Consider the following 112,068-nt stretch of genomic DNA (forward strand, 5'->3'; position numbering starts at 1 on the left):
GGTCACGCCGAACGCGACGACCTGTCGGAACTCCTGGCGGCGGGCAGCCAGGTCGTACTGGCTGCCTGAGCCCTTCTGGAAGATGTCTAGGCCGCGGCCGAGGAGGATCGTCCAGCCGTTGTCGGCGCGAATCGAACGGTCGTGGATCGTCTCGTCCCAGGTGACCGTGAAGCTGATCCCGGCGGCGGCCGCACTGTCCTGGATGTCCTTCAGCATCAGCAAGTGTGCCTGTTCGTACTGCCCTGTCTCGGCCTTGGTCACGAGCGTGACGCCGATCTCGTCGGCGACGTCCTTCGCTGACGCCAGCAAGGCGAGCAGGTCGACGAGGTTCCGCCCCTGGTGCGGTAGCCGAATGTACGGGTCGATGATCGTGATCTCCGACGCGCCGCGCAGGTACGGCAGCAGGAGGGTCTCGTAGGAGATGCCGCGCTGGTTCTCCTGAAACTCGCGGTGCCCTTCGAGCAGTGCAGGCTCAACTACAACCGGCACTTCCGGCGCCATCGCCACTGGCGCACCGACCTCGGTGGTCGCGGCGCCCGGGGTGGCGTCCGCCTCCGGCTCCTCGGGGGCCACGGCCGCCCGCTGGTTGTAGTACGTGGGGTATTCCTGCTCCTCGAGTGTCGTTACCGGCGACCAGGTTCCGGCCTTGTCGGTGAACCCGAACTTGACGTCGGCCATCGTCGCGTCGATGCGCAGGATCTGATCTTTGACTCGTTTCCTGCCTTCGATGGCGAATCGGAGGACCTCCTCGATCTCCGCCCGAGTCGCTTCGCCGTGGGGGTAGAGCAGTTTCATCAGCCCGGAGAAGGTCTTGTGGATGCCGTCGCGGTCGCGTGTGGAAATGTCGGGCGACAGGGTGAAGTGCTGCTGGTACCGGTCGGAGTAGTCGGCGGTGCGCATCGACTTGAGCACTTCGGCGATGTAGTCGACGACGAATCCGTAGCCTTCGGAAAACATCTCGCTGCGGATGGTGTCGACCTCCCATCCGGGGATGTAGTGGTGCAGCCGGTCGAGGTAGGCGGAGTCGTGGTAGCTCTCGGGCAGCTCATCGAACAGGTCGGAATGCTTGAGCATGTACGGCACGGTGTGCGAGGTGTTGCCGACGAACACCATGGACGCCTCGGCACCGAGGGTCTCGACCCCGCGGGAGAAGGACTTGTTCGCCATGTAGTTCTTCATGATGTCGACCAGCGCCTTGTCCGCACGCTTCTTCTTGCCCGCAAACTCGTCGAAGGCGACGACATCCCAGTAGCCGACCAGGCCTATGCGGCCGTTCGAGTTGTTGACGAACAGCTTCGGGACAGTGACCTCTCCGCCGGAGATGAGCATGCCGTGCGGCGAGAACTCCGAGAAGATGTGCGACTTTCCGGTGCCCTTCGGCCCCAGCTCGACGAGGTTGTAGTTGCGCTCGACGAACGGGATCAGACGCACGAGCTGGATCAGCTTCGCGCGCCGGCCGAACAGCTCGGGGTTGAAGCCGATCGACTGAATAAGTAGGTCGATCCACTCGTCGGTGGTGAACTCGCGCCGTGCGGCGAGGTACCCCTCGAAGTCGAAGTTTGAAAGCTGGATGGGCTTGATCGACCCCAGGATCCACGGCACAACGCGCTGGTCGTCGCTGTGGAAGTACTCGATGTCGCAGATGCACCACACGCCACCGGTGAGGAGTTTCGGGTGCGCCTTGATGGTGGCGGGTTCGACGAGCACGCCCTTGATGCCAAGGTTGGCGAACTCCGCCTGGTAGACGTCGTCCTTCTCGTTCAGCGTGACCGCGACCTTGTCGATGATGCGGTGTCGGCCGCGCTCCCGGATCGTGGACTTCACCAGCTCGGACTGATTCCGGTGCACGTAGTGATCGGCGAGGATCTTGCGCACTGCGTCGATCCCGGACTGGATGGTCGCCTCGTCGTCGGATGCGGCGTACTGGCCGAGCAGGTATTCCAGCACGTATGAGGGCACGATCGCGTTGCCCTTGACCGCCTTGACGAGATCCTTGCGGACCACAACGCCGGGGAAGAGCTGGTTGATCTTGCGGTCGAGGTCAGACTGCGCGGCAGGCGCGTCGACCTCGGCTGCTTCCTCTGTGTTGGTGGTGCTGTCGAGACTCATCGATCCCCCCTAGAAGTCGAAGTCCGAGGCGAATGACCGCCGGAGCGTGTAGAGCGCCTTCTGGTAGGTGCGCCACTGGTTGGTGTTGGGGATGCGCTCTTCGAGGCGGAACTCCACGGCGCGGTTGTTGAAATCGTTGGCGTCCTGGCTGAGCAGCATGTTGGCGTTCTGGTAGCGGTCGCGCTTATCGCTCGACTCCTGGTCGAAGGTCAGCTCCGGCTGGTTCGAGATCAGCGTCTCGCCGACGTACAGGCCCGCTCGGACGGTGCGTGGCTGCACCTTCTCGCTGACAGGCTCGGACTGGAACAGCTTCACGACGAGCTGGCCCGTGGTGATCTTGTCCGACTCGGGGAGCACTTCGATGTGGACGAGCCGGGTGTCGCTGCGGCGCTTCTTGTTGATTGTCAGCACCGGAACGACGATCTCCTGGAGGGATGCCCCGCCGTGGACGAACCGCGACCCCGCGCCGGGTAGCCGGAGCCGGTGGATCGACTTCGGAATTTGGACCTCGAGGTCGCTGTCCAGCCCGACCTGCGCGGGATCGAACGTGCGGAACGCAATGTCTCGCTTCATGCCGCGCCCCAGCGCGTAGCGCCGGTTCGTGGTGACGATCTCGTCGCCTTGCGGGAGCGTGGAGAGGTAGAAGGCGTCAGCCAGCGCGGTGTCTTGGAAGAGGAAGCCGTGGTCGGCGGTGATGAGGATATTCGTGGCGTTGGCGTTGGTCAGTCGCTTCACCAGGTCGACGAGTTCTCGCAAAGTCTCCTCTGCGGCCTCGAAGACCTGCCGCTCGGTGCCCGCTTTGTCGCCGGTCGCGTCGATGCGGTTGTGGTAGACGTACAACACCTGGTGCCGGCTGTAAAGGTCGCGCAGCTCGTCCCGTGACAGTGAAAGCACATCCTCGGCCTGCATAGCCCTGCCGTCGACGGCGCTCAGCACCTTCGTGCGGTTCGCCGAGCCGTCGGTGCGCTGCCCGTCGACGAGCACCGGATCGCCGTCCTTGGAGTGGCCGATCTTGGCGTGTGGCAAGAGCGCGGCCATGCCGAGCTGCGTGTAGCTCGGAAGCACGCCCAGCGCAGCGTCGAGATCGGCGTCGAACCGGTCTTCCTGGCGGATGCGCGTGCCGAGTTCGTCAGCGACCTCGTAGCGGAGGGCGTCAGAGATGATCACGACCGCCTTGTTCCGGCCGCCTTTGGTAATCGGCGCGACGTGCTCGGGGTAGAACGCGGTCTGCGGACGCAGCACGGCTGACCGCCACTTGTCAGCCGCGTCGACATGAGGCTGCCAGGCGTTGCCCAACTCGAACAGGAACTTGTTCGCATAGAACTTCTCCACCTCGCCTCGCAGCTCCTCCAGCGGCTTCGGATGCTCGGAGGTGCGCGCGGCATAAACGAACTGCCGGTAAAGCTGGTCGATCCGGTACCACTGTCGTCGGTACCGGTCGAGCCCGTCATCGAACGAGGTGATGGTCAACGTGAGCGCCGAGAGTTCGCTCAGCAGTTCAGAGCCGCTCTCGATCGCGGCGTAGAGCTTCCGGTAACCCTCGGCCCAAATGCTGCTCTTGCGCTTACGGACCACGTCGGCCACCTCGCGGGCGGTCGCGGTGCGGGCGGCCACTTCGCGCGCGAGGTCGCTGATGATCTTCTGGTCGACCTCCTCGAAGAGGTCGATGCCGACGAGGTCGCGGAAATCGGCGTTCTCGATCGTGCTCGCGTAGCTGATGCTCGATGCGACCCGCTTTGCGAGCGTCGCGAGGGCGCTCTGGCTGCGCAGGTCGAAGCGCAGGCTGTTGAAGTCGAGCTGGATGTTGCGCAGACCGCCCGGGCGATCGCTGCGGAAGCTGCCGATCGCCTGCTGGAACATCCAGAGCACGAAGTCATCGATGCCCGGGTCCGACGACATGTACCCGTAGATCCTCGCGACACCGCCCCAATAGAACTCGTCGAGCTGCTGGTCCGCGACGGCCTTGAACTTGGCGGTACCGCCGGCCGCGTTCTCGACGAGGAGCGTGCGGGTCAGCTCAAGCAGGCTGTGCTCCTGCTGACCGAGGAGCACCGCGGTCATCTTCGCTCGTAGCCGGTCCGGGCTGTCATCCGGCTCCAGAAGCCCCTTGAGTGCCTGCGCCCGCTTGGCGGCACGGAAGAACTTCTCGTGGGAGCGCAGAACCTCATCGATCCCGTCAGCCGTGAGGCCGAGGTCGTTCTGGATGAGGGAGGTGCGGTCGGCGGTGAAGACCCCGTAGGCGAGTTCGAGGTCAAACAGCCAGTTGGCGACACCAGCCGGTGAGGCACCACCTCGGTATACGAGGAACTTTCCGGTTGGCTCCTCGTGCAGCAGCCGGTTCTTGACGCCGTACTCGTCGTTGGACACCCGGATGAGCGACACTCCGGGCAGATCGAGGTGTGCGAGGTCCTCGGCGTACTCGCCTTCGGGATCGTGCCAGAACACCACACGCTGTACGGCGAAGCGACGCTCAAGGTGGTCACGGACTCCTGCGATCTCACTCATCGCTGGCTTCCAGCCCGGGGATCTTCTTGAGGGCGGCACCGAACTTCGGGTAGTTGGCCTTCACGCCGTCGTCGAGATCGATCGCGATCTGTTGAGTCGCGAGCGGGTAGAGAACGTCGTGCTCGTACTCGTTCAGCTCGACCAACACCTTCCGCAGGCGGTCCGCTTCGCGTGCATTGTTCGAACGTTCCGCCTGGGTCAAGCTCGCCTGGAGCTTCGCCTGGAAATCGCGCAGGTACTCGTTGAGCACGGTCGATACCGTTGATGGAGTGTAGCGGTGCATGTAGATGAGCGCGTTGAACGAGCCCCTAGGGCTGGAGAACAGCCAGTAGATCGGGCGCTTGCTGTACCGCTGGACGTGGTCCTTGTAGAACGACTTGACGAAGTAGTCACTCAGGTCCTTGACGCCGAGGGCCTGAGTCACGAACCGCAGGTTGTCGTCGAAGTGTTGCTCACCGAACGTCGCACGCAGGAACTGGCGGAACCGCTCTACGACGCCGTCTTCGAACCAATCCCCATCCACTATCGGTATGACGCCATCAGCGTCCGGCATAAACGATGGCGACGGCACCTGCTCCAGGTAGTCCAGCAACGTCGCGCCTTGGTCGGCAAGGATCAGCCCCGGGCTATCGAGGCTATAGCGGCCGAACATACATCCCACCGCATACGACACGAGATCCGCGATCGCTGTTGCAAGACTCATCTTTCGGTACTCATCCTGGGTCTTCCCCCCGCCGAACCGATAGACAGGGTTGGCGTCCAGCGTGACCTGCTCGATCGACACTGACGTAGCGACCTCAACCTCAAGGCCCGCATATCGAGCAACAGCCTTGTTATTCGTCTCGGCGAGGTTGCGGAACTCCTCAGACTTGACGGCAGCCTCCTTCGACAGACTCGCCTCAATTTCCTGGATTGTCCCTGCACCAGAGCGAGCGAGCGGTGAACCGGAGAATTCCCAGCACGTCTCTTGCATCGCTTCGTCCGCACGCGCCAGTTCGACGAGCCGTTCCACGATCGCCTCATCGCCAGCGCGCAGGTTCGGCAACCGCGAAAGATCTCCAGTCTGGAACTCGATGGTTGGATTGAGAGCACGTAGCAGGTACGACGCAGTGCTCGACGCGAGGTAACCCAGGCTCGCGAGCAAACCGCCAGTGTCAGAGAAGCAGGACGATCCCTTTGCGTCGAAGATGAAACCTGGTTCTGAATACCGGATCGAAAGTGAAGTCGAGCCGGTAGCCGAGTACGTCAGCGACTCTTGAAAGTACCTCGCACGACTCCTTGGCGTCGCCCGTCCTGTCCCGAGAATGTCACGCCCGTCCGCTTCCCAGTTCACATAGAAGTCGCGATTCCCAAACCAGCTTCGCGCGCCACCGCCCTTGTTGTATGGGAACCAGCGACGTCGACTGGCCACCGCCTCCGAAGCAGAGCGCGCGGTGTGGCAGCTTCGGCTTTGGGATACCTCGAACCACCTTCGCAAGAAGCGATCATTGTCTCCGGTCGTCATCCCACCTGTGATGTGGAGCGCCTGACCAAGCGGTTCGTGCTGCGTGAACAGATCTCGTGCAGCGGCAGAGAGCCAGTAGGCAACGGGTCTTCCGGGAACTTTCAAAAGGTCGGACATGCCAACCTCGAACCGGCCACGACTACTTGCGCCAGAAGCAAGCGAGCGAAGTGCCGTGAGCTTCGCCGCCTCGTTGCGACCCTCAGTGAGGTCGAGGAAGACGCCTTGCCGCTGGGGTCGCACTCCCCGTTCGAGAACCACCGCCGCAGTTTGAACAATCTCGCCTGAAATCGTGTCGAACGCTCCAGGCCCAAGATGTGCCAACGTAACAATCGTTGCATCTGCGAATACCGACTGCCGCAGATTCGCGTACGTGGACAGGAACATCCAGGAGTGCATCGCAACCAGCGCCGCGTAGCCCGAACGCTGTGCAAGTCGCAGGCTTCGCTCGAGAAACATGGCGTACAGATCCGCCTTCGAGGCGGGATAGACGTCCTTTCCGAAGCCCGCCAGGCTCGCCCCCATGCTCTTATTCCCCATGTACGGCGGGTTAGCGACGACCACGGAGTATCTCGGGGCGAGGAACTCCGCCTGGCGAACGGACTGCGCTGCCCATTCGAGGGTGTCGGCTTTGATCATGTCACCGTCGTCATCCAGGGAATCGAGGTGACGGGCAAGCCGACTGATCAGGTCAGGGTCGGGCTGGATCAGCGAGCCGAAGGTGTCGGCCTCGGCGAACTGGTTCCAGAATGCTTCCTCTGCGTGACGGTCGCCGTCCTTGGTGACGAGGTAGTCCAACTCATCGGTGGTGAAGGCGATCGGGTCGATGACGCAGATGTTCGGCTCGACCTGCTTGTTGAAGAACGTGCGCTGCCGGGCTCGGGCCTTCATTGTCAGGGCGAACGCCGCCAGAGCCCCGGCACGCGGGTCGATCTCCGTGCCGTACAGGTTGTGGGCGAGGATCTTGCCCGGAATGTCGGACGGGGCCTCGCCCTGCTCCTCGTAAATCGCGTAGAGCAGGTCGAAGGCGTAGGTCAGCATGTGCCCCGACCCGCATGCCGGGTCGATGACGGTGAGCTCCTCGGCCCTGCCGATCTTCAGAAAGTCGGTCTCCTCGTCAACCGGAGCGATGTAGTAGTCCATCTGGTCGACCAGGCGCGAGTTCGGGTGGTTGAGCATCCACAGGCGGCCGAGGGAGTTTTCGACGAGGTAGCGGACGATCCAGTGCGGGGTGAAGAGTTGCGTGGCCGCGGGGATCTCATCGGCGCCGGCCTTCTTGTTCTTCTTGAACCCGGCGAAGACCTCGTCCTTTCGCTCCGAGATGTAGAACTGGTAGAGCCAGCCGATCACCTCGACGTCCTGGCACACCTCGACGGTCAGCACCGCGATCGAGCGTGCGAGCACCGAGTCGTCGGCGAGCAGGTTCGCGGGGATGAGCAGCTCGGTGTAATCGCCCTCCCGCTCGAACATGAACGGCATGGACCGGTGCCAGTAACGGCAGTACTCCGCCAGCAGCAGGCTGTAGGCCTCACCTTGCGGATCGGCGCTGCGGCGTGTGCCGTCCAGGAGCGCGGTGATCGTCTCGGCGGTGCGCTTTCCGACGACATCGGTGTCGATGACGCCGCGCTTGGCGTCGGCGAGCACTTCCGGCTGTCCGGAAGTTTGTCCGCGGTGGGGCGAGACGATGCCGATGCCGGTGTAGCCGTTGGCGTCCATGAACCGCAGCGCAATGATGCGGTTGAACCAGGTGTAGGCGACCTTGTCCGCAATCTTTGCACGACCGACAGCTTCACCGCCGGCGGCCTTGACGGCAGTCTCCAACGCCTTGATGGCGGCTGCCTCCTCGACACGTTCAGTGGACCCCGGGGCGAGCACGGCGGCCATCCGCGCGCTGACCTCCTTGATCAGCTCTGTGCGTGCCCAGGTGGCGTACGACTTCAGCGGTGCGGTTTCCATCAGAGTGCGATCCGCTTTCCGTCTTCGAGGGCGTGGATGAGAGAGCCGCGCAAAGCGGCGAGGTAAGTGTCGACGTCGTCGGGGGTCTCCAGTGGTCCGGTGACGCCACGCGGGGTGATCGTCTTGATGGAAACCGTCTGCTTCACGGGTGGAGGCGGCACATCCGGATCGACCTCGCGTCGTGCGATGGCGAGCTGGTCGAGGATCGCGGGGTACCCGGTCTCCTCGAACCCATTGGCCAGCTCGCGGATGACCGCGATCTGATGTTCCGAGTCAATCCTCGCGATGGTCGCGTCGATCTGTGCTACCGCCCTCGCCTGGGCTTCGTCCGTGGCGTCCGCATAGATGGCGCTCACGAGCAGCGCGTCGCGGCGGGCGACGATCTCGCCGACGGCATCCGACCGGTTGGCCTTGACCGCGTCGGAGATCTGACCGTTGAGGGTGTCTGCGGCCTGCTTGAGTTGGGTCATCTTGTTGCCGCGGAACGCCTGCGGGTCGTCGAGCAGCCGGGTCACCGGTTCGTCGCTGCCGTGCGGCAGGTAGGTGAGGTTGCTGGCGTTGTCCCGGAGCAGCTTGGCCGCGTCATCGTAGATCGTGCGCTGGTTGCCGTTGAGGAATGCCTGGATCGGGTCGATGACGTCGTCCTTGGCCTCCAGCAGCTCGTCCGCGAGGGCGAAGTCGGTCAGGTACCACTCGTCGCTCTTGCCGACGACCTGTTCGAGCAGCGCGATCGGCGCGTCGAGTTGGCTGACGAAGGGGTACTTCGATCCGCTGATGCGGGCCTTGAGTTCGTCGAGTTTCGCGCGCAGCTTTTCGCCGCCGTAGTGGGCCAGTTCGAGCGGGTCCTTGGTCACGGCCGGATCGCTGAAGAAGTCGATGCAGAACGAGCGGAACGCGGCGACCTTGCGGTCATCGAAACTCTTCTGCGGCGCGATCACGGCATGCGGGTGCTTCTGTGTGTTGCGCAGGATCGTGGGCACTTCGCTGCGCTTGAGCGTGTTGCCGTCCACGGACAGCGTGACCTTGGCAGCCCCGACGAGGTACGCGGTCACGACCTCGATGGAGGCGAGGTCCCACCCGTACGGCTTCGCGCCGAAGGTATCCACAAGCGCCTTGACCGTGACCTGCTCGCCGAGGCGGTCGCGGCGCAGCACGTGCGAGAGCACCTCGTCTCCGGGGGCAGAGAGCTTCGACAGACCCGTCACGTCGAACATACCGCCCTGGTCGGGGTTCGCCGCGCCAGCGACCTGCTGCTCGGTGTAGGTCACTCCGCCAAGCAGGCTGAGCTGGGTGTAGGTGCGGGCGACGAGATCCTGGAAACCGTCGGTCACCCGGGCAAGCGGATCCCGCGAGGATGAGGCAACGTCGGCTGCGTTGATAACAAGCTGTGCTGAGCCGACCGCGCGCCTAATGCGCTCGATGAGTTCCTTCTCCCGTTCGACGTTCTGGGCGGCCTTGGAGCGAAGGATGCGGTCTTCGTCGGCAGACAGCGAGCTGGTCTGTTTGCGCTTGGTGTACTTCTCGGTCTTGATGAGGAGGCGCAGGTCGGCGAGGACGCGGTCGTCGGGCTGCATGATCACGAGCAGCTCGTCCTTGCCCGCGCTGTGCATGCGGGTCTCTTCGGGCGAGTACGGGTACTCGGGGGTGATGAAGTGCAGCGACAGCTCGCGCTGTTGGCCGAAGACCTGGTCGTCGAGCTTGTAGCCGAAGGCGAAGTCCTGACCGTTCTTGGTGTACTTCAGTTTGGACGCCTTGATCACATCCCCGGAGAGGATCTTGTTGAGCCGAGCGGAGAGTTCGGAGGCGTCGATGTCGACGGCCTTGATCTCCTTCTCCATGTCCTGCTCGAGATCGGTCAAGTACTCGTAGGTGTTGCCGTTGCGCTGGATGTAGGTCTGTGCCTCAAGCAACGTCAGCGCCTCCTGCACCTGCTTGGCCAGCGCAGGCAGATCGAGGCCGAACCGGTCGTAGACGAGCACGGTCAGGTTGCGGGCCGTCGCGCGGAACCCGTCGACGTACTTGACCAGGAACAGCGCCTTGAGGAGCCGAACGGCGAGGGGGTTCTCCAGGTTGCGCTCGGCGACGTCGATGGACCGCTGCGCCGCCGACTTCAGCGACGAGCGGATCCCCGCGAACATGCTGTCGAACGTTGCGAGCTGGCCGACCTCCACATCGCCGATGTCCTTGGCGACCTGCTGCACGACCCCGAGCATCGAGCGCTCGCCGACCGAGCTGTTCCGGCCCTCGAACACGTTGTGGTCGGAGATGCCCTCAATCGCAGCCTGGAACAGCGGGAACTGGTAGTTCACGAACGGGTAGGTGCCGACGAACTGGTCTTCAGTCGTGTAGTTCCGGTATGTCTTCGCCCCGTCGACGAAGTCGAAGAGCGTCTTGAAGTTCGCCGACTCCGCCGCGTATACCGCGCCCAGTGCGGCGGTACCGGCGTCGTTCTTCTCCAGCAGACGCTTGCCGATGACCTCTTCGACATCGGCGCTGGTGAGCTTCACTCGGGTCTTGAAGCGGGCCTGAATCTTCGAGAAATCGTTGCCCTGCTGCTTGGTGCGGTCGCCGATCACGCGATCCATGTCCTCCTGCGAGGTCACCATGATCCACGCGCGGCCCTGGCACTTGGTGTTGAGCGACTCTGCGATGGTCTGGAGGTTCAGCATCAGGTGCGTGTTGTTACCGATGAACTGACCGACCTCGTCGACGTAGAAGTTCAGCCGGAAGTCCTTCTCCTGCTTGTCCAGCCAAGCCTTGACCTCGTCGGCGAAGTCCTCGATCGAGACCGAGTACGTGTCCTGGTAGGTCTTCAGGATGTCCGGTGCCGCTGTCGCGTCGATGCCGGCCACCTGGGCGTACGCCTCGTTGACCTGCTTGCGGACGGTCGGCAGCCCGAAGCTCGGACGGCGTTCTTCCCACTCTCGGCCCGCGATGGCCTGGAACGCGTCCTTGAACGCGTCGAGCTGACCCTCCTCGTCGAGCTGATGCTCGAAGCGAGCAATGAACCCCTGATCCCCGTAGTAGCCACGCGACTCGTCGAAGACCTGCACGAACACACGAAGCAGCGCGTCGGCCTGGTCCTTGCTGATCAGTGGAGCCTTCTGGTCGATGTTGAACAGCAGACTCTTCGCCGGGATCCGGTCGGCCTTAGTGATCAGCGCAGGCAGGAAGGCCCCCTCAGCCTTCGCTCGGAACGTCTCGGAGACCTCGCCACGCGGAAAGTCCTGGCCCTCCACATCGCCGAGGAGGTGGGCGAGCATCTTGAGCAGGTGCGACTTACCGGAACCGAAGAAGCCCGAGATCCACACGCCGTTGGCGTTCGTGTAGTTCGTGTACGCCTCCAGGAGCTGCTCCAGCCCCTTGGCCGCCTCGTTCGTAAGGACGTACTCCTCAACCTCGGTGCCCAGGTTCCGGGAGTCGTCGGCCTTGACGACGCCCTCGATGGGACGTTGGACGTCCTTAGCGAAGATCTCTTGCAGTTGCATGGCGGTCACGGTTCCTGTTCCAGGATGTTCTTGGCGCGGTAGTACTGGTCGTCGTGCTGGGTTCCGAACAGCTCCAGCGAGGACCCCAAGCTCTCGGATTGTTTGTACTGTCCGGGAAAGAACATGAGCATCGGCTTGCCTGTCACGACGCTCTGCAGGTTGTTCAGCACGTTGTGCGACCGGACGTACGGGAAGACCTCACCGATCCCGGTCAGGAAGAAGATGTCGAACCCACCGTCGGCGATCTTCGCGGCGATCGCCGGAGCCAGGTGCTGCTGGGGGTTGAGCATTGACCGCAGCACCTCGGTGAACTCGGTCTTGTCGACCGTCGGCTCGATTTCCAGGACTTCGTCCCAGTCGCCGCGCGACTTGAGGATCTCCACCGACAGGTCGTAGAGGTTGACCTCACGGACCTGGATGCCCTTCTCAGTCGCGAGCCGGGTCTTGATGCGCTTCTTTGCTTTCGCCACGTCAAGCGCGTGTTCGGGCGGATACGGGTAAATGAAGAAGGGCACCTCGTTGCTCAGGCCCTCCATGTTGAGGAACCGCCTGCCGCTGAGCACCGCGAACAGGTGCTCCTCCTGGCGATTGAGTTCGCCCGGCGTCATCGTGCACCGCCCTGAGTTGTCGGGAAGAACCGCAAGTTGCTGGGCTCATGGGCATCGAAGCAATCGAGGAGGCGCCCCGAGATCACGGCAGGGAGGATGTCGCCCTTGTCACTCAGTAGGCCTGCCTCGGCGAGCATCCGAAATGCCACCGCGCGGAGCTTCTTTAACGTGGACTCCTTCAGCTCCCCTAGCTCGGGATGCCACAACGCCTTACTATGCACGAAACCATCGAACTCGTCGTAGGTCAACGTCGGGGTGAGCAGCAGGAACCGCTCACGCAGAACGTCCTCGGCAAACTCTCCGATGAACAAGTATCGACGGCACGCAGCGGCCCACATCAGGTATCCACGTTCCGTGGCACTCGCGTCCACAAGAAGCTCCAACTCATCGTCGCTGAGCACAGCGAGTCGCTGAGCAACCTCCCTTGCCAGCCGGACACCTGATGAGACTGTGCGGGCCTGGAGGAGATTGTCCTCGCCGATGAGTTTGCGAACTACCGTCCAGTCCCGAGTCGCTTGGTAGAGAGGGGCCGCGACAACTGCTTCCCGCGTCAGGAGCGCACCGCTTGTGAAGGACAGCGCATACCGCTTCTCATCGTCACCTTTCGCCGTCACGATGTCTCCTTCCCCTTCTCAACTCCCAAAACGGCAAGTTGTGCAGAATACAACTTGCCTCCGACACTCAGCTGCACTCGCGTCAGGTGTCGCTGATGCGGGTCGAGGCACCTCCTCTACGCACCCACTCATCGACCTCGGAGGCCTGGAACTTCCACAGACGCCCCACCTTGTGCGCGGGCATCCCCTTGTCGGCGATCCAGACGTAGACCGTCTCCTTGGTGACGCCCAGGTGAGCGGCGATGTCGTCCGCAGACAGCCAGGGCGCACTCACGAGGACACCGCCTTGACGAGTTCAATCGAGGTCATGTCTCAGAGCCTATCGGCGAAACCATCTTTTGGCCGGTTTTTCCCAGTTTGGTTTCATTCAGCTCAGATCCGGCGACGCTCACGACAGCAACCGTCCGTCGCGGTACGGGGAGCGATCTCGACTCGATTCATTCCTCAGAGCGTCGAGCCGCGTCGCTCCCACTTCCGCTGCTCTGCGGGATTCCTCGGCAGCGAGGCGCTGAGCCTCGTCTTGGGCAGCACGCTCGTTGACGAGCTTCACCGCTTCATCTGGCAGAAGCACATCGAGTTGGGCGAGGTAGCGGCGATCCTGCGCCGCCTGCTCGCGCAGGGCCTTCACCCGCGCAGCAATCGCGCTCGGACGCCGGTTCCCGAGGACGCGCTCGTACAGCGCCGTGTGCTCCCGCGACTGCCTCGCGGTGATCTCGCTGACGATCTGGCGCGCCTGCGTGGCTTCCGCGCGTGCTTCGGCGACCGCGGGCACGTGGCTGGCTTCGTGCTGGGCGACTGACTCGGACCACGCGGGCAGATTGCTTTCGCTGCGGGGGACGCTCTGCCACCGGCCGCGCACAACCCGCTCTGTCTCCGCACGCCGGGCGTCGGCGTTGTTCGCGGTGCGGGTGCCAGAGCGCTTGCGGAACCGAGACGCGCTCTCCTTGGCCCGGCGTGCCGCGATGGCGTTCTGCTGCGCAGCCAGGAACGTGGCGCCATCCGCGACTGCCTCCTCTGTCAGCGACTCCACAACGTCCGCGAGCACGGCAGCAGCCTTCGCATCGACGGCTTCCGCCAGCTCACGCTGCGCCTCGTACTCGACCTTGTGTCGCTCGGACTGGTCATGCAATCTGACGGCTGCCGACGCCCAGCGCTCTCGCTCCACGTCAGCCTTCGCGATCCGCTCGATGATCCGGTCACGCTCCACACTCACGATAGACATAGGCCCGTCCGCGATCAGGTCGGCGACGGCCTCACGGGCGCGTTCGGTGGCGTCTTCCAGGCCGCGGTCTGCGCGGTCTCGGGCGAGCGCATCGACGAACTGCTGCTTCGCGTCTGCGAGATCGCTGGCAACGATGTGCAGCCTGTTCGTCTCGCGCCCGCGGGTCATACCGACATAGACGCCTGCCGCATCGATAGCGTCGGAGAGCAACGTGTGTGCGGCATTCACGGTCGAGCCCTGGACGCCGTACGCGGTGACCGCGTAGGCCAGATGCGCATCCTCGGCCACGTACTCCGCGGGCAAGGTCACGGTGCGCTGCTGCTTACGACCGTTGCCGGTCTCAATGACGCTCAGCGCGCCGTCTTCGCCGACGTGCTGCACCGTCCAGGTCTGCCGGTTGGCAACGCAGAGCGCGGACTCGTTGCGGCGGGTCTGGATCACGTCCCCGGCGCCGATGGGAAGGCCGTCGCTGCCGAGCACCGTCCGCGCGTCGTCGACCTCGCCGCAGTCGACCCGCTCGGCACGGATGCGTTCGTTCAGCGCCCGGGCCTCGTCGTTCGTCGCCGCGGTGATCACATCCGCCGGGCGCGTCGTCCTGGCAATGTTCTCCCGCACGTCGTCGTCGGTGTCGTGCAGAACGATCAGCGCATGATCGTTCAGCCAATCGAAGATCGCGGTGGGGTTGCGGGCATGCCGCAGCTCGAGCGTGAACGCCGCATACGCGGGGTCGGTGAAGCGGTGCAGGCTCGTCATATCGACGACTGCTGGGGTGAGTTGGGTGGCGATGTCGAGAACGCCTCCGCGTCCGACCGCGGAGAGTTGCGCCCGGTCTCCGACGAGCGCGACAGTCGCCCCGGCCTCGTCCGCGACTTGCAACAGCGCGACGGCGGAGTCCTGGTCGAGCATCCCTGCCTCGTCGACGACGATCCGCTCACCTCGCGCGAGACGCGCCTCCTGCACCGGACCCCGGTAGGTACTTCCGGTTTCGGGATCGGCGTCACCGGGCCTGAGGCGCGTCCACACGCCGTCGCTGTTCCACCGGAATCCATGCGCGTAGACGAGCGCAGCAACGGACTCGGTCGGGATGCCGAGGTCTTGGGCAGCGACATCGGCGGCCTTCTTCGTCGGCGTGACGACCCGTATCTCACGACCCTCCGCGGCCGCGGCGGCGATGGCTGTCTTGAGCATCGTGGTCTTGCCCGACCCCGCGGCGCCTTCGACCACGACGAGCGGGTTGGCGGATGCGACGACGGCGGCCGCCCGCTCCTGTTCATCGTCCAGGCTCGCCTGCATCGCAAGGCCGTGTACGCCCGGCACGCGCTGGTTGGACTTCTCCGCGCGTGCGGTGAGCAGGTCGCGCAGTTCCGTCTCGGCAGCGACGACGCGCAAGGATGTCAGATGCGCGATGTGCTCCGGCGTCGGCGCACCGGGTGGGAGGACGGAGAGGCAATCCGATGCTGCGAGCTGCGTCGCGAGTTGCACGAACTCTTGCAGATCCTCGGGTGTGGCTTGCACGCCGTGCTCAGTGGTGATGCGGGTGACGTGCTCGCGCAGCGTGTGCACCGTCCACGCCGATGCGCCCGCCGCCGCACGGTCAAGTGCACGAGATGCGACTTCCTCGATCCGCAGCTCGTCGAGTGCAACGGGTACAGGCCTGTGTGCCCGTGGTGCATCCGGGCTGTAGCCGGCGTCTTCGAGCTCCGCGCGCCAACCGGCCTCGCTGCCGAGCACCGTGGGCTTCTTCCGCGGGCGTTCGTGCTCCCACGCCTTCGCTTTCAGCCGAGCCCGCACGCCCGGCCCCGGTTCCTCGCCGGGATGCGCAGCTTCCCACTCGGCCTCGAAGGTGGCGAGATTGCGTTCGACCTGCGCACCGCGCTTCGAAAGGGCCGCGTTGAACGGCTCCAGCTCCGCGACCTCTCCCGTCACCGGGTCGAGCGTGAGCCCGTGCTTGTCGAGTACGGCGGCGAGTTGCGGGTGCGCGGCGATGATCGCGGTGCCGAGGGCGCGGATGGCTCCCTGCTGCTTGAACAAGGCTGCGGTGTCCAGGCCGCGCCACGTCCCCGCGGCGTAGACGCGGGTGCCGATCTGAAAGTGGATGTGCCGATGCGGGTCACCCGCACGGCTGGTCTTGTGCGCGACCGAGACACTCTGCAGCTGCTGCACCGGCACGACCTCCCGTGCGTGCCGAGGCCCGATTCGGGTGACCGAGTGCTGGGCGAGCCAGCGTCGAATCTCCGCCGCCGCATCCTGTTGCGCGGCGTCGAGCGCGTCGGAGACCTCCGGGTGCAGGGCGGCGGCGATGGAGAGGGATTTCGGGGCGTTGACCACCATCTCCGCAAACCGGGGCGAACCCCGCATCCCCTCGCCCGCGCCGCGCGGGGTTCCCATCGATGTGCCGCTGATCGGGTCCGTCCAGTCCACCCATGCGGCGTACTGCTGCGGGTCGAGCGTCCGCGCCTCGATGATCTCGCCCGCGGAGTCGGTGGCAGTGAACTCCGCGAGCGCGGTGCCGCCCTCCAGGTAGTACTCGTCGGCGGTCGACCTGTCCGACTCCAGGTATCGGCGCGCGGCCGCGCCGGTACCGCGGAACAGGATCACGCCGCCCTTCACCCCGGGCCTCCTCACGAGTCGTCTCATGAGGGAGGTGCGCACGCCCCACCAGCGGTGGCATACGTCCATGAATGAATCTCTGAGGAGAAGCACGTGGCGCGAGCGTCTGAGCAGGGGGCGCAGATGAGCGGCCGAGACGGTCGGGGCACAGTGGCGACGGTGGTTCGGGAGCGCCGTGCATGGTCGCGGAGCGATGGTGACGCACGGGCGTCACTAAGCCGATCAGTGCAGCCGAGCGCTCTACGACGACCTCAGGGACTCATCCGTTTGCGGACGCGAACCGGCAGCCCGACCGGACAACGCGAAGCGGTCGTTCACAGCGTCACGAGGTGCGGAGACGACTGCTTCCGGCTCCGGTGCGACGGTCCCGGCAATTTTCCGGGGCCGTCAGCGAAGGGCGTGCGCGCCGTCCAACACGTTTATCCGCGTCGTCCACGGTGCCGCCAAATTGACGGAACCGTCCGGCCTCCCAAATTTCGGCCGGCCGACTCCTCGTACGGTGGTGGCAAGTTGACACCGCCTGTAATCCCGGGGCTGGGGTTCGTGGTGGTGCAAGACTTGCGCCACCACGGTGGTGTCGATTCGGCACAACCGGAGGTCTTTCACGGGGGTGCCGAATCGACACCCCCGTCGCCGAGCCTCGACCCCGCACCGCTGTCCGGCCGTGTCCGGCCGATCTACGGTGGTTGAGATTCCGCACCGCCGCCGCACGCTCATGGACTTGTGGTGCAGGCACGTTACCTCTCCTCTCGCAGAGGCGCAAGGCTTTGTTGAGGAGGTACGCGGCCCGTCCCGCGCAACCAGCGAGCCGCACGGCTCATGTCCCAAGGATCGTGTCGAGGATGTCGGCGGTGACGACGTCGACCTGCTCGGCGGTGATGACGTAGCTGTTGCGTGTGACCATCTCGTTTGCGTGCCCGAGCAGCCGTGACGCGATGGTGAGCCCCGCCGCGCGCTCCACGAGCGTCGCGGTGGTGCGCCTATAAATGTGCGTCGAGTACTCGTCGACCTCTACACCGAGGCGCACAAGCTCATCGCGGTTGTCGTCGATGAACGAGCGCAGCAGCCGTTCGTAGTTGGAAACGCTCATCGGCTTGCCGGTCTTCGTCGCGAACAGCAGTGCCTCCGGCCCACGCTCTGCAAGCGCGAGTCGGCGTCGCACCGCGTCGGCCGCGAGAGCAGGGAGCGCGATGCGACGACGTTGGCGGGTGCGCTTCCGGGCGTTCTTGCGCTGGACGCCCTGCACCTTGTTCTGAATCACGGTGCCGTCGATCAGGATCGTCGGCGGGGCGGTGGTCATGTCTACGTCGCAGCGGCGCAGGCCGATGCACTCCCCCACGCGGGCGGAGGTGCCGAGCATGATGTCCATGCCGTCCACGAGCGCCCGCCAGTTCGGGCGCGGCCCCATGCCCTCCGTCTCCCGCCACCGGGTCATGAGGTCGCGGATCGCCTCGATCTGCTGCGGAGTGAGCATCGCGGTCTTCTTCTCCGGCGTCGGCAGCCGCGCGACGTCGCGCACCGGGTTCGCCGGGATCGCATCGTCGCGCACGGCGAACCCGCAGATGAGCGACAGCACCGAGCGCGCCTTCCGCGCTGCGGACACGCCCCGGTCGGCCAGGAGATTCTGGATGATCCGGTCGCAGCGGCCGACCGTGAGCGCCTCCAGCGTGACGCCGCCACAGACGGGGACGAGGGTGAGACGGACGGTGGTCTCGTAGTTCTCATACGTCGACCACGACAGCGTGCCGTTCTCGGCGCGCACCTTCACCGTCGGCAGCCACGCCTCCGCCGCCTCCTGGATGGTCGATCCGGCGGTGACGATGGCCTTCGTGTGCGTCGTCATCGTCTTCGCTCGTGACAGCAGTTCTTCGCGGGCTGCATCCTCGGTGGGGCCTTCGGCACGGAGCTGCACCAGCTCACCGGAGTCGTCGCGCATCCGGGCGCGTGCCCGCCACTTCCCGTTCGCGAGCTGGGTCACCTGCACCTGGCCGAGATCGCCTGCGGCGATCTTCGGCCTAGCCATGACGCTGCTCCCGCGCCCACGCGAGCACGTCGTCGCGGTCGTACTTCACGTGCCGACCGAGCTTCAGCCACGGCGGCCCGGACTTCGTGAGACGCCAGCCTTCGAGCGTGCGCGCGGGCACGCCCAGCAGCACGGCGACCTCGGCCTGGGTCAGGAACGCGGGCTCGACCTCGATGCGTACATGAGCTTCCATGCCTGACAGGTGCGGAGCGCGTACCCACGCGAACGAGCGGGGGCGAGTGCGTACCTCATCAACAGAGACGACCACGAAACGCGCCCCGCGGGGGTTTCTGGTCACCAATGTGGTCACCAGACGCCAAATCGCGCCATTCGACGAAGTGAGGAGGGAGCCGGACTTCCTAGAGAACTCTAGCGATTCGTTGCTGGGGTACCTGGACTCGAACCAAGAACAACTGAACCAGAATCAGCCGTGTTGCCAATTACACCATACCCCAAGGGGGTTCGGCCGAAGCCGTACCGAGGGTCAAGCTTAGCCCACCGGAGAGGCGCGGCCAAACCGGGGCGACCTGGCGCGTCGCGCTCAGCGGATTCACAAGCGGCGCCTCGATCGCTCCTGGTGGGCGGCACTACCGTCGCGTCGTGACCGTCCTCGCCGCTCCCCCACTGCCCGTCGCCGCCGGCGTGACCGGCCGGTCCTGGGGCTCACGCTGGGGCTCGCGCTGGGGCTGGAGCGTCGCCACCCTCGCTGTCGTCACGCTACTCGTCACCGGGTGGGGCGTCGGCGGGTCGATGTCGGACTACTACGCGTCGATCGCCCTGTCGATGAGCGAGAGCTGGTCGAACTTCTTCTTCGGCGCGATGGACCCGGCGGGCACTGTCACCCTCGACAAGATCCCCGGTTCCTTCTGGATCCCCGCGCTGTTCGTGCGCGTCTTCGGGTTCTCGCCCTGGGCGGTGATCGTCCCGAACGCACTCGCGGCCTCGGCATCCGTCGTCGTGGTCTGCGTCACGGCCCGGCGCTGGGCGGGCCCGCTGGCGGGGCTGACGGCGGGCGCCGTCGTCGCGACGACGCCGATCCTCGTGGCGGTCGCGCGGTCGAACCAGCCGGAGACCTTCTTCGTGCTCGCCCTGGCCCTGACGGCGTGGGCCGCCACGAGGGCGCTCGACCGCCGGAGTCTCGGCTGGCTTCTGCTGGCGGGCGTGTTCATCGCGGCGGGATTTCACACCTACATGCTGGAGGCCTGGGCAGTCTGGCCCGCGCTCGCCCTGGCCTACCTCTGCACCCCGCAGAGCCGGGCGCGCCGCATCTGGCACCTCGCGGTGGCGGGTGCGACGAGCCTCGCACTGTCCCTCGTCTGGATCGTCGCGGTCGCGCTCGTCCCGGCATCCGCCCGCCCCTACATCGGCAGCACGCTCTCCAACAACCCGTGGGAGATGGTCTTCGGCTACAACGGACTCGGCCGCCTCGGGCAGGTCACGGCGGACGAGACCGCCTATCGCTCGTTCACACCGCCGTTCTCCGGCAGCCCCGCGGCGCTGCGCCTGCTGAACGACGCGCTCGCCACCCAGATCGGGTGGATGCTGCCCACCGCCCTCGTCGCGGTCGCCGTACTGTTCGTGCTGCGGTTCCGGCTGCCGTTGACCGTTTTCGGAACGGCATGGTTCGTCACCTTCGCCGCCATGTTCTCGGGCGTGGCGGGCATGCACCAGTTCTACACCGCAGCACTCGCAATCCCCACAGCCCTGCTGATCGGAACCGCCTTCGCGCGCGCCCGCCGCCGCGGCGTGCTCTGGGCGCAGCTGGCGCTGCCCGCGACCGCGGCCGTCACGGCACTGTGCATCAGCATTGCCACCCCGGCGGCGACGTACTCCCTCGTCGCGGCGGCGCTGCAGTGCGCCGTCGCCGCGGTGACGGCGGGACTCGTGCTGACCGAGCGCCGTCGCGGGCGGCGGATGCCGGTGACCGCCGCCGCGGGCATCGTCGCCCTGCTGCTGACGCCGATGGTGTGGGCGGTGGTCACGATGGGCACACCGAACTCGACCAACCCGGTGGCCGGAGGGGTCGCGGCACAGGGCGTTCCCGGAGCGTCGGGAGGCTTCGGCGCCGGCCGCGCGCCCGGCGGCGGCCCCGGCGGCGGCGCGGGAACGTTCGGACAGGCGCCGTCTGCCGGGCGGGACGGTCGCGCGGCCGGCGGCGCGGGAACCGGCGGCATCGGACGCGGGAACGGGATGCCGGTGTTCGGCGCCTCCAGCACGGCGCAGCTCGCCTGGCTCGAGGCGCACCGAGACGGCACGCCCTACCTCGCGGCCGCGTTCGGCGCGCAGTCTGCCGCGAGCCTCATCATCGCCTCGGACGGTCAGCCCGTGCTGCCGATCGGCGGCTTCAACGGGGAGGATCCGGTGCCGACCCTCGCCGCCTTCCAGCAGCTCATCGCCGACGGCGACCTGCGCTACGTCCTCGCCGGCAGCGCCGGCGCCCTGGGTAGTGGTGGGGGTGCTGGTGGTGTCGGCAGCGGGGGCGACACCGGCTCCACGAGTGCGGAGATCCGCGCGTGGGTGCGGGAGAACTGCACCGCGATGACGGATGCCGCGGCATCCGGAATCTACGACTGCACGCCCTGAGCGAGCGCGCCCACGCAGATCAGCTCAGGTGCTCCACGAGCGCACCGAGGCGGCGGACCGACTCGGCCTTGCCGAGCAGCTCCATCGACTCGAACAGCGGCGGTGAGACGCGGCGACCGCTGACCGCCACCCGCAGCGGGCCGTACGCGACGCGGGGCTTGAGGCCCAGGCCGTCGATGAGCGCGCCCGCGAGCGCCTCCTGCACGGCGGCGGCGGTGAAGCCCTGCTCGGGCACCAGCTCGAGCGCGCCGACGGATGCCACGAGCACCTCGCCGACGTTGGCGGGGAGGCTCTTCAGCGCGTCCTCGTCGTAGGCGACCTCGTCGCGGAAGAGGAAGCCGAGGAGGCCCGACGCCTCCCCCAACAGCTGCATGCGCTCCTGCACGAGCGGGGCCGCGGCATCCAGCGTCGCCTGCTGCGCCGCCGTCGGCGGGTTCGCCACGAGACCGGCCGCGTGCAGGTACGGCACGAGCCGGCTCGCGAAGTCCGCCGGCTCGAGCATGCGGATGTGGTCACCGTTGATCGACTCGGCCTTCTTCTGGTCGAAGCGGGCGGGGTTGGGGTTGACGTCGGCGATGTCGAACGCGGCCACGAGCTCGTCGCGCGAGAACACGTCGCGATCGGCGGCGATCGACCAGCCGAGCAGTGACAGGTAGTTCAGCAGGCCCTCGTGGATGAAGCCCTTCTCGCGCAGCAGGAACAGGTCGGCCTGCGGGTCACGCTTGGAGAGCTTCTTGTTGCCCGTCTCGCCGAGAACGAGCGGCATGTGCCCGAACCGCGGGACGAAATCGGTGACGCCGGCGTCGTTCAGCGCCGCATACAGCGCGAGCTGACGGGCGGTCGACGGCATGAGGTCCTCGCCGCGGATGACGTGCGTGATGCCCATGAGCGCGTCGTCGACGGGGTTCGTGAAGGTGTAGAGCGCCTGACCGCCCGCCCGCACGACGACGAAGTCGGGGAACGATCCGGCGGGGAACGTCACCTCGCCGCGGATGAGGTCGACGTAGGTGAGGTCGTGGTCGGGCACCCGCAGCCGGTAGGCCGGCTCGCGACCTTCGGCGCGGAACGCGGCCTTCTGCTCGTCGGTGAGGTCGCGGTCGAAGTTGTCGTAGCCGAGCTGCTTCGCGCGGCCGGCGGCCTCGTTGCGGGCGTCGATCTCCTCGGCGGTGGAGTACGACTCGTACACCGCGCCGGAGGCGATCAGCCGCTCGAGCACCTCGGCATAGATCTCGCGGCGCTGCGACTGCCGGTACGGCGCGTGCGGGCCGCCCTTCTCGACACCCTCGTCCCAGTCGATCTCGAGCCAGGTGAGTGCGTCGACGAGCTGACGGTAGCTCTCCTCGCTGTCGCGGGCGGCGTCGGTGTCCTCGACGCGGAAGATCAGCTTGCCGCCGGTGTGCCGCGCGTACGCCCAGTTGTACAGGGCGGTGCGGACCATTCCGACGTGCGGCAGCCCCGTCGGCGAGGGGCAGAACCGCACGCGGACGTCGGTTCCGGAAGCGGTGGTGGTGCGGGGATCGATCGCTGCAGACATCCGCACCAGTCTAGTTCGACGGACGCCGCCGGCCGTGGCCGCGCCGTCGCGGCTCGCGCCGTCGCGGCTCGCGCCGCGGCGGCCCGCGCCGCGGGATGGGCGCGCCTCGCCGCGGCTCGCGCTGCGGCATCCGTCGTCGCGTTCATCGAACCCCGGCATCCGTCGACGCGGTCGTCAAGGAACCATTCTCGCGGCGAGAAACCACGTCTGGCGTGTTTTCTCAGCCCGCGGATGGTTTCTCGACGGCACTGCCCGACGCGAGGACCTGCTGCAGGGCCTCAAGCGCGGCGGCGAGCGACGGCACCCGCTCCGCGCCCTGCGCCGTCACGACGTGGAGACGCCGCGCCTCCGCCGGCGGCAGCGGCGCCGTGACGATGCCGGGCAGCAGCGGGAACGACTCGAGAGCCATGCGCGGCAGCGTCGCCACGCCGATGCCCTGCGCGACGAGACCCTCGACGGCCACGTAGTTGTCGGTCTCGTATCCGATGCGCGGGGTGAACCCGGCGCGTCCGCACAGTTCCAGCAGGTGCCCGCGACAGCGGGGGCAGCCGGCGATCCACGTCTCGTCCGACAGCTCGCCGACATCGCGCACGGCGGCGTGGCCCGCCGGTAGGACGAGCATGAGGTCATCGCGCCCCGCGCTGCGCACCGAGAGCCCGCGGGCGCTGGAGCGGTGCGGGTCGTCGCGGTCGCCCGGATAGCTGAAGGTGAGGGCGATGTCGGCACGATCCTCGCGCACGGCCTCGACCGCCTCCGGCGGCTCCGCTTCCAGATACGTCAGCGACAGACCGGAGTGGGATGCCGCGAGGGCCGCGATGAGCCGCGGCACGACGACAGGCGACGCGGATGGGAAGGCCACGAGCCGCACGACTCCGGTGCGGAGCCCCCGCAGCTGAGCGAGTTCCTCGGCCACCGCGTCGACGGCGAGCGTCACGGCGGGCGCGTGGCGTGCAAGCACACGCCCGGCTTCGGTGAGACGGATGCCGCGCCCCACCCGCTCCACGATCGCCACGCCGAGCCGGGACTCCAGGCGCCGCAGGTGCTGGCTGATCGCCGGCTGGCTGAACCCCCGGGTGCCGGCGGCGCCCGTGATCGACCCGGTGTCGGCGATCGCGCGGACGATGCGCAGCGTCTGGACGTCGAGGTCGAGACTCGGTTCTTCCGGCATCCATCCATAATCACACGTCATGTCTTTCATCGGACACCTGTCGTAGACGCATAAGTTGCGCGACGGGAAAGTGGATGCATGAGCCCGACGTCCCTCGCCGCCCGCCCGCCGGCCGACCTCGGAAGTCTCGAGGCGCTGCGCGCGCAGTTCCCGGATGCCGCGGGGTATCTCGCCGCATGTACGTTGGGACTTCCCACGTCGGGCACCCGCGCGGCGATCGCGGCCGACCTCGCCGGGCGGCCGGACGTCGCGCAGTACTCGCGCGCGGTCGAGGCGTCGCGCGCGCACTTCGCGCGACTGGTCGGGGTGACGCCGGACCGCGTGGCGATCGGAGCGCAGACATCGGTCCAGGTCGCGCTGCTCGCGGCATCCGTCCCCGAGGGCGCCGACGTGCTCGTTCCCGAGCATGAGTTCTCGTCGCTCGTGCTGCCGTTCGTCCACGCGGGGCGCGGCATCCGCGTGCGCACGGCGCCGCTGGCGCGTCTCGCCGACGAGATCCGGCCGGGTACCGCGCTCGTCGCGTTCTCGCTCGTGCAGTCGGCTTCGGGCGAGGTCGCCGACCTCGACGCGATCGTCGCCGCCGCCTCCCGGTGGGGCGCTCGGACCGTGTGCGACGCGACACAGGCGGTGGGGTGGCTGCCCGTCTCCGCCGCACGCGTCGACGCCCTCCTCTGCCACGCGTACAAGTGGCTGTGCTGTCCGCGCGGCGTCGCGTTCCTCACCGTGCGCGCGGAATACGCCCGCGTTCTCGTGCCCGTGCAAGCCGGGTGGTATGCGGGCGAGGACCCGTGGACCTCTTGCTACGGCGGCGACGCGGACCTGGCCGGCTGCGCCCGTCGCTTCGACATCTCCCCCGCCTGGCAGGCCTTCGTCGGCGCGGAGCCCGCCCTCGCCGCGTTCGCCGCGACCGACATCGCGCGGGTGCACGCGTGGACCACACGGCTGGCTGCGGCCTTCCGCAAGCGTCTGGACCTGCCGGAACCGGAGCGCCCGAGCGCCATCGTCACGTGGCCGGATGCCAATGGATGCGATCTCGCGCGTCTCACCTCGGCCGGCATCACGGCCTCCGGCCGCAATGGCAGCGCGCGCGTCGCTTTCCACGTCTTCAACGACACCCGGGACGTCGACCGGGCAGCGGTCGCGCTCGGACGCTGACCCGCCGCCTCCTCGACCTCGCCCCACCTAACAGCAAGGGATCGTGCGCGACACGCCGGCGCGAGCCGTGAGTCTGCGGCGTGTCGCCCGGCATCCCTTGCCGTTCGCCATCGCGCCGCAAGCCCGCCGGAACCTCCCCCCTGGGCCGAGCCCTTCCCTCTGGGACGCGGTGGGCGTGAGGGTTCGGCGCGGGGATGAGGGTTCGACACTGCGGAGGGATCCGGGCCGGGCGGATGCCGCGGGCCAACCGGATGCCGCGGGCGGGCGCGTCAGCGCGTCAGCGCGCGGCGCGCGCGTACGGCGCGAGCACCGTCACCGCGGCGACGACGATGAGCGCGACGAGGGCGAGCCCGCCGTAGCCGATCGCGCCGAGCACGAAGCCCGCACCGATCGCCCCGAGGCCGCCGACGAGGCTCATCGCGAGATCGCTGCGGCCCTGGCGGCGCGTGCGCAGCGACTCCGCCGACGACTCCGTCAGCAGCGTCGATCCCGCGACCGTCGACGCGCTCCAGCCGAGGCCGAGCAGGACGAGCGCGACGGTGACGGCGGCGCCGGACTCCTGGCCGACGGCCGCGGTCAGCAGCGCCGCGGTGAGCAGGGCCTGGCCGAGGAGGATCGTGGGGATGCGGCCGAGTCGGTCGGCGAGGACGCCGAACACCGGAGCGAGCGCGTACATCCCCGCGATGTGCAGGCTGATCGTAAGACCGATGATCTCGAGGTCCGCGCCGTGGTGCAGCAGATGCACGGGCGTCATCGCCATGACGGCGACCATCACGCCGTGGGCGCCCGCGACCGCGACGATGGCGTACGCGGCCGCGCGCGGCCGGTCGGCGCGGGCGATCCCCGCGGCGGCTCCCGTCGCCGCGCTGCCCGCGATCCGCGTCGCCACCAGCAGCGGATCCGGTCGCAGCGCCGCGAGGTACAGCGCGACGGCCAGGATCTGCGCGACGACGGTGAACACGTACGGCCCGGTCAGCGGCGGCATCCCCAGCGCGTCGCCGAGCGCCTCCCCCGGACCCACGAGGTTCGGCCCGAGGACCGCCCCGATCGTGGTCGCCCAGACGACGAGCGAGAGATCGCGGCCGCGCGTGGCCGCCGTGGCGAGGTCGACCGCCGCGAACCGCGACTGCAGGTTCGCGGCCTGACCCGCGCCGATGAGCGCGAACCCCGCCAGCAGCAGCGGGAAGACCCGCACGCCCGCCGCGAGGATCACCACAGCGACGCCGACGAGCGCGATGAGCATGCCGCCGGCCAACGCGATACGGCGCCCACGACGCCGCGCGAGCGCTGCGAGCGGGACGGCGAGAGCCGCCGTCCCGAGCGTCACGAGCGCGGTCGCGAGCCCCGAGAACGCCTCATCGCCGGAGATGTCCGCCGCCAGCACGGCGCCGAGCGAGATCGTCGCTCCGAAGGCGATGCCGCCGAGGATCTGCCCCGACGCGAGCACCCCCACGGTCCGACGCCGCAGGCGGGCGAGCGCGTCGTCGTCGTAGGCCGCGGCATCCGTCGCCGACGTCGGTCCGGTCGCGTCAGCCATCGGCGCGCGGCGCGTCGCGGACAGGGTTCCGCAACGTCCCGAGCCCCGTGATCTCCACCTCGACGACGTCGCCCGCGACGAACGGACCGACGCCGGCCGGCGTCCCCGCAAGGATCACGTCGCCCGGCAGCAGCGTGAACGCCTGTGAGGCGTACGAGATGAACTCGGCGACCGAGTGCACCATGTTGCCGAGCGCGCCGTCCTGGCGGACCTCGCCGTTGACCCGGGTGATGATGCGCACATCGGATGCCGGGTCGAACTCGGTCTCGATCGCGGGACCGAGCGGGCAGAACGTGTCGAACCCCTTCGCGCGCGCCCACTGCCCATCGGTCTTCTGCAGGTCTCGCGCCGTGACGTCGTTGCCGATCGTGTAGCCGAAGACGTGGTCCAGCGCATCGGCGACCGACACGTTCTTCGTGACGCGGCCGATGACAGCGGCAAGCTCGCCCTCGTAGTCGGTGCGCTCGGACTGCGGCGGCCGCACGATCGTGTCCCCGGGTCCGATGACGGAGGTGTTGGGCTTGAGGAACATCATGGGCTCCTCGGGCACCTCGTTGCCGAGCTCCGCCGCGTGGTCGCGGTAATTGCGGGCGATGCCGATGACCTTCGAGCGCGGGATCACTGGTGCGAGCAGCGCGACCTCGCCGAGCGGCACGCGCTCACCCGTCGTGTCGAATCCGGCGAACAGCGGATCACCGGCGAGGACGACCAGTTCGCCCTCGTCGACGATGCCGAACCGGATGGCGTCCTGGTGGCTGAAGCGGACGATCCTCACGCGTCAGAGCCCTCGGCGGCGTCGGCGTCCAGCCGCAGCAGCCAGCCGTGCGTGTCTTCCCGGCGCCCGTACTGGATGTCGGTGAGCTCCTGCCGCAGCGACAGGGCGAGCTCGCCGAGGGGCTGCTCGTCGACGAAGTCGTGACCCTTCAGCTGCCCGATGGGAGCGACCACGGCCGCGGTACCGCACGCGAACACCTCGACGATGTCGCCCGAGGCGACGCCCTCGCGCCACTCGCCGATCGAGACGGCGCGCCCCTCGACCTTGTGCCCGCGGTCGGCGGCCAGCTGGAGGATGGAGTCGCGCGTGATGCCCTCGAGGATCGAGTCCGACTGCGGCGTGACGAGCGTGCCGTCCTTGTAGACGAACACGACGTTCATGCCGCCGAGCTCCTCGACGTTGCGGTGGGAGTCGAGGAAGACGACCTGGTCGCATCCCTGCTCGTAGGCCTCGGCCTGCGGCAGCAGACTCGCGGCGTAGTTGCCGCCGGTCTTGGCGGCACCGGTCCCGCCCTTGCCGGCGCGGGCATAGTCCTCGCTGAGCCAGATCGAGACCGGCTTGGCGCCGCCCTTGAAGTAGGCGCCGACCGGCGAGGCGATGAGGTAGTAGGCCACCTTGTTCGCGGGGCGCACGCCGAGGAACGCCTCCTTGGCGAACATGAAGGGCCGCAGGTACAGGCTCTGGTCAGCGCCGGAGGGGACCCACGCGCCGTCGACCGCGATGAGCTCGCGCAGCGACTGGATGAAGTACTCCACCGGCAGTTCCGGCAGCGCGAGCCGCCGGGCGCTGCGCTGCAGGCGACGGCCGTTCTGGTCGGGGCGGAAGGTCCACACCGAGCCGTCGGCGTGACGGTAGGCCTTGATCCCCTCGAAGATCTCCTGGCCGTAGTGGAGCACCGCGGCGGCGGGGTCGAGCGAGATGGGCCCGTAGGGCTGCACGCGCGGACGGTGCCACCCGCCGCGCACCGACCAGCAGATGTCGACCATGTGGTCGGTGAAGGTCGTGCCGAAGGCGGGGTCGACCAGCAGTTGGTCGCGCTCGGCGGGCGTCTTGGCGGCGAGGTTGCGCGTGACGGCGAACTCGAGCGGAGCGAGGGCGGTGTCGGGGTCGTGGGTGAGGCTCATGAGATGTCCTGTGAGATCGTGACCGGTGCGGCGGGATGCGGCATCCTCAGGCTACGCCGCGGGCGTCGCGGCGGGGAGCGCCCGGGCGATGGCGTCGCCGGTCTGTGCGGTCGTGCGGGCGGATCCGTCCCGGGCGGCGATATCGGCTTCGATGGCGCGGGTGACGCGCCGGGCCTCATCGGCGAGCCCGAGGTGATCGAGCATGAGTGCGATGGATCCGATGGCGGCCGTGGGGTCGGCCTGCTGGGTCCCCGCGATGTCCGGCGCTGAGCCGTGCACGGGCTCGAACATCGAGGGGAAGACGCCGTCGGGATTGATGTTCCCCGATGCGGCGAGGCCGATGCCTCCGGTGACGGCGCCGGCCAAGTCGGTGAGGATGTCGCCGAAGAGGTTGTCGGTGACGATCACGTCGAAGCGGCCCGGGTTCGTGACCAGATAGATGGTGGCCGCGTCGACGTGTGCATAGTCTACGGTCACGTCGGGGTGCTCGGATGCCACGGCGTCCACGATCCGCTTCCACATGCCGCCGGCGTGCACCAGCACGTTGGTCTTGTGCACGAGGGTCAGTTTCTTCCGGCGCTTCTCCGCCTGCGCGAAGGCGTAGCGGACGACGCGCTCGATGCCGTAGGCCGTGTTGACCGAGGTCTCGTTGGCGACCTCGTGAGGCGTGCCGGTGCGGATCGAGCCGCCGTTGCCGACGTACGGCCCCTCGGTCCCCTCGCGCACGACGACGAAATCGATCTCGCCGGGGTCGGCGAGCGGACCGGGCGCCCCCGGGTACAGCCTCGACGGGCGGAGGTTCACGTAGTGGTCGAGTGCGAACCGCAGCTTCAGCAGCAGGCCGCGCTCGATGTTCGCATCCTTCAGGCGCGGGTCGCCGGGCACGCCGCCGACAGCGCCCAGGAGGATGACGTCATGGCTCGCGATCGCCGCGAGGTCATCGTCAGTGAGCGTGTCGCCGGTCTCGAGGTAACGCGCCGCGCCGAGCGAGAACCGCGTTTTCTCGAAGGTGACGCCGGAGTCGCGCGTCACGGCATCCAGGACCTTCTCCGCCTCGGCGACGACTTCGGGACCGATGCCGTCGCCCGGGATGACGGCCAGCTTGATGACGCGCGACATGGATCTCCTCGTGCTCACAGAGACCGCGCGAGGCGTGCCGATCAGTGCTCGGCGTGCGCGGTGCGGGACCCCTTCAGCGTAGTGGCCGCGATGACCGCTGCGATGCCGACGAGGACGGCGCCGATCACGGCCGTGATGCCCACCCCGGCGTCGAACGCGTGCGCTGCCGCGGTGCGGAGGGCCTCGGCGGTGGCGGGATCGAGCGTGTCGGCGACGGTCACCGCGCCCGCGAGGGTCTCGCGCGCGGCATCCGCGGCGTCGCCGGCCACGCCCGCCGGCAGCACGATTCCGGTGCGATACGCGGCGGTGAGGATGCCGCCGAGCACGGCCGTGCCGAGGACGGCGCCGAGCTCGTACGCCGTCTCGGAGACCGCGCTGGCGGCCCCCGCCTTCGCGGGCGGGGCGCTCGCGAGGATGAGGTCGTTCGAGACGGTCTCGGCGGCCCCGATGCCGATGCCGAGCAGCGTGAACGCGCCGATCAGCAGCGCGAGCGCGCCCTCGCCGACTGCGAGCGGGACGAGGAGGTACGCGACGACGGAGAACGCCAGCGCGGCGGGGACGACGATGCGGGCCGACACGCGCCGTGCGACGGGCACCACGAGCAGGCCCGAGATGATCATCGCGAGCATGCCCGGCACGAGCGCGAGCCCGGCGTTCATGGGCGAGAGCCCGACGATCAGCTGCAGGTGCTGCGCGACGAAGTAGAGAAACCCGACGAGGGCGATGACGCTCAGCAGGTTGACCAGGAGCGCGCCACTGAAGGTACCGCGCGAGAAGAGGCGCATGTCGAGCATGGGCTGCTCCGCGGCGAGCTGACGACGCACGAACAGGATGCCGAAGAGGATGCCCGTCGCGGCGAGGATCACCGGCAGCGGACCGAACCCGTGGACCGCCACCTCCTTGATGGCGTACACGACGGGGACCATCGTGAGCATCGACAGGGCGATGCTCACCGGGTCGATGCGACCGGGGTGCGGGTCGCGACTCTCCGGCACGAGGAGCGGCGCGAGGACGAGAAGCGGGATGAGCACGGGCACCGACATGAGGAAGACCGAGCCCCATGCGAAGTGCTCGAGCAGGAGGCCGCCGACGATCGGCCCGAGGGCGGCGCCGGCCGAGAACATCGAGGCCCAGACGGCGATCGCGAGGCGGCGCTGGTCGCGATCGGTGAAGATCGACCGCAGCAGCGAGAGCGTCGAGGGCATGAGCATCGCACCGAACACGCCCATCCCGGCACGGGCGGCGATGAGCCAGGCGGCGCTGGGGGCGAACGCGGCGAGCACCGAGACGGCGGCGAATCCGGTCGCGCCGATCAGCAGCATCCGGCGCCGGCCGAACCGGTCGCCCAGGGTCCCCATCGTCACCAGCAGGCCCGCGAGCACGAGCGGGTAGGCGTCGATGATCCACAGCTGCTGGGCGCTGGAGGGGTTCAGGCTCAGCGAGATGTCGGGCAGCGCGAAGCTCAGCACGGTGTTGTCCACCGAGACGAGCAGCACGGGCAGCATGAGGACGACCAGCGCCGTCCAGCCGCGCCAGCCGACCCGCTTCCCCTGAGCGTCGGCGAGGGTGATCTCTTCAGTCAAAGTCATGATATCTATACCGTCCAGCCGGTATAGTAACAGATGACCGCGTCCCGACGCGAGAGGATGGAGAACATGTCCCGCCCACCCCGTGCCCGCGAGAGCGTGCTCGACGCGTTCGAGGCGCTGCTCATCGCCGAGGGACCGAAGGCGGCGACGATGGATGCCGCCGCGCAGGCCGCCGGCGTCTCGAAGGGCGGCCTGCTCTACCACTTCGCGTCGAAGGAAGCGCTGGAGACCGCGTTGCTGGAGCGCATGGAGCAGCTCGCGCGCGAGGACGTCGCCGAGATGGAGGCGGAGCCCGAGGGCATCGTGTCGGCGTTCCTGCGGTCGTCGGTGATGGACGACTCCCCCATCGACCGCGCGCTCATCGCGGGATCGCGCCTCGCGCAGGGAGGCAGCGCGGCGGCCGTCGAGGCGCTGCGGCGCGTGCGCGAGCTGTGGGAAGAGGCGCTGCGTCCCCACACCCGCGACGAGACGGCGCTGCAGCTGGTGCTGCTCGTGAGCGACGGGCTCTACTTCAACAACGCCCTGGGCGTGCAGACCCCCGGCGCCACCGTCCCGGGGCCGGTGCCCGAGGGCGCCGCGATGGATGCCCTGATCGCGCTCGTCGAGGCATCGGCCCGCTGAGCGGGCCGGCTCGGCGGGCCGACCGGGGCCGGTGCGCGGGTCAGGCCTCGGTGATCTCGATCTGGCGGAACAGGTCGGCGCCGACGGCCTCGCGCATCTGATCGAGGATGTCGTCCGGCACGGGCTGGTCGACGGTCAGCACCGACAGGGCGCGGCCGCTGGCATCGGGGTGCGCGACGAACAGCCCCGCGATGTTGATGCCGGCCTCGCCGAGCTTCTGGCCGTAGATCGCCACGATGCCCGGGCGGTCGGCGTAGCGCATGACGACGTGGTGCTCCTCGATCGGCACCTCGATCTCGTATCCGTTGATGCCGACGATCTTCGGCACCATGCGGGTGCCGGCGAGCGTGCCCGCGACCGTCAGCACGGTGCCGTCCGACAGCGTGCCGCGCAGGATCGTGATGTTGCGGTAGAGCGGGCTCTCCGCCTCCACGACCAGGCGCGTCTCGATGCCGCGCTGCTCGGCGAACAGCGGCGCGTTCACGTAGGAGACGTTCTCGCTCACGATCTTGGTGAAGATGCCCTTGAGCGCCGCGAGACGGTAGACGCTGACGTCGTAGGCGGCGAGCTCCCCGCGCACCTCGATGTCGAGGCTCGTGAGGGCGCTCGTCGCGAGGCCCGAGAACACCTGGCCGAGCTTTTCGACGAGGGCGATGCCGGGACGCACGAACGGGTCGATGACGCCGCCCGCGACGTTGACGGCGTCGGGCACGAGGTCGCCCTCGAGGGCGAGCTTGACGGAGCGGGCGACCGAGATGCCGGCCTTCTCCTGCGCCTCGTCCGTCGATGCCCCGAGGTGCGGCGTCACCACGACGTTCGGCAGCGACAGCAGCGGGTACGCCGTGCCGTCCTCCTTCGGCGGCTCGGAGGTGAAGACGTCGAGGCCGGCGCCGGCGATCTCGCCGGTCGTGAGCGCCGTGTACAGCGCCTCCTCGTCGATGAGGCCGCCGCGGGCGACGTTGACGACATACGCCGTCGGCTTCATGGCGCGGAACTGCTCCGCCCCGATCATGCCGGTCGTCTCAGGCGTCTTGGGCATGTGGATCGTGACGAAGTCGCTCTGCGCGAGCAGCTCGTCGAGCGACAGCAGGGTGACACCGAGCTGCTGTGCGCGCGCCGGGGTGACATACGGGTCGTACGCGACCACCGTCACGCCGAAGCCCTGCAGGCGCGCGGCGATGAGTGCGCCGATGCGGCCGAGTCCGATGATGCCGACGGTCTTCTCGAACAGTTCGGTGCCGGTGAACGAGCTGCGCTTCCAGGCGCCGGCGGCCAGCGACGCGTGCGCGGCGGGGATGTGGCGGGCGAGGCTCAGGATGTGCCCGACCGTGAGCTCGGCCGCCGAGATGATGTTCGACGTCGGTGCGTTGACGACCATGACGCCGGCGGCGGTGGCGGCCTTGATGTCGACGTTGTCGAGGCCGACGCCGGCGCGCGCGACGACCTTGAGGCGGGATGCCGCGGCGATCGCCTCGGCATCCACCTTCGTCGCCGAGCGGATGAGGATCGCGTCCGCGTCCGCGATCGCGGTGAGCAGCGCCGGGCGGTCGGTGCCGTCGACGTTGCGGACGACGAAGCCCTCCCCGAGGGCGTCGATCGTGGCGGGAGAGAGTTCTTCGGCGATGAGGACGACAGGCTTGGACACAGCGGCAGACCTTCGGAAGTACGCGCGGGCGCGAGCGGGTGGAGTTCCACGCCGCACACCACCGGGAGGAGGCGGGGCGTGTCGGGACTCAGCCTACCCGGGCGCGACGCGCGGTCCCGACCGTGTGACGCCCGCGGTCACGCCCCGTGACGGGGAGGCGTCGGCGACTTCAGCCCAGCATCGACGCGCCGGCGACGGCGCTGTAGGCGATGATGTTCAGCCAGAACACTGCGACGACGGCGAGGCCGGTCACCATCACGAGCGCGAACTGCCACCACACTCGTCGCCAGCCGAGCGCGAACGCGATGCCGAACGCGATCAGCGGGAAGACGACCGCCAGCAGCAGCACGAACCAGCCGTAGGCGTTCAGCGACAGGGCGCCCGTCGCCTGCGCGACGAGGAAGTCCACGGCGTTCCACACCGCGTAGGCGTAGAAGAGCCCGAACAGCGCGGCGATCGTGACGACCGCCCACGTGGGCGTCTGCGGCGCGCGCCGCGGCGCGGCGGTCGTGTCGGCGGTCATTGTCCCACCGCTCCGATCATCACGAACGGCCACGGGACGAGGAGGGCGAGCCCGCCGATCAGCCAGACCAGCCGCAGCCACGGCTTCGACAGCCGCGTGAGCAGGTACACCGTCGCGAACCACAGCGCCGGCGCGATGACGGCGAGCCAGAAGGCGAAGCGATACCCGACGGGGCTCACGAGGAACTGCGCGGTGCCCTCCAGGCGCAGCCCACCGATGATCCAGCCGATCGTGAAGAGTGCGTAGACGCCGCCGAGGATGCCGAGGCTCACGAGCACGACGTTGCCGAGCGGCGTCGGCTCGCCCGGCATCGTCACCGTCCCGTCGGGCTCGATCCGGCCGACCTCGTCGCTGCCGCGTCCGACCGCGGTGTAGCCGTCCGGCAGCGCCACCGGCCCTGCCGCGGGTTCCGGGTCGGCCGCGGGTCGGGTCCCGACGTCGAGCGTGGGATCGTCATCGCCGTCCCAGCTGAGGGCGTCGTCGTCGCGTCCGGTGCTCACCCGTTCAGCGTACCGGCGACCGCCGCCGCGGCGGCGGCGACCTGCTGCGGGTCGGTCGACGCTAGCAAAAGCCGAGAGCCCGGCCCCCTCGTGAGGGAGCCGGGCCCGGTGTGGCTTTCGCAAGCCTGCTCGGCGGGTGTGCCGAGGATTGTGGGAGGTCAGCGCGCGGCGCTGCCCTCGGTGTAGTCGCTGTCCTGCTGCTTCCAGGCGAACAGGGAGCGCAGCTGCTTGCCGGTCGTCTCGATCGGGTGCTGCGCCTCCTTCTCGCGCAGGGCCAGGAACTCGGGGGCACCGGCATCCTGATCGGCGATGAAGCGCTCGGCGAACGCGCCGGACTGGATGTCGGCGAGCACGGCCTTCATGTTCTCCTTGACCGACGGGTCGATGACCCGGGGGCCGGAGACGTAGTCGCCGTACTCGGCGGTGTCGGAGATCGACCAGCGCTGCTTGGCGATGCCGCCCTCCCACATGAGGTCGACGATGAGCTTCAGCTCGTGCAGGACCTCGAAGTAGGCGATCTCCGGCTGGTAGCCGGCCTCGGTGAGCGTCTCGAAGCCGTACTGCACGAGGTGGCTCATGCCACCGCAGAGCACCGACTGCTCACCGAACAGGTCGGTCTCGGTCTCTTCCGTGAAGGTCGTCTTGATGACGCCGGCACGGGTGCCGCCGATCGCCTTCGCGTACGACAGCGCGGTCGCCCACGCGGTGCCCGACGCGTCCTTCTCGACGGCGATGATGTCGGGGATGCCGCGGCCGGCGACGAACTCGCGGCGCACCGTGTGGCCAGGGGCCTTCGGGGCGACGAGGATGACGTCCACGCCCTCGGGCGCGTCGATGTAGCCGAAGCGGATGTTGAAGCCGTGCGCGAACGCGAGCGTCTTGCCCTCGGTGAGACGGTCCTTGATCGACTCGCTGTAGATGCCGCGCTGGTGCTGGTCGGGCGCGAGGATCATGATCACGTCGGCCCACTCGGTCGCGTCGGCGACGCTCTTGACCTCGAAGCCGTCCTCGGTCGCCTTCGCGGCGGACTTCGAGCCGTCCTTCAGCGCAATGACGACCTCGACGCCCGAGTCGCGCAGGTTCTGCGCGTGCGCGTGGCCCTGCGAGCCGTAGCCGACGATCGCGACCTTCTTGCCCTGGATGACGGACAGGTCGGCGTCGGCGTCGTAGAAGATCTCAGCCATGGTTATGTGTTTCTCCTTCGTGATGGTGTGGGAAGTCAGTTGCGCAGGACGCGTTCGGTGATGGACTTTCCGCCGCGGCCGATGGCGACCATGCCGGACTGGGCGAGCTCTTTGATGCCGAACGGCTCGAGGGCGCGCAGCAGCGCGTCGACCTTGCCGCGGTCTCCGGTGACCTCGACGACCAGCGCGTCGGTCGCGTAGTCGACGACGGAGGCGCGGAACAGGTTCACCACCTCGATCACGTTCGAACGCGTCTGGTTGTCGGCGCGCACCTTGATGAGCATGTGCTCGCGCTGGACGGATGCGGCCGGCTCCAGCTCCACGATCTTGATGACGTTCACGAGCTTGTTCAGCTGCTTGGTCACCTGCTCCAGCGGCAGCGCGTCGACATCGACCACGACCGTGATGCGCGACAGTCCCGGCACCTCGGTGACGCCCACGGCGAGCGAGTTGATGTTGAAGCCGCGGCGGGCGAACAGCCCCGCGACGCGGGTCAGCAGACCCGGCTTGTCCTCGACGAGGAGGCTCAGCACATGAGTCGACATTCTCAGTCCTCCTGGTCGAAGCTCGGGGCGTGGTCACGCGCGTACTGGACGTAGCTGTTGCTGACACCCTGCGGCACCATCGGCCACACCATGGCGTCGGCCGAGACGACGAAGTCGATCACGACGGGGCGGTCGTTCGTCTCCAGCGCCGTGGTGATCGCGGCATCCACGTCCTCTTCCTTCTCCACGCGGATCGCGAGGCACCCGTAGGCCTCGGCGAGCTTGACGAAGTCGGGGATGCGGACGGTGCCCGCACCGGTGTTGAGGTTGGTGTGGGAGTACCGGCCGTCGTAGAACAGCGTCTGCCACTGGCGCACCATGCCGAGGCTGGAGTTGTTGATGATCGCGACCTTGATCGGGATGTTGTTGATCGCGCAGGTCGCGAGCTCCTGATTGGTCATCTGGAAGCAGCCGTCGCCGTCGATCGCCCACACGTCGCGGTGCGGCTCGGCGACCTTCGCGCCCATCGCGGCCGGCACCGCGTAGCCCATCGTGCCGGCCCCGCCGGAGTTCAGCCACGCGTTCGGGCGCTCGTACTTGATGAACTGCGCCGCCCACATCTGGTGCTGTCCGACGCCCGCGGCGTAGACGCCCTCGGGGCCGGTCAGCTCGCCGATGCGGGAGATGACGTACTGCGGCGACATGAGGCCGTCGCTCGGCTGGGTGTAGCCGAGGGGGAACTCGGTGCGCAGTCCGTCGAGGTAGGACCACCACTCCGCGATGTCGGGGCTGTCGCCGGACGTCGCCGTGCGGAAGGCGCCCTCGAGGTCGACGAGCACGTCGCGCACATCGCCCACGATCGGCACATCGGCGGTGCGGATCTTGGAGATCTCCGCGGGGTCGATGTCGACGTGCACGACCTGGGCGTGGGGCGCGAACAGCGCGGCCTTGCCGGTCACGCGGTCATCGAAGCGGGCGCCGAGGGCGACGATGAGGTCGGCCTCCTGCAGTGCCAGGACAGCCGGCACCGTGCCGTGCATGCCGGGCATGCCGAGGTGCTGCGCGTGGGAGTCGGGGAAGGCGCCCCGCGCCATCAGCGTCGTCACGACCGGCGCGCCGGTGGTCTCGGCGAGCGTCAGCAGCTCGGCGGAGGCGCGCGCCCGGATGACCCCGCCGCCGACGTACAGCACGGGCTTGCGGGCCGCGGCCAGCAGCTGCGCGGCGGCCTGGATCTGCTTGCCGTGCGCCTTCGTCACCGGGCGGTAGCCGGGAAGGTCCACCTTGGGCGGCCACACGAACGGCGCCTCGGCCTGCTGCGCGTCCTTCGTGATGTCCACGAGCACGGGACCGGGACGGCCCGTCGAGGCGATCTCGTATGCGGCCGCGATCGCGCCGGGGATCTCCGCGGCATCCTTCACGAGGAACGAGTGCTTCGTGATCGGCATCGTGATGCCGACGATGTCGGCCTCCTGGAACGCGTCGGTGCCCATGAGGTTCGAGAACACCTGACCGGTGATCGCGACGATCGGCACCGAGTCCATGTACGCGTCGGCGATGGCCGTGACGAGGTTGGTGGCGCCGGGACCGGACGTCGCGATGGCGACCCCGACCTTGCCGGATGCCGAGGCGTAGCCCTCGGCGGCGTGACCGGCGCCCTGCTCGTGGCGCACGAGGATGTGACGGAGGTCCGTCGAGTCCATCAGGGGGTCGTAGACGGGGAGGATCGCGCCGCCGGGAAGACCGAAGACGTCGGTCACCCCCAGCATTTCGAGGGAGCGGACGACCGCCTGCGCGCCGGTCAGCACCGGTGCGGCGGATCCTCGGGCGGGCGGGCGCGGCACGGCCGCGGCGGTGTCGAGAGACATAGGGGTACCTCGGGTGTCGGATGCGTGTGAGGGCGGCTTCCCGGTGGGCGCGGCACTCCGGGCTCAGCCCGTGGTCGCGCCTTCGGCAGCGGAGCGCACGAGCTTGGAGTACTTGGCCAGAACGCCACGGGTGTAGCGCGGGGGAAGCGGCTCCCAGCCGTCACGGCGGGAGTTCAGCTCTGCGTCATCAACGAGTAGGTCGAGAGTGCGAGCCGCGATATCGACCCGTATCAGATCACCATCGCGCACGAAGGCGATGGGACCAGCGTCCACCGCTTCGGGTGCTATGTGGCCGATGCACAGGCCGGTTGTGCCGCCTGAGAATCGTCCGTCCGTCAAGAGTAGTACATCTTTTCCGAGCCCCGCGCCCTTGATGGCCGCGGTGATGGCGAGCATCTCGCGCATGCCGGGGCCGCCCTTGGGGCCCTCGTAGCGGATCACCACGACGGTGCCGGGCTCGATGCTCCCCTCGGCGAGGGCGTCGATCGCGGCGCGCTCGCGCTCGAAGACCCGGGCGGGGCCCTCGAACACGGCGGCATCGAAGCCGGCCGTCTTCACGACAGCCCCCTCCGGTGCCAGCGAGCCGTGCAGGATCGTCAGGCCGCCGGTGGCGTGGATCGGGTTGTCGAACGTGTGGATGACCGTGCCGTCGATGGGGTCGGGGTCGAGCTCGGCGAGGTTCTCCGCGAGGGTTTTGCCGGTGACCGTCAGCGCGTCGCCGTGCAGGAAGCCCTCGTCGAGCATCGCCTTCATGATGACGGGGATGCCGCCGTGGCGGTCGACGTCGTTCATGACGTACTTCCCGAACGGCTTCATGTCGGCCACGTGGGGCACTTTGTCGCCGATGCGGTTGAAGTCGTGCAGGCTCAGCTCGACCTCGGCCTCGCGCGCGATCGCCAGGAGGTGCAGCACGACGTTGGTCGACCCGCCGAGGGCCATCGCGAGCGCGATGGCGTTCTCGAACGCCTCCTTGGTGAGGATGTCCCGCGTCGTGATGCCCTGACGGAGCAGGTTCACGACGGCCTCGCCCGAGCGGTGCGCGAAGTAGTCGCGGCGGCGGTCGGCCGACGGCGGCGCCGCGGAGCCCGGCAGGCTCAGCCCGAGCGCCTCGGCGACGGAGGCCATCGTGTTCGCGGTGTACATGCCGCCGCAGGCCCCCTCGCCGGGGGCGATCGCGCACTCGATGCGCCTGAGGTCGGCTTCGCTCATCTTGCCCGCGAGGCACGCGCCGACGGCCTCGAACGAGTCGATGATGGTGACGTCCTTCTCCGTGCCGTCGGAGAGCTTCACCCAGCCGGGGGCGATCGAGCCGGCGTAGAGGAAGACGCTCGACAGGTCCAGGCGCGCCGAGGCCATCAGCATCCCGGGAATGGACTTGTCGCACCCGGCCAGCAGCACCGTGCCGTCGAGGCGCTCGGCCATGACGACGGTCTCGACCGAGTCGGCGATGACCTCACGGCTCACGAGCGAGAAGTGCATGCCCTCATGGCCCATCGAGATGCCGTCGGAGACGGAGATGGTGCCGAACTGCAGCGGGTAGCCGCCGCCGGAGTGCACGCCCTCCTTGGCGCCCTGCGCGAGCCGGTCCAGGCTCAGGTTGCACGGCGTGATCTCGTTCCAGCTGGACGCGATGCCGATCTGGGGCTTGTCCCAGTCCTCGTCGCCCATGCCGACGGCGCGCAGCATGCCGCGGGAGGTGGTCGCCTCGATGCCGTCGGTGACGACGCGGCTGCGGGGTTTGATGTCGATGTTCGGATCGCTGGCAGGCATTCTCGAAGTCTATTCCCGCGTGCGGGTGCGCTCGTGCGCGAGCCGTACAAGCATCTCGGCCAGTTCTGGGATGCCCTCCACACGAACGGATGCCGCGGTCTCCCCCGCCCCGACACGCACGCCGACGTCGCCCGGCCCGAGCGAGCCGAGCGCGTCCTCGTCGGTGACGTCGTCGCCGGCGAAGAGCACGGCGGTCGCGCCGGTGTACGCGCGCAGCCACGCGATCGCCGTGTCCTTGCCTTCCTCGCGGAAGGCGTACTCGACGATGTGGTGGCCGGTGCGACGCCGCCACTGCGGCGCCTGCGTCGCCATGAGCGCATCCACCCTGGCGTGCAGGTCCGCGCGGGCGGCCGGCGGGACGGTGCGCGAGGGCACCGCGAAGCCGAAGGTCTTCGGTTCTATCCACGCCCCCGGCACGTCGGCGACGAGCGCCTCGGCCGCGGCGCGCAGCCGGTCGCGCTCGGCCCGCTCGTCGGGGGTCGGCTCACCGGCGGCCGGGTGCCGCGGTCCGTCTGCGGGGGTCCAGTGCTCGGCGCCGTGGGAGCCGGCCAGCAGCAGGACGGAATCGTCCCCGTGCTCGGCGATGACGCGGAGGTCGGGCAGGCTCCGGCCCGACACGAGCGCGACAGTCGTGTCGGGCGCCGCCGCGAGGGCGTCGACGGCGGCCCGGGCCGTCGGTGCCATCCGTGCGCTCATGGGGTCGTCGACGAGGGGCGAGAGCGTGCCGTCGAAGTCCAGCGCGACGAGCAGGCGGTCGGTGCCGGCAAGGCTCGCGAGGGCGTCGTCGATCGTCATCGGCTCCCCCGCACGGCGTCCAGGTCGGTGAGGAAGCGGTGCGACCAATCCGCGACGTCGTGGTCACGCACGCGCCGGCGCAGCGCACGCATGCGGCGCGCCTGCTCGGCGGGCGGCATCTGCACCGCCGTCATGATGGCGTGCTTGAGCCCCTCGATGTCGTGCGGGTTCACCTTGACCGCCTGCGCCAGTTCGTCCGCCGCGCCGGTGAACTCGCTCAGCACGAGCGCACCGCGGCCGTCGATACGGCTGGCGACGTACTCCTTCGCCACGAGGTTCATGCCGTCGCGGAGGGCGGTCACGAGCATGACGTCGGCCGCGAGGTAGAGGGCCACCATCTCCTCGCGGGGATACGAGTGGTGCAGATACCGGATGGCGGTGTGGCCGACGGTGTCGTGGTCGCCGTTGATGCGCCCCACGGTCAGCTCGATCTCGTCGCGCAGCTGCATGTACGCCGCGACACGCTCCCGGCTGGGGCTGGCCACCTGCACCAACGTGACGTCCTCGACGTCGAGGCGGTGCTCGGCGAGCAGCTCGCCGTACGCCTTCAGTCGGTGCATGATCCCCTTGGTGTAGTCCAGGCGGTCCACCCCGAAGAGGATCGTGCGCGGGTTGCCGAGGCTCTCGCGGATCTCCCGGGCACGCTCCTGCACCTCGGGCCGACGGGCGATCTCGTCGTAGAGCGCGGCGTCGATCGAGATCGGATAGGCCTTCGCCACGGCGCGGCGCTCCGAGCCGTCCGGCCCGGGGACGCGCACCGCTCCGGACTTCGTCTCGAGTCCCAGCTGTCGGCGCACGGCGGTCGCGAAGTTCCCGGCATCCGTCGTCCGCTGGAAGCCGATGACGTCGGCGCCGAGCAGTCCCTCCAGCACCTGGCGGCGCCACGGCAGCTGCGAGTAGATGCCGTAGGCCGGGAAGGGAATGTGGTGGAAATAGCCGATCACGACGTCGGGACGCAGCTCTCGGAGCAGGCGCGGCACGAGCTGCAGTTGATAGTCCTGCACCCACACCGTGGCACCGGGCGCGGCCACGGATGCCGCGGCCTGGGCGAACCGCTCGTTCACCCGCACGTAGGCGTCCCACCACTCCCGGTGATAGGCGGGCGGCGAGATCACATCGTGGTAGAGCGGCCAGATGGTGTCGTTGGAGAAGCCCTCGTAGTACAGCTCCACGTCCTCATCGCTGAGCGTGACGGGGACGAGGGAGATGCCGTCGAACGCGAAGGGCGCGACCTCGAGGTCCGCCGTGCCCGGCCAGCCCACCCAGGCTCCGCCGGTGGACTGCAGCACGGGCTCCAGCGCGGCGACCAGACCGCCGGGCGAACGGCGCCAGCCTCCCTCGGCATCATCGGAGTGGTCGACGGGAAGGCGGTTGGACACGACGATGACGTCGGCCTCGGCTGTGGTGTCGCTCACGCGGCTCCTCTCGGCAGGCGTGGTTCCAGGCTAACGTGGACGCATGCGCAAGTACCTGTTCGGGACCGGGATCATCTCCGCCGTGACGAGCGGACTGACCTTGCTGCGCAGTGCGCGCGGCGATGTGCCGTTCACCTGGCGGCAGGCGCTTGCCTGGCTGAGCTGGGGAATCACGCTCGCGCTCGCGATCGGCACGATCGTCGACACCCGCCGGGCGGAGCGCGGGGCGCTCATCGCAACCGACTCCCCCGTGCACGGCAAAGAGAAGAAGCTGCTGAAGCAGCGCGTGACGCGCTGAGGGTCAGCGCGGGCAGGTGCAGCGGTCACCCGCCGCGACGCCCGCCAGTGCGGCGTCGATGTGCTCGCCGCAGCCGGCCCACGTCGTCTTGCCGCAGGTGTCGCAGCTCACCGGATAGCACATGAGGATCCTCCGTCGTCGTCGGTGACCATGCTAACCGCCGCGCGCCGGGCCTCAGCGCGTGAGGATGAGCGCCTCGCCCTGACCGCCCCCGCCGCAGAGGCCGACCGCTGCCGTTCCGGACCCGCGCCGCACGAGCTCGTGCACGGCGTGCACGACCAACCGTGCACCGGATGCTCCGATCGGGTGCCCGATCGCGATCCCGCCGCCGTGGATGTTGACGACGTCGTCGGACAGCCCCAGCTCGGACTGCGACCGCGCTACGACGGCCCCGAACGCCTCGTTGATCTCGACGAGATCGAGGTCGGATGCCGTGAGTTGCTGCCGCTGCAGTGCCTGTTCGATCGCGCGCGCGGGTTGGGCGTGCAACGAGTTGTCGGGACCGGCGACCTGTCCGGCGGCTCCCACCGCCGCCAGGACCGTCCAGCCGTTCTCGTCGGCGTGGGCACGCGTGGTGAGCACGACCGCCGCGGCGCCGTCGGAGATCTGCGACGCGTTGCCCGCCGTGATGGTGCCGTCCTTCGCGAACGCCGGGCGAAGCCCCGCGAGCGTCTCCACCGTGGTCTCGGGGCGGATCCCCTCGTCCACCGTGACGGTCACGGCCGGCCCCCGCCGCTGCGGGACCTCGATCGGGACGATCTCACCGTCGAAGACCCCCGCGTCGTATGCCGCGGCGGCGCGCTGGTGGGAGAGCGCCGCGACGCGATCCTGCGCGTCACGGGTGATGTCGAACGACGGATTTAGTCGCTCCGTCGACGCGCCCATCGACTCCCTGTCGTAGGCGTCGGTCAGACCGTCGTACGCCATGTGGTCGAGCACCTCGACCGAACCGTAGGTCCAGCCGTCGCGCGAGCCCATGAGCAGGTGCGGCGCGCGCGTCATCGACTCCATGCCGCCGGCGACGACGACCTTCGCGTCGCCGGAGGCGATCATGCGCTTCGCGTCGATGATGGCCGTGAGGCCCGATAGGCACACCTTGTTGACGGCGGATGCCGGCACGTTCCACCCCAGGCCGCCGGCGATCGCGGCCTGGCGGGCCGGGTTCTGCCCTGACCCTGCGGGCAGGACCTGCCCGAGGATGACCGCGTCCACGGCATCCGCCGGGATGCTGCCCTGCGCGAGCGCGCCTGCGATGGCGAAGCCCCCCAGCTGCGGTGCCGTGAACGAGGCGAGCTGCCCCTTCAGCCGCCCCTGCGGCGTGCGGGCGGCGGCCACGATGACGATGTCGTCGGTGCTCATGCGATCTCCTTCAGGTGCTCGGCGATGATCAGCTCAGGTTCGGTGGCAGCCACGATCTCGTCCACCGTGACGCCGGGCGCCGTCTCGACGAGGACGAGCCCCTCGGGGGTGACGTCGATGACGGCGAGGTCGGTGATGATGCGGTCGACGACGCCGCGGCCGGTCAACGGAAGCGAGCAGTCGTTCACGATCTTCGCCGACCCGTCACGGGCGACGTGCTCCATCAGCACGATGACCGTGCCGGCACCGTGCACGAGGTCCATCGCCCCACCGGGGCCTTTGACCATCTTGCCGGGGATCATCCAATTTGCGAGGTCGCCCGCGGCCGACACCTGCATGGCGCCGAGGATCGCGGCATCGATCTTTCCGCCGCGGATCATGCCGAAGCTCAGCGCCGAGTCGAAGAAGGCGGCGCCGGGGAGCGTGGTCACCGTCTCCTTGCCGGCGTTAATGAGGTCGGGGTCGACGTGATCCTCGGTCGGGTAGGGCCCGACGCCCAGGATGCCGTTCTCGGATTGGAGCACGACGGTGACGCCGTCGGGCACGTAGTTGGGCACGAGCGTCGGCAGGCCGATGCCGAGGTTGACGTACGAGCCGTCGGCGAGCTCGGCGGCGGCGCGGGCCGCCATCTCGTTGCGGGTGAGTGCCATCTCAGGCTCCTTCCGGGATGTCGCGCGAGAGTGCCTCAGCGACCGACACGGTGCGTCGCTCGATACGCTTTTCGATGTCCGTGCCGACCTCGACGATGCGGTGCACGTAGATTCCGGGCAGATGGATGCTGTCGGGGTCGAGCTCGCCCGGGGCGACGAGCTCCTCGACCTGGGCGATGCACACCCGCCCGGCCATGGCGGCGAGCGGGTTGAAGTTGCGCGCCGACTTGTTGAACACGAGATTGCCGTGGGTGTCGCCGCGGCGGGCGTGAACCAGGGCGAAGTCGGTCACGATCGCCTCCTCGAGCACGTACTCACGCTCGGTGCCGTCCGGGGCGAACACGCGCACGTCCTTCCGGGGGGATGCGACGGCGACGCCGCCCTGTCCGTCGTACCTGCGGGGCAGGCCGCCCTCGGCGACCTGCGTGCCGACGCCCGTCTGGGTGTAGAAGGCGGCGATGCCCGCGCCGCCGGCGCGCAGCTTCTCGGCCAGCGTGCCCTGCGGCGTCAGCTCGAGCTCGAGCTCGCCGGAGAGGAACTGCCGCTCGAACTCCTTGTTCTCCCCGACGTAGGAGGAGGTCATCTTGCGGATGCGCTTGGCGTTCAACAGCACGCCGAGCCCCCAGTCGTCGACGCCGCAGTTGTTCGACACGATCGACAGGTCCCGCGTGCCCTGCGCCAGCAGCGCCTCGATGAGCGCGATGGGATTGCCCGAGAGACCGAACCCGCCGACGGCCAGCGACGCGCCGTCCGGGATGTCGGCCACCGCCTCCGCCGCCGAGGCAAACGTCTTGTCGATCACGTGTCGCTCCTTCGTCCACCGGTCACGTCGTCGTGCCTGCATCCATCGTGCGCGCGGCCGCCGCCCTCGCGCACCCCCACGCTTGCGATGTGGATGCCGAACCGCGTACGGTCCACATCATGGACACCTCGCCCGCCCGCACGGTTCCCGGCGCGCAGTCCGTCGCACGCGCGGCGGCCCTGCTGCGACTCGTGACGGCGGCCGGCGACGAGGGGCTGACCGTGGCGGACCTGGCGCGGCGGGCTGACCTGACGCGCCCTACGAGCCACCGGCTGCTCACCGCCCTCCGGCACGAGGGGCTCGTCGACCAGGATGAGCGCACCGGCAGGTGGATGCCGGGGCCCGAGCTCTACCTCATGGGCACCGTCGCGGCATCCCGCTACGACATCACGGCGATCGCGCGCGACATCGTGCGCTCGCTCGCGGTGCGCACCGAGGAGAGCGCCTTCCTCTCGGTGCGGCGCGGGGACGAGACCGTGTGCCTGATCCGCGAGGACGGCGCGTTCCCGATCCGCTCGTTCGTGCTCTCAGAGGGCGTCCGCTTTCCGCTCGGCGTCGCCTCCGCGGGGCTCGCCATCCTCGCCTTCCTGCCTCCCCACGATGTGGACGCCTACTTCGAGCGGCATCCCGAGCTCGCCGAGCGCCACGGCGCCGCGCATGCCGAGCCGCGGCTGCGCGCGCGACTGCGCGAGACGCACGCGCGCGGCTACGCGCTGAACCCCGGGCTCATCGTGGCCGGCAGCTACGGCATCGGAGCGGCGGTGTTCACCAGATCGGGGCACCCGCAGTGGGCGCTCAGCCTGACCGGCGTGGACTTCCGCTTCTCCCCCGACCGCATCCCCGAGCTCGGCCGCACGCTGCTGGCCCACGCTCACCAGCTGACGACCCGCGTCGCCGCCGGCACCCGCTGACGCGCGCCGAAGAACCATTCCCGGCTCGAGAAACCATGCCAGGCGTGGTTTCTCAGCGCGCGAGTGGTTTCTCGGCGGCGGCGAGGGCCAGCTGTGCGGTGACGAGGTCTGCCAGGCGCGCGGCGCCTGGGCGACTCAGGACGACCGTGTAGTGGTTGAACCCCGGCCACGCGACGTGCTCGACCGCCGGGTACCGGGCGAGGAGGGCCGCCAGGTGCGTGGGTGGGTACAGGCCGGGCGTCTCGTTCTGCAGCCCGCGCGGCACCGTCACGAGCACGGTCGGCACCCCAAGGGCGTCGAGCGCCTCCGTCACGGTGGGCCGCGTGTTCATGTCAACCGTGTCTTCGACCGTCGTGGCGTAGCTCGTCGCCGGGCGCAGCGCCGCCTCGCCGTCGGCGACGGGCACCAGGTCGTACGCGAGGTAGCGTTCGAGCTCGGGCGACCAGTCCGCCGCGAAGGCCGGGTGCTCGCGCCAGAAGCGCAGGTACGCGGCCGTGTCGGCGAACCTCATCGACAGGCGCGCCGCGGTGGGACCGAGGATCGCCGCGACCAGGTCGTCGGGCGCGAGGTCGGCGGGTGCGGCGAGCGGCAGGCCGCCGTCGACGAGCACGAGGCGCCGGACGAGGGCGGGATGCCGATGCGCGAGGACCACGGCGACGAACGCGCCCATCGAGTGGGCGACGACCAGGGCGGGCACGATATCGAGGTGGGCGCACACGGCGGCCAGGTCGTCGGCGTGCGCCGCCATGCCCGCGGGCCCCGCGAGCGCGTTGCTCTGCCCGCGTCCGCGCAGGTCGGGAGCGACGATGCGCACGCCCGGCAGCTCCTCGGCGAGCAGCTGCCACGCCAGGTGCGAGGAGGTGACGCCGTGCACGGCGAGGATCGTCGGCGCGTCGGGGGCGGCATCCCACACGCCCACCCGCAGCACGCCGCCGGCGACGGGGACCTCGACGGCTCGCGCGGTGCGGGCCGTCATCGCGCCGTCCACCCGCCGTCCATCGTGTAGCTCGCGCCGGTGACCATCCCGGCGTGGTCGGAGACGAGCCAGCCGGCCAGCGAGGCCACCTCCGCAGGCTCGATCAGCCGCTTCACGACGGTCTCGGTGAGCATGATCTTCTCGACCACCTCCGACGCATCGATGCCGTGGAGCTTCGCCTGGTCGGCGATCTGCTTCTCGACGAGCGGCGTGCGCACGTACGCCGGGTTGATGCAGTTGCTGGTGACGCCGTGCGGGCCGCCCTCGAGCGCCGTCACCTTCGACAGCCCCTCCAACGCGTGCTTGGCGCTGACGTACGCGGATTTGAACGCGCTCGCCCGCAGCCCGTGCGCGCTGGAGATGTTGACGATGCGCCCCCACCCGCGCTCGTACATGCCGGGGAGGACAGCGCGGATGAGCAGGAAGGGAGACTCGACCATGAGCCGGTGCATGAACCGCCAGCGATCGGGATCGAACTCCTGGATCGGGGCGACCGTCTGCACCCCGGCGTTGTTGACGAGGATGTCGGCGTGCAGGTGGAGATCCTCCTGCGCGGCGGTGTCGGAGAGGTCGACCACCCACGCTTCGCCGCCGATGTCGGATGCCGCGGCCTGCGCCGCGTCGCCGTTGAAGTCCGCCACCACGACGTGCGCGCCGCGACCGGCGAACTCCTGTGCACACGCGAGGCCGATGCCGCTGGCCCCGCCCGTCACGATCGCCCGCTTGCCGGCGAGATCCTGCTCAATCATGGGTTCCTCCCTTTCCGTTCGTCGCCGTCAGCGCGTTGCGGATGAACCGCATCATGCTGTCGATCACGTCGTCGCCGATCTCGGCCGGCGGTCGGCCGTCGCCGTCGCGCTCCCAGAGGAGGTAGCGCATGCCGATGAGCTCGCCGGCGCCCATGAGCGCCCAGGCGGTGACCTCCGGATCGAGCGCCGCGTCGACGTCGCCGTCGGCCTGTGCCGCACGCAGCCCCGCCTCATACCCCTCGACGATGCGGGTGTAGTGCAGCCGCAGCATCTCCGGCGACACGAACTCCGCCTCCCGCACGACCCGGTACAGGGCCGGGTGGGCCGCGGTGAAGCGGAAGAACCCCTCGAATCCGGCGCGCTCAGCGTCGATGCGGTTGGTCGATCCGGCCATCGCCTCGGCCATCGAATGCCGCACGCGCCGGTTGAGGTCGACGACCAGCTCCTCGAAGACCTGCTGCTTGCTGTCGAAGTAGAGGTAGAACGTGCCGAGTCCGATCCCGGCGCGCTCGGTGATCTTCACGATCGACGCCTCGTGGTATCCGAGATCGGCGAAGACCTCCTCCGCCGCCTCGAGCAGCTTGCGCCTCGTCGCCTCGCCGCGCTTGGTGAGCGGCTTGCCGGTCGCCGACAGCGCGGCGCCGGGCTCGGCCACCGCGCTGCGTCCGAATGTCTCAGCTGTGCTCATGCGCGGTTCCCTCCACCAGGCGTGCGGCACGCTCTCGCAGGCGCGAGCGTGCCAGTTTCTCGATCGTCGACCGCGGCAGGTCATCGACGAAGACGACGCGCACGGGAACCTTGAATCCGGCCAGTTCCGACCGCGCGTGAGCGAGGACCTCGTCCTCGCCGAGCAGCGCGCCCTCGACCCTGACCACGAACGCGACGCCCCGCTCGCCCCACACGTCATCGGGCACGCCGACGACGGCGGCCTGCGCGACGGCGGGATGCAGTTCGAGCGCGCGTTCCACCTCGGCGGGCGCGACGTTCTCCCCGCCGGAGATGAAGATGTCCTTCAGACGGTCGACGATGCGGTACACGCCGTCGCCGTCGCGGTGCACGATGTCTCCGGTGCGGAGCCACTCCCCCTGACGCACCCGCGCCGACGCGGCCGCATCGTGGAGGTAGCCCGCGAAGACGCTCGGCCCCCGCACCCACAGCTCACCCGTCGCCTCACCGTCGAGCACGAGGCCGGTGTCGGGGTCGGCGACGCAGACGTCCACGTGCGGGTAGGGGCGGCCCACGGCTCCCGGATGCCGGGTGGATTCCGATGGCGGCAGGCACAGCACGTTGGGTGCCGCCTCGGTCAGGCCGTAGCCCTGCGTGAGAGGCACGCCGGCCGCGGCCCAGCGCGCCGCGAGGTCCGGCGGGATCGTCGCACCGCCCACGAGCGCGTGACGCAGCATCGCACCGGCGACGTCGGCGAACGCGGGGTCGTCGGCCAGCAGCCGATACTGGGTGGGAACGCCCATCATGGCCGTCACCCGCCGGTCGACGAGCAGTTGCAGAATGCGCTGCGGCTGGAAGGAGCGCTCCAGCACGACCGTGGCGCCGACCCACCAGGCGAGCAGCGGCTGGCAGTTCCAGCCCGCGACGTGGAACTGCGGCAGCATCGCCAGCACGACGTCCTCACCGGTGAGCTGCACCGCACCCGCGAGGGCGAGGTTGTTCCAGAAGCAGTTGGCGTGGGTGAGCACGACGCCTTTGGGGGCCGACTCGCTGCCGGACGTGTAGATGATCAGCAGCGGGTCGTCGTCGCGCACACCACGCACCGGCGCCGGGTCTCCCGGGCGGGACGGCACTGCCGCCTCGATGCCGGTCGTCCCGAGCAGTGCCATCGCAGGCGGCGTCACCACGCGCCGCAGCGCCTCGGTCGCCGTGCCGATGTACTCGTCCTCGACGAGCACGAGAACGGGTGAGGACTGCGTGAGGACCTCGCTCAGCTCCCGGGAGGACAGTCGCCACGAGAGGGGCACGAAGGCGATTCCGGTCTTGGCGCACGCGAAGAACGCCACGACGTGGTCGATCGAGTTACCGGAGATCGTCGCGATGCGGTCTCCCGGGCCGTACCCGGCGCGGCGGAGCGACAGGCCGAGCTCGCGCGCCCGGTCGTCGAGGTCGGCATACCCGATGCGGACCCCGCGATCGTCGATCGCGGTGTGATCCGGCGCGCTCGCCGCGCGATCGGTGAGCCAGCGCCCGAGCGTGTGCGGCGCGTCCGCGCCGAGCGCGACGCCGTCGCCGGTCGGGCCGCTCATCCGCGCACCCCCGCCGGCTGCGGCTCGCCCGTCGCGGGGTCCGCGGCATCCTGCGCCTCGGTGAGCTGCCGCAGCTGCGACCGAGTGCGCTCGCCACGACGCCGGCGCACCCACGCGTCGATCGTGCCGGCGATGCCACCGGGCAGGAACATCACGACGAGGATGAACAGCACCCCCAGGAGGAACAGCGGCTCCGAGAGCGGGATGCGCAGCACGTCGGGAAGCCCCGCGATCGCCTCCGAGCGCGCCAGCACCGTCAGACGCTGGTCGAGGATCGTGTACAGCACACCGCCCACGATCGCACCCCAGCGGAACCCCACGCCACCGAGGACCACCATGACGAGCACGGTGATCGTGAGATCGGCGCCGACGGCGCTCGGCTGGGTGCCCGACTGCAGCAGCATGTACGCGATGCCGGCGAGCGAGGCGCACAGCGCCGCGACGACGAAGACGATGAGCTTCGCGGTGTAGGGGCGCAGGCCCAGCACCTGCACGCGCAGCTCGTTCTCGCGCGCCGCCTGGGCGAGGTGCCCGAGGCGCGACCGGTCGACCCACAGCACCACGAGGTAGACCACGACGAGCACGACGAGCGTGAGCCAGTAGAGGTTCCGGGTGTTCACGACGCCGACCAGCCACTCCGGCACGTGTTCGACGGGCAGTCGCAGGCCCTCCTCGCCGCCGGTGACCGCCTGGTTGCGACGCACGAGCACGGAGCCCGCCTGCGCGAACGCGAGAGTGACCATCGCGAACGGGATGCCGCTGACCCGCATCGAGATCGCCCCGGTGAACGCCGCGATCGCGAGACCGCCGACGAGGGCGATCAAGACGCCCGGCCACAGCGGGACGCCGAAGTACTTCAGGGCCAGTCCCAGCCCGTACGCCCCCGCTCCGAAGTACAGGGCGTGGCCGAACGACAGCATGCCGGAGGTTCCGAGCAGCAGGTTGTACGACAGCGCAAGGGCCGCGAACACCATGCACAGCGACAGCAGCGCGAGCGTCCCCGGCGTGTACGTCGGGCCGGGAAGGATGCCGGGGATCTGGATGTTCAGCAGGGGGAGCACCGCCATCACGACGACGAGCGCGGCGCCGACCGCGAACGGCAGGAAGGCGCCCCGGCGGCCGGGAACGAGGGTGGGGATGCCGGTGGTGACGGTCATGCTTTCCTCCCCATCAGGCCGCGGGGTCGCACCAGCAGGACGACGGCCAGCAGCACGACGACGATGAAGTCCCCGGTCCCGCCGAGGTACACGTTGGCGAACTGCTGCAGGACCGCGACGAGGACCGACGCGATCGCGGCTCCCGTCAAGGACCCGAGGCCGCCGATGACGGTGACGATGAACGCGAAGATCAGCAGCGTGGCACCGAGGTGCGCCGACACGAACGTCGTGTAGTGCATCGCCAGCACGCCGCCGATGCCGGCGGCGGCGCCGCCGATCGCGAAGACGAGCGTGAAGCTCTTGCGCACGTCGATGCCGAGTGCGGTGACCATCGACCTGTTCTCGACGCCGGCGCGGATGATCATGCCGTAGCGGGTCTTCCCGAGGAACAGCACGAGCGCGACGAGCACGGCCGCTGCCGCCAGCATGAGCACCCAGTACGTGTTCGGGATGCGGGCGCCGAGCACCTCGGTCGTGCCCTTGAGCCATGCGGGACCGGAGATGTTGACGGCATCCGTCCCCCAGATCCCCTCGAACAGCGCCACCGCTGCGAAGGAGAGACCGACCGTGACGAGGACCTGCTCGATGTGCCGCTCGTACAGCGGCCGGATGAGGATCAGCTCGGTGAGCGTCGCGAAGATCGCGCCGACGGCGGCGCCGACGAGGATCGACACGAGGAACGATCCCCAGGATGCCGTGCCGAGCGCCTGTGCGACCTGCCACCCGACGAAGGCGCTCAGGGTGAGGAAGGCGCCGTGGGCGAAGTTCAGCACGTGCATGAGGCCGTAGATGAGGCTGAGGCCGGACGCGACGAGGAAGTAGAGGGCGCCGAGACCGACGCCGGTGAGGATGATGAGGACGATGCTGCTCATGCCGACGCGCTCCGCTCGCTCTGCGCCTTGCCCGGGTGGGAGGCGCCCGGGTGGGTCTCGGCGCTGACGCCCAGCAGGCGCGTGGTCAGCGCCTCGTCGTCGAGGATCTCCCGGGCGCTGCCGGTGTGCACGACGCGACCGCCCGCGATGACGACGGCGTCGTCGGCGAGGCGGCGCACCACCTCGAGGTTCTGCTCGACGAGGAGAATCGGGACGACCTTGGCCGCTTCGGCGAGGGCGTCGGCGACCTGGCTGACGATCTTCGGCGCAAGACCCTTCGTCGGCTCGTCGACGAGAAGGATGCGGTTCTCGTTGAGGAGCGCCCGCGCGACCGAGACCATCTGCTGCTGGCCGCCGGAGAGCGTGCCCGCCAGCTGCCCGCGCCGCGCGACGAGGTCGGGGAAGAGCTCCGCGACGAACTCGCGCCGCGGCGAGCGGTCGCGTTCGGCCAGGGCGAGGTTCTCGGCGACCGTGAGACCGGCGAAGACCTCGCGGTCCTCGGGCACATAGCCGACGCCGCGCTGCACGATGCGATGGGTCGGCAGGGTGTCGATCCGCTCCCCCGCGAGGGTCACTTCGCCCTGCCGGTGGATGAGGCCGAGGATGCCGCGCAGGGTCGAGGTCTTGCCGACGCCGTTGCGACCGAGGACCGCGGTGATCCCGGTGGGTGCGACCGACAGCGAGACGTCCTCGACCACCTGCTGCCCTGCGATCGACGCGGACAGGTGCGACACGGTGAGGATCGGGGCGCTCATGCGGCCGCCGTCCCGAGGTACGCGCTCTGCACGAGGGGGTCGGCCATGATGCGCTCCGGGGTGTCGAACGCGATGATCGAGCCGGCGTACATGACGGCGACCTTCGCCACGAGACCCATGAGGACGTCGATGTGGTGCTCGACCATGAGCACCGTGCACTGCGTGTCGCGCTGCATGTCGCGGATGTTCGCCACGAGGCCCGGCACATCTCCCGACGCCACGCCGGCCATCGGCTCGTCGAGCAGCACGACCTCGGCATCCGTCGCGAGAAGCACCGCGATCTCGAGCTTGCGCTTGTCGCCGTGCGAGATGTCGCCGGCGGCGGTGTCGAGCTTGTGCGTCAGACCGACTTTGACGAGCTGCGCGAGGGCGAGCTCGGTCGCCGGGTCGCTGCGACGCGGAAAGCGCAGCAGCGAGTAGTTGCCGCCCAGGCGTGCCTGGGCCGCCAGTCGGACGTTCTCCAGCACGCTCAGGCGAGGGAACAGGCTGGAGGTCTGGAACGTGCGCCCCAGTCCCGCCCGCGCCCGCTGGGGCACGGACGAGCGGGTGATGTCGTCGCCGTTCATCAGGATGCGGCCCGCGGTGGGACGGGCGACTCCGGAGATCACGTTGAACAACGTGGTCTTGCCGGCGCCGTTCGGCCCGATCACGCCGACGATGCTGCCGGGCGCGATGTCGAGGTCGACATCCTTCAGGATGGTGGCTCCGCCGATCTGCAGGCCGAGGCCTTCGATCTTCAGCGCGGACGGGACTGGGGTGCTCATGGGGTGTTCCTTCGGCGGTCCGGCTTACTGCTCTGCCGGTGCGACCTCGTCGGCCGGGACGGTGTCCACGAGCTCCGGGACGAAGCTGCCGCCCTCGGCGACGAGCTTCACCTGGTACATGTCCTGGATCAGCGCGTGGTCGCTCGCCCGGACCGTGAGGGTGCCCTTGGGCCCGTCGAACTCGAAGCCCTCGAGGGCGGCCACCATCGCGTCGACGTCGCCCTTGCCCTCGCCGATCGCGTGGACGAGCATGATCGCCGCGTTGAAGCCGTCGGGCGTGAACAGGTCGGGGGTGCCGCCGGCGGCTTCGACCGCGTCGATCATCGCGGTGTTGACGTCGTTGTCGGGGGCTCCGGGGAAGTAGTAGTTCAAGAAGCTGATCTTCTCCGAGGCCTCGCCGTACGCACCGAACGTCGCGGCATCGCCGAGACCGGTGACGACCGGAACCGCGTCGAGCACGCCCTGCTGGCTCATCGCCTGCCACATCGCTCCCGAGGTCGCTCCGGCCCACGCGACGAAGACGAGGTCGGGGGTGCCGGCGAGCACCTGCTGGGCGAACGGCGTGAACTCGGTGACGTCTTCCGCGACGAGCACGCTGTTCACCGTTGCGCCCTTGGCGCCGAGGATCGCCTTGACGGCGGCCTCGTTGCCCTGGCCGAAGGCGTTGTTCTGCGCGAACACCGTCACCGTCTTGCCCTCCAGGTCGCCGAGGAACGTGCCAGCGGTGGCGACGTCCTGCGCGGACTGCCGCCCACTGCGGAAGGTATAGCCGTTGATGCCGGTGAGGGCATCGGCGGCAGCGGGTCCGGAGATGAAGAGGACCTTGTTCTGCCCCGCCTGCTCGGCCATCGCTGCGGCGACGCCCGACGAGGCGCTGCCGGCGAGGATGTTGACGCCGGCGCCGATCAGCTCCTTGGCCGCACCGACCGCGGTGTCGGGGTCGCCGGCATCGTCGCGGTACTCGACCGTGATCTTCGTGCCGTCGACCTCGTTCGTGCCGTCGGTGGCGTAGTCCAGACCGGCCCTGAAGCCGTCGAGATACTGCTTGCCGTAGCCGGCGAGCGGACCGGTCTCGCTCGTGATCACGCCGACGGTGATCTCGGCCGGTCCGGCATCCGCCGTCCCGCCGCCGCTGGGTGCGGCGGACTGAGGTGCGCAACCCGCGAGGGCAAGAGCCGCCGTGGCGACGACGGCGGCCACCAGCGCCGGGGTGGGGAGCAACTTCTTCGTAACCCGCATGTGCGTGCCTTTCACCGTTGGAAGGTAGACCTGAGATGTGATTCAGGTACTGAAAGTCTGTTCAGGTTCGGTCCCCCTGTCAAACAATGAGCGGGCACGGCCGATCACGATCCGGTAACCCCACGTTACATACCTCGGGTATATACTTGCGGTATGCAACACGCCGACGACATCCTGCGTCTCCTCGTCGGCGCGCACGCGCTCACGCGCGTCGCGTCGCTGGAGACCCGAAACGAAGCCCCCGCCGCCCAATGGCGCACCCTCGTTCTCCTGCGCGATCACGGTCCGCAGCGAATCGGCGACCTCGCCGCCCTCAGCCGGGTGACGCAGCCGGGAATGACCCGACTGGTGGCGCAGATGGCGGATGCCGGACTGGTGGACCGCGGCGCCGACGCCACTGATTCGCGTGCCACCGTCGTGTCGGCCACGGACGCGGGCCTCTCCGCGCTCGAAGACTGGCTGCGGGTGCTCAGCGAGGCACTCGCCCCCCGCTTCAGCGACCTGGACGAGAACGAGTGGGAGACGATCCGGCGGGCCGCCGACATCGTCGGCGCGCGGACGCGGACCGCGGAGGTCGCGCGATGAGCGGGGCGAAGGTCAGCGTGTGGCGCCAGCCGGCGCAGGTCTGGGCGGTCGCGTTCGCCTGCGTCATCGCCTTCATGGGCATCGGGCTGGTCGACCCCATCCTGCCGGCCATCGCCGAATCGCTCGAGGCCTCCCCGGTCGAGACGGAACTGCTGTTCACGAGCTACCTCGTCGTGACGGGCCTGGCGATGCTGGTGACGAGCTGGATCTCCTCGCGCATCGGCACCAAGGCGACGCTGCTCACCGGTCTCGCGCTCATCGTGGTCTTCGCGCTGCTGTGCGCACTCTCCGGCAGCGTCGACGCCGTCATCGGGTTCCGCGCCGGCTGGGGACTCGGCAACGCCCTGTTCATCTCCACCGCCCTCGCCACGATCGTCGGCGCCGCCTCCGGCGGCAGCGCGGCGGCGATCATCCTGTACGAGGCCGCCCTCGGGCTCGGCATCGCGATCGGGCCGCTCCTCGGCGGCATCCTCGGTGAGATCAGCTGGCGCGGACCGTTCTTCGGTGTCGTCGCGCTCATGGCGATCGCCTTCATCGCCGTCATGGTGCTGCTGCGCGGTGGCGAGGAGAAGCGCACACCTGTGCCGCTGTCGGCGCCGTTCCGGGCGCTGCGCCAGCCGGCTCTCGCCGTGCTCGCGATCGCGGCGCTGTTCTACAACGTCGGGTTCTTCGTGCTGCTCGCCTTCTCGCCGTTCCCGCTCGGGTTCGGCGCGATGGGGATCGGCCTGACTTTCTTCGGGTGGGGCGTGGCCCTCGCGGTCACGAGTGTGTGGGTTGCTCCGCTGCTGCTGCGGGGTCTGTCCCGCAGCACCGCGATGCTGATCGTGCTCCCGCTGCTGGCGATCGACCTGCTCGTCGCGGCGCTCGTCGTCGCGAGCCCCGCCGCGCTGGTGACCTGCATCATCGTCGGCGGCCTGCTGCTCGGCCTCATGAACACGATCCTCACCGAGTCGGTCATGGAGGCCACCGACCTGCCGCGGTCGGTCGCATCGTCGGCGTACTCGGCCGTGCGGTTCCTGGGCGGTGCGGCCGCTCCCCGATCGCGGCGGCCCTGTGGCACGCCTTCAACGCATCGGTGCCGTTCGTCTTCGCCGCGGTATCGGTGCTCGTCTCGGCGGCGACGATCCTGTTTGGGCGCCGCGCGCTGGCGCGGATCGACGCGCACGAGGCGGATGCCGCGGAGGAAGCCGCCGCCGTGCTCGTCGGCGACGCGGCGTAGCGGAGCGCTCCGCGCGGCCTTCATCCGGCGCATCCTTCATCCGACGCGGATCGTCGCCATCAGCGGCGATGTCCGCCATCTGCGTCGGACGAACGCCCGCCCGGCGCCGGTGCCGCACAGCAAAACGCCCCTCCCGACGAGTGTCGGGAGGGGCGTTTCCTGGTGGTGCACCCCCTGGGACTCGAACCCAGAACCCACTGATTAAGAGTCAGTTGCTCTGCCGATTGAGCTAGAGGTGCGTTCCGTGGCCGCCGCTTTCGCAGGGGCGAACCGAGGAGCAACGTTACCATCCCGATGCGGTTCATCGCGAATCGAGCATGCCGTGCCACGTATCCTTGACCATGTGACCTCCCCCGCTGCGACACCCTCCTGGAGTGCGCCCTTCGACGGCGATCTGTCCGATGATCTCGCGCTCGCACTGCAGATGGCCGACGCGGCGGATGCCGTCTCGATGGCACGCTTCGATGCCGCCGATCTCGACGTCCAGCTGAAGGCCGACGCCTCGCACGTCACGGAGGCGGATCTCGCCACCGAGCGGGCGATCCGCGGCATCCTCGCCGCGGAGCGCCCCGCCGACGGCATCCTCGGCGAGGAGTACGGCACGAGCGGTGACAGCGCGCGGCAGTGGATCATCGACCCCATCGACGGCACCGCGAACTACCTCAAGGGCATCCCCATGTGGACGACGCTGATCGCCCTCGCGATCGACGGTGTTCCTCGCGTCGGCGTCGCGAGCCAGCCGGCGCTCGGACGCCGCTGGTGGGCGGCGACGGGCCTCGGCGCGTGGACGAACACGCCGGAGGGCGATCCGCGACGCCTGGCGGTGTCGACAGTGTCGACGATCGCGGAGTCGAGCGTCAGCTTCCAGTCGATCGCCCAGTGGGACGAGGTGGGCCGCAGCGAGGACCTGCTCCGCCTCAGCCGTGCCGTCTGGCGCGACCGCGGCTACGGCGACACCTGGCCGTACATGCTGCTGGCCGAGGGGCGCCTAGAGTTCGTCGCCGAGTTCGGCGTCAAGGAGTACGACATCGCCGCCCTCGTCCCGATCGTCCATGAGGCCGGCGGACGGTTCTCCGACATCGACGGCTCAGACAGCATCGCGTCGCGGTCGTCGCTGGCGACCAACAGCATCCTGCACGACGACTTCCTCACCCTGCTCTCCTCCCCCGCCACCACGAACTGAGAACGCCACATGACGACTTCCCGCCGCCTGTCCCTCACCGCCGCCCTCGGCGCCGCTGTCCTGCTGCCGGTCCTGCTCACCGGCTGCGGGGGCGGCAGCGCGCAGCCGGCGCCCACCGCGACCGGCAACGCGGTCTCACCGACCGCCGCGGTGACCACCGCCGCTCCGACCCCGAGCGCCACGGCCACGGCGGGCGCGGCGGAGGCGTCGTGCGAAGACCTCATCGGCAGCGACATCCTCGCCGACCTGAAGGCGCAGAACTGGACCTACAAGGAGGATGTCTTCGCGGTCGCGGGTGAGACGCTCGAGGGCGGCATCACGTGCACGTGGGCGGACTACTCCGTCGCGTCGGGCAATCTGCTGCTGTTCGGCTGGGCGCCGATCACGGCGGAGGAGGCGGATGCCGCGGTCAGCCGTCTGGAGTCGCAGGGGTGGACCCGCGAGGAGGCCGCCGAGGGCTACTACGTTACGGAGGACGCCACGCAGTCTCCCACGACCGACGAGGACGGCTACGGCATGACGTACGAGTTCGGCGACGGCTGGGTGACGGTGGCCGACACCAAGCAGGGGCTTCTGCTGATCCAGCGCCCCGCGAGCTGAGGACGACCGGAACGGCGAAGGCCCCGGCATCCGTCGCACATCGTGCGGGATGCCGGGGCCTTCGCCTGGTGACAGCGGCTGGTGGAAACCCTGGGAACTTACTCGAATCTCAGGGGTGGCGTAACCCCGGCGTTGGCTGATCGAGGGCGCCCGCCGGTTCCAGGCACCTACGGGGAATCGAAACGGGAAGGCCCTCCAGGAACGGGCAAACCGGCTGTCGGACGCCGAGATTGCGGCGCTCGTCGAGGCGTACACGCAGGGGGCATCGGTCTACGAGCTCGGGCGCCGTTTCGGCATCCATCGCACGACCGTTTCGGAACACCTCCACAGGGAGGGTGTCCCGACGCGGACGGTCAGGCGGGCGATCCTGAGTGACGAGGAACGCGAGCGCGCCGTGGATGCCGGTCGGTCAGGTATGTCGGTCAAGCGCATCGCTGCCTTGGTCGGTGCGACGGAACGCGTCGTAGCGCGCACGCTTGATGATGCGGGGGTCGCACGCCGTACGCACGCATCAGCGAAGGGAGTCCCCGTGTGACCTTGGTCTCTTCTCCGATACTCAGTCTTTGGGTCGCCCAGAGAGTCGAGGCCGGGCGATTTGCCGCGTCGAGATGATGGCCAGGATTACACACATGGCGAGGATGATCCATGCTGCGGGCCAGCCGATCGCTGGCTCGCTGCTGCAGGTACTGATCGCAGATGATTCCGCTGGGGCGTCGATGCACTGCCCACGCCATACCCCGAACGCCAGCAGCGCTGCGCCGACTGCGCTGACGAGAAGGATGATCCCCGGCCACCGTCGCGCCCTCTGCCTTTCGATGGCCTTCATCATGACTTCCTCTCCGGACTCCGGGTTCATCGCTAGACGCCGCCGGCGCCGAGATTCATGGCACCAGCCACGGTGACGGTCAGAGTTTCCCGCAACTCTGCGCGGGCACGCTGGTAGCGGGCGCGGGCGGTGGAGGATGAGACGCCGATGACCTCGGCGGCCTCGGCGGCCTCGGCGGCCTCGGCGACGGTCAGCCCGTCCCAGTGGATGAGGCGTACGATTTCCGCCAGCTCCGCGGAGAGATTGTTGATCGCGTCTCGCACCTCGATGCCCTCGTCCGAGGGCGGTGAGGCCTGGTCTGCCCGGTCCAGGATGCTCCGTACCCGGTCGGCGAGCGCGTGGCGGCGGCGCTGCCCTCGCTGGTGGTTGAGATAGGTGTAGTGAGCGATGGTGAACAGCCACTTCCGTGCACCCTCGTCGTCGAAGGGGAGGTCGCTAACGCCCCGCCGGGCCGTCAGCCCGGTCTCGGCCAGCAGGTCGGCGGCGTCTTCCGGTTCGCTGACGCGGCGGCGGAAATAGCGCAGCAGGTCCAGCGACTCCCGGCGGAGTGCCGCGATCAGCCGCTGGCTCTGCGGGTCGGTGGTCACCGCATGACTCCGCCGCATACGCTCTCCGTGCCGTAGGCGATCCCGGACAGCCCGCGGGCACTCACCTCGGCATTGATTACCTCAGCGACGGCGTACTCGACCGCAGCCGCGTGCAGCTCGTCGGCGTCCATGATCTCTTCGGGTCGCATATCCCGCGAGGTCAGCGTGCCATCGTCGTCGAGGTGGGCGGCGAAGAACAGTCAGACGCAGCTATGCGAAAGACTGGAGACCCGACCTCATCGACTGAACGAGAGGACACTGGCATGACGGCGTCCCACGACTCGGCCCAGACGGTCGTATTCCTGCACGGCATCGGTGTCGGCCCGGAGTCCTGGGATGCCCAGGTTGCGGCGCTTCCCGAGGGCTTCACCGGCATCGCGCCGCGTCTGGCGGGGCTCCGCGACGGGGAACCGTCGTTCTCGGTGGAGCGGGCGTCGACCGCCGTGCTCGCGCTGCTGGATGAGCAGGGCGTCGAGCGGGCGCATCTGTGCGGCCTGTCGCTCGGCGCGGTCGTCGCCACCCGCGTCGCCATCGACCATCCCGATCGTGTCGCCTCCGTGTTGCTCTCGAGCGGTCAGGTGCATCCGAACCCGGTGCTCATGAAGCTCCAAAACGCCATCATCCGACTCCTGCCGACTCGGCTGGCCGCGCCAGAGGGCATGAACAAGACGACGATGCTCAGCATCCTCCGATCGCTTGCCACGCTCGACCTGCGCCCTGAGCTCGGCCAGATCACCGCGCCGACCCTCGTCCTGTGCGGCGCGAAGGATGCCCCGAACCTCGCGGCCGCCCGTACGCTCGCGGCAGGAATCCAGAACGCCGAGCTGCAGATCGTGCCCGGCGCGGGGCACGAGTGGAACACCCGGCTCCCCACCGAGTTCTCTACCCGTCTCAACACGTTCCTGGAGACAATATCCTCGTGAGCGCCTCAACCGACAATCCAAGCCCCCAGCTGCGCGGTCGCCGCGCCGTGCTGCTCTGGGCAGTCGGTATCGGCCTGGGCGGTGCGCTCACGGCCGCGATCATCGCGGCCACAGCCGCTAACAGCCACATTCCACCTACGTCTCCGCTCGGAGCAGTGGAGTACACCCTCGAGCCGACCATCCCGCCGGACCTCCGCCTGGTCGACGAAGCGACCGAGGAACTCGCCTACGACCCGATCGACTTGGCGACCACCGAGTGGATGAATGCCCTGCAGCACGCGATCGCGAACGACCCGAACTTCGGCACCGTCGCCATCTCACCCGACCGCACCACCGTGACCATCACCTGGCACGGGCAGCCCAACGCCACCCTCACCACGCAGATCGCTGCCGCACCGGACGGTCTCACCGTCGTCATCCAGGAGGCCGCGTTCCAGCCCGGTGAGCTGCAGGCCCTCATCGGCCTGCCCGACCTGATCCCGGGGCTGCGCGTCACGATGGGCGGGATGGAGAATGACGGCTCGGGCCTGCGCATCGGCATCTGGGAACTCCCCGACGGGTTGACCGAGGACGACGTCGCCCAGGAGCTCGCCGCAGCCATCGGCCGGCCGGACGTACCCATCACCGTCGAAGTCGCGCAAATCGTCCCCGCGAGCTGATGACCATCGCGACCCGAACCCGCGTGACCGCCGCAAAGGCTGGCCGCCGCTGGATGCTCGCCGCCGCTCTGCTGATTGGCACCATCGGACTCAGCGCCTGCAGTCCCTTCAATCTGGCCTGTCCCGCGATCGGGTGGATCAACGCGCTGACAATCCAGCTCGACGGAGATGTCTCCGAGGTGGCCGACGTTCAGCTCTGCATCGACGACGCCTGCGTACCCACAGAGGACGGCGCAGTGCCTGATGAACTGGCTCAAGTTGCCCTGGATCCCCAAGACGGCAACAGCGACGAGTGGGTCTTCACAACCGGGATGAGCACCCCGGCGGCATTCACCGTGCGCGTGCTCGCAGCGGACGGATCGATCCTCACCGACGCCGCGGTCACACCGGAATGGATACGTGGCGGCGGAAGCGAGCAGTGCGGTGGCCCCGGAGACGCCACCGTGACCGTTCATCTGTAGCCCAAGCGCGACGGCGAGACCCGATCCCGCGTCGGTGACCGGCGCTACGGTGCGTGCAGAGAGAAGGAGCCTGTCATGACCGAGCCCGCCACCGAGCCGGAGATCAGCACACGCCTGCTGCCGCCTGCAACGAGACGCAAGAGCGAACCGCCCAGGTGGGAGGTGCGGCTCGGGCCGACGATCATCGGGTGGATCGAAGCCCGCAGGATCGGCGGCGCCTCTGCCACGTTCTACTTCGCCTACGGCCTCATTCCCGGCACCGGCGAGACCGTAAACCTGGAAAGCAACATCGAGTTCGACGAGCGCGTCGATCTGCTACGCCGCTTCCACGCCGACCCGATGGTCGCCGAGCAGCATCTGAACCTGGGCTACAGCGGAGACCGTCCTCAGTCCTGACCCGGAGGGTGAAAATCAACTCGACGGGCGTGTTGCACTGCTCTGGCAAGAGATCGCCGCCGCGCGATCTGGGCGAGGTTGTCTTCCTCTGTGCTCCGATCCTGAGTGACGCCGCCCACGCGAGCCCCGGACCTCAAAGCAGGGTTGGGCGCCCGCCGTTCGCTTCCTCTGCGAGAACGGCAGCGGTGCACGTGAGGGAGTCTGGAGGTTGCACGCCAAAGCTCCACAGCTATGGATTGGGATGCTCGGTCGACAGCCAAGTCGTAGTTCACGTCGGCTCCGCGAGAGGAGACACGCATCGTGTAGTCACCCGCGTCGACGCCCAGCCAGGGAGTGTCCAGTCCAGGGATCTGCGTCGCTCCCGCGATCGTCGCGTTCTGCTCCAGCTCCACAGGAAGCTCAACGACGTCTTCCCACTCACTCGCCGGGGGCTGGGGCGCCACATCGAGCACTCGGACTTCCATGTCGACAGGCCCCATCATGACGCCGGTGATGAGCGCGGGGGTCGGTACGCCCGTGTACAGGCACTCGACCCCCGCGCCCGCGGGGAACGCAGGCACGATGAACCCGATCAGCTCAAGGCGATGGAACTCAGCCCAAGGAGAGAATGCCAGGTTCACAATGCCCACTCTCTACAGGATGATGTCGACGTAGTACGCGTCACCGTCAATGATGCGGTAAGGCGACAGGAGCAACGAGTTCAGCAAGCTGCCGGCTGTGGAGTTCTCCGTCTCGTCGATCATGCACACGCTGTAGCCCAGGGCACCCGTCGACGGCGGGCCGCTGAGGGTCACCCCGCACCACGATTGCGTTCTCGGGCCACCTCCGCTCAGCGCTGCGCCCTCGTACGTCGAAGCGAACGGATACTCGTCACAGGACTTGCCAGTCGGCCTCGGCAAACTGCTGGGGCACGCCGTGTTCCTGTTGGCCGCGATCGCTGTCGGGTCCGTCAGTCGGTGCAGCGGTGTCGCTGAGCCAGGCAGGCCGCTGAGTTGCGCACCATAGACGTGTGTTCCGAACTCCGGGAACACAGCGGCGTCGTATTCGATGTACGGCGCCACGAACGGCACGACGCAGCCGGCCACAGCCCTGCCGGGCGTCGCGTGGTCACAGCGAGTCTCGGGCGCGTTTCGCAGGAGCGTCGCTGGCGTCGGAGCCGAGGGTGCCTTGAAGGACAAGATCCAGTTCGTCGTGGATGACCCGACTTGGCCCGCGGTGCCCAGCCACTCGTAGTAGGACTCGCCGTCCGCGGTCGCGTGTGCGACCGGCGTCTGTACCGGGAACGTCGAGCTGACGGGGGTGCAGTTGCCGATGCAGCTCGCCGTGCCCGAGATCTGCGTTCCCGCAGCGGTGCCGGTGATGACGGTGGGTGAGACCTGCATCTGGTTCGCCCACGTCGTGGCGCTGGTCGACGTGTAGATGTAGTTATACATCAGGAAGTTCATCGTTCCCGTGACGGGTCCGGGAACACCGTTGACAATCTGATGCACGGTGAGCTGGCCGTCGAAGATCCCGCACATTGCGGTGCGAGTCGCCCAGAAGGTGTTCGCCACTCCGAGGTCGAGGCACCAGCTGGGGACGCCGACGATCGCCTTCGCCTGCGGCCCGCCCTCGTTCTGCGCCGGCGGCGCTCCTGCGCCGATCGTTATACAGATCGCCTCCGCCTTGCTGACCGTCTGACAGGACTCGTCAGACTCGGATGATCTCGCGGCATCCACAGGCACGGCTACGGGCGTGTCGACGACCGACACCCCCTCTGCGTCGATAGCTTCCGAGACTGCGGGTGGTGACGTCTGCTGCGCCACGGCAGCTGTAGACCCCAGGAATCCGGTACTCATGAGCGCCGCGCAGAGTGCGCTCAGCACAAGAGTCCTGAGACGACTTGATGAACTGTCCTTCTTCATAGTGTTCTCCGATGATCGTAGGAAATCTGGGTCTGATTCGGCTCGATGGCGTGGCAGCGTGCACCTCCCTTCGTTTCACGGTTCGACAGGTCGGCCATGGTTGGCGGCGAGCACGGCATGGGCTCGAGCGTCGACTGGTCCTGACACCTGGATCATGCGTAGCCCGAGTTCGGCTGGAGCGGAGCTGAGGAGGTCGCCGCTGAACTTCCGATACTCGTCACTGACAGGACGATGCCCGTCCGCCGCCATCGGGAACTCGACCGGGAGGTGCACGATGAGGTCGTAGGAGCGCGCCGCGTGGTCGCGGAACACTCGCCCCATCCACGCCATCACGCCGTCGAATGCTTCCCGGTCAGCCGTCGAGGCATCCCGGATGCGGTCGTCCCCGGGATGGATGCCGAGCGTGCGCCGCGCCAGCCCGTACGCCCACTCGTTCAGCGTCGAGCCGTCGGACACGAAGTGCTCGCCGCTGGCGGCTTCGGTGGCGACGCGTTCCTCGAAACGTCGCATGCCGAGCTCCATCAGCTCATAGGGCGTGCAGTCGGTAAGGGCCTTGCCGTCCATGTGCTCGTGGAGAAAATCGCGCATGCCTCTCGCGCCCACCAACGGGACGCCCATCCGCTCCGACAACACCCGCGCGAGGGTCGTCTTCCCGGTTCCGTAGGTGCCGGAGATCGCGATTTTCATGCGAGAGTGACCCGTGCTCGGTCGGCCGCGGGAAGAAGGTGCGCGAGCCTGAAGCTGATTTCCACGCTCGCGAACTTGCCGACGAGGTCCGCTGTCCTCCAGCGAGAGGAATCGCGTTCGATCAGAGACGTGCGCTCGACGACGACCCGACACGAGCCGCCCGCGTCGTCGCCAGGCGGACTCGCGCGAACGAACCGCGCCCGCCGCAACCACAGCGTGTCGGTCTCGGCACGGTCGAGCCCGTCGAGTGAATATATCGCCACCTGTCCAACCTGGGCGCAGAACACCAGCGCATCCAGCATGGATGCCTTCTCGTTGTAGGCGAGGTCGATGCCCGGGCGGATGCCGGCTGCCATCGTCGGCGCCTGCGCCAGCGCTGTCGCCTCGAAGATGATGCCGTCCTGAGCGGATACGACGCCGAGGCGGCGCTGGACCGCGCGGAACACGCCCCCGAAGTACGTCTCCCCAGCTGGCATCTGATGCTCTGCGTGCGGAGCCGTCCGGAGCTGACCGAGGCCGATCCGCACCTTGAACGCCCCGAGAACTACGACGCCGTTCCACCCAGCGTCGCCAGCAGTCGGCCGGTCGACGTCGAGACGCACCGGCATGTGCGTCAGCTCCGTTGTCGGGTGCGCCCCGGGGATGAGGTCGCAGGATCGAATCCGTGCCGATCCGAGATCAACCGGATCACCCAAGCCGCCCCGGCTCAGGTAGTCCTCGACGATCGAGACGGCAAGCGCCATCGCGTCAACGGATGCGAGGTGCGGCAGCTGGACGGCGCCGTTCTTCTCCGACCAGTTCGTCGGGTAAAGCACGCTTGCGGAATAGTCGGCCCCGTCGGCTCGAAGTCTTCGCAGCGTGTGCGAGTGTCGGACCCGCGAGTATCCGTTCCCGAAGAAGCGCCCACGGGCGGCACCCAGCTGGCTCTCGATTGTCTCCTCAGCCATCCGTGCCTCTCCCTTGTCCAGACGCCCATGTCTCGACGAGTCCCGCAGTCACAGTCAGGGTAGCCCCGACAATCCTGGAAATAAACCTTGTTCGCCGTTTCTTGTGTCGCTAGGCTAGCTTGGATGCGCGCGTTGATACCCTGATGCAAGAGCCAGTAACGCGAGGGAGGGTGCGGCGAGTGCCGAGAGAGCCGAAACAGGAGCGAGCTGTCGCGACACGCAAGGCGCTCGTCGACTCGGCCGGCCGCGTGTTCGCTGACAAGCATTACTCGGCGGCGACCCTGGCCGACGTGCTCACCGCCGCAGGGGTCAGTCAAGGCTCGCTCTACTTCCATTTCCGCAACAAGCACGACCTTGCGCTCGCGGTCATCGCCGCACAGGGCAACGCGATGCAGTCGGTGCGTGAAGATGTCCTCCTCCGCGCCAGCGGACCCATCGACGCGCTCGAGCGCACTGCGGAGGCAGTTGCCGCGCTGATCTCCAAGTCTCCCGTCGTTCAAGGCGGCCTGCGCCTACTGATCCAGTCACGCGACGAGTTCCCCGAGGTCACGGTCGATCCGTACGAGCTGTGGCTTTCATTCGCCGCAGCACGGTTCGCAGACGCGAAAGCCCAGGGCATGTTGCGCCCGGGCGTGGATCCCGCAGACGCGGGCTGGCTCTTCGTCTCCGCCTTCATGGGCGCCAAGGAGATACTGAGCTACCACCGTAACTGGGCTGACTTGCCGCGCCGAGCCGGAGCCAACGCGGCCCTTGTTCTCTCCGCAGTGCTGGGGTCGCTCGCCTACGACCAGGAGCCATCGATCCAGGCCTGACGATCCCACCCCTCGCGTCAGCCAGAAGCACCGCTCGCCCTTCGTTCGGGCTACTCTTGAAAACATACAGCGTCCGCCGTATTCTGAGCGCGACGCGGATCACGCGCCATCAAAACAAGGAGGTTGACGATGAGATTGAAGTCGAAGATCGCGCTCACCACCGCTCTCGCGATCGGAGCGGTCGGCCTGGTCGCCGCGCCCGCATCGGCGGCAGGGCACTGTGACAGCGGCTACAGCAACTGCTACAAGTTCTGGGAAGAGTGGGCGGGATCGCAGCACCACGGCAAGGTTCAGATCAAGGCGTCGGTGAACGACGGCGGACGCCACTCGAAGCAGGGATACATCCGGTTCATCAGGAACGCCGGCCCGGCCATCGACACCGGACGCATGTACACGTCGACGGCGACGAGTCCGTCCGACACGACGGTTCGCACTCGCCAGGAGTGGGTCTGGGATTCGCCACTGTGGGGCGACGAGTACACGACGTACAGCTACTACGGGTTCATCTGGTGGTAGCAGAAATGGCGTGTGCATGGGGCGCCTCATGCACACGCCCCTTCGCCGTTCACCGACGACAGGCGCCACGCCGCCGCGGTCGTGCCGCAACGCAAGCGAAGAAGCAGGTCTCCGTCCATCCGGCGCGCCGATGCGGCACGGTCGACGAACAGATGGCCGCCCGTGAGGCGGTGCACCCGACAGATCTCGGGCGTAGATCGGACATTGTCAGGCATTCGCATCTATGTTCTACTGGTAGCAGAGCATGGAACGTCCGTCGCCTCCAGACCACATCTTCTCTCGTCGCTCAAGAAGGCAGCATCAGATGAAGCTGCGGGTCTTGGTCAGCGCCGGCTTGCTGGGTGTGCTCGCGGCCTTCGTAGGGTTCGCATTCGACTGGACGATCACCGCACACGGCGAAGTCACCTATGAGATGCCGGGCGAGCCATCGACCATCACGGTTGGAATCGGTGGCGAAGAAGCGCCAGCGGAGGACGGACTGCCGCAGGCGGGACGCCAGCTTCGCGACTACCTCACCTCGAGAGGAATCGCACTCCTTGCCAGCTCCACAGGTGACGGGCTCCCTCGACTGATCGCGGCCGATCCCGAGAACTCCATCCCGTGGCTGGATGCTTCGGAGGCTGCTCCCGGAGACGTGCTCCTTTTCCAGGACACCTACAGCCACCGGCAGTGGGAGTCCACCGGAACCGGCCCCTTCTTGCCAGCAGGCGCCACGGTGCGGGGTGTCATTACCTCGCCGGGCGGGGTAGACGACCTGCAGTATGTGCAGCTGCTCGCCGACGACACCGTCTTGCCCCCGGGCACCTACGTCGTGAACACGCGAGACTCCGAGGTTCTGAACGGGTTGACCTCCCTCCTGGCCACGTTCGGGCTGCGGGTTCACGACTCCCGGGACATCCCGCTGAGCGAGTTCCTCCTTCGCGATCCGCTCATAGGAGTGACCGTGGCATTGTTCGCATTCGGGCTCGTGGCAACCGCCACGCACTGGATCCTCCTGTCCGCATCCGGGCTGCAGGAGAGCCGGATACGGAGGCAACACGGCGCTCGGAGCTCCGACCTGACGCGTCGCGAACTGGCAGGCCGACTGCCTTGGCTTGGCCTGGGTGCCGCCGTCGGCGTGTGCATCGCGGCGATGACCGTTGCACTGGTCGGGCGCGAGCCGCTCTCATCAACGCAGTGGACGTTCCTCGGCGTCTGCTGGGGAGCGACCGTGCTCGTGTCCGTGATGATCAGTGCCGGAGGCTCCTACGCTGCGCTGCGTCCACGCAAGGAGGCCGCAGATGCTACGTGATGCAGCCGGAGGCGTCCGCCTCGGCCTACGACACTGGCCCAGCATGCTGTCGCTGGGCCTCCTGATCGCGATCGCGTCGACCGTCCTCGCTCTGCTCTTGTCCGATGTGATGACCCAGCTATCGGTCTTGCGCGGCGGTCAGGAGATGCGAGAACGGTCAGCGACCATCTTCACTCCGTACTACGAGACGGACGACGTCGTCGATGTAGGTGATGCGACGTTCGCGCATCTATCTGCCGCGATCGACGAGGGAACCGGATACACCGCCGTAGTCAACAACGTCCAGGTTAATGACCCCGCCTTTGCCGATGGCGTACCGGTCCTGCTCATATTCGGCGACACGGTGGCCGACATCGTCCCGTCCATGCAGATATGTACGCCCGCGCCCTGCATGCTGCGCGGCGCCGGCGTGTCAGATGATTCTCCGCGTGAACTGGAGATCGGCTCCTTCCGCCTCGCAGGAGGCGACCGCCTGCCCCCGGCATCAGCCTTCTTCGACGCGAACATGGGTGCTGTCCCCCTCGACAACCGCATCGTCGTCGTGCTGCCGACCGAGGCCTTCTCCTTCCTCGACGCGTACGAGCGTGAGGAAGCCGCCTCGCGCGCGGTGTTCCTCGGCGACTCCTCAACCGACATCGACGAGTACGTCGCGTCCAGCGCGGATGACGGCCTGTTCCTCGTTCCACACGACGTCGCGGTCGACCAGCCCGCACGCATGGCCTCCCTCATGACGATGTCAGCCATGTACGCCGTCGGCTTGGCCGCCTTCCTCGGCGTCGTCATCTTCGCGTACACATCAGTCGCGGAACGAACACTGCAGAAGGAACAGCGAGCACTTCACATCAGGCGCGCACACGGCGCGACCCCTGCCGCAACAGCGGCGAGACTAGCCGGATTCGTGGCACTCGTGCTGCTGGTCATTCCGTTGCCGCCACTGCTTCTCCTCCAAGCGCTTCCCGATCCGATGGCGTTGGCAGCGCGCTGGATCATCGGGCTGCTGCTCATCCTCAGCCTCGCGATGTGGGCCTACTTCAGCAAACGACAACGACGCGTGGAGGTGCAGAACGCATGACGAAAGAGATACTGCTCGACGTCCAAGGCCTGACGAAGGTGCACGGGCGGGGACACCTCGAGGTCACGGCGCTCAGAGACGTGTCCTTCACGCTCGCTGCTGGTGAACTCGTCGCAGTGATGGGGCCCTCGGGGTGCGGCAAGTCCACGCTGCTCAAGCTCCTCGGCTTGCTCAGCGCCCCCACGTCAGGATCAGTTCGGTACGCCGGACGCAACGTGCCGACGACCGAACGAGACCGAGCTCGAATGCGCAACGAGTACATCGGGTACGTGCATCAGGACTATGCCGTAATCCCGTACGAGACCACACTGGCGAACACCAGGATTCCCCTCGAGTACGCGCGACCACGGCTCTCACGACGCAAACAAGTCTCCACGGCAATCGGAGCGCTGCAGCGCGTAGGACTAGGGGAACTCGCCACCAGAAGAGCGGCTCAGCTCTCCGGCGGAGAACGTCAACGCGTCGGCATCGCCCGCGCCATGATCAACAACCCACGCCTCGTCCTCGCGGATGAGCCCACCGCAGCCCTCGATACAGAGAACGCTCGACAAGTAGTCGACCTCCTCAAGAATCTGGCCACCGCCGGCTCCGCGGTACTGATAGCCACGCACGACCCGCGTGTAAGCGATCAGTGCGACCGCGTCATCCACCTTCAGGATGGCCGCCTCGTCGACATCGCCGAGGCCCGCGGGCACACGCCCCTACCGCCATCGCATTAGCGCGATCCGTCGGTCAGCCCTCGTTGAAGTGCAGGATCGTCCGTCGGTCGCTACGGGCGATGCTTCGCTCGATGTCGTCAACCTGCATCGGAGACCCTCCTTCCGCCCTCTTCGCTCTCTTCATTTTCCGGGACAGCGCGATACGTCCCAACTGCGAAGAAGTAATCTCAACAAGCCCGTCAGAGCGTCCCGAGAGCGCCGATAATGACTGCCCAGGCCGACGCTCCGAGCATCAACGCCATCACCGTGACCGGGACAGCGATGCGCAGCAGCACTGTCCGGCGCCGCCAGACCAGTAGCGCAAGAGGTGCCAAGAGGAACACGGCGACGGCCACCAGCGTCGCACGGGCGTTCGGCTCCAGAATGTACGAGCTCGACCGCACCGCTTCGAAGAGGCCTTGCGCCCCCAGAGCACCCCCGATCAGCCCGAGAGCAACCGAACGTCCGACGGTCCTGCCGTTGACAGCCCACCAGCTGGCCACGCCACAGAGCACACCGCCCAGGAACGAGACAGCCGTCCAGATCGCAGCAGCGCGCAACACCGATGCGGAGCCCGCGTCCGGCCGCAACCCGAGGAGCAGGATGCTGCCGTAGTACACCCAGGTCGCCACCAGAAGCACCAGCACGGCCGCCAGAGCGGCCTTGACGCGCGAAGGCGCTTTCGATCCCGCGAGTATTGCGCCCAGTCCCCACACGAGCCCGGTCGAGAACAGCGGATACAAGACCTGTCGGATGTCATTCGGCACGATGTCCGCGACCACCGCCCCCAAGCCGAGCCCGATCCCCAAGAGCAACGCCCACAGGAACGGCCACCGCTCGTTGCTTACTGGCGCGGGAGCCAGTGTCAAGTCGTCCTTCCGCGAGCGGGTGGTGTGATCTGTTCGCATATGTGCCCCTGACTATGATGCATCGCCCTTCGCCTGGCAACACGTGCCGCGTTGTGGTTTCAGCAACACTGAACCCGCCGGCCCGATGGTGCAGCCGCGCGCGGAGCAACAGGCGGCTACGCTCGGCGCGATCAGAGTCGCGTCCGTAACAGGTTCATGGTTCTACGACGTGGAGGTTGAACGTCACGTATCCGGCGTACTGGTAGCGGACGGAACGATCCTGACCGATGCCGAGGCATCTCCGTCACCGGACACATGGCTTGGGATCTAGTCGCGCTCGCGGAACAACCGGAGACGGCGACTTTGGTGTCGATCGCTCAGGGCAGATAGGCGATATCTGAGCCGTTCACGGCGATGTCCAGCCCGTTGGCTCTCAACAGCGACTCGACACCGACCTTCCGCTGCCGCTCGCTTTCGCCCTGCGGCGGGCCGACGCGAACGTCGAGAATCGGAAGCGGCGCGTCCTCACGGGCAATCTGATCAGTAGTGCCCCATAAGGTGGTGTAGCCCGCGGTGGCCGGCCTCGTCTTGGACGTGGGCGCGGTCACCGTGTGATCCTTCGAGGAAACTCTCACATCCCACTCGAAAGGCATCATCACGATGACCGCACTTCATATTGTCGACCCTGCGAGCGTGCTCGCTGAAGCCCTGACGGACGCGTCTCCGGATCTGATGCGCAGCCTGCTGCAGACGATGATCAACGCGCTCCTGTCCGCCGATGCTGACGCTGTGGTCGGCGCCGAGTGGGGCAAGCCCTCACCGGACCGTGCCGCGCAGCGCAACGGCTACCGGCACCGCGACCTCGATACCCGGGTCGGCACGATCGACGTTCAGATCCCGAAACTGCGGCAAGGGACGTACTTCCCGGAATGGCTCCTCGAGCGCCGCAAGCGCGCCGAGACCGCGCTGATCACGGTCGTCGCGGACTGCTACCTCGCGGGCGTCTCGACCCGCCGGATGGACAAGCTGGTGAAGACCCTCGGCATCCACTCCCTGTCGAAGTCGCAGGTCTCCCGGATGGCGGCCGACCTCGACGAGCACGTCGACCAGTTCCGCCACCGCCCCCTGGACGATGCGGGCCCGTTCACGTTCGTCGCCGCCGATGCGCTGACGATGAAAGTCCGTGAAGGCGGCCGCGTGATCAACGCGGTCGTGCTGGTCGCGACCGGCGTGAACGCCGACGGGCGCCGCGAAGTCCTCGGCCTGCGGGTCGCAACGTCGGAGACCGGCGCTGCCTGGAACTCATTCTTCGCCGACCTCGTCGCCCGCGGTCTGGGCGGGGTGCGCCTGGTCACCTCCGACGCTCACGCAGGTCTGGTGGAGGCGATCGCGGCGAACCTGCCCGGCGCGGTCTGGCAAAGATGCCGCACGCACTACGCCGCGAACCTGATGAGCGTCACCCCGAAGAGCATGTGGCCGGCGGTGAAGGCGATGCTGCACTCCGTTTACGACCAGCCCGACGCTGACGCAGTGAACGCGCAGTTCGACCGGCTCCTGGACTACGTCGACGGAAAACTCCCCGCCGCGTTCGAGCACCTCGACAACGCGAGAGCTGACATCCTCGCGTTCACCGGGTTCCCCGACGGGCTCTGGCAGCAGATCTGGTCCAATAATCCGAACGAGCGATTGAACCGGGAGATCCGCCGCCGCACCGACTCCGTGGGCATCTTCCCGAACCGCGACGCGATCATCCGCCTCGTCGGCGCGGTCCTTGCCGAGCAGACCGACGAATGGGCCGAGGGCCGCCGCTATCTCGGGCTCGACATCCTCGCCAAGTCCCGCCTCACCCTCATCCCCGACACCGGGAAGGAGGCGACCACCGACGCCGTCCTCGAGCTCAGCGCCTAACCGAATCAACAGCAGAAGGATCACCGACCGCTACACCACGTCCCGGGGCTTGACCATCTGATCGAGACCGGCAACAGCCCAGCCATAGTTCTCGTAGTGCATGAGCTCCATGTACGGAATCACGCCACGATCGGTTCCCCGATGCAGGGGCTTTGCGCCGTCGACCGGGTAGGGGATGAGCCGAACCTCCCGTTCCTCCGCATAGGCGTCGTCCTCCATCGAGGCCGCCAAGGACGACAGCATCGCGACGATCAGGTCGTTCGCGTTGCCGAGGCTCCCGGGACCTCTAACACCCCGAGGCAAGGCCCACTTACACACACAACTTGACAAGCTCGCTCGAACGCGACGTACCCGCCGAACGCGCCTTGCTGCGCCCGGTCGACGGCGGCAGGAGACGGTTCCTCGGCCTCGAACCAGCGGCCTTGCCCGGCGCGGCGGCGCGACGCGATCCACAGCGCGACCTCCACTTCATCTTCGTCGAGATCGTCGGTGTTCAGCAGGGCCTGCGTGTCGATGCCGATGGCGGTGACCACCCGCAGCCACAGCATCCGACGGGTCGGCGTGCCGAACTCCGCCACACGGTTCACCAGGCGGGCCGCCACCTCCTCGGGAAGGCTGTCGTGCGAGATCAGCAGGCGCGGCCAACACCACACGCCGTCATGCAGCGCGTCCGCATAAAGATCCAGCGCGGCCACCCCGTCGATAGCGGCCAGCGCCTCCAGGATGGGCGTGTAGAACGACGGGTCGCCAGAACGCTGCGCGAACTCGTATGCGTGACGGCCGATCTCCACCCAGCTGTCACGTCCGACGAGCCCGGCGAGACGCGCGAGACCGCCGCCGGAGTCCTCTAGCTGGAGGTGCCCGCGCCCAGCGGCGGAGATCATCACCCGCAGAGCCGCCGTGACGCGATCCTCGCGGTGTCGGAGACGCTGGAGACCCGCCTGGGAAAAGCGTCGCAGGGAGATTCTGAGACTGCGTCCGCATCCACGGGAGACGCGGACGGTTGCCGTCAAAACGAGGACGTTGCCGTCAAATCGGCACGTCTCACAGTCCTCCCGACCGGCCCGCTAACAGAGGTCATCGAACGCACTGCGGCCTCCGAAACAGCAACGAGCAGAGTCTCTTCTAATCTTCAGGTCGGCGGTTCGATTCCGCCTCGGGGCACCAATTTGACCTCTGTTACCTCGGCTCTGACCGCACTTCCCGGAGCCGACCTCATGTTGCTGGAAGTGCGCACGAAACACCGTGTGTTCGGTGCGGTTGCCGTCAACGGTTGCCGTCAGACCGTCACATCGACCGTCACGTCGACACCTCTGTTGGAGCTCGTCCTCAGCGACCTCATCGCGCTCCGCGTAGTGCTCAGAAACGCACGCGCCACGCAGCAGCGCCACGCCGAGTTCCCATTCACCCTCATCCCGACCGACCGCCTCGACCCGACGGAGGAAGCATCATGACGCCCCGCATCAACTACGGCCTGCCGGATCTGCCCGGCATGCCCGACCTGGACAAGCTCACCGCGCCACACGTCCAGCAGCTCCAGCTCGGCAACGTGCTCGACTCCACGGTCGACTTCGACGCTGTGCCGAAGGGCCAGCGCGCGGTCGTGTACTTCCGGGTCTCCGACCCCTCACAGGCCAAGACGTCCCGCGACTACGCCAACGGGGCTTCGATGGAGACACAGCGGCAGCTCTGCTACGCACGCGCCGAAGCCCTCGGCTACACCGTCATCGAGGAGTACGTCGAACCGGGCAAGTCCGCGATGTCGATCGAGAAGCGGCCCGTGTTCCGGCAGATGCTCGCCCGCATACAGGCGCGCCGCGACGTGGACGTCGTGCTGGTCTACATGTGCGAGCGCGCCGCCCGCAACCAATGGGAGGACGCCGTCCTCGGCATCGTGTTCCAGTCCCTCGGCGTGCAACTCATCTCCGTCACCGAGCCGATGGGTGACACCCCGGCCGGCAAGGCCATGCGCGGCATGATCAGCGTGTTCAACGAGATGATGTCCACCTCCCGTGGCGCGGACATCAAGCGAAAGATGGAAGCCGCCGCCAAACGCGGCCAGACCCTCGGCCGCGCCCGCCTGGGCTACCTCAACGTCCGCGACGTCAGCGAGGGCCGCGACATCCGCACCATCGAAGTCGACACCGAACGCGCCCCGTTCGTGAAGCTCGCCTTCGAGCTCTACGCCACCGGCGAATACACGCTCAACGACATCGTCGACGAGCTCACCGACCGCGGCCTCACCACCAGAGCCACGGCCAAGCGCCCACCGGGGCCGGTGTCGGTGAACAAAGTGCACCAGATGCTCCGCGACCCCTACTACACCGGCGTCGTCACCTACGACGGCGAGCAGATCCCCGGCAAGCACGAACCACTCATCGACCAGGAACTGTTCGACAAGGTGCAGGAAGTCAGCCGCGTCCGTGGCAAGCCTGGCGAACGCCGTCGCGAGCATCACCACTACCTCAAGGGCACCGTCTACTGCGGAAAGTGCAAGCAGGAACGCGACATCGACCGGCGCCTGCTCGTCCAGCGCTCGGTCGGCAAGAGCGGTCAGGAGTACTTCTACTACTTCTGCCCCGGCACCAAAGACGGCACCTGCACCAGCCCGCACCACAACCTCTACCGGGTCGAAGACGCTGTCGAGCGCCACTACAAGACCAAGCGGTACACGCCCGAATTCCTCCGCGGCTTCCGTGCGCTCATGTCCGACACCCTCGGCAGCCAGGACGAAGCCCAACGGCTCCTCAAGAAGCAACTCGACGGCCAGCTCGACGCGCTCGACGTGCAAGAAGAGAACCTCCTCGACCTCGCCGCCGACGGCACCGTCGCCTCCACCAAGATCAAAACACGGCTGCGGAAGATCGGACAGGAACGCGAGCGTCTCGTCGCCCAGCGCGATGCGGTCGCGGTCGACCTGACCGCGGGCGCGCAGTACCTCAATGCACAGCTGAGCCTGCTGGAGAATCCGCACGAGCTGTACAAGGACACCTCCGACGAAGTACGGCGGCGTCTCAACCAAGCCGTGTTCGGCGCGATCTACATCACCGACGAGGACGTGGTCGGCAGCCGCCTCACCGAACCCCACGCCCAACTGTTCGCCACCGAAGCCGCCTACCAGGCCGCGACCCGCGGCCTCGACCAGGACGCCATCCGGCGGCACTTCGCCGCCGCGTTCGCCCGGAGCCAGGGCCGCACCGTCCCCGCCAAAGACAAAGAGACCGCCCCGAAGGGCGGTCTCTTTGCAGACAACTCAACAGTGGCGACAACGGCCTGGAGCTCACTCTTCACCAGCTCTGCAGCAGGTGCTGTTTCGAGTAAGCCTCCTATGGTGGAGCTGGGGGGAATCGAACCCCCGTCCAACGCTGCGATACTGCGTCTTCTCCGGGCGCAGTCTGTAGAGACGTTCTGCTCGGCTCCGACCTTTGTCACAGACACCTAAGTCGACGAGCCCAGCCTCAGAAGAGTCCCGCGTGACGTCGAGGCCCCGTCACGCGGCAAGATCCCTAGATGACGCCAGGGTCCGTAGCGGGATCACCTACGGTCTGACGGACTATCGGGCTCGCTTAGGCAGCGAGGGCGAAGTCAGTGCGCTTTGCATCGGCACTTATTGTTTCGCAGAGATCGTTTACGAGATAACCCTGCATCCTCGGCCCGCTTCTCGCAGATTCACAGACGCTGTCGAAACCGATCAGCCCCTGGAGCCTCGGACCATGTGGTCCGGCGGCGAATCGAGCCACTGTCACCCTGTGGAGTTGTCCTCGGGAGCCGCAGGCACCCGAGCATTACAGTTTAGCGTATGACCGACGTGATCATCACCGTCCGCGGCGAGAGCCAGACCCTCCTCGCCCCCGAACGCGCCGTCGCCCAGGTGACGGCCTCGCTCGACGGCCCCGACCGCGGCGGCGTCGTCGAGCGCCTCGCCGCCCTCGCCGGGCCGGTGCGCGCCGACCTCGACGCGCGCAAGGCGGCCGGGACCGTCGCCGACTGGGCGAGCCAGCGCATCTCGGTCTGGGCGGATCGGCCGTGGAACAACGAGGGACGCCAGCTCGACCTCGTCCACCACGCCTCGGTCGAGGTCACCGCGACCTTCACCGACGTCCTGGCGCTCTCCGACTGGCTGAACGGCATCGCGGCGACGGAGGGCCTGCAGGTCGGCGCCGTCGACTGGCAACTCACCCCCGAGACGCGCGCACGGGTCGAACGCGAGGTGGCGACGGATGCCGTCGCGGTCGCCGTCGAGCGTGCCATCGCCTACGCGAGCGCGCTGGGCCGCACGACGGTCGTCCCGATCGAGATCGCCGATCTGGGACTGCTCGGCGAACACCGGCCGGAACAGCCCGCCCCGCGCATGTTCGCGCGCGCGGCGACGGCAGCCGACGCGGCGCCGCCGGCCGTCGACTTCCGCCCCGACGACATCGTCGTCACCGCGGCCGTCGAGGCCCGCTTCACCGCGAGCTGACGGCGCGGCGCGTCACTCGCCGAGGCGGTTTCGGCTGCGCATGGCCCGCTCGGCCTCGCGCTTGTCCTCACGCTCGCGGATCGTCTGACGCTTCTCGTACTCGCGCTTGCCCTTCGCGACCGCGATCTCCACCTTGGCGCGTCCATCGGAGAAGTAGAGCTTCAGGGGCACGAGGGTGTACCCGCCCGCGCTGATGGCGTGGGAGAGCTTGATGATCTCCTCCTTGTGCAGCAGCAGCTTGCGTGTGCGCTTGGAGGAGTGGTTCGTCCAGTGCCCCTGCGCGTACTCCGGGATGTGCACGGCGTCGAGGAACGCCTGTCCGCCGTCGATGTACGCGTACCCGTCATTGAGGTTGGCCCGGCCTTCCCGCAGCGACTTCACCTCGGTCCCGGTGAGCACGAGTCCCGCCTCGTACGTCTTCTCGATGGCGTACTCGTGACGTGCGCGACGGTTGGTCGCGACGACCTTCTCCCCGCGTTCCCTGGGCATTGTGCGGACTCCTCCGGGCCTGAACCCGTGTATCGACGGATGCCGCGGTCGCGGCAGCCCGTCAGTCTATCGTGCCGCCGGGATCAGGCGCGCAGCCAGCGGCGGATCGCGAAGCCCGCCGACAACGCGGCGAGCACCAGCCCGATGATGATGATGACGGGGATGACCATCGCGGCATCCGACATCCCCACCCAGTCCGTGATGAAGGTGACCCGGTCGTGGAGGTACTGCCCCACGCCGAAGTGCACGCCCAGCACGATCACCGCGCCGGCCAGAAGCGAACCGATCAACGCCGCGAAGACGCCCTCGAGGATGAACGGCGTCTGGATGAAGCGGTTGGACGCGCCGACCAGGCGCATGATGCCGACCTCTCTGCGGCGCGCGTAGGCGGACAGCCGGATGGTCGTCGCGATGAGCAGGACCGCCGCGATGAGCATGAGGACGGCGATGCCGACCGCGATGTAGGTCGCGACCGTGAGCGCCGAGAACAGCGGCTCGAGGTACTGCATCTGATTCTTCACGCCCTCGACGCCGGTCATGCCGTTGAACGCCTCGGTGATCACGTCGGACTTACCCGGGTCGACGAGGCCCACCCAGTACGTCTCCCCCAGCTGAGCCGGGGTGACGTAGTCCTTGTACTCGTCGCCGTAGAGCTTCAGGAGGTTCTCGTACGCCTCGTCGGCCGACTCGAACCGAACGTCGCGCACGATGTCGGCCAGCGCCGGGCTCGCCAGTCGCGTGGCGACCTCGTCGAGCTGCTCCTGCGTCGCCGCACCCTCGGCGCACGTGGTCACGGTGGAGTCATCGCGGCACATCACGATCGAGACCTGCGCGCGCTCGGCCCAGTAGGCGCTCATCTTGCCGATCTGCATCTGCATCAGCATCGCGGCGCCCACGAAGGTCAGCGAGACGAATGTGACGAGGATCACCGAGATGACCATCGACGCGTTGCGGCGCAGTCCTGTCAGCGCTTCGGAGAGGATCAGTCCCGCCCTCATGAGGTCGGCCCCACTTCGTCGTCCTGCCGTTCATCGAGCCGATCGGCGACGCCGAGCTTTCCGAGGTCGATGTCACCGAGACCGAGCTCGCCGAGGTCGACCTCGGGGGCGTCGATGGCGATCGGTCGCGTGAGCGGCGCGGGCTCGGCCGGGACCGGGGCCAGCGCCTGGGCTGGGGCCGGGGACGGTGCCTCCCGCGCGGCCGGGACGTCGGTCGCGGCGGAGGCAGCGGGGCGCGCCGGCGTGGATGCCGGGGTCCCGGCATCCGTCGCCGGCTCGGTGAGCACGGGGACGGGCTGGACCGGAGCGGACGCGATCTGCCGCTGCAGCTCGAGGACCGCGGTGAGAGCGGCCGTCGCGGCCGCGCCCCTCTCCACCTGGGGCGTGAGGCTCGGGATCGCGGAGGTGTCGCCGTAGCCGCCGTGACGATCGTCGCGGACCATGACGCCGCCGCGCAGCTCGATCACGCGGCGCTTCATCTGATCGACGAATCCGGCCTCGTGGGTGGCCATCACGACGGTCGTGCCGCCGGCGTTGATGCGAGCCAGCAGCTGCATGATGTCCACCGACGTGGCGGGGTCGAGGTTGCCGGTCGGCTCGTCGGCGAGGAGGATCTGCGGGCGGTTGACGAGCGCGCGGGCGATCGCGACGCGCTGCTGCTCACCGCCGGAGAGCTCGTGCGGCAGTCGCTTCTGCTTGCCTTCCAGGCCGACCAGGGCGAGCACCTCCGGGACCGCCTGCTGGATGAACGCGCGGGACGAGCCGATGACCTGCAGCGTGAACGCGACGTTCTGGAAGACGGTCTTGTTCGGCAGCAGGCGGAAATCCTGGAACACCGAGCCGATGTGGCGGCGGAAGTAGGGGACCTTGCGGGTGGAAAGGGTCCGCAGATCTCGCCCGAGCACCACGACACGGCCGTCGCTCGGATTGTCTTCGCGGAGGATCAGCCGCAGGCAGGAGGACTTCCCCGAGCCCGACGCGCCGACGAGGAAGACGAACTCTCCGCGCTGCACCTCGAAGTCGACGTCGCTCAGCGCCGGCTTGCTGGTCCCGCGGTATTTCTTGGTGACGTGCTCGAACCGGATCATGACCTGTCGAGCCTAAGCGTGGGCGCCGCGGATGCCGGGTGCGACACCCCCGGCGCCGCGCCATCTGTTGTCCGCGGTCGCGTGAGATCGAGCACACCCGGGCGCTTGTACCATAAGCCTAAATGAGAAATCTCTCATCAGAGCCACAACTCACAGGACACGCACCATGACAACAACTCCCCCGAACTCCCCGATTAGCGGGGAAGCTCCGCTCGCCGTCGCTCCCCTCAAGCCGCACGCCCTCAGCATCGTGGCGTTGGTGACCGCTGCCGTCGGATTCATCTTCGCGTGCATCCCGGGTGCACTCATCGTTGGGTGGATCCTGCTACCCATCGCGTTCATCCTGTCGCTGGTCGCACTCTTTCTGAAAGGTAAGAAGTGGCCCGCCCTGGTCGGGCTCATCCTCGCGGTCGTCGGCACTATCGTCGGCTTCGTCGTCTTCTTCTCGTTGGTCGCGAATGCAGCCAATGAAGCGTTCGGAGGCGGCGGCACGACGCCGTCCACACCGGTGGCCACGGAAACGGCGGGTGTCACCCCCGATGACGACGAGGCCGAGTCCGGATCGGCAGACTATGTAGTCACCATCGACAGCGCCACCCAGACGACTGACTACGAGGGAAAGCCGGCTCTGGTGGTCAACTACACCTTCACGAACAACAGCGAGAAGGATGCCAGCTTCCTGGTGGCGACATCCGCGAAGGCCTTCCAGGACGGCGTGGAACTCGACCTCGCCATCGTCTCGGACGGCAGCGTGGACTCCGGCTCGACGATGAACGACGTGAAGCCTGGCGCCACGACAACCGCTCAACTGGCCTACTCGCTGACCAGCACTTCCGAGGTCACTGTCGAGGTCAGCGAGCTGTTCAGCTTCGACGACACGCTGCTTGCCACCAAGAGCTTCACGGTGCAGTAACTACCTCTGCACGTTCACGGTGTAGCAACTACCTCTGCACGCTGATCGGGCGGCCTGTTCCACGACGAAGTCGTGAGTGCGAGGCCGCCCGATCTGCGTGAACAGATGGCGCGCCGCGCCGGATCAGTCGTCGTCGTCTTTGCGCTTGCGCCAGCGGATGCCGGCCGCGATGAGGCCGTCGAGATCGCCGTCGAACACGACGGCGGGGTTGCCGACCTCGTATCCGGTGCGCAGATCCTTGACCAGCTGCTGGCCGTAGAGGAAGTACGAGCGCATCTGGTCGCCCCAGCTCGCGGTGATGGTACCGGCGAGCTCCTTCTTCTTCGCGGCCTCCTCCTCGCGCTTGAGCAGCAGCAGGCGCGTCTGCAGCACGCGCATCGCGGCGGCGCGGTTCTGGATCTGGCTCTTCTCGTTCTGCATGGAGACGACGAGACCCGTCGGCAGGTGGGTGATGCGCACGGCGGAGTCGGTCGTGTTGACGGACTGCCCGCCGGGGCCCGATGACCGGAACACATCGACGCGGATGTCGCTCTCGGGAACCTCGACCTCGACGGCCTCCTCGAGCGCGGGGATCACCTCGACAGCCGCGAAGGAGGTCTGCCGCTTGTCGGCACCGCCGAACGGGCTGATGCGGGCGAGGCGGTGGGTGCCGGCCTCGACCGACAGCGTGCCGTACGCGTACGGGGCATCGACCTCGAAGGTCGCGGACTTGATGCCGGCACCCTCCGCGTACGACGTGTCCATCACCTTGACGGCGTACTTGTGACGCTCGGCCCAGCGCAGGTACATGCGCAGCAGCATCTCGGCGAAGTCGGTGGCGTCGTCGCCGCCGGCGCCGGAGCGGATCGTGACGACCGCGGGCCGATCGTCGTATTCGCCGTCGAGGAGGGTCTGCACCTCGAGCTGGCCGATGACGTCCTGAAGCTCGGCGATCTCCTTGCGCGCCTCGTCGGCGGTGTCCTCGTCGTCCATCTCCTGCGCGAGCTCGACCAGCACATCGAGGTCGTCGAGACGCTGCTCGACGTCGGTGACGCGCTTGAGGTCGGCCTGGCGATGGCTGAGCGCGCTCGTGACCTTCTGCGCTTTCTCGACGTCGTCCCAGAGATCGGGTGCGCCGGCCTCCTCGGACAGGCGCGCGATCTCCGCACGGAGACCCTCGACGTCGACCACCGCCTGGATGTCGGCGAAGGTGGAGCGGAGGGCCTGGATGTCGGCGGAAGGATCGAAATCAAGCATGACAGTCCAGACTAACGTGAACCGGGTGAGCACCGCCGATCCCGAGCCCGAGATGGGGCGGATGCTGTGGCGCCTCGCGCCGATGATCTACGGCCCCACGGTGCTGTTCGCCCTCGGCGAGGGCGCCGTCGTGCCGCTGCTCCCGGTGATCGCGGCCGAGCTCGGGGCCGACGTCCCCACCGCGGCCCTCGTCGCGGCGGCGCTGGTCGTCGGTCAGCTCTGCGGCAACATCCCCGCCGGGTGGGCGGTGGCCCGCGTCGGCGAACGGGTGACGATGGCCGGCGGCGGTGTGCTCGCCCTGGCGGGCGTCGCCGGGCTGCTCCTCGCTCCGAGCCTGCCGGTGCTCGCGGCCGCGGTGTTCCTCATCGGCTTCTGCGCCGCGGCCTTCGGCCTCGCGCGCCACTCGTTCATGACGACACGCGTGCCGCTGGCGTTCCGCGCCCGCGCTCTGTCGCTTTTGGGCGGGACGTTCCGCCTCGGCATGTTCGTCGGACCGTTCATCGCCGCCGTCCTGCTCGCGATCTTCGGCGACGAGCACGCGACCGTGTGGTTCTTCGGCGGGTGCCTCGTCGCCACCGTCGCCCTCGTCGTGCTGGGCCCCGACCCGGAGACGCAGGTCGCGATGCCGGCAGCGCGGGATGCCCGCCTCAGCGAGGACACCGGTGAGGTCGTCACGGGGGCCATCCCGGTGCCGGGTCGTGTCGGCGTGTTCCGCACGATGTGGCGCCATCGGGGCGTGCTGTCACGGCTCGGGCTCGCCGCGGCATCCCTCTCCGCCGTCCGTTCCGCCCGCCAGGTCGTCCTGCCGCTGTGGGGCGTCTCGATCGGGTTGGACGCGCAGACTATCGCGCTCGTCGTCGGCGTGTCGGGAGCGATCGACTTCGCCCTGTTCTACGCGAGCGGCCAGGTCATGGACCGCTTCGGCCGGCTGTGGGCGGCGCTGCCCGCGATGGTGCTGATGGGCGCCGGCTTCCTCGCGCTCTCGGTGACGCACGACCTCGACGCCGCCGCGATGTGGTTCGCGCTGTTCGCCGCGGTCCTGGGGGTCGGCAACGGGCTGTCCAGCGGCATCCTCCTCACCCTCGGCGCGGACGTCGCACCCCAGGACGATCCCGCACCGTTCCTCGGGTCGTGGCGGACGTTGACGGATGCCGGCGGCGCGCTGTCCCCGCTTCTCGTCTCGGCGATCGCCGCGGCGCTGTCGCTGTCGGCGGCAACAGCCGTCGTCGGTGTCATCGGACTGGCCGGCGCCGTCGCGTTCGTCCGGTGGGTGCCGCGCTTCGTGCCGCGCGCCCGCTGACATGACACGTCTGCTTTCCGGGCGCAGTTCCGGGCCGGGCGGTTCAGCGCAGGGCGGTGCGGCTCGTGGCCGTCGCCTGCAGCGTCCATCCGTCCGGGACGAACAGCGTCAGCACCGGTGGATGCCATTGCGTCTGCACCGTGACCTCCGCGGACGTCCCGTCGGGAGTGCCCGCGCTCACGAGCGTGGCGGTGCCGGTCGCCGCGAGCAGCTCGGCCGCCTGCGCGGCGACGCCGGCGTCGGTGAGCTCCGCGGTCGCGCCACCTGCGGTGACGGTGAGGATGAAGCCGTCGGCGCCCGCGAGCGCGGCGGCGTCGGCCGCGGCATCCGCCCGCTTCTGCGTGAGATACAGGCTCGTGGCGTCGACGCAGACGAGCACCAGCACGAGCGCGAGGATCGCGTAGCCGAGCGTGAGCAGCAGCACGCTCCCCTCGTCGTCCGCCGTAGAGCGCACCGGCCCACTCACGGTTCCACCCAGAAACGCGAGACCTTCTGCACCGAGGTCGCCTCGACCGGGACGCGCGCGAGCTGATCCAGGCCCAGGATCGGGGGGACGAGCGGCAACGGGATCTCGGTGCGCACGGTGACCGAGAGCAGGGCGCCCGCGGCCGGACAGTCGGGGGACGTGTCGGCGCAGCGGACGTCGACGTCGACGGCGCTCGGATCCAGCCCATATTCCGTGACGATCGCGGCGAGAACCCGCTCGGCACGCTGGTCGGCGGTGACCGGGTCGGGCGCCGACGCGATGGTCCGGGCGATCTGACGGGCACCGGTCTCGACCCCCAGTGATTGGCCCTGGATCGCGCCGAGCGCCACGATCAGGTAGACGATCGGGACGAGCAGCACGAGGCCGACGAGGATGAACTCGAGCGCCGCCGACCCGGCGTCCCCGGCGAGACCGGTTTCCACTCCCCCGTCAGCCACGGCGTCGCTGCGGGGGCGGACGCCGCCTCCGTGGTCGGCGATCGCGCCGGCGTCAGTCGAAGCTCTCACGCGGGGCACGCGCGGTCACCTCCATTCCACCGGGCACGCCGAGCAGCCCGATGAGGGGCAGGGTCGCGACGACGGTGACCTCCACCTCTGCGCCGCGGCCGCCGTCGGTGTCGGCTGCGCTGACCTCGGCATCCAGCACCCCGCCCACGGCCGTCGAGATCAGCGCTGCCGTGCGCGCGGCGCCGGCGGCGGCGTCGGTATCGGCGAGTGCGCCGTGGTACGCCCCCTCGACGGCGGCGTCGTGGACGACGTTGCGGATGTAGACCGCGAGCGCCAGCTGCAGCACGGCGAGCGTCAGCAGGGTCAAGAGCGTCCCGACGAGGACGAACTCGACGGCACTGGAGCCGTCATCGTCGTCTCGCAGCCGTCGCATCGTCCCGCTCACACCCTCGTCCGATCGCGTGAGGTCAGAAGCCCGACACGCGCTCCAGCGCCTGCTCGAACAAGTCCGCGAGCGCGGGCCCGGCGAGAGTCCAGATCGCGACCACGAGGCCGGCGGTCATCAACGTGACCAAAACCCATCCCGGGACATCTCCGGTCTCGTCGTCGACGACGTCGCGGACGATCCAGCGGATTGCCTTTCTCATACCCCGCAGTGTGCGCGAATCCGTCCGGCGCCGCGCAAGTTATCCACAGGCGGGTCAGCCCAGGCCGAGCCGGAGCATCACGATGCCCGGGAACACGGCGAAAAGGACCGACAGCGGCAGGATGAGGAACACCAAGGGCAGGAGCATCAGGATCTCCTTCCGGCCCGCCGCCTCGATGAGCGCCCGCTTGGCGTCCTCGCGGGCGTCGACGGCCTGATCCTGCAGGACGTGCGCGAGCGGGGCGCCGCGGTCCATCGCCGCGACGAGGTGCTCGATCGCTCGGGACAGCGCCGGCACGTCGAGCGCCTTCGCAACGGCAAGCAGCGCGTCCGGAAGGCTCGACCCGGTGCCGCTGGCGAGCACCGCCCCGCGGAGCTCCGCCGTGAGCTCGCCCGAGCCGACGTCGCCGACGCGGCGCAGCGCGTCGCGCAGACCCTCACCGGCCGCCAGGCACAGCGAGAGGAACTCCAACACGGTCGGAAGCTCTTCCTCCACTCGCGCGGTGCGGCGCCGCGCCGCCCGGCTGAGCCGATGATCCCACCCCACGAGTCCCGCGACGGCCAGTAGCGGCGGCAGCAGCGCGAGAACGGGTCCGCCACGCCCGGCCAGGGTGAACGCCACGGCGAGCACCCCGCCTGCGGCGAGACCGCCGACACCCCAGGCCAGCTGCGTCGCGCGGAACGCGACGACGTCGGGCGCCCACCCGGCCTGCCGCAGTCGGCGTGCGAGAGCCTCGCCGCCGCCCCATCCTGCCGCGATCCGGTCGCGCAGCGCGCGCCACGTGCCGAACACGGGCATTGGCGCGAGCGGCGTCAGCCCGCGCGGGTCGGCGATGTCCCGCAGGTACGGCGCGATGCGGCGCGACAGCGTCGGCGCGGACCACCGCGGCACCCGCACCGCGGCCAGGAGGACTCCGGCGGCGAACGCGGTGCCGAGCACGACGGCGCAGGCGGCGAGGCTGACGAGGTTCATCCGAACCACCGTTGCGGTTCGGGGAGCCGGCCGAGCCGCAGCGTCAGCCGGTACGCCACGACGGAGACGGCGGCCCCGATCAGCACGACCATGACGCCGCCCGCGGTCGCGTACGCCGCCGCTCCCTCCGGGCGGATCGCGAGCAGGCCGAGCACCACCCACGGCGCGACGACGCCGACCACCGCCGCACCCCGCACCCACGACTGCCGCGCCTCGACCTCGGCGCGCAGCGTCGCGTCGGCGCGGACGGATGCCGAGAGCGCACGCAGCACGCTGACCAGCTCGGTCCCACCCACCTGTCGCGCCATCCGGAGCGTCTCGATGATGCGATCGGATGCCGGGTCGGCCAGCGCTGCCTTCAACCGGAGCGCGCTGGAGTCGAAGTGTCCCGAAGCCGCCATGTCCGCGGCGAACCGCGCGAAGGCGCCCCGGAGCGGCGGCGGTCCGTTCGCGGCGAGCGCGGAGACCGCATCCGGCAGCGACATGCCCGCGCGCGCGGACGAGATCAGCAGCTCGCACACGTCGGACCACAGCGCGCGCCGCGAGCGGCGCAGACGGCGCCCCCGCGCGCGCAGCCACGCGAACGGGCTCCAGCCGGCCGCGACGGCCGCGACGAGCGCGACCGCGGGGAGGCCGGTGACCAGCCACGCCACAGCGGCGCCGACGGCGGCGAGCACGATCGCGATGAGGACCGGGCGCCCCGCGGGCGCGTGCGCGAAGCCCGCCTCTTGCAGCATCCGGTTCACCCGCCCATCCGACGCCGCGTGGCCACGGCGCACTCCCGCCGGCCAGAGCCACGGCGAGACCACCAGCAGGATGCCGGCGGCCAGCACCGCACCCCAGACGATCGTCACGACTCGGCCCGCCGGTACACCGACCTCGTCTGGATCGTACCGTCGACGACGCGACCTGTGGATTCCACGATCTCCGCGACGAACCGGCTGCCGTCGGCCGCTCGTCGACAGTGAACGACGAGGTCCACGCCGGTCGCGATCGCGGGCAGCACAAACCCGGCGTCGATGTTGCGCCCGGCCAGCAGCGGCAGCGTCGCCAGCCGGCTCAGCGCGTCTATGGCCGAGTTCGCGTGGATGGTGGCGGCACCGGGCACCCCGGTGTGGAGCGCCAACAGCAGATCCAGGGCCTCGGCATCGCGCACCTCGCCGACGATCAGCCGGTCGGGCCGCATCCGCAGCGCCTCCTTCACGAGCCGGCGCAGACTCACGGCGCCGGTGCCCTCCAGGCTCGGCTGCCGCCCCTGCAGCGCGACGATGTCCGGCGCATGCACGGCGAGCTCGAACGTCTCCTCGACGGTGATCAGCCGCTGCTCCGGCGGACACGCGCCGATCAGCGCCGCGAGCATCGTCGTCTTTCCCGCGTGCGTCGCGCCCGAGACGAGGACGTTGCGGCCCTCAGCCATGGCTGCGCGCAGCAGCTCGGCGGCGGCGGCCGGCAGCGATCCGGCCGCCACGAGGTCGTCGAGCGTCCGGCGCGCGGCGAGGAACTTGCGGATGTTGACCGCCAGATGGGTGCGGGTGATGTCGGGGATGACGACATGAAGACGACTGCCGTCCGGCAGCGAGGCGTCAACGAAGGGCTGGCTGAGATCGACGCGCCGCCCCGTCGCATGCAGCATTTTCTCCACGAGGTCGCGGACAGCCTCGTCGCTCAGCCGCAGGGGCACGCGCTCGCTGCGACCGGCGCGTGCGACGTACACCGTTGCGGGATCGTTGATCCAGATCTCCTCGACCTCGGGGTCCTCCAGCAGCGCCTGCAGCGGGCCGAAGCCGGTGACCCGGGCGAGCACGTCCCGGACGCACGCCGCCTCGTCCTCGATGAGGTCGAGCCCGCGTGCCAGCGCGTAGTCATTGTGGCGGCGGACCTCAGCGAAAGCCACCTGCTGCGCCCGATCGGGATGGCGAAGGGGGTCGGCCTGCTCCTCGCGGAGGCGATCGCGCACCCGGTCGGCGACGGTCTGCACGGCGGCGGACTCATGGGAGAAACCCGCGGCTGTTCCGTACGACCCCGCGCCCGCCGCGGAGACACCGCGAACGGCGGCGGGGGTGGGAGCGGCGAACGGCGTCACTCCGGCATCCTGACAAGAACCGGCCAAGCGCGGGCAACTTATCCACAGCCATTGCCGTGTGGTCTGACCACAGTCTAGACTGGGACGGTGCTGACCATCTCGGAAACCCTCGACGCCCAGGCGAGCGCCGCCGTGCACAAGGTCCAGGCGCTCCGCCATCCTGGGCGGTTCCTCGTCTCCGGGATGCTGGCGGGCGCCTACATCGGCGTCGGCGTCGTGCTCATGGTCTCCACGGCCGGCCCACTGGCCGCCGCCGGCGACGGTCTCGCGAAACTCGTGGCCGGCCTCGTGTTCGGTGTCGCACTCACGCTCGTGGTCTTCGCCGGCGCCGACCTGCTGACGAGCGCCATGATGATCCTCCCCCAGGGCGCCCTCATGCGGGCGATCGGACCGTGGCGCGCGCTGGGGGCCCTCGCCGCGACCTTCGTCGCCAATCTGGTCGGCGCGCTCGTCTTCGCGGCGCTCATCGTCGCCTCGGGTGTGCTCCACGCCAACGCACCCGCCGGCACGATGATCGCAGACATGCTCGCGGCCAAGGCCGAAGAAGAACCGCTGCAGCTGTTCGTCCGCGGCATCCTCTGTAATCTTCTCGTCTGCCTCGCGATCTGGATGTGTGCGCGCGTCCGCTCCGACGTCGCGAAGATCCTCCTCATCTTCGCGGCCATCCTGGCGTTCATCTCCTCCGGCTTCGAGCACGTCGTCGCCAACATGACGACGTACGGCATCGGCCTCTTCACCGGCGACCCGAACGCGACGCTGGGGCTGTTCGCGAGCAACATGCTCTGGGTGGGGCTCGGCAACCTCGTCGGCGGCGGCGTCATCGTCGGGCTCGGCTACTGGATCATCGGCGGCTCGCCCCGGATGCCCGCCGCCGCTCTCCGCGACGACGTCCCGGAGCGGGTATCGGCCGCCGGATAGACTGAACGCTCCGCGGGAGTGGTGAAATCGGCAGACACGCAGGATTTAGGTTCCTGTGCCTTCGGGCGTGTGGGTTCAAGTCCCACCTTCCGCACGGGAACCAGCGGGTACTCTTCTTCTGGCCCTGCCGCCGACCGCATGACCGACCGACGGGAACTCCGTGCACTCTCTCGCCCTCATCCCCTGGCTCGACCCTGAGCTGATCATCAACGCCGCGGGCGCGTGGGCACTGCTGGTGGTCTGCTTCATCGTCTTCGCCGAGACGGGACTGCTCGTCGGCTTCCTGCTGCCCGGGGACACGCTGCTGATCATCTCGGGCCTGCTCACGCACACCAACGACATCTTCAGCGTCAACATCTGGATCGTGTGCCTGCTCATCGCCCTGGCGGCCTTCGTCGGCGGCGAGGTCGGCTACCTCATCGGCCACAAGGGCGGCCCTGCGGTGTTCGAGCGCAAGGAATCGGGCCTGTTCAGCCGCAAGAACGTCGAGCGCACGAACGCGTTCTTCGAGCGCTACGGCGGCCTCACCGTGATCCTCGCCCGGTTCGTCCCGATCGTCCGCACGTTCGCGCCGGTCGCCGCCGGCGTCGGCCACATGCCGTGGCGCCGCTACTCGCTGTACAACCTCATCGGTGCGATGCTGTGGGGCTTCGGCCTCACGATGGTCGGCTACCTCATCGCCTTCATCCCGTGGGTCGCGCACATCGTCACGGAGTACATCGACGTCATCCTGCTGACCGCGGTCGGCGGGACGGCGCTCGTGACCCTGTGGCACTATTTCGCAGAACGCCGCGAGGTGCGCAAGGAACTCGCCGACGGCGAGCCGGCGAAGACGGATGCCGAGGCGGCAGCCGACCTGACCCTGCCGGCGACCGCGTTCGAGGCCACCCCCGCCGTGCACGAGCTCGCCCCAGAGGTCTTCGAGACGCCTCCCGCGGAGGGCGAGACCCGCCGCAGCCGCCGGGGCGACGCGGCGTCCTGATTCAGGACGCCTTCTTCGCCTTCGACTTCGGCTTCGCCTTCTTCGGCGCGCTCTTGGCCGCCGATTCCGCGGTGTCTCCACCCCGCGCCGCGCGGCTGCGCTCGACGCTGGCCTTCAGCGCCGCCATGAGGTCGATGACCTCGCCGCCGGCATCCTTCTCGGCCTTCTCGCCGAACGTCTCCGAGGTGTCGAGCGCGTCGCCCTTCTCGAGCTTGGCGTCGATGAGGGTGCGCAACTCCTGCTGGTACTCGTCGACGAACTGGTCGGGCTCGAAGTCGCTCGAGAAGCTGTCGACGAGGGATGCCGACAGTTCGAGCTCCTTGGCGGAGATCTTCACCGGCTCGTCGAGCGCCGGGAACGCGGCCTCGCGCACCTCGTCGGCCCACAGCAGCGTCTGCAGCACCAGCACGTCGCCGCGGACCCGCAGAGCGGCCAGCCGCGTCTTCTGCCGCAGCGAGAACCGCACGATCGCGGTGCGCTCGGTCTGCTCCAGGGTCTTGCGCAGCAGCACGTACGCCTTGGGCGAGGCCGAGTCGGGTTCGAGGTAGTACGCCCGGTCGAGGGTCAGCAGGTCGATCTGCTCGGTCGGCACGAACTCCACCACCTCGATCTCCCGGGAGCGCTCGGCGGGGAGGGACGCGATGTCGTCGGCGGTGAGCACGACGGTGCGATCGCCGTCGTCGTAGGCCTTGTCGATCTCGGCGTACGGGACGACCTCGCCGTCCAGTTCGCAGATGCGCTGGTAGCGGATGCGGCCGCCGTCACTCGCGTGCACCTGGTGCAGCGGCACGTCGTGATCCTCCGTCGCGGAGTAGACCTTGACGGGCACGTTCACCAGGCCGAAGGTCAGCGCGCCTTTCCAGATCGCTCTCATCCCCCCAGTGAACACCGGCCACAGCCGTCACCGCCAGGGGTTGCGGCTAGCCTTGCGCACATGGCAGGCACGGGGCAGGTCGTCGAGGTGGGGGGCCGTCGCCTGCGGCTGACCAATCTGGACAAGGTGCTCTACCCCGAGGCGGGCACGACGAAGGCCGAGGTCATCGACTACTACTCGCGGATCGCGCCGTGGATGCTGCCACACCTCGCCGGCCGTCCGGTCACGCGCCTGCGCTGGCCCGAGGGGACCGGACACGCCCCGTTCTTCGCGAAGGATCTCGAAGCCGGCGCCCCCGACTGGCTGCGACGCCGGGCGATCGACCACTCCTCGGGGGCGAAGGACTACCCGCTCGTCGACGACGTCGCCGGACTCGTGTACCTCGCCCAGGTCGCGAGCCTCGAGCTGCACACGCCGCAGTGGCGTTTCGACGCCGCGCGGAGCTCCGCCGGTTCGTCACGGCGCGCGCCGGACCGCCTCGTCCTCGACCTCGATCCCGGACCCGGTGCGGGCCTCGCCGAATGCGCCGAGGTCGCGCGGTGGGCACGCGAGATCCTGCAGGGTGTCGGCATGGATCCGCTGCCCGTGACGAGCGGGTCCAAGGGGATCCACCTGTACGCGGCGCTGGACGGCACGCGCTCGAGCGACGAGATCTCGGCATTCGCCCGCGAGCTCGCCCGGGCGCTGGAGGCCGACCACGCCGATCTCGTCGTGAGCGCGATGACGAAGGCCGTCCGCGGCGGCAAGGTCTTCGTCGACTGGAGCCAGAACAACGGCGCGAAGACCACCATCGCGCCGTACTCGCTGCGAGGACGCGCCCAGCCGATGGTCGCAGCGCCCCGCACGTGGGACGAGCTCGACGATCCGCTCCTGCGACACCTGCGCTTCGACGAGGTGCTCGAGCGCGTGGCGACCACGGGCGATCTGCTCGCCCCGCTTGCTCCCGCTGTCGCCGATCCGCTCACGGCCTACGTCGGCAAGCGCGCGGCCGACGCGACGCCGGAGCCGTTCCCGACCTCCGCCGCTCGCGTCGCCGCTACGGGCGCGTCCGGCGCCGCGCTCCGGTTCGTCATCCAGGAGCACCACGCACGGCGGCTGCACTTCGATCTCCGGCTCGAACGGGACGGCGTGCTGGAGAGCTGGGCGGTCCCCCGCGGCATCCCCGAGACGACCGATCGCAACCATCTCGCGGTCATGACCGAGCCGCACCCGATCGAGTACCTGACTTTCGCCGGCGAGATCCCCGCCGGACAGTACGGCGCGGGCAGCATGACGGTGTGGGACACCGGCACGTACGAGGCCGAGAAGTGGCGCGAGGACGAGATCATCTTCACGCTGACCGGCCGCCCCGGCGGGCCGCTCGGTGTCGTGCGCCTCGCCCTCATCCGCACCTCCGGCGCCGGCGAGAAGTCGCAGTGGCTGCTGCACCGGATGGCCCCTCGCCCCGCGGCGGCGCCCTCGCCGGCGGGATCGTCGGCGGCGCCGGAATCGCCGGCAGCGCCAGCGTCTTCGCCGGTGACGGTGCGCCCGCGGGGCGCGACGGCGGCGGACGACGCGCCGATGCTCGCGGTGAACGCCACGCCGGCACGGGCACGCGCCGCCGCGGCGCGTCGCTGTGAGGCGTGGGTGGAGTTCAAGTGGGACGGCATCCGGGCGATCGGCACGTGGGACGGTCGGCGGCTGCGCCTGCGCGCGCGCAGCGGCACCGACATCACCGCGCGCTACCCCGAGCTGACCGCCGTGGACGCGGGGCTCGGCGCCGCCCCGGCCGTGATCGACGGTGAGATCGTGGCGATGGATGCCGCGGGGCGGCCGAGCTTCTCCCGGCTCCAGTCGCGCATGCACCTGACGACGCCCCGCGAGATCGAACGGGAGTCCCGCCGGGTGCCGGTGACCTACATCCTGTTCGACGTGCTGCGCGCCGCGGACGCCGACGTCGCCGCCCGGCCGTTGCGCGAGCGCCGCGGCATCCTCGAGGAGATCGCCGCCGACGCTGTTCCCGCGATCGTGCTGCCGCCGGTCGCGGCCGACGTGGATGCCGCCCTGCAGACGGCGCGGGAGCTCGACCTCGAGGGCATCGTCGTGAAAGACCCCGACGCCCCCTACCGCCGCGGCGCCCGCAGCGAGGAATGGCTGAAGGTCAAGCTGACGCGCACGCAGGATGTCGTGATCGGCGGCATCCGCCCCGGCAAAGGTGGTCGCACCGGCACCATCGGCTCCCTGCTGCTCGGCATCCCGGAGGCCGGCGAACTGCGCTACGTGGGGCGTGTGGGGTCGGGCTTCAGCGAACGGGAGCTGACGCGACTGGCCGACGTGCTCACGCCGCTTCGCACCGACGAGAACCCGTTCACGGGCGTTCCCGCCGCGGACGCGTCGGACGCCCTGTGGGTGCGTCCACAACGAGTGGCCGAGGTCGAGTTCGCCGAGTTCACCCCGGGCGGCACACTGCGCCATGCGCGCTGGCGGGGGCTGCGCCCCGATGTCGCCCCCGACGCCGTGCGCCGCGAGGTCTGAGCGCTCACCCCGCGACGATGGATGCCGACACCGACGGTGTCGGTCGCGGCGGATCGGCGAAGACCCCGACCCCTTCGGGCGCGAGTACGAACTGCAGCGAGGTGCCGAGGCCGAAGGCCTCCTGAAGCTCGTCGGGTGAGGTCTCCGAGATCGTGAACTGCGCGACCGCGGGGAACGCCCCCGCCGCGCAGCCGTAGTACATCTGACCCTCGATGGTGGTGCCGTCCTGACTGACCGCGCCCGCCGGGACCACGGTCAGGCAGTCGGTTCCGTTGGTGAACACGCCGACCGGCGAGTGGATGACGATGAGGCCGTGGAAGTCGTATGCCGTCGCCGCGCTGCCGGCGCCCCACCACCCGTCGAGCCACGCCGCGTCGCTCTCGTCGCCGTCGTCGAGCGTCGCGATCTGAGTGGCGCCGGTCGCCGGCGAGATCGGCCGGACCGCGGCGACGCCGTACGTGGCGGCGGCGACCACCGCGGCGACGACCACGAGCGACCCGGTCCACGCGATGGCGACCGGCCGGCGACGCCACGCCCGCGCGAGTCGCTCCCGCACCGGAACCGGCGGGGGCTCCGGTGCCGCATCGGGCTCCGGACCGGCGTCGGCCTCCGGGCCGGCGGCGGGCTCGGCCGCGCCGTCGGGCGCGGGCGCGGCGTCCGTCGCCGACGCGTCGTGGCGCCCCGGCCCGTCGGTGGGCGTCGGCCTGGCAGGCTCGGGCGCGGATGCCGCCGCCCGCGCCGACGACTCCAGTTCCGCCAGCCGGGCGCGCGCCGCCGGATCGGCGTCGATGTCGGCATCCGGCCCGTACGCGCGGGCACGCAGCGCGCGGAGCTCGATCAGCGTCTCGTCATCCATCATGAGCATCGTCGCACAGCGGGCGCCGGCGTCAGGTGTGCGCGTCGTGTTCGCGGTGGCCGGCCGGTTCCATCTGGAAGGTCGAATGCTCGACGTCGAAATGCTCCGAGAGGCAGCCCTGCAGCCGCGACAGCAGGGCAGCCGAGCCGCCGGCGAGGACGCCCGGCTCCACCACCACGTGCGCGGTGAAGACGGGCGCCCCGCGGGTGAGCTGCCACACGTGCACGTCGTGCACGTCCACGACGCCGGGCTCGCGCAGGATGTGATCGCGGATCGCCCCGACCTCGGTGCCGCGGGGAGCCCGCTCCCCCAGCACCGAGAACGCCTCGCGGAGGAGGCCGATGGCACGCGGCACGATCATCACGGCGATGACGAGCGAGGCCACCGCATCCGCCGGCATCCATCCGGTCGCCCAGATGATCACCGCGGCGACGATGACGACGGCCGAGCCGATGAGATCGCCGAGCACCTCGAGATACGCGCCGCGGACATTGATGCTGCGCCGCTGCGCCGCCGACAGCAGGTACATCGAGACGGCGTTGGCGACGAGGCCGACCGCGGCCACGGCGAGCATGAGGGGCGCGGCGACGTCGGCCTCGACCGGGGCCAGCAGACGCTGCAGCGCCTCGACGGTGATCCACGCCATCAGCGCGATGAGGATGACGGCGTTGATCAACGCTCCGAAGACTTCGGCGCGTTGATATCCGTACGTGTTGCGGTCATCGGCCGGCCGCGCGGCGACGATGGAGGCGATGAGCGCGATGACGAGCGCCGACGAGTCGGCGAACATGTGCGCCGCGTCGGCGAGGAGCGCGAGCGATCCCGTGAGGATGGCGCCCGCGATCTGCACGAGCATGATCGCCGCGGTCAGGCACAGCGAGATCGTCAGCAGTCGCTGATTGCTGGCGTCGCGGATGCCGGAGGGCGCGTGGTCATGCATGACGGCAGGTTATTGCCGCCACGGGGCGAACCGGCCGATGCCGCCGCAGTCGGGAATGATCGTGATTCTCACTCGCCGTGCCGAGCCTCCCGCGCGGCGTCGTCAGCCCGGCAGGCGCTCCAGCAGCGGCACCAGGGCGGCGAAGGCGCGGGCGCGGTGCGACGCGGCGTTCTTCTCGGCCGCCGACAGGTCTGCCGCACTGCGGCCGCCTTCGCCGTCGGGGAGGAACACCGGGTCGTAGCCGAAGCCGCCGGTGCCGGAGGGAGCGGTCGCGAGGCGACCGTGCCACACGCCTTCGACGGTGTGCTCGGCCGCGCCCGTGCCGTCGGCATCCGGCACGACCAGCGCGATCGTGGAGACGAACTGCGCACCGCGGTGCGGCTCGGCGATGTCGGAGAGCTGATCCAACAGCAGGTCGAGGTTGGCCCCGGCATCCTTGCGGTGCCCCGCCCAATACGCCGAGAACACCCCGGGGGCGCCGCCCAGCACGTCCACGCAGACGCCCGAGTCGTCGGCGAGGGCGGCGAGCCCCGTGTGCGCAGCGGCAGCGTGGGCCTTGATAAGGGCGTTCTCCGCGAAGGTGATGCCGTCCTCCACCGGTTCGGGGCCGTCGTAGCCGACGACCTCCAGATCGGGTCGGACGGCCGCGACGATCGCGGCGAACTCCTCCACTTTGTGCGGATTGTGCGTCGCGAGGACGATTCTCTGGCTCATCACGCTCGATTCGAAGGAGTTGGACACATCCGACGCACGGTCAGCCTGCGAGTGCGGCGGTCTGCGCCTCGCGCAGGTCCGCGCAGCCGGCGACGCCCAGCTCCAGCAGGGCGTCGAGCTCACGCTTGTCGAACGGGGCACCCTCGGCGGTGCCCTGCACCTCGACGAACAAGCCCCGGCCGGTCACCACGAGGTTCATGTCGGTCTCGGCGCGCACGTCCTCGACGTAGGCCAGGTCGAGCATCGGCTCGCCGTCGATGATGCCGACGGAAACGGCGGCGACGGAGTCGATCAGCACTTTCGCGTTCTTGCCGACGAGGCCCTTCGCGCGCCCCCACTCGATCGCGTCGGCGAGCGCGACGTAGGCGCCGGTGATCGCGGCGGTGCGGGTGCCACCGTCGGCCTGCAGCACGTCGCAGTCGATGACGATCGTGTTCTCGCCGAGGGCCTTCGTGTCCACGACCGCACGCAGCGCGCGGCCGATCAGGCGGGAGATCTCGTGCGTGCGCCCGCCGATCTTGCCGCGCACCGACTCGCGGTCGTTGCGGGAGTTCGTGGCGCGGGGAAGCATCGCGTACTCCGCCGTGACCCAGCCCTTGCCCTTGCCGGTCAGCCAGCGCGGCACGCCGCCGGTGAACGACGCGGTGCAGAGCACCTTCGTACCGCCGAACGAGATGAGCGCGGAGCCCTCGGCGTGCGCACTCCACCCCCGCTCGATCGTCACGGGGCGGAGCTGGTCGACGGTACGGCCGTCGGCGCGGGCGGTGGTGGACTCGGTCACGGGAGTTCCCCCTTCGGGAGGTCGATGGCGCCGGTCTGGACGAGGCGGACGGCGGAGACGCCGCGCCCCATCAGCCGATCGGCGAGGTTCAGGAAGTGGTCGGCGGAGTCGCCGGTGGCTTCGTAGACGTGGGTCGGCACGGCGTCTGGCCCCGCGAGGAGGTCGCGGGAGACCAGCTGGCGGTAGACGTCCTTGGCCGTCTCGGTGTCGCTGGAGACCAGCGACACGCCTTCGCCCATGACGTAGCTGATCGCCCCCTCGAGGAACGGGTAGTGCGTGCACCCGAGCACGAGCGTGTCGACGCCCGCATGACGCAGCGGCGCGAGGTACTCCTCGCACGCCGCGAGCACCTCGGGCGAGTCGGTGACGCCCGCCTCGACGAAATCCACGAAGCGCGGGCACGCCTGCGCGAACACGGCGAGGTCCTCGTTGACGCCGAGCATGTCCTGGTAGACGCCCGATCCGATCGTGCCGACCGTGCCGATGACGCCGATGCGGCGATTGCGGGTCATCGAGATCGCGGTGCGCACGGCCGGGCCGATGACCTCGACGACAGGCACGTCGTACCGTTCCCGTGCATCGCGGAGCATGGCGGCGGATGCCGTGTTGCAGGCGATCACGAGCATTTTGACGCCCTGGTCGACGAGGGTGTCGAGCACCTCGAGGCTGTATCGGCGCACGTCGGCGATCGGCTTCGGACCGTAGGGCGAGTGCGCCGTGTCGCCGATGTAGAGGACGGACTCCCGCGGCAGCAGCTGCGAGACCGCCCGGGCGACGGTGAGTCCGCCGACGCCGGAGTCGAAGATCCCGATGGGAGCGTCCCGTCCCTGAGCGCGCCGAAGGATCACGCTCCCAGCCTACGCCGCCATCGATAGGGTGAAACGCATGACCCCCCGCGACGCTCAGGCACCGTCGACCGCGCTGCTCACCGACCGGTACGAGCTGACGATGATCGATGCGGCGCTGCGCGACGGCACGGCATCCCGCCGCTGCGTCTTCGAGCTCTTCGGCCGGCGCCTCCCGGGCGCCCGCCGCTTCGGCGTCGTCGCCGGCACGGGTCGCCTGCTGCAGCAGCTGCGCGACTTCCGGTTCGGCGACGACGAGCTCCGCTACCTCAGCGACCACCGCGTGGTCAGCCGCGACACGCTGGACTTCCTCGCCGGATACCGCTTCACCGGCACGATCCGCGGCTACCGCGAGGGAGAGCTGTACTTCCCCGGCTCCCCCATCCTCATCGTGGAGGGGACGTTCGCCGAGGCCGTCGTGCTGGAGACCATCGCCCTCAGCATCCTGAACCACGACTCCGCCGTCGCGAACGCCGCTGCACGCATGAGCATCGCCGCCGGCGACCGCCCGCTGGCCGAGATGGGGTCGCGCCGCGCCGCCGAGCAGTCCGCCGTCGCCGCGGCGCGGGCGGCCTATATCGCCGGCTTCGATGCCACGAGCAACCTGGAGGCCGGACGCGCCTGGGGCATCCCGACGATGGGGACCGCCGCGCACGCCTGGACCCTCCTGCACGACACCGAGGAGCAGGCCTTCCGCAGCCAGATCGACGCGCTCGGCACCGAGACGACGCTGCTCATCGACACATACGACATCCGCGAGGGCGTCGCGACGGCGATCCGGGTGGCCGGCACAGCGCTCGGCGGGGTGCGCATCGACTCCGGCGATCTGCCGACCGTCGCGGCGGCGGTGCGCGCGCAACTGGACGATCTCGGCGCCACGGCGACGAAGATCACGGTCACCAGCGACCTCGACGAGTTCGCGATCGCGGCGCTGGCGGCATCCCCCGTCGACTCCTACGGCGTCGGCACGTCGGTGGTCACCGGCTCGGGGGCGCCGACGGCGGGCATGGTCTACAAGCTCGTCGCGCGCCAGGACGCGGGCGGCGGGTGGGTCGCGGTGGCGAAGACGTCGACGGACAAGGGGTCCAAGGGCGGACGCAAGGCCGCCTTCCGCACGCTCGATGAGGGGACCGCGACGAGCGAGCTCATCGTCGTCTCGGACGGGTTCGAGGAGCTGTCGCCGGCGAGCCGGCATCCCGACGCGCGGCCGTTGCTCGTCACCCTGGTCGAGCACGGCGAGGCGGATGCCGGGTATGAAGGCGCCGCCGGAGTGGCCGCGGCCCGTGCGCACCACGCGCGGGTGCGCGAGGAGCTGCCGGTGCGCGCCCTCGCGTTGAGCCGCTCCGACCCCGCTCTGCCGACGGTCTACACCGACGCCGGCTGACGGGTCAGATCATCGACTCGTAGATCTCCTTGCACGTGGGGCAGATGGGGAACTTCTCCGGGTCGCGTCCCGGCGTCCACTTCTTGCCGCAGAGCGCGCGCACCGGCTTGCCGGTCATCGCGGACTCGAGGATCTTGTCCTTCTTGACGTAGTGCGAGAAGCGCTCGTGGTCGCCCGGCTCGATGTTCTCCTCGCGCAGCAGCTCTTCGAGCTCGCGGTCCAGGGTGGCGACACCGCCGTCGTCGGGGCGATCCAGTGGGGTGCTCATGGTGTTCGAGTTTAGCGGCGGACACCGCGTACGAGGCGGGTTTCCACAGGCCCAGGAGTCCGCCGGGTCAGGTCGACTCGGCGAACTCCATGAGACGTCCGCCGCTGCGGTCGAAGACCGCGCCGCCGCCGAGGATGCCCGCGATCAGCACCACCACCCCGATGCCGATGCCGCCCCACAGCGCCGTCCAGGCCCATTCCGCGTCGACGCTGAGGGTGAGCCATCCCCACCACAGCGACGGCAGGCTCAGCGCCACGGCGCCGACGAGCACGACCCCCTGCGACAGCCCGCCGCCGGTGCGCTGCGGCTGCTGGAAGGGACTGTCACCGGGACGGGAGACCGGGTAGGGGGCGACGACGGAGGCGACCGACGACAGGCCGAGCCCGCAGAGGAAGAGGCTCGCGCACACACCGACCATGGCGGGAAGGATCGCCCACCGCCCGTGCAGTGAGACCGTCACCGGGATGGTGACGGCGAGGATCAGGATGCCGACGGCCACCACCGGAACGAGCCGCCCGGCACGGTCGGCGCTGCCGCGGACCGCGCTCGCGATGTGCATCCACAGTGCCGTGGAGTCGTACGCGAGGTCGTTGTGCGCGAGCCATCCCAGGAAGAGCGCCATGAGGGGGGCGGGCAGCAGCACCGCGGTCGCCAACGGCACCCCGACGAGCACGAGCGGGACGATCGTCACGATCGCCGCGACCGGCACGATCGCGACGTTGACGAGGTAGCGCGGATCGCGGAGCCAGTAGATGAGACTGCGCGCCGCGATGCCGCCGGTGGGCGTGCCCCCGGTGAGGTCGAACCAGCCGAGGCCGCGACGCTCCCGCGCCGACCCCGGCCGCTCCGTCGTCGTCAGGAGTCGGTCGACGAGCCACAGCCACAGCGCGGTCTGCGCGAGAAGGGTCACCACCGCCACGAGCAGGGGCGCCGCGAACGACCCCGTCAGCTCTCTGGCGGGGAGAGACCACGCCGCACCGAGCGGTGTGAGTGCCAGCACATCGACGGCCTGGGTGAGCGCAGAGGGAACCTCGCCACGCCACTCCAGCGAGGCGAGGAACACCACCACCGGAACGACGACGACGAGCGTCGCGATGAGGAAGACGCCCGTCAGCTCCCGGGAACGCCGATCACGCAGGACGAGCCCCACGATCGCGAGGGCGATCTTCGCGAACAGCATGCAGGTGAGGACGCCCAGCATCGCCGATGCCACGGCGACCGCTGTCGTCGCGCCGTGGGCGATCCACATCGTCGCAAGCGCCGCCGCGACCACCACGACGCCGAGGACGGGGACGCTGATGACGCTGGCGGGCAGCGTCGCCCACGCGGTCGCGCGCGGGGTGGCGCCGAACACGGCGAACCGCCGCGGATCGAGTTGGTCGTCGGCTCCCCCCACGATCGCCGCGACGAAGAAGCCGAGTGTCAGGGCCGAGCACCCGATCATCGTCACGGCGAAGGCGACGTCGTCGGGCGCGGTGCGCAGGCTCAGGATGCCGGCGCAGACGACCCCGACGGCGATGACGAGGAGCACGAGGGCCGTCGCATTGCGGGTGGCCCGCCGGGGGTCGCCGCGCAGCGCACCGATCAGGAGGTCGAGCCTCAGTCGGAGAACGTGTGCAACCATTCCAGGCCCTCCACGTCGCTGATCCCGCCCGCCAGCTCGATGAAGCGCTCTTCGAGCGTGCGCTCGCCGCGCACCTCGTCGACGGTGCCTTCCGCGAGGACGTGACCGGCGACGATGACCGCGAGGCCGCTGCACACCCGCTCGACGAGCTCCATGCCGTGGCTGGAGAGCACCACGGTTCCGCCGTGCTCGACGTATGCGGTGAGGATGTCGAGGATCACGGCCGAGGAGACGGGGTCGACGGATTCGAACGGCTCGTCGAGCACGAGCACGCGCGGCGAGTGGATCATCGCGCCGGCGAGCATGAGCTTCTTGGTCATGCCTGCCGAGTAGTCCGAGACCGTGCGCCCGAGCGCGTCGGTGAGGTCGAAGGCGCGCGCAAGATCGGCGATGCGGCTCTCGACGACCGACGCGCGCAGGCCCCGCAGCACACCGTAATAGTGGAGCAGCTGCCGGCCGGTGAGCCGGTCGAAGGTGCGGAGTCGGTCGGGGAGGATCCCCATCTGACGCTTTGCGCGACGCGGCTGGGCCTTCAGGTCGACGCCGGCGACCGTGATCGTGCCGCTGTCGGGGCGCAGCAGCCCCGCAATCATCGACAGCGTCGTGGTCTTGCCCGCGCCGTTGGGCCCGACGATCCCGTAGAAGCTCCCCGCCGCGATCGTCAGATCGATCCCGTCGACGGCGGGCACTCCCCCGAATGCCTTGGTGACGCCCTGCAACCGCACGGCGGGCACCGCGGCATCCACATCGAGGTCGGTGATGACCTCAACGTCGACATCGGTGACGATCTGCAGCAGCGCGTCGGCGTCGTCGGGCACCGCAGCCGGGGTGTCCGCGGCAACGACGTCGTCGTGAGCGGGGTCGACGACAGGCTCCGACTCGAGACTCGGCTCGATCTCGGGTTCCGGCTCGACCCCGGGTTCCGGCTCGACCCCGGGTTCCGGCTCGACCCCGGGTTCCGGCTCGATCTGCGGCTCCGGCTCGACCTGGGGCTCCGGCTCGACCTCGGGTTCCGGTTCGGGCTCGGGTTCCGGTTCGGGCTCGAGCTCAACGTCGGGATCGAGCGCGACCTCAGGCTCAGGCTCCGGATCGAGCGCGACTACGGGCTCCGGCTCCGGCTCCGGCTCCGGCTCGAGATCAGGCACCGGCTCCGGCTCGAGCTCAACCTGTCTCTCGGGCTCGGGCTCCACGACGACCTGCGGCTGCGCGTCGGTCTCGGGCTCGGGCGGCAGGGCGATCGCGTCTCGGTCGACATGCGCGGCGGCCTCGAACTGGGCCGCGGCGACCTCGGCCGGAATCTCCGGAGGCGGCGGCGGGACGACGGCCTTCTTGGCCCGCGGAGCGCGCTTCGCGGCGGGCTTGCGCGGAGTCGTCGCTCGGGCGGCGGGAGTCTTGCGCGGCGGGCGCGGGCGGGGTGCCGACTCGTCCGGAGCGGGTGCGGCATCTGCTGCGGCGGAAGCCTCGGCATCCGTCGCGGCGTCGAACCGTGCCGCCGCCTGCGAGGCGGCGACGGGGGGCAACGGCGGCAGCGCGTGCACGCCCGCGTCGTCCTCGGGGAGCGGCAGGGAGGCGGTCACCCGTCAAACCTAGCAAGCCGCCCCGACGTCCAGATATCGTCTTTCGGAGGGTGTGAGCGTACTCCGATTGTCACGAATCGACAACGGACCAGGGCCTTCCTGCGCCTTCTCAGGTGCCTTCGCTACCATAGCGACGGCACGAAGGAGTGTCCGCACGTCGAACTGACAGTGAACACCTTCCCCAGGAGTACCTCTTGACCCTTCAGACCGTCATCCTCGCCGCCGGCATGGGCTCGCGGCTCGGGCGCAGCCTGCCCAAGCCCCTCACCGAGCTCAGCGACGGGCGCACGATCATGGGTCAGCAGCACGACAACATCCGCGCCGCGTTCGGCCGGAACGCCCGCATCACCACCGTCGTCGGCTACCGCGCCGAGACCATCGTCGACGCGTTCCCGCACGTCGAGTACGTGTACAACGAGCGCTACGACCAGACGAACACCTCCAAGAGCCTGCTGCGCGCCCTCAAGGCGACGGGCAAGGGCGGCGTGCTGTGGATGAACGGGGACGTCGTGTTCGACCCGCGCGTCCTGGGGCGCGCGATCGAGCTGATCGAGCGCGACCAGTCGTTCGTCACCGTGAACACCGCGAAGGTGAGCGACGAAGAGGTCAAGTACACGGTGGATGCCGAGGGCTATATCAAGGAGCTGTCGAAGACGGTCAAGGGCGGCATCGGCGAGGCCGTCGGCATCAACTACATCTCCAGCCGCGACAAGCGTGCGCTCATCGCGCAGCTCGGGCGGGTCGACGACCAGGACTACTTCGAGCGCGGCCTCGAGCTCGCAATCGTCGAGAACGGCCTGCTGCTGGAGCCGCTGGACATCTCCGACCTCTACGCCGTCGAGGTGGACTTCGCCGAAGACCTCGAGCGCGCGAACCAGTTCGTCTGACACGCACCGGCCCTCGCGCCCGGCGCACCGGGCCTCGGGTCCTACAGCGCTCGCTCAGCGGGCCCGCTTAGGATCGAGCCGACATGGCCAAGGTCCACCGCATCCACTCGCTGCCCGACGATTCCCCGTGGGATGGCGGTCTGCCGCCCGAGGGGTCGGCTGAGCATCCCCGCACGATCCGCGCGCTCGACCGCGTGCTGCAGGTGCAGCGCCCGGTCGTGATCGCGCATCTGCGCAGCATCCGCCTACGCCACCCCGAGGCGACGACCGCCGAGATCGTCCGGATGCTCGAACGCCGGTATCTCGCCACCGTCACGACCGGCGGCGCGGCCGTCGGAGCGACAGCCGTCGTCCCGGGAATCGGCACCGGCGTCACGCTCGCGCTGTCGGGTGTCGAGACCGTCGGCTTCCTCGACGCCACAGCCCTGTTCGCACAGTCCCTCGCCGAGCTGCACGGCATCCGCGTGGACAATCCCGACCGGGCGCGGGCGCTCGTGCTGACGCTCATGCTCGGCAAGGAGGGTGTCGACCTGGTCGCGTAGCTCGGTCGGCAGCTGGCCGGCAAGGGCGTCAGCCGCGACCGATACTGGGGCGAGCTCATCACCAAGTCGCTCCCCCGCGCCGCCGTCGGCCCGCTCGTCGATCGACTGAAGACGACCTTCGTCCACCAGTTCGCCGCGAAGGGTGGCGCGTCGATCATCGGCAAGGCGCTGCCGTTCGGCATCGGCGCCGCTGTGGGCGGGACCGGCAATCATCTTCTCGGCCGGCGGGTCGTGATCGGCTCGCGACGCGCGTTCGGCGTCCCGCCCGTGCAGTACCCGGCCGAGCTGGAGCCTCGCCCGGGCGCCACGCGCCTGGAGACCGCGGCCGCGGGCCGCCTCCGTCGCGCCGGAGCAGCCATGACGGCGGGCTCGCGACGGGTGACGGATGCCGTGGGCACCGCGGTCGCGAAAGCGACACCGAAACGGCGCCGCGGCGACGACGAGGACGGCGACGGCGCGGCTCTCCTCGCCGACTGACACGGCACCGGTCTCTCCCCAGACACGCTCGTCCACGGAGTTTCCACAGATCGGCGCTCTATCCCGGGATTCCGGCCGTGGCGGGTCGGTGGCGGCTCCTACCGTCGCGGGCATGCTGAGAGCCCTCGACACCGGAAGACCCCGCCCGTACCGCGTTCCCTGGTCCGTGCACCCCGCGGACGACCGGCACCCCACCGTCACGAACACGAGCGCCGAACCGGCGGATTTCGTCCGCGTGTTCCGCTCCGACGGGGTCTCCGAACACCTCGGGCAGGTGCTGCCCGGCGAGGATGTCGCGCTGTGCCTGTGCGGCACCGACCCCGACTCCCTGGTCGTGACGGTCGCCTGGTATCGCTGGCGAACCGACGAGGAGTACTGCTGGCGTTTCGTCCTGTGATCACGCGGAAGGCGCACAATAGGCGTATGGGAATCTTCCAGAGCCGCCCCGAGGAGCCGATCGAGTGGGCCGGGCTTCCCGCCGAGCCGTGGGAACCGCGCGAGCCCACGGAGGTTCTGCCCCCTGCCGTCGATGACATCGGCGTGCTCGGCGCCGCCGGCGTCGCCTTCTCGGTTCCCATCGAGGTCCTCGTCGAAGAGGCCGAGCAGGATGCCGCGGCAGATCCGGATTCCGACGCGCCCCGCCCCTGATCCTCCCCCGTCGCCCCGCGAGGAGCGCCAGCGATGTTCAGCGCGGCCTACCCTCGGTCGTTGAGCGAGGAGCGCCAGCGACGGGACGACGGTACCCCGGTCGTTGAGCGAGGAGCGCCAGCGACGAGACGACCGTAACCAGCTCGCCCAACCCCGGTCGCCCCGCGAGGAGCGCCAGCGACGAGACGAAACGCCCCACCTCTTCCGGGACCGCGTGCGCCGTTTCGTCTCGCTCGTTCCTGACTCGCTCAACGACCCGCAAGCACGCCCCCTCAGTCCCCGCGAGGAGCACCAGCGGCGAGGCGATCGGTGGGCAGCGCACCCCACCTCGGTCCCCCCGCGAGGAGCGCCCGCGACGAGACGAAACGCCCCTACCGTCCCATGAGAGAATTCTCATGACGGAGTCTGGTTTGTCCGGGTCGATCGGGGGTTTTCTGGCCGGTGAATGTCGGTGGCCCTGACCACAATGGAGGGTATGGACCTCCTCACCGCCCCGTTGGATGACCTGCTCGCGCAGGCATCCCAGCTGGTGCGGGATGCCGCCGCGGGACGGGTGTTGGAGCGGGCGACGGAGCATGAACTCGCCCGGCAGGTGTCCGCGATCGGTGACCTGGCCCGGATGACGGAGGCGCTGCTGGTCGACGCGGTCGGGGAGATCACCCGCCGGTCCGAGCACGGCTGCCGGGACGATTTCATGACCTCACATTTGGGATGTCGGAACGTGACCGAACTGGTCGAGAACCTCACCCGCGTCGACCCGCGCACCGCGACCCGATTGCAGCGCGCCGCCCGCGCCGTCCGGCCGGAGGTCTCCGGCACGACCGGGGAGGTTCTCGACGCGGCGTTCCCGCAGGTCCGCTCGGCGATGCTCGACGGGGTGGTCGGGGTGGACGGGGTCCTCGCGATCACCGAGCCGCTGCAGGCGTCCAGCCCGCGGATCGCCCCGTCGGCCCGGCGGCACGCCGAGGAGATCGTCGTCGCGGAAGCCCGCGGGGAGGGCCCGCACGGGGCGCCCCCGGCATCGGCGGGGATCCTCCGGGTGCACGCGCAGGCGTGGGCGCTCGCGCTGGACGCGGACGGTGCCGAACCCCGCGAACGCGCCGCGCTGCGGAAACGGTCGTTCACGCTCGGGGCCGCGACCCCGTACGGGGTGCCCGTCCGCGGGACCCTGCTGCCGGAGGTCGCCGCGCAGCTGCAGACCATCTTCGACGCGCACCTCGCCCCGAAGGTCACCTTCGATAATCCTGAAGCGGAAGCGGCGTATGAGGACGGGTCGCCGCTCCTCACTGCGGAAGACACCCGCACGAGGGCGCAGAAACAGCACGACGTCCTCGCCGCCGCGCTCAGTGTTGCCGCGTCCAGTGGGCTGCTGCCCGCGATCGGCGGTCACGCTCCCACTCTCGTGGTGTCGGTCACCGCGGAAGATCTCGAGTCCGGCCGGGGGTATGCGCACGTGCAGGGGTGTGAGCAGCCGGTGACGGTGTCCCTGGCCCGGCATGTGGCGTGCGCCGGGACGATTCAACGCGTCACCAGCCGTGATGACGGGAGGATCATTCGGATCGATGTCCGCGACCGGGTGTTCAACCGGTATCAGCGGCGCGCGATCGCGCTCCGCGACGGCGGGTGCGTCATCCCCGGATGCGGGGTCCCGGCATCCTGGTGCGAGATCCACCACGTCACCGAACACGCAGGCGGCGGCCCCACCCACACCGACAACGGCGTCCTCCTCTGCTGGTACCACCACCGATTCCTCGACCGCATCGGCTGGCAGATCCGCATGAACCACGGCATCCCCGAAGTCAAAGCACCCGGCTGGTGGGGAACCGACCACCAGTGGCGACCCGCCACCACCTCCCCCACCCGACTCCAACACGACATCCTCACAACCTGATCTCGATACGCCCGCTCGTCCCTCGCGGGCACTCGATCACCGGGGCAGCGCCGCGCGGGCACGCGATCACCGGGGGAAGCGCGACGCGATCGCCGCCGTCCGACTCTCATCGCCCTCTCCACAGGCGGGCACTTTCGCGGGTTATCCACCGTTCGCCGGTGCCGGATCCTACGCGCGCAGCACTGGCGCCACCATGGCCGCATGGATGAACCGACCACCATCATCAAGGCCGTCACGACCGCTGAGATCGTCGCCCTCACCGAGGTGTCCTGCGGGCTGGAGCTGCGGGGGTGCCTCGCTGTGCTGCCGTTCTGGCACAAGCGCAGCAGCGGCGCCTTCCGCACCGCGTTCCCCCCGCTGCGCGATGTCGACGAAGTGCCCTCTGTCGTCGCGAGGCTGGCCCCCAACCTGATCTCGACCCTCGCCCGCCTCGACTGCGACGGCGTCACGCTGGTCGCCTACACCGATGATCCGTTCGTGATCGCCGAGCACCCGCTCATCGAGCTGCTCGCCGGCCTCATGGAACGCCTCGCCGATGCCGGCTACGGCATCAAGGACGCCGCCATCGTGGCAGACGATGCCTGGTGCGGGTACTTCGAGCAGGCGGGCGAGCGTGACCTCGCCGAGCTCGATGCCGCGCGCGCCGCGATCCCGGCCGAGCTCCACCATCGCCCCGCGCCCGAGCGACTCCCCGTCCGCGATGCCGAGTTGGCCGAGCAGGTCGACCTCGCCCTGCTCGATCGCTTCGTCGACCACGGCGAATGCGACGCCTTCGGCGTCGTGCGCCGGTGCGCACCGCCCGATCCGATCGACCTGCTCGAAGACCTGCTCGCCCGCGACCCCGACACCGTCGGACCGCTGAGCCTCGCCCGCCTGCTGTCGACGATGCTCACGGAGGGCGACGTCGATCGCACGGTGCTGCAGATCGCCTTCGGTCGGGCAGTCGCCGATGCATCGTGGCAGGTGACGCTCGCGACACGGCAACGCGCGGCCGAAGCCGGAGTGCAGCCCTTCGAGATCCGCCGCGAAGACATGGAGAGCGGACGGATGCCAGCTGACGAACTCCGCAGAGCGCGCATGCTGGTCGGCGACACACCGACGATCCCGGACCCCGACCGCCTGCACCGGGGCGCGCACCTGCTCGGGCGGGCCATCGTCCACTGCGGGCTGCCCGAGCGCTCCTGGGCCATGTGCGCCCTCGCCTGGGTGCGCTGGGCGGTGGGCATCGCTTCGGCGGCCGACACGCTCGTCCGCGAAGCCGCTCGCATCGACCCCGCCAACTCCCTGGCCCCCGTTTACGCCGCAATCCTGCACTCCACCTACCCCGCCTGGATCTTCGACGGCCGCCCGCCGCAGAACCGCCGGAGCCGACGCGCCGCGTCCCGCGCGGCACGCCGCAATGCGCTGGTCGGAGCGCTCGGTAGGCTCGGGGAGTGACCGCCGTCCTCATCGCCCTGCTGCTCTTCAACGCCGTCTTCAACGTCGTCGTCTGGCCGCGCTTCTACACCCGCGTCGCGAAAGACCCCCGCGCTCGCGGGGCGGACGGCAAGCCGACCCGGTTCCTCGTCGTGCATGCCGTACTGATCGCGCTGGCGCTGCTGATCGCCCTCGCCTCGGCCATCGCGGCCATCGCGGCGATGTTCTCGCCCGCCGCGTGAGGCACGTCGCGTGAGACCCGCCGCCGACGCCGGCCACCCCGCCGTGGCTTCCTCCCCTCCCGATGCGCTGCGCCGCGCTCGACACGTCTCCTCGCCGCTGACTACCCTCGATCCATGAACAGCACGCTGGCAGCCCTGACGGCATGGTTGCCGCGCCAGCGCTGGTACACCTCCACCGACGGCATCCCCCGCCTGCGCGTGCTGTCCGACGAGCCGCTGCCGTCCGACGATCCCGGCGCCGAAGTGCGCGTCCTCGTCGTCGCCGATGACGCGCCAGGGGCGCCCATCGTCTATCAGGTGCCCCTCGTGGTCAGGACGGCGACGGATGCCGCGACGTCGGCATCCTTCATCGGACTGGCCGATGCCGGGCGCCGCCTCCTCGACGGCCCGCACGACCCGGCCTACACCGCCGCGCTCTGGCGCACGATCGCCCCGGATCAGGACGTCGCCCGCGCAGAGGTGCTCTCGGGCGAGCAGTCCAACACGTCGATCATCTTCCACCCCGGGCACGGCACCCCGATCATCTGCAAGGTGTTCCGCCGGCTCCACGCGGGACTCAACCCCGACATCGAACTGCAGACTGCGCTCGCGGGAGCCGGCTCGCCGCACGTGCCGCGTGTGATCGGCCGCGTCGACGGCGAATGGTCCTCCCCCGGGCCGATCGGCGCTCGCGAATCGGGGTCGCTGGCGTTCGCCCAGGAGTTCTTCCCGGACGTCGCCGACGCCTGGCGTGTGGCCTTGACGGCCGCCGCCGATCACGCCGATTTCTCCGCCGACGCCCACAGCCTGGGACGTGCCACGGCCGAGGTGCACCGCGACCTCGCCCGCCTCTTTCCTGCACCGGCCGCCGACGCGGACGCGCAGGCGGCCATCACGGGCGCCTGGCGTCGCCGGCTGGCCATCGCCCTCAGCGAGGTGCCGCAGCTCGCACCGCACCGCACCGCGATCGAGAGCACGTACGTCTCCGCCGCGAGCACACGGTGGCCGGCTCTGCAGCGGGTGCACGGCGACTACCATCTCGGCCAGGTGCTGCAGGTACCCGGTCGCGGCTGGGTGCTGCTGGACTTCGAGGGCGAGCCCATGCGCCCCATCGACGAACGCCGCGCGCCAGACCTGGCCCTCCGCGACATCGCGGGCATGCTGCGCTCGTTCGACTATGTCGCCGGCTCCCTCGCTTTGGCGCCTCCCGATGCCCAGGCATCCGTCGACGCGTGGGCGGATGCGGCGCGAGAGGCGTTCCTCCGCGGGTACCGGGATGCGTCGGGGGTCACGGCCTCGGGTGCACTCCTCAACGCGCTGGAACTCGACAAGGCGGTCTACGAGGCGATCTACGAAGCCCGACACCGTCCCGCGTGGCTGGCGATCCCGCTCGCGGCCATCACGCGACTCGTCACCCGCTGAACGCGACGCGTCACCCGCTGAGCGCGGCTCGTCACGCGCCCGAAGTCACTCGTCGTCGAGGTCGGCCTCGTCCGCCTCGTCGTCGTCCTCATCGCTCGAGGCGAGATGCCAGGTCTCCCACCGCGCCATGAGCTCGCCAATCGCCGCCGCGAACCGCGCCGAGGCCGCGCCGGGGGCGGTGTCACCGAAGTAGTGACGCACCCACCCCTCCAACCGCGACACGGCATCGGGGTCGGACAGCACCCGGGCGGTCTCCTCCAGGATGCGGGGCGCGTCGTCGGCATCCAGCCATTCCGCATCCGAGAGATACCCGTGCGTGTCGACGATCGCGGCCGGGTCGACGGGCCGGGTCACCATCAGCGGCCGGTCGGCGGCGAGCCGGTCGTAGACCATGGCCGAGATGTCGACCACCGCGACGTCGGCCGCGGCCAGCTGCCAGCCGAGGTCGGGCTGGTCGTCGAAGACGTGCTGCGCACGGGGGTCGGCGGCGTTGGCCGCCGCGATCGCGGCGATGATCCGCTGGTTCGCGGCGCCGTAGGCGCTGTCGACGACACCGGACCGCGGGTGGGGACGGTAGATGAGCCGGTGCGCCGGCGAGGCGAGCACCGCCGCGGCGAGCGCCTCGCCGTGCGTCGCGATCGAGCCGTAGTGCGCCGACGGACGATCGCCCTCCCAGGTCGGCGCGTACAGCACGACCGTGCGCTCGTCGGGCGTGTAGGGCAGGGTCCCGGAGTAGTGATCGGCCTGCGGCCGGCCGATCTGCATCGTGCGGGTGTCGAGGTCGTAGTCCCAGAGCACCCGCGCCAGCCGCCGGCGGGCGGCCTCACCGGCGACGAACGCGACGTCGTACGCCTTGAACTGGTTCGTCGTCATGTACATCTTGTCGGACTCGCCGTGGTTGATGAACACGTGCCAGCGCCGCCCGTAGCGGAACATCTGGAAGTTGCGCGTGTTCTGGTTGACGTACAGCACGACACGGATGTCCTGGTCGGCGACGTAGCGCTCCAGGTCGCGCACCGTCGGCACGAACGCGACGGGCAGCGCATCGTCGGCGAGGATCGCCCGCGCCCCCGTCGCGTTGCGGCTGAGCACGACGACGGGCCATGTCTTCGCGATCTCGGCGAGCGGCTTGTACCACTGCCGGATCTGGTACATGTTGACGTCGCCGTCGGCGAAGTACACCGCGATGCGGAAGTGCTGGGCCGGATGCCGCGGCTGTTGCGCGAGGCGGGACCTCACATCGATGACGGCGCGGCGATTGCGCAGCGCCTTGCGCAGCAGCGCGACAGCCTTGCGCCCGTCCGAGAGGAATCCCACCCCTCCAGGGTACGGCCCCGCCGGGACGGCCCCGCCGTCGCGGGCCCACGGCGCCCTCCCGGGCCCGAGTGGCGTGGCATGATCGACGGGTGCACGACGACGATCACCGCCAGCGGGACGCGCCCGTTCCCCCGGCGGATGCGGGGGTCAGCTTCGTCATGCCGGTGCTGAACGAGCGGGCGTACCTCGAGCGCGCGGTGCAGAGCGTGCTGGAGCAGGAGCTCGACGGCCCGGCGGAGGTCGTACTGGCTCTCGGCCCGTCCACGGACGGGACGGACGAGATCGCCGAGCGCCTGGCGGCCACCGACCCGCGGGTGCGCCTGATCGCCAACCCCGAAGCCGACATCCCGGTGGGCCTGAACCTCGCGATCCGCGCCGCGATCCACCCCACGATCGTGCGCGTGGACGCGCACTCCGAGCTCGAGCCCGGCTACACCCGGCGTGCGCTGGCCACCCTCGCCGCGACCCGCGCCGCCAACGTCGGCGGCGTCATGCGCGCCGACGGCCGCACCCCTTTCCAGCGCGCCGTCGCCCGCGCGTACAACTCCCCCATCGGTCTCGGTGGCGGCGCGTACCACTCCGGCGGCGCTGCAGGCCCTGCCGAGTCGGCGTATCTGGGCGTCATGCGGCGGGCGGTCCTCGATGAGGTGGGGCTCTTCGACGAGACGATCCGCCGCGGTGAGGACTGGGAGCTGAACCTCCGCATCCGCCGCGCCGGGTATCGCGTGTGGTTCGATCCGGCCCTCGCCGTCACGTACTGGCCGCGCGAGCGGTGGTCGCGCCTGGCCCGTCAGTTCCGCTCGACGGGCACATGGCGGGGTGAGCTGGTGCGCCGCTACGGCCGCCGCAACTCGCTGCGCTTCTTCGCGCCGCCGGCCCTCGTGCTGCTCGTGCTGATCGCCCTCGTGGTCGGCCTC

Annotated in this window: 103 protein-coding genes, 3 tRNA genes, 1 other RNA gene and 3 pseudogenes (2 of these 110 running past the window's edge); 39 read left to right on the forward strand and 71 right to left on the reverse strand. The window is 69.1% G+C overall.

The window, feature by feature from the left end; genetic code table 11:
• The 11 genes from brxL to ACPYN4_RS05640 all read right to left on the reverse strand — a co-directional run.
• Positions 1-2,109, reverse strand: the 5' portion of a protein-coding gene (gene brxL, locus ACPYN4_RS05590; RefSeq protein WP_424445829.1) for a BREX system Lon protease-like protein BrxL. It extends 27 nt beyond the left edge of the window; the window shows 2,109 of its 2,136 coding nt (coding positions 1-2,109); it begins with the start codon at positions 2,107-2,109; its stop codon lies beyond the left edge, outside the window.
• A gap of 9 nt (positions 2,110-2,118) precedes the next feature.
• Complete coding sequence (pglZ, locus tag ACPYN4_RS05595; protein ID WP_424445830.1) at positions 2,119-4,614, reverse strand: BREX-1 system phosphatase PglZ type A; 2,496 nt, start codon at positions 4,612-4,614, stop codon at positions 2,119-2,121.
• Positions 4,607-8,071 carry a BREX-1 system adenine-specific DNA-methyltransferase PglX gene (gene pglX, locus ACPYN4_RS05600; RefSeq protein ID WP_424445831.1) on the reverse strand — a complete coding sequence of 1,155 codons (3,465 nt, stop codon included), beginning with the start codon at positions 8,069-8,071 and terminating at the stop codon, positions 4,607-4,609. Before pglX ends, pglZ begins: the two co-directional genes overlap by 8 nt.
• Positions 8,071-11,559: a BREX system P-loop protein BrxC gene (gene brxC, locus ACPYN4_RS05605; RefSeq protein WP_424445832.1), complete on the reverse strand. Its 3,489-nt coding sequence runs from the start codon at positions 11,557-11,559 to the stop codon at positions 8,071-8,073. Before brxC ends, pglX begins: the two co-directional genes overlap by 1 nt.
• A 5-nt stretch (positions 11,560-11,564) precedes the next feature.
• Complete coding sequence (locus tag ACPYN4_RS05610) at positions 11,565-12,167, reverse strand: DUF1788 domain-containing protein (RefSeq protein WP_424445833.1); 603 nt, start codon at positions 12,165-12,167, stop codon at positions 11,565-11,567.
• Positions 12,164-12,781 (reverse strand): DUF1819 family protein, encoded by a 618-nt coding sequence (locus tag ACPYN4_RS05615; protein WP_424445834.1) that lies wholly within the window; start codon positions 12,779-12,781, stop codon positions 12,164-12,166. The genes ACPYN4_RS05610 and ACPYN4_RS05615 overlap by 4 nt, the downstream gene beginning before the upstream one ends.
• 82 nt (positions 12,782-12,863) lie before the next feature.
• Positions 12,864-13,055, reverse strand: coding sequence for a helix-turn-helix domain-containing protein (locus tag ACPYN4_RS05620; RefSeq protein WP_424445835.1), 192 nt, complete (start codon positions 13,053-13,055; stop codon positions 12,864-12,866).
• A gap of 114 nt (positions 13,056-13,169) precedes the next feature.
• Positions 13,170-16,682, reverse strand: a complete 3,513-nt coding sequence (mobF, locus tag ACPYN4_RS05625) for a MobF family relaxase (protein ID WP_424445836.1) — start codon at positions 16,680-16,682, stop codon at positions 13,170-13,172.
• Positions 16,683-17,430: 748 nt separating this feature from the next.
• The gene (locus tag ACPYN4_RS05630; protein ID WP_424445837.1) at positions 17,431-18,636 is read right to left on the reverse strand and encodes a tyrosine-type recombinase/integrase; all 1,206 of its coding nucleotides are present in this window, start codon (positions 18,634-18,636) and stop codon (positions 17,431-17,433) included.
• Entirely contained in the window at positions 18,629-18,829 is a 201-nt protein-coding gene (locus ACPYN4_RS05635; protein ID WP_424445838.1) for a helix-turn-helix domain-containing protein, read from the reverse strand. The genes ACPYN4_RS05630 and ACPYN4_RS05635 overlap by 8 nt, the downstream gene beginning before the upstream one ends.
• A gap of 190 nt (positions 18,830-19,019) precedes the next feature.
• Positions 19,020-19,091 (reverse strand) — tRNA-Gln (locus ACPYN4_RS05640).
• Positions 19,092-19,236: 145 nt separating this feature from the next.
• On the opposite strand from ACPYN4_RS05640, the gene ACPYN4_RS05645 reads away from it, so the two are divergent.
• Positions 19,237-21,219 carry an ArnT family glycosyltransferase gene (locus ACPYN4_RS05645; protein WP_424445839.1) on the forward strand — a complete coding sequence of 661 codons (1,983 nt, stop codon included), beginning with the start codon at positions 19,237-19,239 and terminating at the stop codon, positions 21,217-21,219.
• A gap of 19 nt (positions 21,220-21,238) precedes the next feature.
• Here ACPYN4_RS05645 and gltX read toward each other — a convergent pair whose 3' ends face one another.
• Both gltX and ACPYN4_RS05655 read right to left on the reverse strand, forming a co-directional pair.
• On the reverse strand, positions 21,239-22,753 hold the full coding sequence (gltX, locus tag ACPYN4_RS05650; protein WP_424445840.1) for a glutamate--tRNA ligase: 1,515 nt from the start codon (positions 22,751-22,753) through the stop codon (positions 21,239-21,241).
• Positions 22,754-22,973: 220 nt separating this feature from the next.
• The gene (locus ACPYN4_RS05655; protein WP_424445841.1) at positions 22,974-23,951 is read right to left on the reverse strand and encodes a LysR family transcriptional regulator; all 978 of its coding nucleotides are present in this window, start codon (positions 23,949-23,951) and stop codon (positions 22,974-22,976) included.
• Positions 23,952-23,999: 48 nt separating this feature from the next.
• On the opposite strand from ACPYN4_RS05655, the gene ACPYN4_RS05660 reads away from it, so the two are divergent.
• Entirely contained in the window at positions 24,000-25,076 is a 1,077-nt protein-coding gene (locus tag ACPYN4_RS05660; protein ID WP_424445842.1) for an aminotransferase class V-fold PLP-dependent enzyme, read from the forward strand.
• 277 nt (positions 25,077-25,353) lie between these two features.
• Here ACPYN4_RS05660 and ACPYN4_RS05665 read toward each other — a convergent pair whose 3' ends face one another.
• The 5 genes from ACPYN4_RS05665 to ACPYN4_RS05685 are packed head-to-tail and all read right to left on the reverse strand — an operon-like array spanning position 25,354 to position 31,220.
• A complete protein-coding gene (locus tag ACPYN4_RS05665) occupies positions 25,354-26,613 on the reverse strand; it encodes an MFS transporter (RefSeq protein WP_287269570.1) in 1,260 nt (419 codons plus the stop codon).
• Positions 26,606-27,388, reverse strand: a complete 783-nt coding sequence (locus ACPYN4_RS05670; RefSeq protein WP_424445843.1) for a fumarylacetoacetate hydrolase family protein — start codon at positions 27,386-27,388, stop codon at positions 26,606-26,608. The genes ACPYN4_RS05665 and ACPYN4_RS05670 overlap by 8 nt, the downstream gene beginning before the upstream one ends.
• A complete protein-coding gene (locus tag ACPYN4_RS05675; protein ID WP_424445845.1) occupies positions 27,385-28,512 on the reverse strand; it encodes a branched-chain amino acid aminotransferase in 1,128 nt (375 codons plus the stop codon). The genes ACPYN4_RS05670 and ACPYN4_RS05675 overlap by 4 nt, the downstream gene beginning before the upstream one ends.
• A gap of 51 nt (positions 28,513-28,563) precedes the next feature.
• Complete coding sequence (locus ACPYN4_RS05680; RefSeq protein ID WP_076690536.1) at positions 28,564-29,631, reverse strand: 3-isopropylmalate dehydrogenase; 1,068 nt, start codon at positions 29,629-29,631, stop codon at positions 28,564-28,566.
• 41 nt (positions 29,632-29,672) lie between these two features.
• Positions 29,673-31,220: an MFS transporter gene (locus tag ACPYN4_RS05685; RefSeq protein WP_424445847.1), complete on the reverse strand. Its 1,548-nt coding sequence runs from the start codon at positions 31,218-31,220 to the stop codon at positions 29,673-29,675.
• A gap of 66 nt (positions 31,221-31,286) precedes the next feature.
• Here ACPYN4_RS05685 and ACPYN4_RS05690 point away from each other — a divergent pair, with 66 nt between their 5' ends.
• Entirely contained in the window at positions 31,287-31,841 is a 555-nt protein-coding gene (locus tag ACPYN4_RS05690; protein ID WP_076690534.1) for a TetR/AcrR family transcriptional regulator, read from the forward strand.
• 40 nt (positions 31,842-31,881) lie between these two features.
• On the opposite strand, the gene serA is transcribed toward ACPYN4_RS05690, so the two are convergent.
• From serA to ACPYN4_RS05735, 9 genes are all read right to left on the reverse strand, one after another.
• Positions 31,882-33,486: a phosphoglycerate dehydrogenase gene (gene serA / locus ACPYN4_RS05695; protein ID WP_424445848.1), complete on the reverse strand. Its 1,605-nt coding sequence runs from the start codon at positions 33,484-33,486 to the stop codon at positions 31,882-31,884.
• A gap of 169 nt (positions 33,487-33,655) precedes the next feature.
• Positions 33,656-34,009 carry a bacitracin resistance protein gene (locus ACPYN4_RS05700; protein WP_424445849.1) on the reverse strand — a complete coding sequence of 118 codons (354 nt, stop codon included), beginning with the start codon at positions 34,007-34,009 and terminating at the stop codon, positions 33,656-33,658.
• On the reverse strand, positions 34,006-34,509 hold the full coding sequence (locus ACPYN4_RS05705) for a DNA polymerase III subunit gamma/tau (protein WP_424445850.1): 504 nt from the start codon (positions 34,507-34,509) through the stop codon (positions 34,006-34,008). The genes ACPYN4_RS05700 and ACPYN4_RS05705 overlap by 4 nt, the downstream gene beginning before the upstream one ends.
• A gap of 158 nt (positions 34,510-34,667) precedes the next feature.
• Complete coding sequence (gene ilvC / locus ACPYN4_RS05710; protein ID WP_424445851.1) at positions 34,668-35,693, reverse strand: ketol-acid reductoisomerase; 1,026 nt, start codon at positions 35,691-35,693, stop codon at positions 34,668-34,670.
• Positions 35,694-35,728: 35 nt separating this feature from the next.
• Positions 35,729-36,238 carry an acetolactate synthase small subunit gene (ilvN, locus tag ACPYN4_RS05715; RefSeq protein ID WP_076690529.1) on the reverse strand — a complete coding sequence of 170 codons (510 nt, stop codon included), beginning with the start codon at positions 36,236-36,238 and terminating at the stop codon, positions 35,729-35,731.
• A 2-nt stretch (positions 36,239-36,240) separates the two neighbouring features.
• Complete coding sequence (locus ACPYN4_RS05720; RefSeq protein WP_239280608.1) at positions 36,241-38,043, reverse strand: acetolactate synthase large subunit; 1,803 nt, start codon at positions 38,041-38,043, stop codon at positions 36,241-36,243.
• Between the two features lie 63 nt (positions 38,044-38,106).
• The gene (gene ilvD, locus ACPYN4_RS05725; protein ID WP_239280606.1) at positions 38,107-39,813 is read right to left on the reverse strand and encodes a dihydroxy-acid dehydratase; all 1,707 of its coding nucleotides are present in this window, start codon (positions 39,811-39,813) and stop codon (positions 38,107-38,109) included.
• Positions 39,814-39,822: 9 nt separating this feature from the next.
• Entirely contained in the window at positions 39,823-40,608 is a 786-nt protein-coding gene (otsB, locus tag ACPYN4_RS05730) for a trehalose-phosphatase (protein ID WP_239280604.1), read from the reverse strand.
• Entirely contained in the window at positions 40,605-42,023 is a 1,419-nt protein-coding gene (locus ACPYN4_RS05735) for an alpha,alpha-trehalose-phosphate synthase (UDP-forming) (protein WP_239280602.1), read from the reverse strand. Before ACPYN4_RS05735 ends, otsB begins: the two co-directional genes overlap by 4 nt.
• Before the next feature lie 43 nt (positions 42,024-42,066).
• Here ACPYN4_RS05735 and ACPYN4_RS05740 point away from each other — a divergent pair, with 43 nt between their 5' ends.
• Complete coding sequence (locus ACPYN4_RS05740) at positions 42,067-42,321, forward strand: hypothetical protein (RefSeq protein ID WP_239280600.1); 255 nt, start codon at positions 42,067-42,069, stop codon at positions 42,319-42,321.
• 174 nt (positions 42,322-42,495) lie between these two features.
• Here ACPYN4_RS05740 and ACPYN4_RS05745 read toward each other — a convergent pair whose 3' ends face one another.
• Genes ACPYN4_RS05745 through ACPYN4_RS05755 form a run of 3 tightly spaced genes read right to left on the reverse strand, consistent with a single transcriptional unit; the run spans position 42,496 to position 45,132 of the window.
• Positions 42,496-43,680 carry an acetyl-CoA C-acetyltransferase gene (locus ACPYN4_RS05745; protein WP_239280598.1) on the reverse strand — a complete coding sequence of 395 codons (1,185 nt, stop codon included), beginning with the start codon at positions 43,678-43,680 and terminating at the stop codon, positions 42,496-42,498.
• Positions 43,677-44,330 carry a 3-oxoacid CoA-transferase subunit B gene (locus ACPYN4_RS05750; RefSeq protein WP_239280596.1) on the reverse strand — a complete coding sequence of 218 codons (654 nt, stop codon included), beginning with the start codon at positions 44,328-44,330 and terminating at the stop codon, positions 43,677-43,679. The genes ACPYN4_RS05745 and ACPYN4_RS05750 overlap by 4 nt, the downstream gene beginning before the upstream one ends.
• A gap of 1 nt (position 44,331) precedes the next feature.
• Positions 44,332-45,132: a CoA transferase subunit A gene (locus ACPYN4_RS05755; RefSeq protein WP_239280594.1), complete on the reverse strand. Its 801-nt coding sequence runs from the start codon at positions 45,130-45,132 to the stop codon at positions 44,332-44,334.
• Positions 45,133-45,251: 119 nt separating this feature from the next.
• Here ACPYN4_RS05755 and ACPYN4_RS05760 point away from each other — a divergent pair, with 119 nt between their 5' ends.
• Positions 45,252-46,043, forward strand: coding sequence for an IclR family transcriptional regulator (locus ACPYN4_RS05760; protein WP_239280592.1), 792 nt, complete (start codon positions 45,252-45,254; stop codon positions 46,041-46,043).
• A 52-nt stretch (positions 46,044-46,095) separates the two neighbouring features.
• Here the strand turns inward: ACPYN4_RS05760 and ACPYN4_RS05765 are convergent, their stop codons facing one another.
• Genes ACPYN4_RS05765 through ACPYN4_RS05805 form a run of 9 tightly spaced genes read right to left on the reverse strand, consistent with a single transcriptional unit; the run spans position 46,096 to position 54,810 of the window.
• Entirely contained in the window at positions 46,096-47,019 is a 924-nt protein-coding gene (locus ACPYN4_RS05765) for an alpha/beta hydrolase (protein ID WP_315549016.1), read from the reverse strand.
• Positions 47,016-47,768, reverse strand: coding sequence for a 3-hydroxybutyrate dehydrogenase (locus tag ACPYN4_RS05770; protein WP_239280588.1), 753 nt, complete (start codon positions 47,766-47,768; stop codon positions 47,016-47,018). The genes ACPYN4_RS05765 and ACPYN4_RS05770 overlap by 4 nt, the downstream gene beginning before the upstream one ends.
• The gene (locus tag ACPYN4_RS05775) at positions 47,761-48,456 is read right to left on the reverse strand and encodes a TetR/AcrR family transcriptional regulator (RefSeq protein ID WP_239280586.1); all 696 of its coding nucleotides are present in this window, start codon (positions 48,454-48,456) and stop codon (positions 47,761-47,763) included. The genes ACPYN4_RS05770 and ACPYN4_RS05775 overlap by 8 nt, the downstream gene beginning before the upstream one ends.
• The gene (locus ACPYN4_RS05780) at positions 48,443-50,023 is read right to left on the reverse strand and encodes a class I adenylate-forming enzyme family protein (RefSeq protein ID WP_239280585.1); all 1,581 of its coding nucleotides are present in this window, start codon (positions 50,021-50,023) and stop codon (positions 48,443-48,445) included. The genes ACPYN4_RS05775 and ACPYN4_RS05780 overlap by 14 nt, the downstream gene beginning before the upstream one ends.
• Positions 50,020-51,180 carry a branched-chain amino acid ABC transporter permease gene (locus ACPYN4_RS05785; protein ID WP_239280584.1) on the reverse strand — a complete coding sequence of 387 codons (1,161 nt, stop codon included), beginning with the start codon at positions 51,178-51,180 and terminating at the stop codon, positions 50,020-50,022. Before ACPYN4_RS05785 ends, ACPYN4_RS05780 begins: the two co-directional genes overlap by 4 nt.
• Positions 51,177-52,052, reverse strand: coding sequence for a branched-chain amino acid ABC transporter permease (locus ACPYN4_RS05790; protein ID WP_239280583.1), 876 nt, complete (start codon positions 52,050-52,052; stop codon positions 51,177-51,179). Before ACPYN4_RS05790 ends, ACPYN4_RS05785 begins: the two co-directional genes overlap by 4 nt.
• Positions 52,049-52,807, reverse strand: a complete 759-nt coding sequence (locus ACPYN4_RS05795; protein WP_076690516.1) for an ABC transporter ATP-binding protein — start codon at positions 52,805-52,807, stop codon at positions 52,049-52,051. Before ACPYN4_RS05795 ends, ACPYN4_RS05790 begins: the two co-directional genes overlap by 4 nt.
• Positions 52,804-53,571 carry an ABC transporter ATP-binding protein gene (locus ACPYN4_RS05800; RefSeq protein ID WP_076690515.1) on the reverse strand — a complete coding sequence of 256 codons (768 nt, stop codon included), beginning with the start codon at positions 53,569-53,571 and terminating at the stop codon, positions 52,804-52,806. The genes ACPYN4_RS05795 and ACPYN4_RS05800 overlap by 4 nt, the downstream gene beginning before the upstream one ends.
• Positions 53,572-53,595: 24 nt before the next feature.
• The gene (locus ACPYN4_RS05805) at positions 53,596-54,810 is read right to left on the reverse strand and encodes a substrate-binding domain-containing protein (protein WP_424445934.1); all 1,215 of its coding nucleotides are present in this window, start codon (positions 54,808-54,810) and stop codon (positions 53,596-53,598) included.
• A 153-nt stretch (positions 54,811-54,963) separates the two neighbouring features.
• Between ACPYN4_RS05805 and ACPYN4_RS05810 the strand changes: the two genes are divergently transcribed.
• Both ACPYN4_RS05810 and ACPYN4_RS05815 read left to right on the forward strand, forming a co-directional pair.
• Complete coding sequence (locus ACPYN4_RS05810) at positions 54,964-55,395, forward strand: MarR family winged helix-turn-helix transcriptional regulator (RefSeq protein WP_239280579.1); 432 nt, start codon at positions 54,964-54,966, stop codon at positions 55,393-55,395.
• Positions 55,392-56,614, forward strand: a pseudogene (locus ACPYN4_RS05815) (MFS transporter). Before ACPYN4_RS05810 ends, ACPYN4_RS05815 begins: the two are co-directional and overlap by 4 nt.
• Positions 56,615-56,777: 163 nt before the next feature.
• Here ACPYN4_RS05815 and ACPYN4_RS05820 read toward each other — a convergent pair.
• Positions 56,778-56,853: transfer RNA gene (locus ACPYN4_RS05820), tRNA-Lys, on the reverse strand.
• Positions 56,854-56,957: 104 nt separating this feature from the next.
• Here ACPYN4_RS05820 and ACPYN4_RS05825 point away from each other — a divergent pair.
• The 3 genes from ACPYN4_RS05825 to ACPYN4_RS05835 all read left to right on the forward strand — a co-directional run bounded on the left by ACPYN4_RS05825 (position 56,958) and on the right by ACPYN4_RS05835 (position 58,932).
• Positions 56,958-57,797, forward strand: coding sequence for an inositol monophosphatase family protein (locus tag ACPYN4_RS05825; protein WP_281652664.1), 840 nt, complete (start codon positions 56,958-56,960; stop codon positions 57,795-57,797).
• Between the two features lie 9 nt (positions 57,798-57,806).
• Positions 57,807-58,397 (forward strand): nitrate ABC transporter substrate-binding protein, encoded by a 591-nt coding sequence (locus ACPYN4_RS05830; RefSeq protein WP_281652665.1) that lies wholly within the window; start codon positions 57,807-57,809, stop codon positions 58,395-58,397.
• 214 nt (positions 58,398-58,611) lie between these two features.
• Positions 58,612-58,932, forward strand: a complete 321-nt coding sequence (locus tag ACPYN4_RS05835) for a hypothetical protein (RefSeq protein ID WP_424445935.1) — start codon at positions 58,612-58,614, stop codon at positions 58,930-58,932.
• A 323-nt stretch (positions 58,933-59,255) separates the two neighbouring features.
• On the opposite strand, the gene ACPYN4_RS05840 is transcribed toward ACPYN4_RS05835, so the two are convergent.
• Together ACPYN4_RS05840 and ACPYN4_RS05845 are read right to left on the reverse strand one after the other, a co-directional pair.
• Positions 59,256-59,810, reverse strand: coding sequence for an RNA polymerase sigma factor (locus ACPYN4_RS05840; protein ID WP_424445856.1), 555 nt, complete (start codon positions 59,808-59,810; stop codon positions 59,256-59,258).
• Positions 59,807-59,941, reverse strand: coding sequence for a hypothetical protein (locus tag ACPYN4_RS05845; RefSeq protein WP_424445857.1), 135 nt, complete (start codon positions 59,939-59,941; stop codon positions 59,807-59,809). Before ACPYN4_RS05845 ends, ACPYN4_RS05840 begins: the two co-directional genes overlap by 4 nt.
• A gap of 132 nt (positions 59,942-60,073) precedes the next feature.
• Between ACPYN4_RS05845 and ACPYN4_RS05850 the strand changes: the two genes are divergently transcribed.
• The 4 genes from ACPYN4_RS05850 to ACPYN4_RS05865 all read left to right on the forward strand — a co-directional run bounded on the left by ACPYN4_RS05850 (position 60,074) and on the right by ACPYN4_RS05865 (position 62,249).
• Complete coding sequence (locus ACPYN4_RS05850) at positions 60,074-60,733, forward strand: alpha/beta fold hydrolase (protein WP_424445858.1); 660 nt, start codon at positions 60,074-60,076, stop codon at positions 60,731-60,733.
• On the forward strand, positions 60,730-61,392 hold the full coding sequence (locus tag ACPYN4_RS05855) for a hypothetical protein (protein WP_424445859.1): 663 nt from the start codon (positions 60,730-60,732) through the stop codon (positions 61,390-61,392). Before ACPYN4_RS05850 ends, ACPYN4_RS05855 begins: the two co-directional genes overlap by 4 nt.
• On the forward strand, positions 61,392-61,853 hold the full coding sequence (locus tag ACPYN4_RS05860) for a hypothetical protein (RefSeq protein WP_424445861.1): 462 nt from the start codon (positions 61,392-61,394) through the stop codon (positions 61,851-61,853). The genes ACPYN4_RS05855 and ACPYN4_RS05860 overlap by 1 nt, the downstream gene beginning before the upstream one ends.
• A gap of 75 nt (positions 61,854-61,928) precedes the next feature.
• On the forward strand, positions 61,929-62,249 hold the full coding sequence (locus tag ACPYN4_RS05865) for a hypothetical protein (RefSeq protein ID WP_424445862.1): 321 nt from the start codon (positions 61,929-61,931) through the stop codon (positions 62,247-62,249).
• Positions 62,250-62,881: 632 nt separating this feature from the next.
• On the opposite strand, the gene ACPYN4_RS05870 is transcribed toward ACPYN4_RS05865, so the two are convergent.
• From ACPYN4_RS05870 to ACPYN4_RS05880, 3 genes are all read right to left on the reverse strand, one after another.
• Positions 62,882-64,153 carry a NucA/NucB deoxyribonuclease domain-containing protein gene (locus ACPYN4_RS05870; protein ID WP_424445864.1) on the reverse strand — a complete coding sequence of 424 codons (1,272 nt, stop codon included), beginning with the start codon at positions 64,151-64,153 and terminating at the stop codon, positions 62,882-62,884.
• A gap of 75 nt (positions 64,154-64,228) precedes the next feature.
• Positions 64,229-64,840, reverse strand: coding sequence for an ATP-binding protein (locus tag ACPYN4_RS05875; protein ID WP_424445865.1), 612 nt, complete (start codon positions 64,838-64,840; stop codon positions 64,229-64,231).
• On the reverse strand, positions 64,837-65,787 hold the full coding sequence (locus ACPYN4_RS05880) for an AvrD family protein (protein ID WP_424445866.1): 951 nt from the start codon (positions 65,785-65,787) through the stop codon (positions 64,837-64,839). The genes ACPYN4_RS05875 and ACPYN4_RS05880 overlap by 4 nt, the downstream gene beginning before the upstream one ends.
• A gap of 179 nt (positions 65,788-65,966) precedes the next feature.
• On the opposite strand from ACPYN4_RS05880, the gene ACPYN4_RS05885 reads away from it, so the two are divergent.
• From ACPYN4_RS05885 to ACPYN4_RS05905, 5 genes are all read left to right on the forward strand, one after another.
• Positions 65,967-66,599 (forward strand): TetR family transcriptional regulator, encoded by a 633-nt coding sequence (locus tag ACPYN4_RS05885; RefSeq protein WP_424445867.1) that lies wholly within the window; start codon positions 65,967-65,969, stop codon positions 66,597-66,599.
• A gap of 129 nt (positions 66,600-66,728) precedes the next feature.
• The gene (locus tag ACPYN4_RS05890; RefSeq protein ID WP_424445868.1) at positions 66,729-67,115 is read left to right on the forward strand and encodes a hypothetical protein; all 387 of its coding nucleotides are present in this window, start codon (positions 66,729-66,731) and stop codon (positions 67,113-67,115) included.
• 304 nt (positions 67,116-67,419) lie between these two features.
• Entirely contained in the window at positions 67,420-68,406 is a 987-nt protein-coding gene (locus tag ACPYN4_RS05895) for a hypothetical protein (RefSeq protein WP_424445869.1), read from the forward strand.
• Between the two features lie 43 nt (positions 68,407-68,449).
• Positions 68,450-69,478 (forward strand): hypothetical protein, encoded by a 1,029-nt coding sequence (locus ACPYN4_RS05900; protein WP_424445870.1) that lies wholly within the window; start codon positions 68,450-68,452, stop codon positions 69,476-69,478.
• Positions 69,475-70,197, forward strand: coding sequence for an ABC transporter ATP-binding protein (locus tag ACPYN4_RS05905; RefSeq protein WP_424445871.1), 723 nt, complete (start codon positions 69,475-69,477; stop codon positions 70,195-70,197). Before ACPYN4_RS05900 ends, ACPYN4_RS05905 begins: the two co-directional genes overlap by 4 nt.
• Before the next feature lie 179 nt (positions 70,198-70,376).
• On the opposite strand, the gene ACPYN4_RS05910 is transcribed toward ACPYN4_RS05905, so the two are convergent.
• Complete coding sequence (locus tag ACPYN4_RS05910; RefSeq protein WP_424445872.1) at positions 70,377-71,084, reverse strand: DUF6518 family protein; 708 nt, start codon at positions 71,082-71,084, stop codon at positions 70,377-70,379.
• A 317-nt stretch (positions 71,085-71,401) separates the two neighbouring features.
• Positions 71,402-71,632 carry a hypothetical protein gene (locus ACPYN4_RS05915; RefSeq protein WP_424445873.1) on the reverse strand — a complete coding sequence of 77 codons (231 nt, stop codon included), beginning with the start codon at positions 71,630-71,632 and terminating at the stop codon, positions 71,402-71,404.
• 52 nt (positions 71,633-71,684) lie between these two features.
• On the opposite strand from ACPYN4_RS05915, the gene ACPYN4_RS05920 reads away from it, so the two are divergent.
• Positions 71,685-72,932 carry an IS256 family transposase gene (locus ACPYN4_RS05920; protein ID WP_424445874.1) on the forward strand — a complete coding sequence of 416 codons (1,248 nt, stop codon included), beginning with the start codon at positions 71,685-71,687 and terminating at the stop codon, positions 72,930-72,932.
• 30 nt (positions 72,933-72,962) lie between these two features.
• On the opposite strand, the gene ACPYN4_RS05925 is transcribed toward ACPYN4_RS05920, so the two are convergent.
• Both ACPYN4_RS05925 and ACPYN4_RS05930 read right to left on the reverse strand, forming a co-directional pair.
• Positions 72,963-73,151: a hypothetical protein gene (locus ACPYN4_RS05925; protein WP_424445876.1), complete on the reverse strand. Its 189-nt coding sequence runs from the start codon at positions 73,149-73,151 to the stop codon at positions 72,963-72,965.
• A gap of 32 nt (positions 73,152-73,183) precedes the next feature.
• The gene (locus ACPYN4_RS05930) at positions 73,184-73,723 is read right to left on the reverse strand and encodes a hypothetical protein (protein WP_424445877.1); all 540 of its coding nucleotides are present in this window, start codon (positions 73,721-73,723) and stop codon (positions 73,184-73,186) included.
• A 66-nt stretch (positions 73,724-73,789) separates the two neighbouring features.
• Between ACPYN4_RS05930 and ACPYN4_RS05935 the strand changes: the two genes are divergently transcribed.
• On the forward strand, positions 73,790-74,386 hold the full coding sequence (locus ACPYN4_RS05935) for a hypothetical protein (RefSeq protein WP_424445878.1): 597 nt from the start codon (positions 73,790-73,792) through the stop codon (positions 74,384-74,386).
• 38 nt (positions 74,387-74,424) lie between these two features.
• Positions 74,425-75,285, forward strand: a pseudogene (locus tag ACPYN4_RS05940) (recombinase family protein); the annotation flags it as partial.
• 976 nt (positions 75,286-76,261) lie between these two features.
• Here the strand turns inward: ACPYN4_RS05940 and ssrA are convergent.
• Positions 76,262-76,631, reverse strand: a transfer-messenger RNA (tmRNA) gene (gene ssrA / locus ACPYN4_RS05945).
• A gap of 100 nt (positions 76,632-76,731) precedes the next feature.
• Here ssrA and ACPYN4_RS05950 point away from each other — a divergent pair.
• Positions 76,732-77,394, forward strand: a complete 663-nt coding sequence (locus ACPYN4_RS05950; protein WP_315549001.1) for an SIMPL domain-containing protein — start codon at positions 76,732-76,734, stop codon at positions 77,392-77,394.
• A gap of 12 nt (positions 77,395-77,406) precedes the next feature.
• On the opposite strand, the gene smpB is transcribed toward ACPYN4_RS05950, so the two are convergent.
• The 3 genes from smpB to ftsE form a co-directional block, all read right to left on the reverse strand.
• Positions 77,407-77,883: an SsrA-binding protein SmpB gene (gene smpB / locus ACPYN4_RS05955; RefSeq protein WP_076690509.1), complete on the reverse strand. Its 477-nt coding sequence runs from the start codon at positions 77,881-77,883 to the stop codon at positions 77,407-77,409.
• A gap of 83 nt (positions 77,884-77,966) precedes the next feature.
• Positions 77,967-78,881: a permease-like cell division protein FtsX gene (gene ftsX / locus ACPYN4_RS05960; protein WP_424445880.1), complete on the reverse strand. Its 915-nt coding sequence runs from the start codon at positions 78,879-78,881 to the stop codon at positions 77,967-77,969.
• Positions 78,878-79,969 carry a cell division ATP-binding protein FtsE gene (ftsE, locus tag ACPYN4_RS05965; RefSeq protein ID WP_424445881.1) on the reverse strand — a complete coding sequence of 364 codons (1,092 nt, stop codon included), beginning with the start codon at positions 79,967-79,969 and terminating at the stop codon, positions 78,878-78,880. The genes ftsX and ftsE overlap by 4 nt, the downstream gene beginning before the upstream one ends.
• Before the next feature lie 259 nt (positions 79,970-80,228).
• On the opposite strand from ftsE, the gene ACPYN4_RS05970 reads away from it, so the two are divergent.
• Positions 80,229-80,882 (forward strand): DUF5067 domain-containing protein, encoded by a 654-nt coding sequence (locus ACPYN4_RS05970; RefSeq protein WP_239280568.1) that lies wholly within the window; start codon positions 80,229-80,231, stop codon positions 80,880-80,882.
• 123 nt (positions 80,883-81,005) lie between these two features.
• Here the strand turns inward: ACPYN4_RS05970 and prfB are convergent, their stop codons facing one another.
• The gene (gene prfB, locus ACPYN4_RS05975) at positions 81,006-82,118 is read right to left on the reverse strand and encodes a peptide chain release factor 2 (protein ID WP_239280566.1); all 1,113 of its coding nucleotides are present in this window, start codon (positions 82,116-82,118) and stop codon (positions 81,006-81,008) included.
• A 61-nt stretch (positions 82,119-82,179) separates the two neighbouring features.
• Here prfB and ACPYN4_RS05980 point away from each other — a divergent pair, with 61 nt between their 5' ends.
• Entirely contained in the window at positions 82,180-83,418 is a 1,239-nt protein-coding gene (locus ACPYN4_RS05980; RefSeq protein ID WP_239280673.1) for an MFS transporter, read from the forward strand.
• A 43-nt stretch (positions 83,419-83,461) separates the two neighbouring features.
• Here the strand turns inward: ACPYN4_RS05980 and ACPYN4_RS05985 are convergent, their stop codons facing one another.
• Genes ACPYN4_RS05985 through ACPYN4_RS06015 form a run of 7 tightly spaced genes read right to left on the reverse strand, consistent with a single transcriptional unit; the run spans position 83,462 to position 88,053 of the window.
• Positions 83,462-83,872 (reverse strand): pilus assembly protein TadG-related protein, encoded by a 411-nt coding sequence (locus tag ACPYN4_RS05985; protein WP_239280564.1) that lies wholly within the window; start codon positions 83,870-83,872, stop codon positions 83,462-83,464.
• Between the two features lie 8 nt (positions 83,873-83,880).
• Positions 83,881-84,411, reverse strand: coding sequence for a TadE family protein (locus ACPYN4_RS05990; RefSeq protein ID WP_343224527.1), 531 nt, complete (start codon positions 84,409-84,411; stop codon positions 83,881-83,883).
• Positions 84,395-84,784 (reverse strand): TadE/TadG family type IV pilus assembly protein, encoded by a 390-nt coding sequence (locus ACPYN4_RS05995; RefSeq protein WP_239280562.1) that lies wholly within the window; start codon positions 84,782-84,784, stop codon positions 84,395-84,397. Before ACPYN4_RS05995 ends, ACPYN4_RS05990 begins: the two co-directional genes overlap by 17 nt.
• Before the next feature lie 34 nt (positions 84,785-84,818).
• Positions 84,819-84,998, reverse strand: a complete 180-nt coding sequence (locus tag ACPYN4_RS06000; protein ID WP_076690502.1) for a hypothetical protein — start codon at positions 84,996-84,998, stop codon at positions 84,819-84,821.
• Positions 84,999-85,052: 54 nt separating this feature from the next.
• Positions 85,053-85,970: a type II secretion system F family protein gene (locus ACPYN4_RS06005; protein WP_424445882.1), complete on the reverse strand. Its 918-nt coding sequence runs from the start codon at positions 85,968-85,970 to the stop codon at positions 85,053-85,055.
• Positions 85,967-86,824: a type II secretion system F family protein gene (locus tag ACPYN4_RS06010; protein ID WP_424445883.1), complete on the reverse strand. Its 858-nt coding sequence runs from the start codon at positions 86,822-86,824 to the stop codon at positions 85,967-85,969. The genes ACPYN4_RS06005 and ACPYN4_RS06010 overlap by 4 nt, the downstream gene beginning before the upstream one ends.
• A complete protein-coding gene (locus ACPYN4_RS06015; protein WP_424445884.1) occupies positions 86,821-88,053 on the reverse strand; it encodes a CpaF family protein in 1,233 nt (410 codons plus the stop codon). Before ACPYN4_RS06015 ends, ACPYN4_RS06010 begins: the two co-directional genes overlap by 4 nt.
• 87 nt (positions 88,054-88,140) lie before the next feature.
• Between ACPYN4_RS06015 and ACPYN4_RS06020 the strand changes: the two genes are divergently transcribed.
• The 3 genes from ACPYN4_RS06020 (at position 88,141) to ACPYN4_RS06030 (ending at position 89,953) form a co-directional block, all read left to right on the forward strand.
• Positions 88,141-88,971: a formate/nitrite transporter family protein gene (locus ACPYN4_RS06020; RefSeq protein ID WP_424445885.1), complete on the forward strand. Its 831-nt coding sequence runs from the start codon at positions 88,141-88,143 to the stop codon at positions 88,969-88,971.
• A 12-nt stretch (positions 88,972-88,983) separates the two neighbouring features.
• Positions 88,984-89,065 (forward strand) — tRNA-Leu (locus ACPYN4_RS06025).
• 66 nt (positions 89,066-89,131) lie between these two features.
• On the forward strand, positions 89,132-89,953 hold the full coding sequence (locus ACPYN4_RS06030) for a DedA family protein (protein WP_424445886.1): 822 nt from the start codon (positions 89,132-89,134) through the stop codon (positions 89,951-89,953).
• Position 89,954: 1 nt separating this feature from the next.
• On the opposite strand, the gene ACPYN4_RS06035 is transcribed toward ACPYN4_RS06030, so the two are convergent.
• Positions 89,955-90,827: a Ku protein gene (locus ACPYN4_RS06035; protein ID WP_424445887.1), complete on the reverse strand. Its 873-nt coding sequence runs from the start codon at positions 90,825-90,827 to the stop codon at positions 89,955-89,957.
• A 60-nt stretch (positions 90,828-90,887) separates the two neighbouring features.
• Here ACPYN4_RS06035 and ACPYN4_RS06040 point away from each other — a divergent pair, with 60 nt between their 5' ends.
• Positions 90,888-93,341, forward strand: a complete 2,454-nt coding sequence (locus ACPYN4_RS06040) for an ATP-dependent DNA ligase (protein ID WP_424445888.1) — start codon at positions 90,888-90,890, stop codon at positions 93,339-93,341.
• Between the two features lie 4 nt (positions 93,342-93,345).
• Here ACPYN4_RS06040 and ACPYN4_RS06045 read toward each other — a convergent pair whose 3' ends face one another.
• The 5 genes from ACPYN4_RS06045 to murI form a co-directional block, all read right to left on the reverse strand.
• Entirely contained in the window at positions 93,346-94,197 is an 852-nt protein-coding gene (locus tag ACPYN4_RS06045; protein ID WP_424445889.1) for a hypothetical protein, read from the reverse strand.
• A gap of 31 nt (positions 94,198-94,228) precedes the next feature.
• Positions 94,229-95,137 (reverse strand): cation diffusion facilitator family transporter, encoded by a 909-nt coding sequence (locus ACPYN4_RS06050; RefSeq protein WP_424445890.1) that lies wholly within the window; start codon positions 95,135-95,137, stop codon positions 94,229-94,231.
• Positions 95,138-95,239: 102 nt separating this feature from the next.
• Positions 95,240-95,851, reverse strand: coding sequence for an RdgB/HAM1 family non-canonical purine NTP pyrophosphatase (gene rdgB / locus ACPYN4_RS06055; protein WP_424445891.1), 612 nt, complete (start codon positions 95,849-95,851; stop codon positions 95,240-95,242).
• Between the two features lie 40 nt (positions 95,852-95,891).
• Positions 95,892-96,632, reverse strand: coding sequence for a ribonuclease PH (rph, locus tag ACPYN4_RS06060; protein WP_076690462.1), 741 nt, complete (start codon positions 96,630-96,632; stop codon positions 95,892-95,894).
• Positions 96,629-97,480, reverse strand: coding sequence for a glutamate racemase (murI, locus tag ACPYN4_RS06065; RefSeq protein ID WP_424445892.1), 852 nt, complete (start codon positions 97,478-97,480; stop codon positions 96,629-96,631). Before murI ends, rph begins: the two co-directional genes overlap by 4 nt.
• A gap of 37 nt (positions 97,481-97,517) precedes the next feature.
• Between murI and ACPYN4_RS06070 the strand changes: the two genes are divergently transcribed.
• Positions 97,518-98,861 (forward strand): nicotinate phosphoribosyltransferase, encoded by a 1,344-nt coding sequence (locus ACPYN4_RS06070; protein WP_424445893.1) that lies wholly within the window; start codon positions 97,518-97,520, stop codon positions 98,859-98,861.
• A gap of 4 nt (positions 98,862-98,865) precedes the next feature.
• Here the strand turns inward: ACPYN4_RS06070 and ACPYN4_RS06075 are convergent, their stop codons facing one another.
• The 3 genes from ACPYN4_RS06075 to ACPYN4_RS06085 form a co-directional block, all read right to left on the reverse strand.
• Positions 98,866-99,129 carry a DUF3039 domain-containing protein gene (locus ACPYN4_RS06075; RefSeq protein ID WP_287269486.1) on the reverse strand — a complete coding sequence of 88 codons (264 nt, stop codon included), beginning with the start codon at positions 99,127-99,129 and terminating at the stop codon, positions 98,866-98,868.
• 67 nt (positions 99,130-99,196) lie between these two features.
• Positions 99,197-100,753, reverse strand: a complete 1,557-nt coding sequence (locus ACPYN4_RS06080; protein WP_424445894.1) for a hypothetical protein — start codon at positions 100,751-100,753, stop codon at positions 99,197-99,199.
• Positions 100,729-102,330 (reverse strand): ABC transporter ATP-binding protein, encoded by a 1,602-nt coding sequence (locus tag ACPYN4_RS06085; RefSeq protein WP_424445895.1) that lies wholly within the window; start codon positions 102,328-102,330, stop codon positions 100,729-100,731. Before ACPYN4_RS06085 ends, ACPYN4_RS06080 begins: the two co-directional genes overlap by 25 nt.
• A 194-nt stretch (positions 102,331-102,524) precedes the next feature.
• Here ACPYN4_RS06085 and ACPYN4_RS06090 point away from each other — a divergent pair, with 194 nt between their 5' ends.
• The 8 genes and pseudogenes from ACPYN4_RS06090 to ACPYN4_RS06125 all read left to right on the forward strand — a co-directional run bounded on the left by ACPYN4_RS06090 (position 102,525) and on the right by ACPYN4_RS06125 (position 109,834).
• The gene (locus ACPYN4_RS06090) at positions 102,525-103,217 is read left to right on the forward strand and encodes an NTP transferase domain-containing protein (protein WP_076690458.1); all 693 of its coding nucleotides are present in this window, start codon (positions 102,525-102,527) and stop codon (positions 103,215-103,217) included.
• Between the two features lie 83 nt (positions 103,218-103,300).
• Positions 103,301-104,236, forward strand: a pseudogene (locus ACPYN4_RS06095) (hypothetical protein).
• A 112-nt stretch (positions 104,237-104,348) separates the two neighbouring features.
• The gene (locus ACPYN4_RS06100; RefSeq protein WP_239280536.1) at positions 104,349-104,633 is read left to right on the forward strand and encodes a hypothetical protein; all 285 of its coding nucleotides are present in this window, start codon (positions 104,349-104,351) and stop codon (positions 104,631-104,633) included.
• A 26-nt stretch (positions 104,634-104,659) separates the two neighbouring features.
• Entirely contained in the window at positions 104,660-104,884 is a 225-nt protein-coding gene (locus tag ACPYN4_RS06105) for a hypothetical protein (protein WP_239280534.1), read from the forward strand.
• Between the two features lie 475 nt (positions 104,885-105,359).
• Entirely contained in the window at positions 105,360-106,775 is a 1,416-nt protein-coding gene (locus tag ACPYN4_RS06110; RefSeq protein WP_424445896.1) for a DUF222 domain-containing protein, read from the forward strand.
• Positions 106,776-106,976: 201 nt separating this feature from the next.
• Positions 106,977-108,212 (forward strand): hypothetical protein, encoded by a 1,236-nt coding sequence (locus ACPYN4_RS06115; RefSeq protein WP_424445897.1) that lies wholly within the window; start codon positions 106,977-106,979, stop codon positions 108,210-108,212.
• Entirely contained in the window at positions 108,209-108,433 is a 225-nt protein-coding gene (locus ACPYN4_RS06120) for an SCO4848 family membrane protein (protein ID WP_239280529.1), read from the forward strand. The genes ACPYN4_RS06115 and ACPYN4_RS06120 overlap by 4 nt, the downstream gene beginning before the upstream one ends.
• Before the next feature lie 114 nt (positions 108,434-108,547).
• Positions 108,548-109,834: a maltokinase N-terminal cap-like domain-containing protein gene (locus ACPYN4_RS06125; protein WP_424445898.1), complete on the forward strand. Its 1,287-nt coding sequence runs from the start codon at positions 108,548-108,550 to the stop codon at positions 109,832-109,834.
• A 45-nt stretch (positions 109,835-109,879) separates the two neighbouring features.
• Here the strand turns inward: ACPYN4_RS06125 and ACPYN4_RS06130 are convergent, their stop codons facing one another.
• On the reverse strand, positions 109,880-111,151 hold the full coding sequence (locus ACPYN4_RS06130) for a CDP-glycerol glycerophosphotransferase family protein (RefSeq protein ID WP_424445899.1): 1,272 nt from the start codon (positions 111,149-111,151) through the stop codon (positions 109,880-109,882).
• A gap of 158 nt (positions 111,152-111,309) precedes the next feature.
• Here ACPYN4_RS06130 and ACPYN4_RS06135 point away from each other — a divergent pair, with 158 nt between their 5' ends.
• Positions 111,310-112,068, forward strand: partial view of a glycosyltransferase family 2 protein gene (locus ACPYN4_RS06135; RefSeq protein WP_424445936.1) — the 5' portion only. 264 nt of this gene lie beyond the right edge of the window; the window shows 759 of its 1,023 coding nt (coding positions 1-759); it begins with the start codon at positions 111,310-111,312; the stop codon falls past the right edge of the window.

This window comes from Microbacterium sp. CH-015 (genome assembly GCF_049707015.1).
GTDB classification, from domain to species: Bacteria; Actinomycetota; Actinomycetes; order Actinomycetales; family Microbacteriaceae; genus Microbacterium; species Microbacterium aurum.

Bases quoted from the DNA above. Each gene is read 5' to 3' on its own strand.
- pglZ (WP_424445830.1), bottom strand. From the start codon at position 4,614: ATGAGTGAGATCGCAGGAGTCCGTGACCACCTTGAGCGTCGCTTCGCC.
- pglX (WP_424445831.1), bottom strand. From the start codon at position 8,071: ATGGAAACCGCACCGCTGAAGTCGTACGCCACCTGGGCACGCACAGAG.
- brxC (WP_424445832.1), bottom strand. From the start codon at position 11,559: ATGCAACTGCAAGAGATCTTCGCTAAGGACGTCCAACGTCCCATCGAG.
- ACPYN4_RS05610 (WP_424445833.1), bottom strand. From the start codon at position 12,167: ATGACGCCGGGCGAACTCAATCGCCAGGAGGAGCACCTGTTCGCGGTG.
- mobF (WP_424445836.1), bottom strand. From the start codon at position 16,682: ATGGACGTATGCCACCGCTGGTGGGGCGTGCGCACCTCCCTCATGAGA.
- ACPYN4_RS05630 (WP_424445837.1), bottom strand. From the start codon at position 18,636: ATGGCTAGGCCGAAGATCGCCGCAGGCGATCTCGGCCAGGTGCAGGTG.
- ACPYN4_RS05635 (WP_424445838.1), bottom strand. From the start codon at position 18,829: ATGGAAGCTCATGTACGCATCGAGGTCGAGCCCGCGTTCCTGACCCAG.
- gltX (WP_424445840.1), bottom strand. From the start codon at position 22,753: ATGTCTGCAGCGATCGATCCCCGCACCACCACCGCTTCCGGAACCGAC.
- ACPYN4_RS05655 (WP_424445841.1), bottom strand. From the start codon at position 23,951: ATGAAAGACATGACGTGTGATTATGGATGGATGCCGGAAGAACCGAGT.
- ACPYN4_RS05660 (WP_424445842.1), top strand. From the start codon at position 24,000: ATGAGCCCGACGTCCCTCGCCGCCCGCCCGCCGGCCGACCTCGGAAGT.
- ACPYN4_RS05665 (WP_287269570.1), bottom strand. From the start codon at position 26,613: ATGGCTGACGCGACCGGACCGACGTCGGCGACGGATGCCGCGGCCTAC.
- ACPYN4_RS05675 (WP_424445845.1), bottom strand. From the start codon at position 28,512: ATGAGCCTCACCCACGACCCCGACACCGCCCTCGCTCCGCTCGAGTTC.
- ACPYN4_RS05680 (WP_076690536.1), bottom strand. From the start codon at position 29,631: ATGTCGCGCGTCATCAAGCTGGCCGTCATCCCGGGCGACGGCATCGGT.
- ACPYN4_RS05685 (WP_424445847.1), bottom strand. From the start codon at position 31,220: ATGACTTTGACTGAAGAGATCACCCTCGCCGACGCTCAGGGGAAGCGG.
- ACPYN4_RS05690 (WP_076690534.1), top strand. From the start codon at position 31,287: ATGTCCCGCCCACCCCGTGCCCGCGAGAGCGTGCTCGACGCGTTCGAG.
- ACPYN4_RS05700 (WP_424445849.1), bottom strand. From the start codon at position 34,009: ATGACCGCCGACACGACCGCCGCGCCGCGGCGCGCGCCGCAGACGCCC.
- ilvC (WP_424445851.1), bottom strand. From the start codon at position 35,693: ATGGCTGAGATCTTCTACGACGCCGACGCCGACCTGTCCGTCATCCAG.
- ilvN (WP_076690529.1), bottom strand. From the start codon at position 36,238: ATGTCGACTCATGTGCTGAGCCTCCTCGTCGAGGACAAGCCGGGTCTG.
- ACPYN4_RS05720 (WP_239280608.1), bottom strand. From the start codon at position 38,043: ATGTCTCTCGACACCGCCGCGGCCGTGCCGCGCCCGCCCGCCCGAGGA.
- ilvD (WP_239280606.1), bottom strand. From the start codon at position 39,813: ATGCCTGCCAGCGATCCGAACATCGACATCAAACCCCGCAGCCGCGTC.
- otsB (WP_239280604.1), bottom strand. From the start codon at position 40,608: ATGACGATCGACGACGCCCTCGCGAGCCTTGCCGGCACCGACCGCCTG.
- ACPYN4_RS05740 (WP_239280600.1), top strand. From the start codon at position 42,067: ATGCGCAAGTACCTGTTCGGGACCGGGATCATCTCCGCCGTGACGAGC.
- ACPYN4_RS05745 (WP_239280598.1), bottom strand. From the start codon at position 43,680: ATGAGCACCGACGACATCGTCATCGTGGCCGCCGCCCGCACGCCGCAG.
- ACPYN4_RS05750 (WP_239280596.1), bottom strand. From the start codon at position 44,330: ATGGCACTCACCCGCAACGAGATGGCGGCCCGCGCCGCCGCCGAGCTC.
- ACPYN4_RS05760 (WP_239280592.1), top strand. From the start codon at position 45,252: ATGGACACCTCGCCCGCCCGCACGGTTCCCGGCGCGCAGTCCGTCGCA.
- ACPYN4_RS05765 (WP_315549016.1), bottom strand. From the start codon at position 47,019: ATGACGGCCCGCACCGCGCGAGCCGTCGAGGTCCCCGTCGCCGGCGGC.
- ACPYN4_RS05770 (WP_239280588.1), bottom strand. From the start codon at position 47,768: ATGATTGAGCAGGATCTCGCCGGCAAGCGGGCGATCGTGACGGGCGGG.
- ACPYN4_RS05775 (WP_239280586.1), bottom strand. From the start codon at position 48,456: ATGAGCACAGCTGAGACATTCGGACGCAGCGCGGTGGCCGAGCCCGGC.
- ACPYN4_RS05780 (WP_239280585.1), bottom strand. From the start codon at position 50,023: ATGAGCGGCCCGACCGGCGACGGCGTCGCGCTCGGCGCGGACGCGCCG.
- ACPYN4_RS05785 (WP_239280584.1), bottom strand. From the start codon at position 51,180: ATGACCGTCACCACCGGCATCCCCACCCTCGTTCCCGGCCGCCGGGGC.
- ACPYN4_RS05790 (WP_239280583.1), bottom strand. From the start codon at position 52,052: ATGAGCAGCATCGTCCTCATCATCCTCACCGGCGTCGGTCTCGGCGCC.
- ACPYN4_RS05795 (WP_076690516.1), bottom strand. From the start codon at position 52,807: ATGAGCGCCCCGATCCTCACCGTGTCGCACCTGTCCGCGTCGATCGCA.
- ACPYN4_RS05800 (WP_076690515.1), bottom strand. From the start codon at position 53,571: ATGAGCACCCCAGTCCCGTCCGCGCTGAAGATCGAAGGCCTCGGCCTG.
- ACPYN4_RS05805 (WP_424445934.1), bottom strand. From the start codon at position 54,810: ATGCGGGTTACGAAGAAGTTGCTCCCCACCCCGGCGCTGGTGGCCGCC.
- ACPYN4_RS05810 (WP_239280579.1), top strand. From the start codon at position 54,964: ATGCAACACGCCGACGACATCCTGCGTCTCCTCGTCGGCGCGCACGCG.
- ACPYN4_RS05830 (WP_281652665.1), top strand. From the start codon at position 57,807: ATGACGACTTCCCGCCGCCTGTCCCTCACCGCCGCCCTCGGCGCCGCT.
- ACPYN4_RS05845 (WP_424445857.1), bottom strand. From the start codon at position 59,941: ATGGACGCCGACGAGCTGCACGCGGCTGCGGTCGAGTACGCCGTCGCT.
- ACPYN4_RS05850 (WP_424445858.1), top strand. From the start codon at position 60,074: ATGACGGCGTCCCACGACTCGGCCCAGACGGTCGTATTCCTGCACGGC.
- ACPYN4_RS05860 (WP_424445861.1), top strand. From the start codon at position 61,392: ATGACCATCGCGACCCGAACCCGCGTGACCGCCGCAAAGGCTGGCCGC.
- ACPYN4_RS05865 (WP_424445862.1), top strand. From the start codon at position 61,929: ATGACCGAGCCCGCCACCGAGCCGGAGATCAGCACACGCCTGCTGCCG.
- ACPYN4_RS05870 (WP_424445864.1), bottom strand. From the start codon at position 64,153: ATGAAGAAGGACAGTTCATCAAGTCGTCTCAGGACTCTTGTGCTGAGC.
- ACPYN4_RS05875 (WP_424445865.1), bottom strand. From the start codon at position 64,840: ATGAAAATCGCGATCTCCGGCACCTACGGAACCGGGAAGACGACCCTC.
- ACPYN4_RS05880 (WP_424445866.1), bottom strand. From the start codon at position 65,787: ATGGCTGAGGAGACAATCGAGAGCCAGCTGGGTGCCGCCCGTGGGCGC.
- ACPYN4_RS05890 (WP_424445868.1), top strand. From the start codon at position 66,729: ATGAGATTGAAGTCGAAGATCGCGCTCACCACCGCTCTCGCGATCGGA.
- ACPYN4_RS05895 (WP_424445869.1), top strand. From the start codon at position 67,420: ATGAAGCTGCGGGTCTTGGTCAGCGCCGGCTTGCTGGGTGTGCTCGCG.
- ACPYN4_RS05900 (WP_424445870.1), top strand. From the start codon at position 68,450: ATGCTGTCGCTGGGCCTCCTGATCGCGATCGCGTCGACCGTCCTCGCT.
- ACPYN4_RS05905 (WP_424445871.1), top strand. From the start codon at position 69,475: ATGACGAAAGAGATACTGCTCGACGTCCAAGGCCTGACGAAGGTGCAC.
- ACPYN4_RS05910 (WP_424445872.1), bottom strand. From the start codon at position 71,084: ATGCGAACAGATCACACCACCCGCTCGCGGAAGGACGACTTGACACTG.
- ACPYN4_RS05920 (WP_424445874.1), top strand. From the start codon at position 71,685: ATGACCGCACTTCATATTGTCGACCCTGCGAGCGTGCTCGCTGAAGCC.
- ACPYN4_RS05925 (WP_424445876.1), bottom strand. From the start codon at position 73,151: ATGGAGGACGACGCCTATGCGGAGGAACGGGAGGTTCGGCTCATCCCC.
- ACPYN4_RS05950 (WP_315549001.1), top strand. From the start codon at position 76,732: ATGACCGACGTGATCATCACCGTCCGCGGCGAGAGCCAGACCCTCCTC.
- smpB (WP_076690509.1), bottom strand. From the start codon at position 77,883: ATGCCCAGGGAACGCGGGGAGAAGGTCGTCGCGACCAACCGTCGCGCA.
- ftsX (WP_424445880.1), bottom strand. From the start codon at position 78,881: ATGAGGGCGGGACTGATCCTCTCCGAAGCGCTGACAGGACTGCGCCGC.
- ftsE (WP_424445881.1), bottom strand. From the start codon at position 79,969: ATGATCCGGTTCGAGCACGTCACCAAGAAATACCGCGGGACCAGCAAG.
- prfB (WP_239280566.1), bottom strand. From the start codon at position 82,118: ATGCTTGATTTCGATCCTTCCGCCGACATCCAGGCCCTCCGCTCCACC.
- ACPYN4_RS05980 (WP_239280673.1), top strand. From the start codon at position 82,180: ATGCTGTGGCGCCTCGCGCCGATGATCTACGGCCCCACGGTGCTGTTC.
- ACPYN4_RS05995 (WP_239280562.1), bottom strand. From the start codon at position 84,784: ATGCGACGGCTGCGAGACGACGATGACGGCTCCAGTGCCGTCGAGTTC.
- ACPYN4_RS06000 (WP_076690502.1), bottom strand. From the start codon at position 84,998: ATGAGAAAGGCAATCCGCTGGATCGTCCGCGACGTCGTCGACGACGAG.
- ACPYN4_RS06005 (WP_424445882.1), bottom strand. From the start codon at position 85,970: ATGAACCTCGTCAGCCTCGCCGCCTGCGCCGTCGTGCTCGGCACCGCG.
- ACPYN4_RS06035 (WP_424445887.1), bottom strand. From the start codon at position 90,827: ATGAGAGCGATCTGGAAAGGCGCGCTGACCTTCGGCCTGGTGAACGTG.
- ACPYN4_RS06040 (WP_424445888.1), top strand. From the start codon at position 90,888: ATGGCAGGCACGGGGCAGGTCGTCGAGGTGGGGGGCCGTCGCCTGCGG.
- ACPYN4_RS06045 (WP_424445889.1), bottom strand. From the start codon at position 94,197: ATGGATGACGAGACGCTGATCGAGCTCCGCGCGCTGCGTGCCCGCGCG.
- ACPYN4_RS06050 (WP_424445890.1), bottom strand. From the start codon at position 95,137: ATGCATGACCACGCGCCCTCCGGCATCCGCGACGCCAGCAATCAGCGA.
- rdgB (WP_424445891.1), bottom strand. From the start codon at position 95,851: ATGAGCCAGAGAATCGTCCTCGCGACGCACAATCCGCACAAAGTGGAG.
- ACPYN4_RS06070 (WP_424445893.1), top strand. From the start codon at position 97,518: ATGACCCCCCGCGACGCTCAGGCACCGTCGACCGCGCTGCTCACCGAC.
- ACPYN4_RS06075 (WP_287269486.1), bottom strand. From the start codon at position 99,129: ATGAGCACCCCACTGGATCGCCCCGACGACGGCGGTGTCGCCACCCTG.
- ACPYN4_RS06080 (WP_424445894.1), bottom strand. From the start codon at position 100,753: ATGGTTGCACACGTTCTCCGACTGAGGCTCGACCTCCTGATCGGTGCG.
- ACPYN4_RS06100 (WP_239280536.1), top strand. From the start codon at position 104,349: ATGCTGAGAGCCCTCGACACCGGAAGACCCCGCCCGTACCGCGTTCCC.
- ACPYN4_RS06105 (WP_239280534.1), top strand. From the start codon at position 104,660: ATGGGAATCTTCCAGAGCCGCCCCGAGGAGCCGATCGAGTGGGCCGGG.
- ACPYN4_RS06110 (WP_424445896.1), top strand. From the start codon at position 105,360: ATGGACCTCCTCACCGCCCCGTTGGATGACCTGCTCGCGCAGGCATCC.
- ACPYN4_RS06115 (WP_424445897.1), top strand. From the start codon at position 106,977: ATGGATGAACCGACCACCATCATCAAGGCCGTCACGACCGCTGAGATC.
- ACPYN4_RS06125 (WP_424445898.1), top strand. From the start codon at position 108,548: ATGAACAGCACGCTGGCAGCCCTGACGGCATGGTTGCCGCGCCAGCGC.